This window comes from Kocuria sp. ChxB (assembly GCF_044359605.1).
Taxonomy (GTDB): domain Bacteria; phylum Actinomycetota; class Actinomycetes; order Actinomycetales; family Micrococcaceae; genus Kocuria; species Kocuria rhizophila.
On sequence record NZ_CP121123.1, the window covers coordinates 1 to 115343 of the forward strand.

General features: G+C 71.0%; 99 protein-coding genes, 3 tRNA genes, 1 other RNA gene and 1 pseudogene (1 of these 104 running past the window's edge). 75 read left to right on the forward strand and 29 right to left on the reverse strand.

Annotated elements, in window-relative coordinates; genetic code table 11:
- Nucleotides 1-282 precede the first annotated feature (282 nt).
- Nucleotides 283-654, reverse strand: a pseudogene (locus P8S73_RS00005) (response regulator); the annotation flags it as partial.
- Nucleotides 579-2369, reverse strand: a complete 1791-nt coding sequence (locus P8S73_RS00010) for an ATP-binding protein (RefSeq protein WP_396350417.1) — start codon at nucleotides 2367-2369, stop codon at nucleotides 579-581. The gene P8S73_RS00010 and the pseudogene P8S73_RS00005, both read right to left, overlap by 76 nt.
- Before the next feature lie 149 nt (nucleotides 2370-2518).
- Here P8S73_RS00010 and P8S73_RS00015 point away from each other — a divergent pair, with 149 nt between their 5' ends.
- From P8S73_RS00015 to P8S73_RS00065, 11 genes are all read left to right on the forward strand, one after another.
- Nucleotides 2519-4108, forward strand: coding sequence for a cation:dicarboxylate symporter family transporter (locus P8S73_RS00015; RefSeq protein ID WP_259921376.1), 1590 nt, complete (start codon nucleotides 2519-2521; stop codon nucleotides 4106-4108).
- Nucleotides 4105-5142: a glycosyltransferase gene (locus P8S73_RS00020; protein ID WP_019310963.1), complete on the forward strand. Its 1038-nt coding sequence runs from the start codon at nucleotides 4105-4107 to the stop codon at nucleotides 5140-5142. The genes P8S73_RS00015 and P8S73_RS00020 overlap by 4 nt, the downstream gene beginning before the upstream one ends.
- Nucleotides 5139-6545: a hypothetical protein gene (locus P8S73_RS00025; RefSeq protein ID WP_128973287.1), complete on the forward strand. Its 1407-nt coding sequence runs from the start codon at nucleotides 5139-5141 to the stop codon at nucleotides 6543-6545. Before P8S73_RS00020 ends, P8S73_RS00025 begins: the two co-directional genes overlap by 4 nt.
- Nucleotides 6542-7435, forward strand: coding sequence for a ParA family protein (locus P8S73_RS00030; RefSeq protein WP_059281121.1), 894 nt, complete (start codon nucleotides 6542-6544; stop codon nucleotides 7433-7435). Before P8S73_RS00025 ends, P8S73_RS00030 begins: the two co-directional genes overlap by 4 nt.
- A 28-nt stretch (nucleotides 7436-7463) precedes the next feature.
- Entirely contained in the window at nucleotides 7464-8348 is an 885-nt protein-coding gene (locus P8S73_RS00035; protein ID WP_019310966.1) for a ScpA family protein, read from the forward strand.
- 192 nt (nucleotides 8349-8540) lie between these two features.
- Nucleotides 8541-9218 carry an SMC-Scp complex subunit ScpB gene (locus tag P8S73_RS00040; RefSeq protein ID WP_100205765.1) on the forward strand — a complete coding sequence of 226 codons (678 nt, stop codon included), beginning with the start codon at nucleotides 8541-8543 and terminating at the stop codon, nucleotides 9216-9218.
- A gap of 7 nt (nucleotides 9219-9225) precedes the next feature.
- Nucleotides 9226-10332, forward strand: a complete 1107-nt coding sequence (locus P8S73_RS00045; RefSeq protein WP_019310968.1) for a pseudouridine synthase — start codon at nucleotides 9226-9228, stop codon at nucleotides 10330-10332.
- Nucleotides 10329-11447, forward strand: coding sequence for a prephenate dehydrogenase (locus P8S73_RS00050; RefSeq protein WP_019310969.1), 1119 nt, complete (start codon nucleotides 10329-10331; stop codon nucleotides 11445-11447). The genes P8S73_RS00045 and P8S73_RS00050 overlap by 4 nt, the downstream gene beginning before the upstream one ends.
- Nucleotides 11447-12199: a (d)CMP kinase gene (gene cmk / locus P8S73_RS00055; RefSeq protein WP_019310970.1), complete on the forward strand. Its 753-nt coding sequence runs from the start codon at nucleotides 11447-11449 to the stop codon at nucleotides 12197-12199. Before P8S73_RS00050 ends, cmk begins: the two co-directional genes overlap by 1 nt.
- On the forward strand, nucleotides 12196-13740 hold the full coding sequence (der, locus tag P8S73_RS00060; protein ID WP_019310971.1) for a ribosome biogenesis GTPase Der: 1545 nt from the start codon (nucleotides 12196-12198) through the stop codon (nucleotides 13738-13740). Before cmk ends, der begins: the two co-directional genes overlap by 4 nt.
- A 211-nt stretch (nucleotides 13741-13951) precedes the next feature.
- Nucleotides 13952-14028, forward strand: a tRNA-Pro gene (locus P8S73_RS00065).
- A 54-nt stretch (nucleotides 14029-14082) separates the two neighbouring features.
- Here the strand turns inward: P8S73_RS00065 and P8S73_RS00070 are convergent.
- Nucleotides 14083-14850: a hypothetical protein gene (locus tag P8S73_RS00070; RefSeq protein ID WP_121566547.1), complete on the reverse strand. Its 768-nt coding sequence runs from the start codon at nucleotides 14848-14850 to the stop codon at nucleotides 14083-14085.
- Between the two features lie 239 nt (nucleotides 14851-15089).
- Here P8S73_RS00070 and P8S73_RS00075 point away from each other — a divergent pair, with 239 nt between their 5' ends.
- The 3 genes from P8S73_RS00075 (at nucleotide 15090) to P8S73_RS00085 (ending at nucleotide 17878) form a co-directional block, all read left to right on the forward strand.
- On the forward strand, nucleotides 15090-15563 hold the full coding sequence (locus P8S73_RS00075; protein WP_102613899.1) for a hypothetical protein: 474 nt from the start codon (nucleotides 15090-15092) through the stop codon (nucleotides 15561-15563).
- Between the two features lie 32 nt (nucleotides 15564-15595).
- Nucleotides 15596-16744 carry a MalY/PatB family protein gene (locus P8S73_RS00080; protein WP_396350418.1) on the forward strand — a complete coding sequence of 383 codons (1149 nt, stop codon included), beginning with the start codon at nucleotides 15596-15598 and terminating at the stop codon, nucleotides 16742-16744.
- Nucleotides 16745-16879: 135 nt separating this feature from the next.
- Nucleotides 16880-17878: a CobW family GTP-binding protein gene (locus P8S73_RS00085; protein WP_396350419.1), complete on the forward strand. Its 999-nt coding sequence runs from the start codon at nucleotides 16880-16882 to the stop codon at nucleotides 17876-17878.
- 117 nt (nucleotides 17879-17995) lie between these two features.
- Here P8S73_RS00085 and P8S73_RS00090 read toward each other — a convergent pair whose 3' ends face one another.
- Nucleotides 17996-18685, reverse strand: a complete 690-nt coding sequence (locus P8S73_RS00090; RefSeq protein WP_019311007.1) for a TrkA family potassium uptake protein — start codon at nucleotides 18683-18685, stop codon at nucleotides 17996-17998.
- Between the two features lie 93 nt (nucleotides 18686-18778).
- Nucleotides 18779-20218, reverse strand: a complete 1440-nt coding sequence (locus P8S73_RS00095; protein ID WP_083310898.1) for a TrkH family potassium uptake protein — start codon at nucleotides 20216-20218, stop codon at nucleotides 18779-18781.
- 146 nt (nucleotides 20219-20364) lie between these two features.
- On the opposite strand from P8S73_RS00095, the gene gcvH reads away from it, so the two are divergent.
- From gcvH to P8S73_RS00120, 5 genes are all read left to right on the forward strand, one after another.
- A complete protein-coding gene (gene gcvH / locus P8S73_RS00100) occupies nucleotides 20365-20751 on the forward strand; it encodes a glycine cleavage system protein GcvH (RefSeq protein WP_019311009.1) in 387 nt (128 codons plus the stop codon).
- 32 nt (nucleotides 20752-20783) lie between these two features.
- Entirely contained in the window at nucleotides 20784-21227 is a 444-nt protein-coding gene (locus tag P8S73_RS00105; RefSeq protein WP_019311010.1) for an FHA domain-containing protein, read from the forward strand.
- A gap of 8 nt (nucleotides 21228-21235) precedes the next feature.
- Nucleotides 21236-21994: a MerR family transcriptional regulator gene (locus P8S73_RS00110; RefSeq protein WP_070636541.1), complete on the forward strand. Its 759-nt coding sequence runs from the start codon at nucleotides 21236-21238 to the stop codon at nucleotides 21992-21994.
- Nucleotides 21991-22503 carry a bifunctional nuclease family protein gene (locus tag P8S73_RS00115; RefSeq protein WP_124109848.1) on the forward strand — a complete coding sequence of 171 codons (513 nt, stop codon included), beginning with the start codon at nucleotides 21991-21993 and terminating at the stop codon, nucleotides 22501-22503. Before P8S73_RS00110 ends, P8S73_RS00115 begins: the two co-directional genes overlap by 4 nt.
- A gap of 216 nt (nucleotides 22504-22719) precedes the next feature.
- Nucleotides 22720-23265, forward strand: a complete 546-nt coding sequence (locus tag P8S73_RS00120; protein WP_223110124.1) for a MerR family transcriptional regulator — start codon at nucleotides 22720-22722, stop codon at nucleotides 23263-23265.
- Between the two features lie 16 nt (nucleotides 23266-23281).
- Here the strand turns inward: P8S73_RS00120 and P8S73_RS00125 are convergent, their stop codons facing one another.
- Nucleotides 23282-24118, reverse strand: a complete 837-nt coding sequence (locus P8S73_RS00125) for a ParA family protein (RefSeq protein ID WP_396350420.1) — start codon at nucleotides 24116-24118, stop codon at nucleotides 23282-23284.
- A gap of 202 nt (nucleotides 24119-24320) precedes the next feature.
- Here P8S73_RS00125 and P8S73_RS00130 point away from each other — a divergent pair, with 202 nt between their 5' ends.
- The 3 genes from P8S73_RS00130 (at nucleotide 24321) to P8S73_RS00140 (ending at nucleotide 30740) form a co-directional block, all read left to right on the forward strand.
- Nucleotides 24321-27770: a pyruvate carboxylase gene (locus tag P8S73_RS00130; RefSeq protein WP_396350421.1), complete on the forward strand. Its 3450-nt coding sequence runs from the start codon at nucleotides 24321-24323 to the stop codon at nucleotides 27768-27770.
- Between the two features lie 90 nt (nucleotides 27771-27860).
- Nucleotides 27861-29285, forward strand: a complete 1425-nt coding sequence (locus P8S73_RS00135; protein ID WP_200829437.1) for a mycothione reductase — start codon at nucleotides 27861-27863, stop codon at nucleotides 29283-29285.
- Nucleotides 29286-29702: 417 nt separating this feature from the next.
- Nucleotides 29703-30740, forward strand: a complete 1038-nt coding sequence (locus P8S73_RS00140; RefSeq protein ID WP_168165702.1) for an IS30 family transposase — start codon at nucleotides 29703-29705, stop codon at nucleotides 30738-30740.
- Nucleotides 30741-30810: 70 nt separating this feature from the next.
- Here the strand turns inward: P8S73_RS00140 and P8S73_RS00145 are convergent, their stop codons facing one another.
- From P8S73_RS00145 to P8S73_RS00155, 3 genes are all read right to left on the reverse strand, one after another.
- Nucleotides 30811-32619: an AMP-dependent synthetase/ligase gene (locus P8S73_RS00145; RefSeq protein WP_396350422.1), complete on the reverse strand. Its 1809-nt coding sequence runs from the start codon at nucleotides 32617-32619 to the stop codon at nucleotides 30811-30813.
- Nucleotides 32620-32747: 128 nt separating this feature from the next.
- Nucleotides 32748-33161, reverse strand: coding sequence for a hypothetical protein (locus P8S73_RS00150; protein ID WP_135010505.1), 414 nt, complete (start codon nucleotides 33159-33161; stop codon nucleotides 32748-32750).
- Nucleotides 33158-33946 carry an alpha/beta hydrolase gene (locus tag P8S73_RS00155; RefSeq protein WP_396350423.1) on the reverse strand — a complete coding sequence of 263 codons (789 nt, stop codon included), beginning with the start codon at nucleotides 33944-33946 and terminating at the stop codon, nucleotides 33158-33160. The genes P8S73_RS00150 and P8S73_RS00155 overlap by 4 nt, the downstream gene beginning before the upstream one ends.
- Nucleotides 33947-34078: 132 nt before the next feature.
- Here P8S73_RS00155 and P8S73_RS00160 point away from each other — a divergent pair, with 132 nt between their 5' ends.
- Together P8S73_RS00160 and P8S73_RS00165 are read left to right on the forward strand one after the other, a co-directional pair.
- A complete protein-coding gene (locus P8S73_RS00160) occupies nucleotides 34079-34945 on the forward strand; it encodes a 1-acyl-sn-glycerol-3-phosphate acyltransferase (protein WP_019310754.1) in 867 nt (288 codons plus the stop codon).
- A gap of 9 nt (nucleotides 34946-34954) precedes the next feature.
- Nucleotides 34955-36349, forward strand: a complete 1395-nt coding sequence (locus P8S73_RS00165; RefSeq protein WP_039100798.1) for a class II 3-deoxy-7-phosphoheptulonate synthase — start codon at nucleotides 34955-34957, stop codon at nucleotides 36347-36349.
- A gap of 88 nt (nucleotides 36350-36437) precedes the next feature.
- Here the strand turns inward: P8S73_RS00165 and P8S73_RS00170 are convergent, their stop codons facing one another.
- Together P8S73_RS00170 and P8S73_RS00175 are read right to left on the reverse strand one after the other, a co-directional pair.
- The gene (locus P8S73_RS00170) at nucleotides 36438-38384 is read right to left on the reverse strand and encodes a PASTA domain-containing protein (protein ID WP_396350424.1); all 1947 of its coding nucleotides are present in this window, start codon (nucleotides 38382-38384) and stop codon (nucleotides 36438-36440) included.
- 4 nt (nucleotides 38385-38388) lie between these two features.
- A complete protein-coding gene (locus P8S73_RS00175; RefSeq protein WP_396350425.1) occupies nucleotides 38389-39525 on the reverse strand; it encodes a LysM peptidoglycan-binding domain-containing protein in 1137 nt (378 codons plus the stop codon).
- Nucleotides 39526-39661: 136 nt separating this feature from the next.
- On the opposite strand from P8S73_RS00175, the gene P8S73_RS00180 reads away from it, so the two are divergent.
- A complete protein-coding gene (locus tag P8S73_RS00180; RefSeq protein WP_019310750.1) occupies nucleotides 39662-40054 on the forward strand; it encodes an Rv2175c family DNA-binding protein in 393 nt (130 codons plus the stop codon).
- A gap of 94 nt (nucleotides 40055-40148) precedes the next feature.
- Here P8S73_RS00180 and P8S73_RS00185 read toward each other — a convergent pair whose 3' ends face one another.
- The gene (locus P8S73_RS00185; RefSeq protein WP_396350426.1) at nucleotides 40149-41261 is read right to left on the reverse strand and encodes a polyprenyl synthetase family protein; all 1113 of its coding nucleotides are present in this window, start codon (nucleotides 41259-41261) and stop codon (nucleotides 40149-40151) included.
- Nucleotides 41262-41476: 215 nt separating this feature from the next.
- Between P8S73_RS00185 and dinB the strand changes: the two genes are divergently transcribed.
- The 26 genes from dinB (at nucleotide 41477) to P8S73_RS00315 (ending at nucleotide 72012) form a co-directional block, all read left to right on the forward strand.
- Complete coding sequence (gene dinB / locus P8S73_RS00190) at nucleotides 41477-42715, forward strand: DNA polymerase IV (RefSeq protein WP_396350427.1); 1239 nt, start codon at nucleotides 41477-41479, stop codon at nucleotides 42713-42715.
- 51 nt (nucleotides 42716-42766) lie between these two features.
- Nucleotides 42767-43159, forward strand: coding sequence for a DUF3040 domain-containing protein (locus tag P8S73_RS00195; RefSeq protein ID WP_102613888.1), 393 nt, complete (start codon nucleotides 42767-42769; stop codon nucleotides 43157-43159).
- Nucleotides 43160-43432: 273 nt separating this feature from the next.
- The gene (gene mraZ / locus P8S73_RS00200) at nucleotides 43433-43864 is read left to right on the forward strand and encodes a division/cell wall cluster transcriptional repressor MraZ (protein ID WP_019310746.1); all 432 of its coding nucleotides are present in this window, start codon (nucleotides 43433-43435) and stop codon (nucleotides 43862-43864) included.
- 378 nt (nucleotides 43865-44242) lie between these two features.
- Nucleotides 44243-45226, forward strand: a complete 984-nt coding sequence (gene rsmH, locus P8S73_RS00205; protein ID WP_019310745.1) for a 16S rRNA (cytosine(1402)-N(4))-methyltransferase RsmH — start codon at nucleotides 44243-44245, stop codon at nucleotides 45224-45226.
- Entirely contained in the window at nucleotides 45223-45834 is a 612-nt protein-coding gene (locus tag P8S73_RS00210) for a hypothetical protein (RefSeq protein ID WP_039100804.1), read from the forward strand. The genes rsmH and P8S73_RS00210 overlap by 4 nt, the downstream gene beginning before the upstream one ends.
- A gap of 83 nt (nucleotides 45835-45917) precedes the next feature.
- On the forward strand, nucleotides 45918-47771 hold the full coding sequence (locus P8S73_RS00215; protein WP_396350428.1) for a peptidoglycan D,D-transpeptidase FtsI family protein: 1854 nt from the start codon (nucleotides 45918-45920) through the stop codon (nucleotides 47769-47771).
- Between the two features lie 96 nt (nucleotides 47772-47867).
- Nucleotides 47868-49508 carry a UDP-N-acetylmuramoyl-L-alanyl-D-glutamate--2,6-diaminopimelate ligase gene (locus P8S73_RS00220; protein ID WP_396350429.1) on the forward strand — a complete coding sequence of 547 codons (1641 nt, stop codon included), beginning with the start codon at nucleotides 47868-47870 and terminating at the stop codon, nucleotides 49506-49508.
- On the forward strand, nucleotides 49505-50983 hold the full coding sequence (gene murF, locus P8S73_RS00225; protein WP_396350430.1) for a UDP-N-acetylmuramoyl-tripeptide--D-alanyl-D-alanine ligase: 1479 nt from the start codon (nucleotides 49505-49507) through the stop codon (nucleotides 50981-50983). The genes P8S73_RS00220 and murF overlap by 4 nt, the downstream gene beginning before the upstream one ends.
- 5 nt (nucleotides 50984-50988) lie before the next feature.
- Entirely contained in the window at nucleotides 50989-52122 is a 1134-nt protein-coding gene (gene mraY, locus P8S73_RS00230; protein ID WP_019310740.1) for a phospho-N-acetylmuramoyl-pentapeptide-transferase, read from the forward strand.
- Nucleotides 52123-52201: 79 nt separating this feature from the next.
- On the forward strand, nucleotides 52202-53773 hold the full coding sequence (gene murD / locus P8S73_RS00235; RefSeq protein WP_396350431.1) for a UDP-N-acetylmuramoyl-L-alanine--D-glutamate ligase: 1572 nt from the start codon (nucleotides 52202-52204) through the stop codon (nucleotides 53771-53773).
- Nucleotides 53773-55113: a putative lipid II flippase FtsW gene (gene ftsW, locus P8S73_RS00240; protein ID WP_039100807.1), complete on the forward strand. Its 1341-nt coding sequence runs from the start codon at nucleotides 53773-53775 to the stop codon at nucleotides 55111-55113. Before murD ends, ftsW begins: the two co-directional genes overlap by 1 nt.
- Nucleotides 55110-56243, forward strand: a complete 1134-nt coding sequence (gene murG / locus P8S73_RS00245) for an undecaprenyldiphospho-muramoylpentapeptide beta-N-acetylglucosaminyltransferase (protein WP_039100808.1) — start codon at nucleotides 55110-55112, stop codon at nucleotides 56241-56243. The genes ftsW and murG overlap by 4 nt, the downstream gene beginning before the upstream one ends.
- Before the next feature lie 35 nt (nucleotides 56244-56278).
- A complete protein-coding gene (murC, locus tag P8S73_RS00250) occupies nucleotides 56279-57688 on the forward strand; it encodes a UDP-N-acetylmuramate--L-alanine ligase (RefSeq protein WP_039100809.1) in 1410 nt (469 codons plus the stop codon).
- Nucleotides 57685-58830, forward strand: coding sequence for a cell division protein FtsQ/DivIB (locus P8S73_RS00255; RefSeq protein WP_039100810.1), 1146 nt, complete (start codon nucleotides 57685-57687; stop codon nucleotides 58828-58830). Before murC ends, P8S73_RS00255 begins: the two co-directional genes overlap by 4 nt.
- Before the next feature lie 243 nt (nucleotides 58831-59073).
- On the forward strand, nucleotides 59074-60318 hold the full coding sequence (gene ftsZ / locus P8S73_RS00260) for a cell division protein FtsZ (protein WP_039100811.1): 1245 nt from the start codon (nucleotides 59074-59076) through the stop codon (nucleotides 60316-60318).
- Between the two features lie 171 nt (nucleotides 60319-60489).
- Complete coding sequence (locus tag P8S73_RS00265; RefSeq protein WP_121240582.1) at nucleotides 60490-61224, forward strand: polyphenol oxidase family protein; 735 nt, start codon at nucleotides 60490-60492, stop codon at nucleotides 61222-61224.
- Nucleotides 61221-62075: a YggS family pyridoxal phosphate enzyme gene (locus P8S73_RS00270; protein ID WP_039100813.1), complete on the forward strand. Its 855-nt coding sequence runs from the start codon at nucleotides 61221-61223 to the stop codon at nucleotides 62073-62075. Before P8S73_RS00265 ends, P8S73_RS00270 begins: the two co-directional genes overlap by 4 nt.
- Before the next feature lie 65 nt (nucleotides 62076-62140).
- A complete protein-coding gene (locus P8S73_RS00275; protein ID WP_039100814.1) occupies nucleotides 62141-62662 on the forward strand; it encodes a cell division protein SepF in 522 nt (173 codons plus the stop codon).
- Between the two features lie 3 nt (nucleotides 62663-62665).
- Nucleotides 62666-62962: a YggT family protein gene (locus P8S73_RS00280; protein WP_019310730.1), complete on the forward strand. Its 297-nt coding sequence runs from the start codon at nucleotides 62666-62668 to the stop codon at nucleotides 62960-62962.
- Between the two features lie 115 nt (nucleotides 62963-63077).
- The gene (locus tag P8S73_RS00285) at nucleotides 63078-63836 is read left to right on the forward strand and encodes a DivIVA domain-containing protein (protein ID WP_039100815.1); all 759 of its coding nucleotides are present in this window, start codon (nucleotides 63078-63080) and stop codon (nucleotides 63834-63836) included.
- A gap of 18 nt (nucleotides 63837-63854) precedes the next feature.
- Nucleotides 63855-64376 (forward strand): signal peptidase II, encoded by a 522-nt coding sequence (gene lspA, locus P8S73_RS00290; protein ID WP_249493868.1) that lies wholly within the window; start codon nucleotides 63855-63857, stop codon nucleotides 64374-64376.
- Nucleotides 64366-65343 carry an RluA family pseudouridine synthase gene (locus tag P8S73_RS00295; RefSeq protein ID WP_019310727.1) on the forward strand — a complete coding sequence of 326 codons (978 nt, stop codon included), beginning with the start codon at nucleotides 64366-64368 and terminating at the stop codon, nucleotides 65341-65343. Before lspA ends, P8S73_RS00295 begins: the two co-directional genes overlap by 11 nt.
- A 116-nt stretch (nucleotides 65344-65459) precedes the next feature.
- A complete protein-coding gene (dnaE, locus tag P8S73_RS00300; protein WP_052239218.1) occupies nucleotides 65460-68954 on the forward strand; it encodes a DNA polymerase III subunit alpha in 3495 nt (1164 codons plus the stop codon).
- A gap of 110 nt (nucleotides 68955-69064) precedes the next feature.
- Entirely contained in the window at nucleotides 69065-70594 is a 1530-nt protein-coding gene (hisD, locus tag P8S73_RS00305; protein ID WP_039100819.1) for a histidinol dehydrogenase, read from the forward strand.
- A gap of 3 nt (nucleotides 70595-70597) precedes the next feature.
- Entirely contained in the window at nucleotides 70598-71263 is a 666-nt protein-coding gene (gene nrdR / locus P8S73_RS00310; RefSeq protein WP_019310724.1) for a transcriptional regulator NrdR, read from the forward strand.
- Between the two features lie 107 nt (nucleotides 71264-71370).
- Nucleotides 71371-72012, forward strand: a complete 642-nt coding sequence (locus P8S73_RS00315; protein ID WP_039100820.1) for an N-acetyltransferase — start codon at nucleotides 71371-71373, stop codon at nucleotides 72010-72012.
- 62 nt (nucleotides 72013-72074) lie between these two features.
- Here the strand turns inward: P8S73_RS00315 and P8S73_RS00320 are convergent, their stop codons facing one another.
- A complete protein-coding gene (locus P8S73_RS00320) occupies nucleotides 72075-72539 on the reverse strand; it encodes a hypothetical protein (RefSeq protein WP_039100821.1) in 465 nt (154 codons plus the stop codon).
- 424 nt (nucleotides 72540-72963) lie between these two features.
- Nucleotides 72964-73039: transfer RNA gene (locus P8S73_RS00325), tRNA-Val, on the reverse strand.
- Between the two features lie 381 nt (nucleotides 73040-73420).
- Between P8S73_RS00325 and gndA the strand changes: the two genes are divergently transcribed.
- On the forward strand, nucleotides 73421-74878 hold the full coding sequence (gene gndA / locus P8S73_RS00330; protein ID WP_124109605.1) for an NADP-dependent phosphogluconate dehydrogenase: 1458 nt from the start codon (nucleotides 73421-73423) through the stop codon (nucleotides 74876-74878).
- Nucleotides 74879-74987: 109 nt separating this feature from the next.
- On the opposite strand, the gene epsC is transcribed toward gndA, so the two are convergent.
- From epsC to msrA, 3 genes are all read right to left on the reverse strand, one after another.
- Entirely contained in the window at nucleotides 74988-75572 is a 585-nt protein-coding gene (gene epsC / locus P8S73_RS00335) for a serine O-acetyltransferase EpsC (RefSeq protein WP_047979416.1), read from the reverse strand.
- A 111-nt stretch (nucleotides 75573-75683) separates the two neighbouring features.
- Nucleotides 75684-76619 carry a cysteine synthase A gene (gene cysK / locus P8S73_RS00340; RefSeq protein WP_019310719.1) on the reverse strand — a complete coding sequence of 312 codons (936 nt, stop codon included), beginning with the start codon at nucleotides 76617-76619 and terminating at the stop codon, nucleotides 75684-75686.
- Between the two features lie 115 nt (nucleotides 76620-76734).
- Entirely contained in the window at nucleotides 76735-77274 is a 540-nt protein-coding gene (gene msrA, locus P8S73_RS00345; protein WP_035885325.1) for a peptide-methionine (S)-S-oxide reductase MsrA, read from the reverse strand.
- 71 nt (nucleotides 77275-77345) lie between these two features.
- On the opposite strand from msrA, the gene P8S73_RS00350 reads away from it, so the two are divergent.
- The 6 genes from P8S73_RS00350 (at nucleotide 77346) to P8S73_RS00375 (ending at nucleotide 81987) form a co-directional block, all read left to right on the forward strand.
- The gene (locus tag P8S73_RS00350) at nucleotides 77346-78230 is read left to right on the forward strand and encodes a Nif3-like dinuclear metal center hexameric protein (RefSeq protein WP_019310718.1); all 885 of its coding nucleotides are present in this window, start codon (nucleotides 77346-77348) and stop codon (nucleotides 78228-78230) included.
- 162 nt (nucleotides 78231-78392) lie between these two features.
- A complete protein-coding gene (locus tag P8S73_RS00355) occupies nucleotides 78393-79118 on the forward strand; it encodes a zinc ribbon domain-containing protein (RefSeq protein WP_124109606.1) in 726 nt (241 codons plus the stop codon).
- Nucleotides 79119-79236: 118 nt separating this feature from the next.
- Nucleotides 79237-79615: RNase P RNA component class A (gene rnpB, locus P8S73_RS00360), an RNA gene on the forward strand.
- A gap of 145 nt (nucleotides 79616-79760) precedes the next feature.
- The gene (locus P8S73_RS00365; RefSeq protein ID WP_124109607.1) at nucleotides 79761-80387 is read left to right on the forward strand and encodes a hypothetical protein; all 627 of its coding nucleotides are present in this window, start codon (nucleotides 79761-79763) and stop codon (nucleotides 80385-80387) included.
- Between the two features lie 444 nt (nucleotides 80388-80831).
- The gene (locus tag P8S73_RS00370) at nucleotides 80832-81155 is read left to right on the forward strand and encodes a hypothetical protein (protein ID WP_124109608.1); all 324 of its coding nucleotides are present in this window, start codon (nucleotides 80832-80834) and stop codon (nucleotides 81153-81155) included.
- 58 nt (nucleotides 81156-81213) lie between these two features.
- A complete protein-coding gene (locus P8S73_RS00375; RefSeq protein WP_124109609.1) occupies nucleotides 81214-81987 on the forward strand; it encodes a YaaA family protein in 774 nt (257 codons plus the stop codon).
- 54 nt (nucleotides 81988-82041) lie between these two features.
- Here the strand turns inward: P8S73_RS00375 and def are convergent, their stop codons facing one another.
- The gene (def, locus tag P8S73_RS00380; protein ID WP_019310715.1) at nucleotides 82042-82611 is read right to left on the reverse strand and encodes a peptide deformylase; all 570 of its coding nucleotides are present in this window, start codon (nucleotides 82609-82611) and stop codon (nucleotides 82042-82044) included.
- A gap of 264 nt (nucleotides 82612-82875) precedes the next feature.
- Here def and P8S73_RS00385 point away from each other — a divergent pair, with 264 nt between their 5' ends.
- From P8S73_RS00385 to P8S73_RS00420, 8 genes are all read left to right on the forward strand, one after another.
- Nucleotides 82876-83955, forward strand: a complete 1080-nt coding sequence (locus P8S73_RS00385) for a glycosyltransferase (RefSeq protein ID WP_124109610.1) — start codon at nucleotides 82876-82878, stop codon at nucleotides 83953-83955.
- On the forward strand, nucleotides 83952-85013 hold the full coding sequence (locus P8S73_RS00390) for a glycosyltransferase (RefSeq protein ID WP_039100827.1): 1062 nt from the start codon (nucleotides 83952-83954) through the stop codon (nucleotides 85011-85013). Before P8S73_RS00385 ends, P8S73_RS00390 begins: the two co-directional genes overlap by 4 nt.
- Entirely contained in the window at nucleotides 85010-86062 is a 1053-nt protein-coding gene (locus tag P8S73_RS00395) for a glycosyltransferase (RefSeq protein WP_039100828.1), read from the forward strand. Before P8S73_RS00390 ends, P8S73_RS00395 begins: the two co-directional genes overlap by 4 nt.
- On the forward strand, nucleotides 86059-86904 hold the full coding sequence (locus P8S73_RS00400) for a glycosyltransferase family 2 protein (RefSeq protein WP_039100829.1): 846 nt from the start codon (nucleotides 86059-86061) through the stop codon (nucleotides 86902-86904). Before P8S73_RS00395 ends, P8S73_RS00400 begins: the two co-directional genes overlap by 4 nt.
- Nucleotides 86905-86925: 21 nt before the next feature.
- A complete protein-coding gene (locus P8S73_RS00405; RefSeq protein WP_039100830.1) occupies nucleotides 86926-87579 on the forward strand; it encodes a response regulator transcription factor in 654 nt (217 codons plus the stop codon).
- 73 nt (nucleotides 87580-87652) lie between these two features.
- Nucleotides 87653-88561 (forward strand): SDR family oxidoreductase, encoded by a 909-nt coding sequence (locus P8S73_RS00410; RefSeq protein ID WP_144802861.1) that lies wholly within the window; start codon nucleotides 87653-87655, stop codon nucleotides 88559-88561.
- A 111-nt stretch (nucleotides 88562-88672) separates the two neighbouring features.
- On the forward strand, nucleotides 88673-89971 hold the full coding sequence (locus P8S73_RS00415; RefSeq protein WP_186319738.1) for an APC family permease: 1299 nt from the start codon (nucleotides 88673-88675) through the stop codon (nucleotides 89969-89971).
- 12 nt (nucleotides 89972-89983) lie between these two features.
- The gene (locus tag P8S73_RS00420) at nucleotides 89984-91168 is read left to right on the forward strand and encodes a zinc-dependent alcohol dehydrogenase (protein WP_144802864.1); all 1185 of its coding nucleotides are present in this window, start codon (nucleotides 89984-89986) and stop codon (nucleotides 91166-91168) included.
- Between the two features lie 245 nt (nucleotides 91169-91413).
- On the opposite strand, the gene P8S73_RS00425 is transcribed toward P8S73_RS00420, so the two are convergent.
- Both P8S73_RS00425 and orn read right to left on the reverse strand, forming a co-directional pair.
- A tRNA-His gene (locus P8S73_RS00425) sits at nucleotides 91414-91489 on the reverse strand.
- A gap of 106 nt (nucleotides 91490-91595) precedes the next feature.
- Nucleotides 91596-92219 carry an oligoribonuclease gene (gene orn / locus P8S73_RS00430; RefSeq protein WP_223246194.1) on the reverse strand — a complete coding sequence of 208 codons (624 nt, stop codon included), beginning with the start codon at nucleotides 92217-92219 and terminating at the stop codon, nucleotides 91596-91598.
- 248 nt (nucleotides 92220-92467) lie between these two features.
- On the opposite strand from orn, the gene mptB reads away from it, so the two are divergent.
- Nucleotides 92468-94036, forward strand: coding sequence for a polyprenol phosphomannose-dependent alpha 1,6 mannosyltransferase MptB (gene mptB / locus P8S73_RS00435; protein WP_039100833.1), 1569 nt, complete (start codon nucleotides 92468-92470; stop codon nucleotides 94034-94036).
- 111 nt (nucleotides 94037-94147) lie between these two features.
- On the opposite strand, the gene glnA is transcribed toward mptB, so the two are convergent.
- Nucleotides 94148-95572: a type I glutamate--ammonia ligase gene (glnA, locus tag P8S73_RS00440; RefSeq protein WP_039100834.1), complete on the reverse strand. Its 1425-nt coding sequence runs from the start codon at nucleotides 95570-95572 to the stop codon at nucleotides 94148-94150.
- Nucleotides 95573-95799: 227 nt separating this feature from the next.
- On the opposite strand from glnA, the gene P8S73_RS00445 reads away from it, so the two are divergent.
- Nucleotides 95800-96246, forward strand: a complete 447-nt coding sequence (locus tag P8S73_RS00445; RefSeq protein WP_144802870.1) for an RDD family protein — start codon at nucleotides 95800-95802, stop codon at nucleotides 96244-96246.
- A gap of 1 nt (nucleotide 96247) precedes the next feature.
- Here the strand turns inward: P8S73_RS00445 and P8S73_RS00450 are convergent, their stop codons facing one another.
- The 3 genes from P8S73_RS00450 to lipB form a co-directional block, all read right to left on the reverse strand.
- Nucleotides 96248-96997, reverse strand: a complete 750-nt coding sequence (locus P8S73_RS00450) for a DUF4191 domain-containing protein (RefSeq protein ID WP_039100836.1) — start codon at nucleotides 96995-96997, stop codon at nucleotides 96248-96250.
- Nucleotides 96998-97203: 206 nt separating this feature from the next.
- A complete protein-coding gene (gene lipA / locus P8S73_RS00455; RefSeq protein WP_019310701.1) occupies nucleotides 97204-98211 on the reverse strand; it encodes a lipoyl synthase in 1008 nt (335 codons plus the stop codon).
- A gap of 85 nt (nucleotides 98212-98296) precedes the next feature.
- Nucleotides 98297-99019: a lipoyl(octanoyl) transferase LipB gene (gene lipB / locus P8S73_RS00460; protein ID WP_039100837.1), complete on the reverse strand. Its 723-nt coding sequence runs from the start codon at nucleotides 99017-99019 to the stop codon at nucleotides 98297-98299.
- 75 nt (nucleotides 99020-99094) lie between these two features.
- Here lipB and P8S73_RS00465 point away from each other — a divergent pair, with 75 nt between their 5' ends.
- Nucleotides 99095-101425 (forward strand): protein kinase, encoded by a 2331-nt coding sequence (locus P8S73_RS00465; RefSeq protein WP_124109611.1) that lies wholly within the window; start codon nucleotides 99095-99097, stop codon nucleotides 101423-101425.
- An 83-nt stretch (nucleotides 101426-101508) separates the two neighbouring features.
- Here the strand turns inward: P8S73_RS00465 and P8S73_RS00470 are convergent, their stop codons facing one another.
- The 4 genes from P8S73_RS00470 to P8S73_RS00485 form a co-directional block, all read right to left on the reverse strand.
- Nucleotides 101509-101856: a hypothetical protein gene (locus P8S73_RS00470; RefSeq protein WP_019310698.1), complete on the reverse strand. Its 348-nt coding sequence runs from the start codon at nucleotides 101854-101856 to the stop codon at nucleotides 101509-101511.
- A gap of 168 nt (nucleotides 101857-102024) precedes the next feature.
- Entirely contained in the window at nucleotides 102025-104256 is a 2232-nt protein-coding gene (gene sucB, locus P8S73_RS00475; protein WP_124109612.1) for a 2-oxoglutarate dehydrogenase, E2 component, dihydrolipoamide succinyltransferase, read from the reverse strand.
- Nucleotides 104257-104374: 118 nt separating this feature from the next.
- The gene (gene lpdA, locus P8S73_RS00480; protein WP_124109613.1) at nucleotides 104375-105742 is read right to left on the reverse strand and encodes a dihydrolipoyl dehydrogenase; all 1368 of its coding nucleotides are present in this window, start codon (nucleotides 105740-105742) and stop codon (nucleotides 104375-104377) included.
- Between the two features lie 171 nt (nucleotides 105743-105913).
- Entirely contained in the window at nucleotides 105914-107440 is a 1527-nt protein-coding gene (locus P8S73_RS00485) for a leucyl aminopeptidase (protein ID WP_124109614.1), read from the reverse strand.
- Between the two features lie 216 nt (nucleotides 107441-107656).
- Here P8S73_RS00485 and P8S73_RS00490 point away from each other — a divergent pair, with 216 nt between their 5' ends.
- The 5 genes from P8S73_RS00490 (at nucleotide 107657) to P8S73_RS00510 (ending at nucleotide 114104) form a co-directional block, all read left to right on the forward strand.
- Nucleotides 107657-108589, forward strand: coding sequence for a proteasome assembly chaperone family protein (locus P8S73_RS00490; protein WP_121240615.1), 933 nt, complete (start codon nucleotides 107657-107659; stop codon nucleotides 108587-108589).
- Between the two features lie 57 nt (nucleotides 108590-108646).
- Entirely contained in the window at nucleotides 108647-109942 is a 1296-nt protein-coding gene (locus P8S73_RS00495) for a nitrate/nitrite transporter (protein WP_121240617.1), read from the forward strand.
- 168 nt (nucleotides 109943-110110) lie between these two features.
- A complete protein-coding gene (locus tag P8S73_RS00500) occupies nucleotides 110111-111406 on the forward strand; it encodes a hypothetical protein (RefSeq protein ID WP_124109615.1) in 1296 nt (431 codons plus the stop codon).
- Nucleotides 111407-111672: 266 nt separating this feature from the next.
- Nucleotides 111673-113376 carry an RNA polymerase sigma factor gene (locus tag P8S73_RS00505; protein ID WP_396350432.1) on the forward strand — a complete coding sequence of 568 codons (1704 nt, stop codon included), beginning with the start codon at nucleotides 111673-111675 and terminating at the stop codon, nucleotides 113374-113376.
- Nucleotides 113377-113408: 32 nt separating this feature from the next.
- On the forward strand, nucleotides 113409-114104 hold the full coding sequence (locus tag P8S73_RS00510; protein WP_059281053.1) for a ubiquinone/menaquinone biosynthesis methyltransferase: 696 nt from the start codon (nucleotides 113409-113411) through the stop codon (nucleotides 114102-114104).
- A gap of 114 nt (nucleotides 114105-114218) precedes the next feature.
- Here P8S73_RS00510 and P8S73_RS00515 read toward each other — a convergent pair whose 3' ends face one another.
- Nucleotides 114219-114419, reverse strand: a complete 201-nt coding sequence (locus P8S73_RS00515; RefSeq protein ID WP_047978633.1) for a hypothetical protein — start codon at nucleotides 114417-114419, stop codon at nucleotides 114219-114221.
- Between the two features lie 222 nt (nucleotides 114420-114641).
- Here P8S73_RS00515 and P8S73_RS00520 point away from each other — a divergent pair, with 222 nt between their 5' ends.
- On the forward strand, nucleotides 114642-115343 hold the beginning of the coding sequence (locus P8S73_RS00520) for a type IIA DNA topoisomerase subunit B (RefSeq protein WP_059281052.1). 1407 nt of this gene lie beyond the right edge of the window; 702 of the gene's 2109 nt are visible here — the first part of the coding sequence; its start codon is at nucleotides 114642-114644; its stop codon lies off the right edge, out of view.

Consider the following 115343-nt stretch of genomic DNA (forward strand, 5'->3'; position numbering starts at 1 on the left):
GAGCCCGAGGTCTCGGGCGATCTCTCCCGCGGAACGGAACTCGGGGGTCTGCCTCAGCGCCTCTGCCACTTTCTCCAGCGTGTCCGCGGCCAGCCCCTTGGGCGGTGAGGCGCGCCTGCCCGCGCTCAGGGTGGCGAACAGTCGGTCCAGCTGCGGCTGGTCCACCGTCGCGTCCTCGGGGCTCGTGCTGGCCAGTGCGCGGTGGTAGGCGGAATAGGCCTCCAGCCTGCTGCGCAGGTCCTGGAACGAGAACGGCTTGACCAGGAACCCCACGGCGCCCACCGAGGTGGCCTCACGCACCGTGGCGACGTCCCGGTGCGCGGTGACGACCAGCAGGTCCACACCGCACCGCTGCGCCCGCAGGGCCCGGGCGGCCTCCAGCCCGGACATGTCCGGGAGGTTCACGTCCAGCAGCACCAGGTCCACGGGCTCGCCCGACGCCGCCCGCTCCCGCACGGCGAGCACCGCGGCCCGGCCGGTGCGTGCGATCCCCACGACCTCGAAGCCGTCGCACCGTCCCACGTACTCGGCGTGGGCGGCGCCGGTGAGGGGCTCGTCCTCGACCACGAGCACCCGGATCACCGGGACACCTCCGCAGCGACCGCGGGGTGCAGGGCGGGGACGTCCACGGTGAAGACCGCCCCCGCATCGCACTCGACTCTGATGGACGTGCCCCAGGACGAGACGATTCCTCGCGCCACGTGCAGGCCCACGCCGTTGCTCACACCCGTCTCGTGCTTGCTGGTGACCCCGTGCTCGAAGATGCGCTCCCGTGCGTCCTGCGGCACTCCCGGGCCGTTGTCCGAGACCGTGACGTGCACGCAGCGCCCGTCACCCGATGTGGTGAGCTCGACCTCCACGGAGGGTGTTTCGCCGCCGGAGCCGTCCACGGCACCCGGATGGTGCACTCCCGCGGCCGCGTCCACCGCGTTGTCCACGAGGTTGCCGACCACGCTCACCAGGTCCGAGGGCTCGACGGCCAGCACCGGGATCTGCCCGTGGGTCAGCACCGCGAACTCCACCCCGCGCTCGCGGGCGGTGGCGGCCTTGCCCATGAGCAGGGCCGCCAGGAACGGGTCCCGGACGTGGCGGGTCACGGTGTCACCCACCCGGACGGACAGCTGGGCGGTGGCGGACGCGAACTCCAGGGCCTGGGGGTAGCGCTCGAGCTCCAGGAGCGACACCACGGTGTGCAGCCGGTTGGCGTGCTCGTGGGTCTGCGCTCGCAGCCCCGCGGCCATCGTGCGCACCAGGTCGAGCTCACCGGCCATCCGGCTCAGCTCCGTCTGGTCCTGGACCATGAGCACCCGCAGCGTCTCGTCCCCGGACGCTCGCGTGCACGTGGCCACCAGGGTGCGCCCGGCCACGGTGCAGCGACGGTCGGTGAACGTGGTCTCCTCCGCGAGCAGCCCCGCCACCGGACGGGGGACGGACACGGGGGAGCGGCGTCCCTCGCCACGGGTGGCACGCACCGGAACCCGGCGTCGCAGACGTGGGGAGCGGCGTCGTCGACCGCGCGGTTCCGGCGTGCCGGCGCCCCGGTCCACGCCGGCGGAACGGCTCGGCCCCGCCGCGGCGGAGTCCGTGTCGACGAATCCGGTCCGGTCCCCGGCTGCGGTCGTGCCGTGGTCCTCAGGGAGGTCAACTCCGAGGAGCTGGGCCGCGCGGGCGTTGGCCAGCACGGGGCGGTCGTCGCGGTCCAGCAGCACGAGGCCCTCGCGGGCCTCGGAGAGCACGGCGCGGTTGAGGGCGAGCTGGCGCACCAGGGACTCGGGGGAGCGCCCGCCCGTGACCCGGTGCAGGTAGCGGGCCATGAGGAGGCTGATCAGCGAGGACATGGCGAGCAACGACCCCGAGATGAGCAGCAGACCCGGGAGCTCACGGCGGTTCTCGGTCGCGATCCGGTCCAGCAGGACACCGGAGGACACCAGGCCGATCACCGTGCCGTCGGCGTCCCGCACCGGGGCGATCGTGCGCACGGAGGGCCCCAGCCGGCCCACCTCAGTGGCGGTGTACGTCTCGCCCGCGAGCGCGTGCGTGCGGTCCCCGAGGTACTGCTGGCCCACACGGCTCGGGTCGTAGTGGGTGATCCTCGTGCCCTCGGGAGTCATGACGGTCACGAAGTCCACGTCCGTGTCCCGCTCCACGGCCGACGCCACGGGCTGCAGCCGCGCGTGCGGGTCTGCGGAGAGCAGCGAGGAGCGCACGAACGGGTCGTCCGCGAGGGTGGTGGTGGCCACCCGGGTCACCGACTCCGCGCGGTCCGTGACCCGGGTGCGGGTCTGCCCGACCATCACGACCGCCACCACCAGGGTGATCACCACGACGAGGGCGAGCTGCAGGGCCAGGAAGCGTTGGGCCAGGGACATGGTGCGAACTCCGTGCTGGACGTGGACCGTGGACGAGCGGTGACCCCGGATGTGACGCCGGTCATGAACGATATGACCACAACGAGACACGGGGTCGGCTCCCGGGTGAGGGTGGTCACCATTCCACCACCGAACACCCAGGAGCCATCATGTCCCACCCACCCGCCGCGCGTGAGGCGAACCCGCCGGTCAAGAAGAAGCGCGACACCACCCACTACCTCTACATCGCCGTCATCGTGGCGGTCGTGCTCGGGGTGGTGGTCGGACTGCTGTTCCCGTCCGTGGGTGTGGCACTGAAGCCGCTCGGCACAGGATTCGTGGCGCTCATCAAGATGGTCATCCCGCCCGTGATCTTCTGCACCATCGTGCTGGGCGTGGGATCGGTGGCCAAGGCCGCCACGGTGGGCAAGGTGGGCGGTCTGGCCCTGCTGTACTTCATCGTGATGTCCACGTTCGCGCTCGCGATCGGCCTGGTGGTCGGCAACATCGTGCAGCCCGGCGCGGGCCTCGACCTGGCCAACGCACACTTCGACCAGTCCTCACTGGGCGGCGGCTCCCAGGAGTCCCACGGCGAGGGCACCACGGGGTTCATCCTGGGGATCATCCCCACCACCCTGTTCTCCTCCCTGACCTCCGGGCAGATCCTGCAGACGCTGCTCGTGGCGCTGCTCGTGGGCTTTGCCCTGCAGTCCATGGGCGCGGCCGGTCAGCCGGTGCTCAAGGCCGTGGGCTACCTGCAGGCGGTCGTGTTCAAGCTGCTCTCCATGATCATGTGGCTCGCGCCGATCGGCGCGTTCGGGGCCATCGCGGCGGTCGTGGGCGCCACCGGACTGCAGGCGGTGTTCTCCTTGCTCGGCCTCATGGTGGCCTTCTACATCACGTGCATCCTGTTCGTGGTGGTCGTTCTGGGGCTGCTGCTGAAGTTCGTATGCGGCGTGAACATCTTCAAGCTCATGAAGTACCTTGCCCGCGAGTACCTGCTGATCTTCTCCACGTCCTCGTCCGAGGCGGCCCTGCCGCGGCTGATCGCCAAGATGGAGCACCTGGGCGTGTCCCAGCCGGTCGTGGGGATCGTGGTGCCCACCGGCTACTCCTTCAACCTGGACGGCACCGCCATCTACCTGACCATGGCATCCCTGTTCGTGGCCGACGCCATGGGCACGCCCCTCGCGCTCGGTGAGCAGATCGGTCTGCTGGTGTTCATGATCATCGCCTCCAAGGGCGCGGCGGGCGTCACCGGTGCGGGCATCGCCACCCTCGCCGCCGGGCTGCAGTCCCACCGCCCGGACCTGCTGGACGGTGTGGACCTCATCGTGGGCATCGACCGCTTCATGTCCGAGGCCCGTGCTCTCACCAACTTCTCCGGCAACGCGGTGGCCACCATCGTGCTCGGTACCTGGGTCAAGGAGGTCGACGGTGCGCGGATGAAGCGCGTGCTGTCCGGAGCAGAGCCGTTCGACGAGGCCATGCTCGCGGTGGACCCCCACCTGGCCCCGACCCCGGCGGAGCAGGCCGCGGGGGCACCCGTGCCTCCCACGGTGCCCGATCGCCGCGAGCGGAAATGTCGCGAGAACGGCGCTCGGCGCTCGCCCGGCCCCCGCCTACTCCTGGCGGGGGGCCGCCGGCGGCGCCGGAAAAACGTCTTCCACACGCAGTGGCCCGGGGCGGGCGACGAACACCCTAGAATGACCTGCGGACCCGCTCCCCATTTCGTGAAAATGACAGGACATCCCCCTTGAGCCCCACCTCAGACCACTCCGTCGTCGCCATTGTGCCGTGCCACAACGAGGAGGCGGCCATCGGCAAGGTTGTCTCGGACTTGAAGCAGCACCTTCCCCGTGCGGAGGTGTACGTCTACGACAACTGCTCCACGGATCGCACCGCCCAGGTTGCGGCGGAGGCGGGGGCGCACGTCCGGATCGAACGGGAGAAAGGCAAAGGAAACGTGGTGCGCCGCGCCTTCGCCGATCTCGACGCAGATGTCTACCTCCTGATCGACGGAGACGACACCTACGACGTGGCACACGCCCCGAAGATGATCGCCACACTGCTCTCCGGACCGTACGACCACGTATTGGGAGTACGGCGTCAGGTGTCCACGACCGCGTACAGGGCGGGCCACGAGTCCGGGAACCGTGCTTTCAACTCCATCGTGAGTTTTGCATTCCGGCACCCGGTCACGGACATGCTCAGTGGCTACCGCGTCTTCTCACGTCGATTCGTGAAGTCGTTTCCCGCGCTGTCTCGAGAATTCGAGATTGAGACCGAGCTGACGATTCATGCGGTCAACGCCCGGGTGCCACAGGTCGAAGTGGAGGTCGGTTTCCGTGACCGCGCCGAAGGGACAGAGAGCAAACTGCGCACCTACCACGACGGTTTCAGAATCCTGCGGATCCTTTCCCAACTGCTGTTCCTGGAGCGCCCGTTCCTCGTGAATGGTGCGTTGGCACTCATCCTCGGCATTCTCGCTCTCTTTCTCGGCCTGCCAGTCGTCTGGACCTTCCTGGAGACCGGTCTTGTCCCTCGGCTCCCCACTGCGCTGCTCGCCTCTGCCCTCATGATCCTGGCGGGAGTGTTCCTGGTGCTGGGCGCCTTGCTTAACGGGGTGGTCATGACTCGGCGAGAAATGTCCCGGCTCTTCTACCTGCGCTGGGCAGCGCCCCCGTACGATCCGGATGGGCTGGCGGCCGTGGCAGACAGTCAGCGTGGCCCTGCCTCTGGTGAGGTGGCCGATGCACACTGTGACCGGGGAGAAGGGCGCGATCAGCTGTGACTTCCTATTCCATTCCCCGCAACTACGGACGGCACTCGTGGAAGGGCCGGGCGCTGCGCATCGCTGGTGCCATGGTGGCGCTTCAATTCGTTCTGTTCGGGCTTCTCGTGGTTGGTCAAGCGGTGCCTGACAAGCCCATTGTGGACAATCTCGTTTCCGCGATCAACGAGGGAATCTACGGGCCCAGTTCCATGCGTGATCGGATGGGGTCCACCTCGGACACTTTCACGGAGTGCGTCGTGGTCGGAACGGGACTCGGTGCTGATCCCGAAGAATCTGCCTTCAGCCGGGCGGTGCGCATGCCGCGGATCGGCAACTGTGATGACGGAGTGGAGGACATCAAGGCCGTTGCCGCCGGTGAAGTGTTCCACGAGGACTACTACAAGTACTGGGCCGGCTACACGGTGTTCACCCGGCCGGCCCTTGCTGTCGTGGGAATGGACGGGCTGCGCATCGTCTCGGGGACCATGATGCTTGTGGCCCTGTTCGCAGCGTTCGTGGCCACGCGGGCCCGCACCACCACGGTTGTGTCGCTGGCGCTCTTCCTTCCTTTCGTCATGGGCACGAACATGCTGTCCACACCCTCGACGTCCTTCAGCCAGTCGATCTCCATAGCCTTCATCTTCTTGAACGTCCTCCTCACGGCAGCTGGAGTGGGGCGCGGCCGGTACTGGGGTCTCCTCGGACTCTGCATCGGGGCGGGGCTCTTCTGCTACGTGGATCTGCTCACCACTCCCGCGATCCCGTGGGCCATGTCGACCTTCGTCCTGGCGGCCGCCACCTGGTTCCGGACCCGCGACCTGCGTCATGCCGCAGGCTGGGGAGTGCTCGGCGCGGTTGCGTGGGCGGCGGCTTTTGGATTCACCTGGGTTTCCCGGTGGGCTTTTGGCGCGGCTTTCCTGGGCCTGGAACGCACGATTGACATGGTCAAGCAGAATGTCGGATTCCGTACCTCCGGGTCGTCCGCGGGTGTCACAGACAGCTTCGGGGCCGGCATAGCGCGCAACGTGTCGTACTGGTGGGAACATGTGCCGACCGCCCACGTGGTTCTCATCAGCTGCATCGCGGCAGCTCTGATCGGGCTCGTGCTGGCCGTCCGTCGTGGGGGCGCCGAGCGCCTCGTTGTGGCTGCTGTCCTGACCATGCCGGCCGCCGTGGTGCCGTTCTGGTATCTCGCGGTGAGCAACCACTCGCAGATCCATGCCTTCTTCGTGAATCGGGGGGTGCCGACCGTGCTGGCGGTCGTCACTGCGGCGTGTCTGCTCGCAGCTGCGCTACCCGCCAGTCCTGGCTCTCGGCTGGGGCGACGACCCAGGTCTGTTCCGGCGGCCGCGGACACGGGCGGTAGGGTGGAGCGTCGAGACCCGTACTCCACGCCCAGGAAGGAAGGCCGTCGCCCGTGAGCAACGCCAGTGATGAGAGGCCCCAGCAGAGCCAGGCTGCGGCGTCGGACGCCGTAGGCCCCACCGGTCGGCCGCTGCGGACCTTCCCGGATCCGCCCGAGCTGTCCACGCACGGCCCCGCGCGCATCATCGCCATGGTGAACCAGAAGGGCGGGGTGGGCAAGACCACCTCCACCATCAACCTGGGCGCCGCGCTCGCGGAGCTGGGCCGCAAGGTCCTGCTGGTGGACTTCGACCCGCAGGGCGCGCTGTCCGCCGGTTTCGGCTCCAACCCCCACGAGCTGGACCTCACCGTCTACAACGTGATGATGGACCGCTCCGTGGACGTGTGGGACGTGGTGCAGCAGACCCACGTGGAGAACGTGGACCTGCTGCCCGCCAACATCGACCTCTCGGCGGCCGAGGTGCAGCTGGTCAACGAGGTGGCGCGTGAACAGGTGCTCGCCTCCGCGCTGCGCAAGGTCGAGGACCACTACGACGTGATCCTCATCGACTGCCAGCCCTCCCTGGGCCTGCTCACCGTCAACGCGCTCACCGCCTCGCACGGGGTGATCATCCCGCTGATCTGCGAGTTCTTCGCCCTGCGCGCGGTCGCCCTGCTGGTGGACTCCATCTCCAAGGTGCAGGACCGCATCAACCCCAAGCTGCAGATCGACGGCGTCCTGGCCACCATGTTCGACTCCCGCACCCTGCACTCCCGTGAGGTCATCGCCCGGATCGTGGACGCGTTCGGGGACAAGGTCTTCGACACCGTCATCAAGCGCACCGTGAAGTTCCCGGACGCCACCGTGGCCGCGGAACCCATCCTCGCCTTCGCCAGCAACCACCCCGGCGCGGAGTCCTACCGCCAGCTCGCCCGCGAGCTCATCTCGCGCGGCGGCGCGCCGTGAACCACGCACGACGACGCCGCCCCGGCGCGTGAGCGGCGTCGTCGCCGTCCCTGCCGAGGCGCCGGGGGAGTCCCACGGCGGCTTCACCGTGGCCCTGGAGAACTTCCAGGGCCCGTTCGACGTGCTGCTGTCGCTGATCGCGAAGCACGAGCTGGACATCACCCAGGTCTCCCTGTCGGTGGTCACGGACGAGTTCATCCAGTACGTGCGCGCCCTGCAGGAGGACGCCTCGCCCAAGGCCCTGGACGAGGCCAGCGAGTTCCTGGTGGTCGCGGCCACCCTGCTGGACCTGAAAGCCGCCCGGCTGCTGCCGCGCGGCGAGGTCGAGGACGAGTACGACGTGGAGCTGCTCGAGGCCCGGGACCTGCTGTTCGCCCGGCTGCTGCAGTACAAGGCGTTCAAGGAGGTGGCCGGGCGGCTCAACGTCCGTTTCGCCGCCGAGTCCGTGCGGATCGCCCGCCAGGTGGATCTGGACCCTGCCATCACCACGGCCCTGCCCCCGCTCACGTGGACGCTGACCCCCGAGCAGCTCGCGCACCTCGCGGTGACGGCGCTGGACCCGGAGCGCCACGTGCCCGAGGAGGTGGACGTGGCGCACCTGCACGGCGCGCAGGTGCGGGTGGCGGACGAGGCCGAGGTGCTCGCGGACATCCTGCGGGACGGGGAGGACCACACGTTCCACTCCCTGGTGGCGGACGCGGAGTCCACGCTGGTGGTGGTGGTCCGGTTCCTCGCGCTGCTGGAGATGTACCGGGACCGCGTGGTCCGGCTGCACCAGGAGGACGTCCTGGGAGCGCTGCTCGTGCGCTGGGACGGCCCGGAGCAGTGGTCCGCCGCATCGCTCAGCAGCGAGTACACGGGCGCCGAGCCGGAGACCGCCCCGAGCGCGGACGGCGAAAACCTGGGAGAATGAGTCCCGCACAGGATCGGTGTGAACCGTACCGAAGGAGAGGATGACCGCGTGGCGGAGCAGACACCCCCCACGGCCCCCGCGGCGGAGACGTACCGCGCCGGGCCACCCACCACCCCGGCGGCCCCGGAACGCGCCGACGCACGGTCGTCGGCCAATACGGTGTCCAGGATCGACGAGTCGCATCCCGACGGCATGACACGCGACCAGTTGCTCTCCGCGCTGGAGGCGGTGCTCATGGTCGCGGCGGCCCCGGTGAGCCTGACGGAGTTCTCCCGGGTCACGGGTGAGCCCGAGCACCGGGTGCGCAGCGCACTGGAGCACCTCAAGGCCGAGTACGACGGAGTGACCGGAAACACCTCCGCCTCCACCCAACAGGGTGCCATGGCCGGATATGATGAACGGTCGGCCTCCAGATCCTTGGACGGCGTGGGGCACCGCGACGGCGCTCCCTCACCGTCCAGCGCCACCGCGCCTCGCGTGCGCGGGTTCGAGCTGCGTGACGTGGCCGGGGGCTGGCGGATCTACGCACGCAGCGACCACGCTCAGCTTGTCACGGACTTCGTGGTGGAGGGCAGCAGCTCGCGGCTCTCCCAGGCGGCGCTGGAGACGCTGGCGGTGGTGGCCTACCTGCAGCCCGTGTCGCGATCGCGGGTCTCCGCGATCCGTGGCGTGAACGTGGACGGCGTGGTGCGCACCCTGGTGCAGCGCGGCCTGCTCTCGGCCCACGAGCGGGAGGAGTCGTCCGGCTCCGTCCTGTACACCACCACCCCCCTTTTCCTGGAGAAGCTCGGTCTCGGCTCGCTGGACGAGCTGCCGGACATCGCACCGTTGCTGCCCGGAACCGACCAACTCGACGAGATAGAGGACTGAACAACGCATGGCTTCATCACACGGCAACGCACCCCGCGGCGGAGGCGCCCGCGGTCCCCAGGGCCGCGGCAAGGGCTCCAAGGCCGGGCCCAAGGGCGGCTTCCGCTCCGGCCCCGGCAAGAAGGGCTCCGGCGACGCCGCCGGCGGCCGCGGCTACGCCAAGGGCCCCGGCGCCAAGGGTCCGGGCGCCGCGCGCGGCAAGGGCCCCGCGGGCAAGGGGCCGGGCAAGCCCAAGGCCGGTGCCGCCCAGAAGGGCCCGCAGAAGCCCCGCGCCTTCGCGGGCGTGGACAAGTACGAGCGCCGCGCCTCGGCGATCAAGGAGCACGGCCCGCACCGGCGGCGTCGTCCCAAGAACCCGCCCGTGGACCGGCTGGAGGTCCACGACGAGAACGGCGTGCGGCTGCAGAAACTCATGGCGCAGGCCGGCGTGGCGAGCCGCCGCGTGTGCGAGGAGATGATCCAGGACGGCCGCGTGAGCGTGGACGGGGAGATCGTCACGGAGCTCGGCGTGCGCGTGGACCCCGCGCTGCAGGCCGTGCACGTGGACGGCATGCGCATCCAGACGGACGAGAGGCTCGTGTACTACGCGTTCAACAAGCCCGCCGGCGTGGTCTCCACCATGGAGGACCCGGACGGGCGCCGCTGCGTGAGCGACTACCTGGACCCGCGCAAGCACCAGCGCGTGTTCCACGTGGGGCGCCTGGACGTGGAGACCGAGGGTCTGCTGCTGCTCACCAACGACGGCGAGCTGACCAACCGGCTCACCCACCCCTCCTACGAGGTGCCCAAGACCTACATGGTCCAGGTGCACGGCCCCGTGGAGAAGGGCATCGGCAACCAGATGAAGGAGGGCATCCGCCTGGAGGACGGCGTGGCCAAGGTGGACGACTTCCGCCTGGTGGACTCCACCCCGGGCCACGTGCTCATCGAGGTGGTGCTGCACTCCGGGCGCAACCGGATCGTGCGCCGCATGTTCGACGCCGTGGACCACCCCGTGGAGAAGCTCGCGCGCACCCACGTGGGCCCCATCGCGATCGGCGACCAGAAGCAGGGCACGGTGCGCAAGCTCTCGCACACCGAGGTGGGCAACCTCCTCGCGTCCGTGGGGATGTGAGCGTGGTTCCCACCGCACCCACGAGCACCGGCCCCGTGCTGGTGGTGGGCTCCGGTCTGCTCGGGGCGAGCATCGGGCTGGGGCTGCGCCACCTGGAGGTGGAGGTCCTGATCCGGGACGCCTCGCCCACCACGGAGGCCGTGGCCCAGGACATCGGCGCGGGCCGCTCCGTCCGCGCACTCCGCAGTGCGGGGGAGGAGCCCCCCGAGCCCGCGCTCGTGGTGGTCGCCGCACCGCCGGACGTGGTCGCCGAGCTGGTCGTCGAGGCGCTGGCCGAGCACCCGCACGCCGTGGTGCTGGACATCGCCTCCGTCAAGGCCCCCATTCTCGACGCCGTCGCGGCGGCGGGCGCGGACCTCACCCGGTACGTGGGCACCCATCCCATGGCCGGGCGCGAGAAGTCCGGGCCGGTGGCGGCGCGCGGTGAGCTGTTCACGTCCATGCCGTGGGTGGTCTGCCCCGGCCCCGCCACGGGAGCCGCCGCGGTGACCGCGGCCAAGAACCTCGCGGTGGACCTGGGGGCGACCCTGACCGTGATGGAGCCCGCGGAGCACGACGAGACCGTCGCGCTGATCTCCCACCTGCCGCAGGTGATGTCCTCGCTTCTGGCCTCGCGGCTGCAGGAGACCCCGCTGCACCAGCTGTCCCTGGCTGGGCAGGGGTTGCGGGACACCACGCGGATCGCGGGTTCCGACCCGGGGCTGTGGGTGCAGATCCTCTCTGCCAACGCGCAGCCCGTGGTGCGGTCCCTCCACCAGGTCCGGGAGGACGTGGAGCGGCTGATCGCCACACTGGAGGCGCCGGACGCGGACGGTGCACGCCTGGACATTGCCCGGCTGATGGCCGAGGGCAACGCCGGCCAGGCCCGGATCCCGGGCAAGCACGGCGGGGCACCCAAGGCCTTCGCCACGTTCACGGTGGCCGTGGACGACACGCCCGGTCAGATCGCCCGTCTCCTCACGGAGATCGGGGAGATCGGGGTCAACCTGGAGGACATGCGCCTGGAGCACTCGCCCGGGCAGCCCGTGGGTCTCGTGACCGTCTCGGTGGAGCCGAGCCGGCACGCGGACCTCGTGGAGGAGCTGCAGACACGCGGCTGGAAGGTGGTGCAGTGATGAACGCACGGGATGAGAGCGCACGGCTGGTCATCGCGGTCGACGGGCCCTCGGGGTCCGGGAAGTCCTCGGTGTCCAAGGAGGTGGCGCGGCGGTTCGGGCTCGCCTACCTGGACACCGGGGCGATGTACCGCGCGGTGACGTGGTGGTGCCTGGACTCGGGGGTGAGCTTCGACGACCACGAGGCCGTGGTGGCGGCCACCGAGACGGTGCCGCTGGAGATGGGCACGGACCCGGACGAGGAGCGCATCCTGGTCAACGGCGAGGACGTCCGCTCCGCGATCCGCGGGGACCTGGTCACGGACAACGTCTCCCGGGTCTCCACGATCGTCCCCGCCCGGGAGGTGCTGGTGCGCATGCAGCAGGACATCATCCGGGACAGCGGATTCCGGATCGTGGCCGAGGGTCGGGACATCACCACGGTGGTGGCCCCGGACGCGGACGTGCGGATCCTGCTCACCGCCTCGGAAGCGGCGCGGATGGCGCGGCGCGGCCGGCAGCTGGGCGCGGCGGCGTCGTCGAACCTGGAGGCGCAGGTGGTGGGCCGTGATGCGAAGGACGCCACCGTGGTGGACTTCATGAACGCGCAGGACGGCGTGCACCTGCTGGACTCCTCCGAACTGACCATGGAACAGACCGTGCAGGGCGTGATCGACCTGGTCATCCGCACCACGGACACGACACACGAGGGGGCCGCCACGGCCCCCGACGAGACGGGCGCTGACGCCCCCGAGGAAGCGAGGCAACCATGAGCGCACCCGACGAGCCCACGGTGGACTCCTACGAGCAGTCCGTGCTGGGCGGGGGCAACGAGGACATCTCGCAGCGCCTGGCCGCGATCGACGACACCGAGGCCGAGGCCCGTGCGCAGGCACTGCGCGAGGGACTGGCCGACTACGAGCTGGACGACGAGGACGCCGCGCTGCTCGCGGACTGGATCGACGGCGAGGAGGACCGGGACGCCCGCCGCCCCGATCCCGTGGTGGCCGTGGTGGGCCGCCCCAACGTGGGCAAGTCCACGCTGGTCAACCGCGTGATCGGTCGCCGCGAGGCCGTGGTGGAGGACACCCCGGGCGTGACCCGTGACCGTGTCTCCTACAAGGCGGAGTGGAACGGCAAGAACTTCACCCTGGTGGACACCGGCGGCTGGGAGCAGGACGCCAAGGGCATCAACAAGCGCGTGGCGGACCAGGCCGAGCTGGCCGTGGAGAACGCGGACGCCGTGCTGCTCGTGCTGGACGTGACCGTGGGCGTGACCGCGACCGACGAGGCCGTGGTGAGCATGCTGCGCCGCGTGAAGAAGCCCATCATCGTGGTGGCCAACAAGGCGGACTCCCCGCAGCTGGAGATCGAGGCCACCGCGCTGTGGTCCCTGGGCATGGGGGAGCCGTTCCCGGTGTCCGCGCTGCACGGCAAGGGCTCGGGCGACGCGCTGGACGCCCTGGTCAAGGCGCTGCCGGAGTTCTCCGAGGTGGCCGAGGCGGAGCTCGAGGGCGGGCCGCGGCGCGTGGCGCTGATCGGGCGCCCCAACGTGGGCAAGTCCTCCCTGCTCAACAAGCTGGCCGGCTCGGACCGTGTGGTCGTGGACCCGACCGCGGGCACCACGCGGGACCCGGTGGACGAGATCGTGATGCTCGGCGGGGAGCCGTGGCGCTTCATCGACACCGCGGGCATCCGCCGCCGCGTGCACCTGCAGCAGGGCGCGGACTTCTACGCGTCCCTGCGCACGCAGACCGCGCTGGAGCGCGCCGAGGTGGCGGTGGTGCTGCTCGCCGTGGACGAGGTGCTCTCCGAGCAGGACGTCCGCATCCTGCAGATGGCCGTGGACTCCGGGCGCGCCCTGGTGCTCGCGTTCAACAAGTGGGACACCCTGGACGAGGAGCGCCGCTTCTACCTGGAGCGCGAGATCGAGCGGGACCTGGCCCACGTGGCCTGGGCTCCGCGCGTGAACATGTCCGCCAAGACCGGGTGGCACAAGGACAAGCTGGTCCCCGCGCTGCACACGGCCCTGGACTCGTGGGACCGCCGCATCCCCACCGGGCGCCTCAACGCGTTCCTGGGGGAGATCGTGGCCGCCCACCCGCACCCCGTGCGCGGCGGCAAGCAGCCCCGCATCCTGTTCGGCACGCAGGTGGCCTCCCGGCCGCCCAAGTTCGTGCTGTTCACCACGGGCTTCCTGGACCCCGGCTACCGCCGGTTCATCCAGCGCCGCATCCGCGAGACGTTCGGGTTCGAGGGCACCCCGCTGGAGGTCACCATGCGCGTGCGGGAGAAGCGCCAGCGCAAGCGCTGAGTCCCCGCCGTTCCGCTGACGGGCCGTCCTCGGGTTTCTCCGGGGGCGGCCCGTTGCGCTGCCGGGCGGGAGCGGGGACGACGCCGCCCCGGCCCCGGGCAGGCAGGTCACCGCGCGGGGGGGGAGCGCGCGGTCGATGTGAAAATCGTGACCGGGTGGGGTAATGTATCCCAAGTGTTCGGCGCTGGTTCCCCAGGGCTGAGCACGGTCGCGGGATGTGGCGCAGCTTGGTAGCGCACTTGACTGGGGGTCAAGGGGTCGCAGGTTCAAATCCTGTCATCCCGACCAATCACCCCGGTAGGACGGTCGTCCTACCGGGGTTTTTCGTGCCTGCCAGGCCCCTCACGTGTTCTTCGTGAGCCGCACCCACCCGTCGGACAGTGCAGCGCGCAGCCCCGCCGTGCGCGACACCGGCGCCAGCGCGTGGGACAGGCACGCCACGGCGTCGTACCCCTCGTGGTCCACGCCCGGCAGCACGTGGAGGTGGGTGTCGAAACCCGCCGCACGGTACGCCGCCACGCCCTCCTCGGCGGCGCCCAGCGCGCTCCACTCGGGCGGGTTGGTGGCGCCGTCCACGTCCAGCTCACCCACCCACCAGTGCATGGCGGTGGAGCCGATGCAGGGGCGGGCCTTCTTCTTGCAGGCCACCGGCGCGTCGGCCCCGCCGCCCCCGATGATGACGGCCCCGCCGCGGGCCATGCCCTCGATGCCGCGGTCGAGCAGCTCGTAGGTGATGAACTCCGCGCCCCCGCTGTAGCCGATCAGCCAGATGGTCGAGGAGTCCACGTCCGGGTGCCGCGCCACGAGGTGCTCGTGCAGCGCACGGAAGAACTTGCCGTTGCCCTTGCAGTCCTCCCACCACGTGTACCCGTCCCCGCGGCCGTCCGTGTCCGGGGTGTTCACGGCCACGAGCATGAGGTTCCGGGCCTGCGCCGCCACGGCGAGCCGGGCGAGGTCCCCTTCCTCGGGCCAGTTGATCGAGGTGTCGTCCAGGTCCCAGTAGTCGCCGTCGAAGTAGTACAGGAACCCCGCGGTGCCCGTGCGCCACACGTGGTACCAGGACCGCATGCCGTTGGGCGCGGTGAAGTCGATGAAAGTCTCCGGTGTCATGATCCCCCCCAGATCGTGAAGCCTCGGTGCCGCGGCCACGTCCCCCGCGCGGCGTCGCCCCCAGTATGACGCAGCGCCCCGGTGACCACCTCCGGACGACGCGGCCGGACGACGCCGCGGGGGTGCCTCCCGCGGCGCCGTGACGCGCGGCGTCGTCCGACCGACCCGCACCCGCCCGGGGGTGGTGGGGTGGTGGGGTGGCGTGCTTGGCTGGAAGCACACAGAGGAAGGGAAGCACCATGAGCAGCGTCATCACCACCTACCTGCAGGACCACCACGCCGGATCGGCCGCGGGAGTGGACGCGTTCCGCCGCGTGGCCGAGTTCCACGGGGACGCCGAGGTGCGCGAGGCGGTGGGTCGCATGGCGGAGGACATCGCGCAGGACCAGGTCGCCCTGGAACAGGTCATGGCCTCGGTGGGGGTCCAGCCGGCGGGGCTCAAGGACCTTCCCGCGCGCGCGGCCGAGAGGCTCGCGCGGCTCAAGCCGAACGAACGGATCAGCAGGCGCTCGCCGCTGTCCGACATCGAGGAGCTGGAGGCTCTCGTGGCCGCCGTCCACGCGAAGCGGCTAGGGTGGCGAATGCTCCTGGAGGCTCCGGACGACAGGCTGGACCGTGATCTGCTGCGGCGGCTGTGCGAGCGCGCCGAGGAGCAGGAGAAGACGCTGGACCTGTTGCGGCTGGGGCAGGCCCACAAGCTCACCAGCTCGTGACGTCCCGGCCGCGCACCGTTCGAAGGGACCCCATGACCACCGCCGACCAGATGCCCTCCCTGCGCCGACGCACGAGCACCAAGTGGCGCAGCTACCCCGAGGACGTCCTGCCCATGTTCATCGCGGAGATGGACTTCCCCACGCCGCCCCCGGTCAAGGCCGCGCTGGAGGCCGCGATCGAGAACAACGACACGGGATACGCGGCCACGGCGGACCGCGGTGCGGCGCAGGCGTACGCGGACTTCGCGGCCGCACGCTGGGGCTGGCGGCCAGACCCCGAGCGCATCATGTACACCACGGACGTCACCGTGGTGATCGTCGAGGCGCTGCGCCGGCTCATCCGCCCAGGCGAGGGCGTGGTCCTCACCCCGCCGGTGTACGCACCGTTCTACCACCTGGTCGCGGAGGCGGGGGGCCGCCCGGTGGAGGTCCCGCTGCAGGACGACGGCGCCGCGTACCGTCTGGACCTGCCCGGCATCGACGCCGCGCTGGCCGCGGGCGCCCGCGCGGTGCTGCTGTGCAACCCCCACAACCCGCTGGGCCTGGTCCACGCCCGCGAGGAGCTGACGGAGCTCGCCGAGATCGTGGAGCGGCGCGGCGCCCACGTGGTGAGCGACGAGATCCACGCACCGCTCACGCACCGCGGCGCCACCTTCACCCCGTACCTGTCCGTGTCCGACGCCGCCCGTCGGCACGGTGTCGCGGCGGCCTCCGGGAGCAAGGCCTTCAACCTCGCGGGGCTCAAGGCCGCCATGTTCGTGGTGGACTCCGAGCCCATGGCCCAGTGGCTGGCCACGGTGCCCGACGCCGTGTCCTACCGGACGGGGATCATGGGCCTGCTGGCCACGCAGGAGGGCTTCCGGCACGCCACGGACTGGTTGGACGCGACCATCGAGGTGATCGAGAGCAACATCGCGCTGCTCGAGCGCCAGCTCGCGGACAAGCTGCCGCAGGTCCGGTTCCGCCGGGGCAGCGCCACGTACCTGGCCTGGCTCGACATGCGGGACCTGGACTGGGGGGATGACCCTGCCGAGCACGCGGCGGAGCACGCCAAGGTGGCGCTGTCATCAGGCCCCACGTTCGGCGCCGGGGGAGCGGGTTTCGCGCGCATGAACCTGGCGTGCTCCCCGGACACGATCGTGGAGGCGGTGGACCGGCTCAGCTCGGCCGCGCGCGGATGACGTCTTGCGTACTGCGGCTCGGCCGGGGCACACTGCTGGCCCCGTGAACAGAACACCGTCGGTCCGTGGTGGCGGTGGCCTGCGGTGCCCGCGGCGCAACGCCCCCACGTCATCGCACCGCGTGGAAGGAGCCCCGTGACCCGTACCGTCCCCGTGCTGATCCTCACCGGCTACCTGGGCGCCGGCAAGACCACCGTGCTCAACCACGTCCTGGCCACGGGCGGGGGCCGTGTGGGAGTGGTGATCAACGACTTCGGGGACGTGAACGTGGACGCCGGTCTCGTGGCGGGCCACGTGACGGAACCCCTGTCGATCGCGGGCGGCTGCCTGTGCTGCCTGCAGGACCCCGCGCAGCTGGACGACGCCCTGCGCACCCTGTCCCGCCCGGCACTGGACCTCGACGCCATCGTCATCGAGGGCTCGGGGATCGCGGAACCGCCCGCGCTGCTCCAGCTCGTGCTGGGCAGCACCGTGGACTCCGTCCGCTTCGGCGGTCTCGTGGAGGTCGTCGACGCCGCCCACGTGCCCCACGCCGAGCAGCGTGGCTGGGACCTCGCGCAGCACGTCAAGGCCGCGGCGCTCGTGCTGCTCACCAGGACGGACGTGGCGGAGCCCCACGAGTCCGCGCGCGTGCGCGAGCGGGTCGCGCAGGCCAATCCCCACGCCATGGTGCTCGACGCACCGTGGGGAGCCGTGGACCCGCGACTGTTCTTCGATGCCGCAGAGCGTGCCGTGCCCGAGGGCGGCCAGCTACCGCTGTGGGAGCTCGGCACCGCCGGTGGGCACGCGCACCACGTCCACCACCGCGCCGCGAGCCTGGACGTGCCCGCCACGGTGGACCCGGCGGCGCTCGCGGACCTGCTGGAGGATCCCCCGGACGAGGTCTACCGCGTCAAGGCCGTGGTGGACGTGGCCACGGTCCGCGGAGCCCGCCGCTACGTGGCGCACTCCGTGGCAGGGTTCGTCACGGTCGAGCGGGCACCGCGGCCGGCGGGCGCGGCGCCGCACTCGGTGGTCGTGGCCATCGGCCCGGAGAACGACGCCGCCGTGCCCGTGGATCTCACGGGTATCGTCAACCGGTCCCCAGCTCCGGCCGCCGCACGCGAGCTGCTCCGCCTCACCCGGTTCCTGTGAGACCCGCAGTCCTGCCGCGCACGGTCCTGGGAGACCTGCGGCGATGCCCGGGCCCGGTGCGGCAGGTTCATCGCCGCCTCAGGGGCGGACGGATCCGAACGTCGGGGGAGTGGCCGGTCAGGTGAGGTTGGAGAAGTGCTCCACCTTCCGGGTGGGCCCCGTCACCAGGATCTGGTCGTCGTCGTAGAGCATGGTCCCGGCCTCGATGGGCTCCCACTGCCCGCCCGGGCGGCACACGGCCACGACCGAGACCCCCAGCCGCTGCCTCACGTTCAGCAGGTCCATGGGGCGCTGCTGGATGGGTTCCGGCGGGGTGCAGCGGACCAGCGCGTGGCCGTCGTCGATCGGCACGAAGTCCAGGATCCGGTGCTGCACCAGGTGCGCTGCCCGGGTGCCCATGTCGCTCTCGGGGTTGACCACGTTCTGCACGCCCAGCTGCGTGAGGATCTCGGCGTGCGGCTCGGTGAGGGCCTTGGCCCAGATGCCGGGGCACCCGAACTTCACGAGCCGGGACGCGGTGAGGATGCTCGCCTCGATGTTGGAGCCGATGCCCACCACCACGCGCTCGAACTCGTCCACGGACAGCTCGCGCAGCACGTCCTCGTCCGTGGCGTCCGCGCGCACCACCGAGGTCAGCTTGCCGTTGAAGCGCTGCACGGTGGCCTGGTCGTGGTCGATGCCCAGCACGTCGGTCTCGTTGCGCATGAGCTCCAGGGCGAGGGCACCCCCGAACCGACCCAGCCCGATCACGGCCACGGCGTCGGACATGCCTCGACGGGAGATGTCGGAGAGTTGGGAACCGAACATGGGACTTCCTTCCGGGGTGGGGCGTCCTGCGGCGGCGGGATGCCGGGAAAGCGCTGCGCGGCGTCGTGCCGGATCAGCGCGGGAGCGTGTGGATCAGCCGATGAGCGGCCGTTCCTTGGGCAGGCCGAACGAGGGCGGACGTCGACCGTAGGCGATCGCGGCGGCCACGGTGACCGGACCCAGCCGGCCCATGACCATCAGGGCGATCAGCACGCACTGGGCAAAGGGCTCCAGTGCGGGCGTGATCCCGGTGCTCAGACCCACCGTGGAGAACGCGGAGACCACCTCGAACAGCACCCGGTCCAGTCCCAGGGACTGGTCCGTGAGCATGAGCAGCATGGACCCTCCGATGACGGCTCCGGCGGCCAGCACCACCACCGTGATCGCCTCGCGCTGCACGGAGCGGGAGAGCTGCTTGCCGAGCACCGGCACGGCGGCACCGCCCCGGATCTCCGTGAGCGCGATGAAGAACAGCACGCCGAACGTGGTGACCTTGAGCCCGCCGGCGGTGCCCGCAGGGCCACCGCCGATGAACATGAGGATGTCCATGCCGAGCCACGACACGGGGTGCATCTGGGAGATGTCGATGCTGTTGAACCCCGCCGTGCGGCAGATCGTGGACTGGAAGAACGCGTTGAGCACCTTGACGGCGGGGGACTGCGACCCGAGGGTGGCCGGGTTGCTCCACTCGAGCACCAGGATGAACACGGTGCCGCTGAGGAGCAGCAGCGGGGTGGCGAACAGCACCAGGCGGGTGTTCATGCTCCACCGGTGCGGAATCCTGATGTGCCGCCGCAGCTCGGCGAGGACCGGGAAACCCAGGCCGCCCAGGATCACGCACGAGGACAGGGTGAGCAGCACCACGGCGTCGCCCGAGAAGTCCATCACGTTGAGCGTGTAGAGCGCGAAACCGGCGTTGTTGAACGCTGACACCGCGTGGAAGACCCCGTGCCACAGTGCGGTGCCCACGGAGTAGTCGTAGTGCAGCAGGAACCGCAGGAACAGGATGGTGGCCGCGGTGCCCTCGATGACCAGGGTGGTCCCCACGATGCGTGCGACCACGAGGCGCGCTCCGCCACCGGACTTGGTCTCCGCGCTGGTCAGCAGCCGGGCGGAGAGACCGAGCCGACGGGACAGCAGGATTCCCAGCATGGTGGTGAACGTCATGACGCCGAGACCGCCCACCTGGATGAGACAAATGATCACCACCTGGCCGAACGGGGTCCAGTACGTGGCGGTGTCCACGGTGATCAGCCCCGTGACGCACAGCGCCGAGGTGGCGGTGAAGGCCGCCGTGATCACGTCCGTGCTGCCCGGGGCCACCGTGGCCAGCGGCAGCATGAGCAGACCCGTTCCCGTGAGCAGCGCCAGCAGGAACGCGGAGAGAATCAGACGCGCGGAACGCCCCGGGGTCAGCTCGTGGACGTGCAGGGGGTCCCGGCGGGACCTCATCGTGGGGACGGTCCGGCGGATCCGGGAGCCGTGGGTGTGGACGCGGATCGCCGCCTGGCGAAAAGCCTCGGTGATGGGCACCGGGCCAAAATACCCCGGTGGCGGCCCCCGGACACCCATTCGTGGCGCTGCGCACGGAGCGTGTTGGGCGAGGGCGACACGGTTGCACTGCACACGCACGCGTGTGATGTGCGCTACTGCCGCGTATGTGCCCTAAACTGACCGGCATGACCAACATTCCCGCGGAACTCGCGTACACGGCAGAGCACGAGTGGGTCCAGGACCTCAACGACGACAGCACCTTCAAGGTGGGCATCACCGACCACGCCCAGAGTGAGCTGGGTGAGGTCGTCTTCGTCCAGCTGCCGGAGGTCGGGGACTCCGTCACGGCGGGGGACGTGGTGGGGGAGATCGAGTCCACCAAGTCCGTGAGCGACCTCTTCGCTCCCGTCAGCGGTGAGATCGTCTCCGTCAACGACGAGCTCTCGGACACCCCGGGGCTGCTCAACGACGCACCCTACGAGGCCGGCTGGCTCTTCACGGTGCGGGTGGAGTCCCAGGACGCCACGGCCGACCTGCTGGACGCGCAGGCCTACCAGCAGCTGCTGGACTAGACTCGAACTTCCACGTGAGCTGAGGGGAACCCATGCCTAATCAAGAGAACTCGGGCGCGCAGTCGGGCCCGGAGACCACGTCCATCCAGATCGTCGCGGACGTGCTCTCCACCGCCGCGCACCACAAACTCACCGAGGGTGAGCAGAACGCCGTGGCCTCGCTTCCCCCGGGGTCTGCTCTGCTGCTCGAGACCAACGGTGGGCTGACGGGTGCGCGCTTCCTGCTGGACCGGGACGAGGTCGTGGCCGGACGCCACCCCGCGTGCTCCGTGTTCCTGGACGACGTCACCGTCTCCCGGCGGCACGCGGAGTTCATCCGCCGCAACAACACCTTCGAGATCGTGGACCAGGCCTCGCTCAACGGCACGTACGTCAACAGCGACCGCGTGAACACCAAGGTGCTCGAGAACGGTGACGAGGTGCAGATCGGCAAGTTCCGCTTCACGTTCTACCACTCCGTGCAGAACGGGTCCTGACACCCTCTATGCCTGAGACCGGACTCCCGCAGACCGCCCGTGTCGGCATCGGCGCACTGCTGCGTCAGCTGCAGCCGCGCTTCCCGGATCTGACCGCGTCGAAGGTGCGTTTCCTGGAGGACCAGGGTCTTGTGCACCCGCACCGCACCGCGTCCGGATACCGCAAGTACTCGGAGCAGGATGTGGAGCGTCTCACCACGGTGCTCAGTCTGCAGCAGGAGAGGTATCTTCCGCTGCGGGTCATCAGGGAACGCCTGGACCGCGGGGAGGACCCCGCCGCCGGCGCCGAACGGCAGCGTCCTCGGGTGCCGGTGGACGCCGCGGAGCCAGGGGCCGCCGACGCCGGAGACCCGCCTCGCCCGAGCTCGGCCCGGTACTCGTTGCGCGAGCTCGCCGCGAGATCCGGAACGGAGGTCCCGCTGCTGCGCGAGCTGCTGACCCACGGGCTGATCGTGGAGCGCTCCGGCGCCTACGACGAGCACGCCCTGGCCGTGGCGGTGGCCGCCGGGAAGCTCCGCGGCTACGGCATCGAGCCCCGGCACCTGCGCGTGCTGCGGGGTGCCTCCGAGCGCGTCGTGGCACTGGTGGACGGCAGCGTGGCGCCGCTGCGCACGCGACGCGATCCGGAGACCCGACGCAGGGCCGTGCTGCGCGCCCGTGAGATCGCGGCGTTGTGCCTCTCCGTGATGTCCGCGGTGGTCACCACCCAGGTGGACGACACGGTGCGTTCCTTCCACACCCCGGACTCCTCCGGGAGCGACACGTGAGCGCGGACGTCCACATGGAGATCGCGGGGGTGCGCATGGACGTCCCCACGGGCCAGCCCGTGGTGGTGCTGCGTGAACTGGACGGGCCCCGTCGTCTGCCCATCTGGCTGGGCACCAACGAGGCCACGTCGATCGTGTTCGCCCTGCAGGGGATCGAGCCCCCTCGCCCGCTGACCCACGACCTGCTGCTGGCGGTGGTGGGGGAGCTGGGCCGCAGCATCACCCGAGTGGTGGTGCACACCGTGGAGGACACGGTGTTTTACGCGGCCATCTCCTTCGACGACGCCACCGTGGTGGATGCCAGGGCCTCGGACGCGCTCGCCCTCGCGGCGCGCACCGGGTGCCCCATCCTGTGCTCCTCGGCCGTGCTGGACGAGGCGGGGCTGGTGCTCAGCCCGGACGGCGAGCTGCGGGAGCAGGCGGCGGAGTCGCCAGGGGGAGCGGAGGCCCAGGTGAGGGAGTTCCGCGACTTCCTGGACCATGTGGACCCGGACGACTTCCAGTCCTGACCGCCCCGGTGCACACGGGGTGCGCCTCCCACCCCGACACGACCTGAACCGCACCGGATGTCTTTGACCCGTTCCAGCCGGGGGTTTACCGTCGGGGGAGCATGGTGGGCCGTCTCCTGCCCGCCCCACGCACGAGGAGGACGCTTGAGCAATCCTGAGTTGCCGCTGGACGCGGCGCAGCTGCGCGCATCCTCCCTGGCCGGGGGAACGCAGGAGATGCTGTTCTCGGACGACCTCACCGCGCTCGACGAGACCGTGGGCTTCCGCGGACCCACCGCGTGCAAGGCCGCCGGCATCAGCTACCGGCAGCTCGACTACTGGGCGCGCACCAGCCTCGTGGAGCCCACGGTGCGCGGCGCCAAGGGATCCGGCTCGCAGCGTCTCTACAGCTTCCGGGACATCCTCGTCCTCAAGGTGGTCAAGCGGCTGCTCGACACCGGCGTCTCCCTGCAGCAGATCCGCTCCGCCGTGGGCGCCCTGCGTCTCAGGGGCATCGAGGACCTCACCCGGCTGACCCTGATGTCCGACGGCGCGAGTGTCTACGAGTGCACCTCCCCCCACGAGGTCATCGACCTCGTCCAGGGCGGGCAGGGTGTGTTCGGCATCGCCGTGGGCCGCGTGTGGCGCGAGGTGGAGGCCACCCTGGCCTCCATGCCCGCAGAGCATGCCTCCCTGGAGGGTGCCGCGGAGGCCGCGGGGCCGTTCCCCGAGGACGAGCTCTCCGCGCGTCGCGCACGGCGTCGCACGAAGAACGCCGGCTGACCGGGAGGGCATCGCCTCAGCGCGTGAGCCCCTCCAGCACGGCGGTGAAGCGTCCGGCGATCTCGGCCGCTTCCGCACCCGGCCAGCGGTGCACAGGCCACGCCGCCCCCTGTGCCTGCTGCACCACGGGGAGGTCCGGCAGCACGGGGTCCACCACGAGCGGCCCGAACAGGTCCCGGAGTTCCCGCAGCCGGTGCTGCTGCTCCTGGGACGCGCCGCGCACCCTGTTGATCACGACCCCTGCCTCGGGCACGGCCCAGATGCGGGAGGACTCGAACTGCGCCAGGGCGCTCATGGTGCGTTTCGTCCCGGCCACGGAGAACAGCGACGGCTCGGCCACCGAGAGGACCTTGTGGGAAGCTGCCCACGCCATGCGGGTGAGCGCGCTGAGGGTGGGCGGGCAGTCGACGAGCACGAGTTCGTAGCGGTCCAGCCCACGCAGAGCGGTCTCCAGCCGTTTCAGGTCCTTCGGCCGGTACGCCGCGTGGTCCAGGTGCGACGACGCCGCGGACCCCGGGGCGACGTCGAGCATGGGAACGCGCGTGGTGCGGGCGGCATCCGGCGCCCAGGCGCGGGGGCCGGCCGTGGAGGTGTCCGGGGTGATGGGGTGCGCGGTCCAGGGCGAGGCCTCGGCCACCGAGGCGAGAGCGCCCCTGCGGGGCCGGCGGAGCACGGTGCCCACCTCGTGGCCCGCGCGCGCGTGCACACCCAGTGCCGTGGAGGCGTCCCCGTGGGGGTCGAGGTCCACGACCAGCGTGGGGATCCTGGCGTCCAACGCGGCGGATGCCAGCCCCAGGACCACGGAGGACTTGCCCACGCCGCCCTTGAGGCTGCTGATGCTGACGATCTGCACGGATGACCCTTCTGTAACCCAAAGGGGGCTGTCCGCCGCCCCGTTACATGCTAATGGGTGCCCTTCGGGGGACAGGGCAGACGTGCCGTGACACGATCACCGGATCACGCTCCCGTGAGGTCTGGCTCACGTAAGCTGAGAGCCGGTATCAACTCCTCACCCAGTGCGCGCGCCCGTGCGGCCGTGCACGGAAACGGACGTCATGTTTTCCAAGATCTTGGTGGCCAACCGTGGCGAGATCGCCATCCGCGCCTTCCGCGCGGCGTACGAGCTCGGCGCAGGGACCGTGGCGGTGTTCCCCCACGAGGACCGCAACTCCATCCACCGCCAGAAGGCCGACGAGGCCTACAACATCGGTGAGGAGGGCCACCCGGTCCGGGCGTACCTGGACGTGGCGGAGATCGTGCGCGTGGCCAAGGAGTCCGGGGCGGATGCCATCTACCCGGGCTACGGGTTCCTGTCCGAGAACCCCGAGCTGGCCCGGGCCGCGGCGGCGGAGGGCATCACGTTCGTGGGTCCGCGCGCCGAGATCCTGGAGCTCGCCGGGAACAAGGTGGAGGCGCTGCGTGCCGCTCGGCGTGCCGGGATCCCCACCCTGGACTCCTCGGAGCCCTCATCGGACAAGGACGCGCTGATCGCGGCCGCCGAGAAGATCGGCTACCCCGTGTTCGTCAAGGCCGTGGCCGGCGGCGGCGGGCGCGGCATGCGCCGTGTGGAGAGCCCCGAGCAGCTGCCCGGCGCCCTGGACGCGGCGATGCGCGAGGCGGACACCGCCTTCGGTGATCCCACGGTGTTCATCGAGCAGGCCGTGCTGCGCCCCCGGCACATCGAGGTGCAGATCCTCGCGGACAACGAGGGCAACATCGTGCACCTGTTCGAGCGCGACTGCTCCCTGCAGCGGCGCCACCAGAAGGTCATCGAGATCGCCCCGGCCCCGCAGCTGGACCCCGAGATCCGGGACGCCCTGCACCGCGACGCCGTGAAGTTCGCCAAGGAGCTGGGCTACGTGAACGCCGGGACCGTCGAGTTCCTCGTGGACACCGCCGGTGAGCGCGCGGGCCAGCACGTGTTCATCGAGATGAACCCGCGCATCCAGGTGGAGCACACCGTGACCGAGGAGATCACGGACGTGGACCTCGTGCAGTCCCAGCTGCGGATCGCTGCGGGGGAGACTCTTGAGGACCTGGGCATCAGCCAGGACGGCCTGCGGGTGCGCGGCGCGGCGCTGCAGTGCCGCATCACCACCGAGGACCCCGCGAACGACTTCCGCCCGGACGTGGGCAAGGTCTCCGCCTACCGCTCCGCGGGCGGCGCCGGCGTGCGCCTGGACGGCGGCACGCTGTACGCGGGTGCCGAGATCTCTCCGCACTTCGACTCGATGCTGGTGAAGCTCACGTGCCGTGGCCGCGACTACGAGACCGCCGTGCTGCGCGCCCGGCGAGCGCTGGCGGAGTTCCGCATCCGCGGGATCGCCACGAACATCCAGTTCCTGCAGTCGGTGCTGCACAACCCGGACTTCCTGGCCGGCGACGTGGCCACGGACTTCATCGAGAACCACCCGGACCTGCTCAAGGGCAAGGGCTCGGCGGACCGTGGTACTCGCGCCCTGAACTACCTGGCCGAGATCACGGTGAACAAGCCCAACGGTGAGCGCGTGGACGGCATCGACCCGCGTGACAAGCTTCCGCACTACCCGGGTGACAAGAGGGACGAGCCCTACCGCAGCCCCTTCGACGGGCCCTCCCAGCACGAGGTGCCCTCGGGCTGGCGCCAGGTGCTGCAGGAGAAGGGCCCCGAGGGTTTCGCCCGCGCCCTGCGTGAGTACGAGCCGCTCGCGGTGACCTCCACGACCTTCCGCGACGCCCACCAGTCGCTGCTGGCCACGCGGGTGCGCACCCGCGACCTGCTCGCGGCGGCCCCGGCCTACGCCCACCTGCTGCCGGGTCTGCTGTCGGTCGAGGCCTGGGGCGGCGCCACGTACGACGTCGCGCTGCGCTTCCTGGGGGAGGACCCCTGGGAGCGGCTGCGGCTCCTGCGCGAGGCCATGCCCAACATCCCCATCCAGATGCTGCTGCGCGGGCGGAACACCGTGGGCTACACGCCGTACCCCGTGGAGGTGACCAACGCGTTCGTCGCGGAGGCCGCGGAGACTGGTGTGGACATCTTCCGCATCTTCGACGCGCTGAACGACGTGGAGCAGATGCGCCCGGCCATCGAGGCCGTGCGCGCCACCGGGACCGCGGTGGCCGAGGTGGCCCTGTGCTACACGGGCAACATGCTGGACCCGGACGAGACCGTCTACACGCTGGACTACTACCTGGATCTCGCGCAGCAGTGCGTGGACGCCGGGGCCCACGTGCTCGCGATCAAGGACATGGCGGGTCTGCTGCGCCCCGAGGCGGCACGCCGGCTCGTCACGGCGCTGCGCGAGCGCTTCGACCTCCCGCTGCACCTGCACACCCACGACACCGCGGGCGGTCAGCTGGCCACCCTGCTCGCCGCGTCCGAGGCGGGCGTGGACGCGGTCGACGCCGCGGCGGCGTCGATGGCGGGGACCACGTCCCAGGTCTCTGGCTCCGCGCTCGTGGCGGCGCTGGAGAACACCGAGCGCGACACCAACCTGGGCCTGGACATCGTGAGCGACATGGAGCCCTACTGGGAAGTCGTGCGCTCGATCTACAAGCCCTTCGAGTCCGGGCTCACGAGCCCCACGGGCCGCGTGTACCGCCACGAGATCCCGGGCGGACAGCTGTCCAACCTGCGGCAGCAGGCGATCGCACTGGGCCTGGGTGAGAAGTTCGAGGCCATCGAGGACATGTACTACGCCGCGGACAAGATGCTCGGGCACCTGGTCAAGGTCACGCCGTCCTCCAAGGTGGTGGGGGACCTCGCCCTGCAGCTCGTGGGCATGGACGTGGACCCCGCGGAGTTCGAGGCGGACCCCCGCAAGTTCGACATCCCGGCCTCGGTGATCAACTTCCTGGCCGGGGAGCTGGGGACCCCGCCCGCGGGCTGGCCCGAGCCGTTCCGCACCAAGGCCCTCGAGGGACGCACCGTGAACCTCGCGGACGAGGAGCTCTCGGCGGAGGACCGCGAGGCGCTCGAGCAGCCCGGTGCGGTGCGCCGTGCCACGCTCAACCGCCTGCTGTTCCCGGGGCCCACGAAGGACTTCGAGTCCTCCCGCACCAAGTACGGTGACGTCTCCGTGCTGCACACGCGCGACTTCCTCTACGGCCTGGACCAGGACCACGAGCACGTGATCTCGCTGGGCAAGGGTGTGCGCCTGCTGGTGACCCTGCAGGCCATCTCCGAGCCGGACGAGAAGGGCATGCGCACCGTCATGGTGACCCTCAACGGCCAGCTGCGCCTGCTGGAGATCCGCGACGAGTCCGTGAAGTCGCAGGCCGTGGAGACCGAGAAGGCGGACACGTCCCAGCCGGGCCACGTGGCGGCGCCGTTCGCCGGCGCGGTCACGGTCACCGTCTCGGAGGGCGACACCGTCTCCGCCGGGGACTCGGTGGCCACGATCGAGGCCATGAAGATGGAGGCCTCCATCACGGCTCCCGTGGGCGGAGCGGTCTCCCGCGTGGCGCTCGCCGACACCGCGCACGTGAGCGGCGGGGACCTGGTCCTGGTGATCGACCCCCAGTGATCCGCAGGGATTCCCACCGCGGCCACGCCGTGGGCTGAACGGACGCCACCCCGCACCCCGTGTGCGGGGTGGCGTCCTAGCATGGGGCCCATGCGATCTTTCGACCTGATCATCGTCGGCTCCGGCTCGGGCAACTCGCTGCTCACGGACGAGTACCGGGACCTGGACGTGGCCATCGTGGAACCCGGCCGCTTCGGGGGCACGTGTCTCAACGTGGGCTGCATCCCCACCAAGATGTACGTGTATCCCGCCACCGTGGCGGACCAGGCACGGGACGCCGGGCGGCTCGGGCTGGACGCCACGGTCGACGGCGTGGACTGGCCGGGGATGCGGGACCGGATCTTCGGACGGATCGACGCGATCTCCGAGGGCGGGCTCGACTACCGGCGCTCGCTGGAGAACGTCACGGTCATCCAGGAGTACGTGCACTTCGTGGAGCCCCGCGTGCTGGAGACGGACTCGGGGGAGCGGATCACCGCACCCCGGATCGTGCTGGCCAACGGCTCCCGCGTGCACGTCCCGGACGTGCCCGGCACGGATCTGCCGGGGGTGCACACGTCGGACACGGTGATGCGCATACCGGAGCTGCCGCGGGACGTGGTGGTGGTGGGCGGCGGCTACATCGCCGCCGAGTTCTGCCACGTGTTCCAGGGTCTCGGCGCGTCGGTCACGCAGCTCAACCGCTCGCAGCGCCTGCTGCGCGCCCACGACGACACGATCGCCGAGCGCTTCACCCGTGAGGCCGCCGCGCACTGGGACCTTCAGCTGGGGTGGAGCCTCACGGGCATCCTGACCTCCGAGGACGGCCGGCTCAAGGTCTCGGCGGACGCGAGCGACGGCTCCGGGAAGCAGTGGGAGCGCACCGCGGACGTGGTGCTGCTCGCCACCGGGCGCATCCCCAACGCGGACACCCTGAACCCCGGAGCGGCCCACCTTGACGTCACCGAGCGCGGGCTGCTCGCCGTGGACGAGCAGCAGCGGGTGCTCTCGGGCGGGCAGCCGGTCGAAGGCCTCTGGGCACTCGGCGACGTGTCTTCCCCGCACCAGCTCAAGCACGTGGCGAACGCCGAGGCCAGGGTGGTCTCCCACAACGTGGTCCACCCGGACGACCAGCGCAGCACCGACCACCGCTTCGTGCCCGCCGCGGTCTTCACGGAGCCGCAGATCGCGTCCGTGGGCATGACCGAGCGTGCCGCGCGGGCCTGGGCGGAGCGCACGGGCCACGAGATCACCGTCAAGGTGCAGGACTTCGGCGACGTGGCGTACGGGTGGGCCATGGAGGACCACGTGGGTCTCTGCAAGCTCATCGCGGACTCCGGCACCGGGGAGCTGCTCGGGGCGCACCTGATCGGCCGGGAGGCGTCCAACCTGATCCAGCCGCTCGTGCAGGGCATGGCCTTCGGGCTGCGCGTCCACGAGATGGCGCGCGGACAGTACTGGATCCACCCCGCCCTTGCCGAGGTCGTGGAGAACGCGCTGCTCGGGCTGGACGTCCCGGGCCAGCGCGCGGACTGAACGACGACGCCGCCCGCACCCCGGGGCGGTGGGTTCTAGCGATCCCCGCAACACCCTGAATTTCAGGGAGTTGCGGGGATCGTGTTGTCAGATGAGTTGAAGGTGGCGTTTTTCCAGGCGCTGGAACGTGGGGATGGCAGCATCACAGTGGCTGCTCGCGATGTTGGTGTGAACCGGAATACCGCATACGGCTGGGCACGTAAAGCAGGGATCCGTGGTCGCGGGATCCCCAGCACCGGGCCGCACCCGCGGAAGGACGAGTACTTTCAGCTCAGGGCCGGAGGCCTCTCGCGGCGTGAAGCGGTAGCCATCGTCGGAGTCCATGAGCGCACCGCGCAGGAATGGGACCGCGGCATCAAACACACGGGCCATGTCCGCATCTATCCAGATGGCCGCCGGGTGGACTACAACACCGGTATGACCACACTCCTCGCGGGTCCTGCGCTACCAGCTCTGGAAGCCCAACTAGATCCCCGCTTCCTCACGCTGAAGGACCGGGAAGTGATCGCTGACCTGCACCGTGCTGGCCACAGCTTGCGTGCGATCGGCCGAGCGTTGGGCAGGCCGGCCTCGACGATCAAACGCGAGCTCGATGCCCGTTCAGTGGACGGGGCGTACCAGCCGTATGCCGCTCAGCGTGGCTGGGCAGCATCTCGGCCCCGGCCGAAGAAACCCAAGCTCTGCCTGCCTTCCCGGCTGCGGGACTACGTCCAGGACAAGCTCATGCTGCGGTGGTCTCCGGAGCAGATCAGTCACACTCTGGTCAAAGAGTTCCACGACGATGAGAGCATGCGAGTGAGTCCCGAGACTATCTATCAGGCCCTCTACCTCCAGGCCCGTGGCGGTCTGAAACGGGAGGTCGCAGCCGCGCTGCGCACCGGCCGGACCCGCCGCAAGCCCCACAAACATCCTGATCAACGCACCTCGCGGTTCGTTGATCACATGGTGATGATCTCCGACCGCCCACCGCAGGTCGAGGACCGGGCCGTGCCCGGGCACTGGGAAGGCGATCTCATCGTGGGCCCCGGCAGCGCCTCGGCGATCCTCACCTTGGTCGAGCGTTCCACTCGCTACGTTCTGCTGGGGCACCTGCCCGGTGGCCACAGCGCCGAGGAAGTCCGAGATGTGCTCACAGCGCTGATCACCACGTTGCCCGCACACCTGCGGGGCTCACTGACCTGGGACCAGGGATGCGAGATGGCACGGCACAAACAATTCACGGTCGCGACAGGGGTGCCGGTGTACTTCTGCGACCCCCACTCACCATGGCAGCGCGGTAGCAACGAGAACACCAACGGCCTGTTGCGTCAGTACTTCCCCAAGAGCACCGACCTTCGGCCTTACAGCCCGCAGGACCTCGAGCACGTCTCACAGGAACTCAACGCACGCCCACGCAAAACGCTCAACTGGGATACCCCAGCCGAGCGTCTGCGTGATCTACTGACAACCACATAACCATCAGGTGTTGCGAGGACCCCTAGAAACCGCCGGCTCGTGGGTGCGGGCGGCGTCGTGGTCGCGGGGGCTACCTTGCGTAGATGTCGTCGATGACGTCCGCGAAGTCCTCGGCGACCACGGCCCGCTTGAGCTTGAGGGACGGCGTGAGGTAGCCGTCCTCCACGGTGAGGTCGCGGTCCAGGATCCGGAAGGCCTTGATGCCCTCAGCGCGCGAGACCTTGGTGTTCGCGTGGTCCACGATCCGCTGCACGTGCTCGATCACGGCTTTCTCCCGGGACGCCTCCGCGATGCTCAGGTCCGGGTCCAGCCCGAGGGTGGGCAGGACGTTGGCCAGGGTCTCGGGGTCGAGCGTGATCAGGGCGGCCACGAACGGGCGGTTCTCACCCACCACCATGATCTGCCCCACCGTGGCGGTCGCGCGGATGGGATCCTCCAGCATCGTGGGAATCACGTTCTTGCCGCTCGCCGTGACGATGATCTCCTTCTTGCGGCCGGTGACGGTCAGCAGGCCCTCGTCGTCCAGGTGCCCCAGGTCTCCGGTGGCGAACCAGCCGTCGTGGAAGGCCTCGGCGGTCTTCTCGGGCAGCCCGTTGTAGCGTTCGAAGACGTTCACGCCGCGCACCAGGATCTCGCCGTCCTCCGCGATGGCCACCTCGTTGCCGGGCATCGGGTGGCCCACGGTGCCCAGCCGGTTGATGCTCGGCACGTTCGCGGAGATGGGCGCCGTGGTCTCGGTGAGCCCGTAGCCCTCCACCACGTACACGCCGATGCCGTTGAAGAAGTGCGCGAGGTGCTCGCCCAGCGCCGCCCCGCCCGAGACCGCGTAGCGGACCTCCCCGCCCATGGCCTGGCGCAGGGTGGAGTAGACCAGCTTGTCGTAGAGGCGGTGGCGCGCCGCGAGCCACGGGGAGACGTGCCCCTGCTGGGAGGCCTTGGACCACGCGGCGGCCGTGGCCACCGCGCGCTCGAAGATCAGCTTCTTCACGGGTGAGCCCGCCTGGGCCTTGAAGCGGGCCCCCACCAGGATCTTCTCGAAGACCCGCGGCACCGCCAGGATGAAGGTCGGCTTGAACCGCGCGAGGTCGTCCATGAGCTGGGAGACGTCCGGGGTGTGTGCCAGAGCGATGCCGGCGTCCAGGGAGGTGACCTCCACGAACCGGGCGAACACGTGGGCCAGCGGCAGGAACAGCAGGGTGCGCGCTCCCTCGTGCATGAGCTCCCCGGCCACGGGGATCGTGTTCTGGGAGCACGCCACGAAGTTTCGGTGGGTCAGCTCGCAGCCCTTGGGCGGTCCGGTGGTCCCGGACGTGTAGATGAGCGTGGCGGCGTCGTCCAGGCTCACGCCGTCGTACGGGGTCTGCAGGTCCTCGCGCCCGGCGCCCGCCCGCACCACGGCGTCCAGGGAGATCTGCGCGTCGTCCGTGTCGAACACCCGGATGCGCTGCTCGGCCGGGAAGGGGGTGATGCGGTGGGCCTCCCGCACGCGCCCGGCGAGCTCGTCCGTCTCGACGAACACGGCCGTGGCGCGCGAGTCCGAGAGGATCCACGCGATCTGGTCCGGGGAGGAGGTGTCGTAGACCGGCACGGGGACGGCACCGAGCCACCACAGGGCGAAGTCCACGAGCGTCCACTCGTAGCGGGTGCGGCTCAGCAGACCCACACGGTCCCCGGGGCGGATGCCTTGGGCGGCCATCCCGTGGGCGAGGGCCACCACCTCGGCGCGGAACTCACGAGCGGTGACGTCCCGCTCCCGCCCCGGGGCGAGGATCGTGTAGAGCACCAGATCCGGCTGCGTGCGGGCACGCTCCTCGAGGATGTGGGCGATGCCGGGGTAGGGCAGGGGATCGACGATGGCCGGGGCACTGACGCGTCTCATGGGGGTACCTTCCTGGCGAGATTGAGTCTCAGTTTACGGTGTGTTCACCTTCACACCGCGGCGTTGGTGGACGTGTCCACACAAGCGGGGTCGAACCGTGTCGCCCTGCCCGCGGTGGGACACGGGTGTCACAGGACCGCACCGTCGTCGTCCTCGGGGGAGTCCTCCGGCAGGGCACCAAACACGAGGAACAGCCCGGCCACGGTCCCGGCGAGACCCGCGCCCCAGACCACGCCGGGCAGCGGACCGGGCAGCACGGCGAGCCCCAGCATGATCACGAGCACCGCGAGCAGCACGCTCAGCGCGCGCAGCATGGCGGGGGACACCCCGCCCGTCACCGGGCCGGGATCGGGATCGTAGACGGCGTCCTCATCGACCTCGTCCAGCTCTTCGGGGACGTCCTCCGGGGGCTGCTCCCGGGGAACCCACTCGAGGTCCTCCGCCCAGGGTTCCATGTCCTCGTCGTCCCCGGGGACGTCGTCCCACGTGTTGGACCGGATGATGCTCTCGAAGGGATCCTCCGATCCGTCCCGGGAGCTCACGCCGTCTCCGGCAGAAGCGGCAGACCGCGGCACACGCGCTGCACGGCGTCCCGCGAGGTCTGCTCCACCAGCGGCGCGTCGTGGTCCAGGGTTGCCACGTGGTAGCTGTCCGGCAGGGGAACCACCCGCACCGGACCGCGCGTGCGCTGCGCCACGAGGTCCGCGGAGGCACCCGAGACCACGTGGTCCACCTCGGAGCGGAACACGATCGCCGGGGCAGTGACCGCCGGCAGCATCTGCACCGTGCGGTGCATGAGCACGTTGAGCTGCGCCACCGCGGCCAGCGGCGTGCGGTCGTACGCGGACTCCAGGACGGACTCCTTGCGGATGTCGCTGCCGATCCCCGCGTAGGACGGCACGGCGGAGGCGAGCACCCGGCTGAACCGCGCCGCCCTGTTCACCAGGGACAGCGCGGGGTTCACGAGCAGCACGCCGGCGACCTCGCGGCGGGCCGCGGTGTGCAGGGCGAGGGCCCCGCCCATGGACAGCCCGCACACGACCACGTGCTCGTGCCGCTGCCGCAGCTGCCAGTAGTGCTCGTCCACGGCGTCGCGCCACGCCTGCCACGGCTGCGCCGCGAGGTCCTGCCAGTGGGTTCCGTGGCCCGGCAGCAGCGGCACACTGACCCCGGGAGCCGCGCCGGCGGCGTCGGTGGCCGTGTGGATCGCCCGGGCCCAGTCCGCCACGGAAGCGGTCGTGGAGCTGAAGCCGTGGAGCACCAGGACCCCCACGGAGGAAGTGCCGGGCAGGTGCAGGGAGTCGTGTCGTTGCAGATCCGATGACATGGCGCCATTGTGCCAGCCGCCGCCACCCCGCATGAGAGAATCGCCCGGGACCGACCGGGGCCACTGGACCGGGCGTCCCGCCGAACGGGCCGAACGGGCCCGCGACCCGCGCCGACGAAAGGGCACACGCTCATGGTGTACATGTTCCTCAGGAACTACGTGGTGGCACCCGTGGTCAACAGGGTCTGCCGACCCACCGTGATCGGTCTGGAGCACGTCCCGTCCCACGGCCCCGCGATCCTGGCGAGCAACCACCTCTCCGTGCCGGACACCATCTTCATGCCGGTGGCCGTGCCCCGACAGGTCTTCTTCCTGGCCAAGTCCGAGTACTTCAACACCCCCGGCCTCAAGGGGCGCCTCACGGCGGCGTTCTTCAAGGCGATCAACCAGATCCCCATGGACCGCCGCGGCGGTCAGGCCAGCGCCAAGTCCCTGAGCGCGGGGGGCCAAGCCCTGGCCGAGGGCAAGCTGCTGGGCATCTACCCCGAGGGCACCCGCTCCCCGGACGGGCGGCTCTACCGCGGCAAGGTGGGAGTGGCCCGCCTCGCCCTGGAGTCCGGAGCCCCCGTGATCCCCGTGGCCATGATCGGCACGGACAAGATGCAGCCGCTGGGATCCCGTTTCCCGGACCCCCGCCGCGCCCGGATCACCACGATCTTCGGTGAGCCCATGGACTTCTCCCACCTGAGGGGACAGCAGGGGGACCACGCCACGCTGCGGCGAGTGACGGACGAGATCATGGCCGCCATCCAGCGGCTGTCCGGCCAGGAGGTTGCGGACGTCTACGCCACCGAGCACAAGCGCCGGATGGCGGACGGGAAGACCTCCGCACTGCTGGCGCAGGCCAAGGAGGTGGCCCAGGCCACCAGGGACAAGGGCCGTTCCGTCACGGACGCGGTGTCCCAGCAGGCCGGTCACCTCAACGACACCCTGCACCGCCGTCCGCATGGCGGGACGGACTCCGGGGCGGATGACGGGACCCCTGGCCCCACGGCCTAGACTGGGGGAATGAGTTCCGAGACCCTGCCTGAACAGCTCCGATCCGTGATGACCCCCTCGCCGAGCGCGGCGGACTACCCCGGACTCGACGAGTGGCGGGGAAGGAGCATCGGGCAGCATCCCCAGTGGGCGGAGCACCCGGACTTCGCGGCCACCATCCAGGAGCTGGGCGCGGTCCCGCCCCTGGTCTTCGCCGGGGAGGTGGACACCCTCCGGGAACGTCTCGCCCAGGTGGCCAACGGGGAGGCCTTCTTCCTCCAGGGCGGCGACTGCGCGGAGACGTTCGCGGGAGCGACCGCGGACAAGATCTCCGGCCGCGTCCGCACGCTGCTGCAGATGGCGGTGGTGCTCACCTACGGTGCGTCCATGCCCGTGGTGAAGATGGGGCGGATGGCCGGGCAGTTCTCCAAGCCGCGCTCCTCCAACGAGGAGACCCGCGACGGCGTCACCCTGCCCTCGTTCCGCGGTGAGATGGTCAACGGCTTCGACTTCACCGAGGAGTCCCGCGTCCACGATCCCCGCCGGATGCTGCGCGGCTACCACACCTCGGCCTCCACCCTGAACCTGATCCGCGCCTTCACCCAGGGTGGTTTCGCGGACCTGCGGCGCGTGCACGCGTGGAACATGGGTTTCGCGGCGAACCCCGCCTACGCCCGGTACGAGTCGATGGCGCGCGAGATCGACCACGCCGTCAAGTTCATGGCCGCGTGCGGCTCCGACTTCGACGCCCTCAAGACCACCGAGTTCTTCGCGGGCCACGAGGCCCTCCTGCTGGACTACGAGCGGGCGCTCACGCGCATCGACTCCCGCACGCACCTGCCGTACGGCACGTCGGGTCACTTCCTGTGGATCGGCGAGCGCACGCGCGACCTCGACGGCGCCCACGTGGACCTGCTCTCGAGGCTGCGCAACCCGATCGGCGTCAAGCTCGGCCCCGGCACCTCCGGCGACGACGCTCTGCGCCTGATCGACGCGCTCGACCCCGACCGCGAGCCCGGCCGTCTCACGTTCATCACCCGCATGGGTGCGAAGAACATCCGGGAGAAGCTGCCCCCGGTCATCAAGGCGGTCGAGGACTCCGGGGCGAAGCCCGTGTGGGTCACCGATCCCATGCACGGCAACACCGTGTCCCTGGCGTCGGGGTACAAGACCCGCAACTTCGAGGACGTGGTGGACGAGGTGCGCGGCTTCTTCGAGGTGCACCGAGAGCTCGGAACGTTCCCCGGCGGCATCCACGTGGAGATGACCGGTGACGACGTTGCCGAGTGCCTCGGCGGCTCGGACCCCGTGGCCGAGTCCTCCTTCGCCGAGCGCTACGAGACGCTGTGCGATCCGCGGCTCAACCACAAGCAGTCGCTCGAGATCGCGTTCCTGGTGGCGGAGTACCTCTCCGCGCAGCACTGACGGTCGTGTCCCCGCGCCGGGCCCCGGCCGTCCGGCGCGGGCGCGTGGGCGTCCTGTGCCGGCGGCCGGTCGGGAGCCGCGCGGGGGCTCAGAGGACGGTGAGCACCACGGTGTCGCCGTCCTCGCGCTGGCGCACCACGCGGTTCAGGTGCGAGCCCACGGGGGAGTCGATCCGCACGGTGTACCCCTGCTCCTCCAGCGTGGCGCGCGCCGTCTCGGCGTCCTTGCCCACCACGTTCGGGACCGGTCCCTGCGGTGAGTCCGTGGCCACGGTGAGGGACACCTGCGTTCCCTCGTCCACCCGGCTGCCCGCCTCGGGGGACTGGGACAGCACGGTGCCCGCCGACTGCGTCGAGTACTCCCGGGTGACCTCGCCGAGACCGAGACCCGCGCCGCTCACGACCGCCCCGGCGTCGTCGGCCGACATCCCGGTCAGGGCCGGAACGTCCACCTGGGCGGGACCGGAGGAGACCAGGAGATTGACCTGCTCGATCCCCCGAACGGTGGCGGACGCGGCGGGATCGGTGGAGATCACCGTGCCCTCGGGCGCCTCGCGGCTCGGGGTGGTGCTCACGCCCACGTTGGAGATCCCCGCGGCGTTCAGCGTGCGCTCGGCTGCCGCGGTGTCCTGCCCCGCCACCGGGGGGACCGTGGCGGAGGCCGTCCCGGGGGCGGAGCCCAGCCACCAGCCCAGGAACGCCGCCACCGTGAGCAGCAGCGCGAACACCACGACCGCGAGCGCCACGTGCAGCGGCTGGGCCGGGGGATTCAGGCGCACACGCGGCTCGTGCGGCGCGCGGTGCGCCGTGGACCCCACCTGGGTGAGCGCCACCGTGCCCGTGGCGTCCTCCTCGTAGGCGGGCAGGATCGGGGTGCCGTGGCCTCGCGGGGGCACCCCGGCGTAAGCGCCCACGACCTCGGTGGGGGCCTCGTGCGGCCCCGTGCCGAGAGCCTCCGTGGGGGCCTCGTGCCACGGCGTCCCCAGGGCCTCCGTGAAAGCCTCCTGCGTGGGGGTGCCGATGGCCTCGGTGGGCAGGTCCTGCACCCCGTGGCCCATGGCCTCGGTGGCCTCCTCCCCGGAGCCGTCCGCGGTGCCGGCGCCGACGGCCTCGGTGGGTGCCTCCTCCGGATGGCCGGTGGGGGAGTGGGAGCTTCCGGCGAGGACCTCGGTGGCCGCCTCCCCCAGGGACAGCGGATCCACGGGAGCGGGGAGGGAGCGTCGGACGGCGAGGGCGAGGTCCAGCAGCTCGGCGGCGTCCGCGGGGCGCCGGGACGCGTCGCGGGAGGTGGCCCGCAGCACGAACTCGTCCAGGGCGGGGGGCACTCCCGCGGCGATCCCGCTCGGGGCGGGCACGTCCCGGCTCACGTGCGCGGTGGCGACCTGCAGGGCCGTGCCCGTGTAAGGGCGGGAGCCTGTGAGCATCTCGTAGGCCATGATGCCCACGGCGTACACGTCGCTGCGCTGGTCCACGGGGCCGTCGCCCACCAGCTCGGGCGCGGCGTAGCCCACGGTGCCCAGCACGGTGGTGCTGGTCGTGTGGTCGTCCACGGCGCGCGTGAGGCCGAAGTCCGCGACCTTCACCTGCCCGTCCGCGGTGAGCAGGACGTTCTCGGGCTTGACGTCGCGGTGCACCAGGCCGGTGCGGTGCGCCCTGGCGAGGCCCCGGAGCACCGGCACGAGCAGCTCGAGGGTGCGGTGCGGGTCCATCGGCGCCTCGCGTGCGACGACCTCGCGCAGGGTGGGTCCGTCCACGAACTCGAGCACCAGGTACAGCACGCCGTCGTCGGTGCGCCCCTGGTCCAGCACGGCCACCACGTGGGGGTCGTGGAGCCGGGCGGCGGCCTTCGCCTCGCGTTCGGCCCGGGTGACGAAGCGGGGGTCGTCCGCGCAGTGCGGGTGCATGATCTTCAGGGCCACGGGGCGGTCGAGGCGCTCGTCCAGGCCCTCGAAGACGGCCGCCGTTCCCCCGTGGGCGATCCGCCGGAGAACGCGGTAGCGGTTCTCGAGCAGGGCCCCCACACGGTGGTCGTTCATGCTGCTACTGGGCAAATTTCCGTTCCTGTGCGCTCACGGCCTTGACGTATGCCTTGGTGTCGGAATACATACCGTACGTGGTCACGCCGTGCAGTCCCTGGTAGTAGGCGCCGATCCCGGTGGCCTTGTCCGGGGCCCTGTCCTGCAGCGCCCGGATGATGGCCACGCCCGCGGTGATGTTGTCCTGCGGGTCCAGCAGGTCCAGGTCGCGGCCCACCATGGCGCAGGCCCAGTCGCCCGCGGCGGGCACCACCTGCATGGTGCCCACGGCGTCCGCCGGGGACACGACGTCGTGGCGGAACCCCGACTCCTGGGACGCGTGGGCCAGCGCGAGGGCCGGGTCCACGCCCATGTCGCGGGCGGTGGCCTCCACCATCTGCCGGATCTGCGCCGGCGGCGGCACGGCGCGCGAGCGCAGCTGCTCGTGGTGCGCGTTGGCCGAGTCCACCACCTCCCGGGGGTACTGGCGGCCCGCGAAGGAGTCTCCCACGGCGGGTTCCTCGTCCGGTGCCGTGGTCCCGGAGCGCTCGGGCGCGGGGGACGACGCCGCCGCGCCCGCCCTGTGCGCGGGCGCCGCATCGGGGGCGGCCCCGGGAATCACGAGGGTGCGTCCGGGGCGCAGCACCTCGCTCGGGGAGAGCGAGTTGGCCCGCATGAGGTCGCCCACGCTCACCTCGTAGCGCAGGGCGAGGTCCCACAGGGTGTCCCCGGCGGCCACGCTGTGGTGCGCCCGGGCGGGTGCGGGCGTGGAGCTGCCGCCCGCGGGGGACGGCTTCGGGGCGTTCTTCCCCCGGGCGGGGGCCGCCTCCCCGTCCGCGGGGTTCGAGGTCTCGGGGATGCGCAGCCGCTGGCCGGGGCGGATCATGCCGTGCGCCGGGATGTCGTTGGCGGCCATGAGCTCCGAGACGCTCACGCCGTGCCGGGTGGCCAGGGACCACACGGAGTCCCCGGGGGCGACGGTCACCTGTCCCGCGTGCTGCTGGGCCACCTGGACGGTCTGCGGGGTGGCGGGCGCGGCCTGGGCCGCCCCCATGGTTCCCAGCGCGGTGAGTGCCGTCAGGGCGGCCACGGACCCGTGAGCGGCGCGGCGGGACCACTGGCCGCGGGGGGTGTGGCGGTCGTGGGGCGGCTCAACCGGCATGTTCGCGATACCTGCCTCGGCATGGGGGAAAGGGGACGATCGGGGGCACCGGGGGCGCCGCACGCTGTGCTGCCAGATTACCCGACCCTGCGCCGCCCACCCGGGTTCTGCGAGCCTGCGGCGGCGTGGCAGAGTAGTGCGCGTGAACTACGCAACCGATCTCACGCCCCAGGAATTCGCCGAACTCGACGCCCTCGTGGGCGAGTGGACGCACCTGCCCGACATCGCCGAGGCCATGGACATCCAGATCACCAGGGTGCACCGTCTCATGGACGACGGCTCCCTGCTGGAGGTGCGCCGCCCCGAGGACCGCGTGCGCGTGGTGCCCGCGGCGTTCATGGACGGCTCGCACCCCGTGGACTCCCTCAAGGGCACGGTGGCGGTACTGCGTGACGCGGCCTACACGGATGCGCAGGCCATCCGCTGGCTGTTCACCGAGGACGAGTCCCTCCCCGGCCGCCCGATCGACGCGCTGCGCCGCGGTCAGAAGACCGAGGTGCGGCGCCGGGCACAGGCGCTCGGCTGGTGAACCGGGCCGACTGAGAACCACGGAGGGCGCCGGCCCGCGGCATGCCCGGACCCCGCCCGCGGCGCGGGGCTCGCGGCCCCTGCTCCGGGGTGACTCAGCGTGTGCGGCGCACCGCCGCGTCCGCCAGCGCCCGCAGTCCCGCGCGGGGCACCTCGCCGGTGGGCAGCACCGCCAACGCCTCGTCCGAGGACGCCACGAGGTCCGCGATGAGCTGCTCGGAGCGCTCGTGGGCGCCGCTGGAGCGCATGAGGTCACGCACCCGCGCCACGTCCTCCTCGGTGAGCCGTTCGCAGCCCAGCACCGATTCGAGCCACTGCCGCTGCGCGGGGGAGCACCCGGCGGAGCAGAGCGCGATCAGGGCGGTGCGCTTGCCCTCCCTGATGTCGTCCCCCGCGGGCTTGCCCGTGGTCTCCGGGTCGCCGAACACACCCAGGACGTCGTCGCGCAGCTGGAACGCCTCTCCCAGGGGAAGGGTGAACGCCGCGCACGCGGCCAGGAACTGCTGGTCCGCACCGGCCAGGGCGGCACCGATGGCCACGGGGTGCTCCACCGAGTACTTGGCGGACTTGTAGCGCAGCACCGTCATGGCGCGCTTGAGCTGCACCGCGGCGTCGTGCGACGGCGGGGCGACCTCCGCGTGGATGTCGAGGTACTGCCCGGCCATCACCTCGGTGCGCATGCTCGAGAAGATGTGCCGCGCCGTGGCGCCCGCCGCAGGGGCCACACCTGCGGCGGCCTCGGCGAAGAGCTGCTCCGCGAAGGACAGACTCATGTCCCCGGTGAGCACGGCGGCACCGACGCCGAAGTGCTCGGGATCCGCGGCCCAGCCGGCCCCGCGGTGGACGGCCTCGAAGACCCTGTGGACGCTTGGCCTGCCCCGGCGGGTGTCCGAGCGGTCCAGGACGTCGTCGTGGATCAGCGCCGCCGTCTGGAACAGTTCGAGTGATGCCGCCGCGGCCACCACGACGTCGCTGCCCGCCTCCCCGCCCGCGGCGCACCAGCCCCAGTGGCACAGTCGCGCGCGCAGCCGCTTGCCGCCGTCCGTGAGGTCGGCGATGGCCGCCACCAGGCGCGTGGCGTCGGGGGAGATGGCGGTGACCCGTTCCCGCTCGGCGGCGAAGAACTCGCGGATGGCGGTGTCGAGCCGGGCGGAGAACTGGGCGTCCTGCGCGGCGGCAGTGGCGGCGGGATCGTCCGTGGAGGTCATTCCGGGGCACCTTTGCTGGGAGGGGTGGCGTGTGCCGGGCCACGCGGGCCGGGCTCGCCCGCGGGGTCCGCGGACCGGCCCGCCCAGCCTAGCCGCACGTCACGGGCTCCGTTCAGCGTGTCGGAGCCGAACCCTAGGCTGGGCTCCGTCCCGGCCCCGACTCGGCGGGGATCTCCGGGTCCGTCCCGGAGGAGTGGAGACGGGAGGCGCACGCGATGGGCGGTCCGAGCCCGCAGCAGCTGGAGGAGTACCGGCGCTGCGCGATCCTCCACGTGGACATGGACATGTTCTACGTGGGGGTCGAGCTGCTCAGCGCACCGCAGCACCGCGGCCGCCCAGTGATCGTCGCGGGTTCCGGGCCGCGCTCCGTGGTGCTCTCGGCCTCCTACGAGGCCCGCGAGTACGGGGTGCACTCCGCCATGCCGGTCTCCCAGGCGCGGGCCAGGTGCCCCTCGGCAGTGCTGCTGGAACCCCACCGGGAGGCCTACGCCCACTACTCGGCGATCGTGATGGACATCTTCCGCTCCGTGACGGACCGGGTGGAGCAGCTGAGCGTGGACGAGGCGTTCGTGGACGTCTCGGGCGCCATCCGCCGCTGCGGGCCACCCGTGGAGATCGCCCGGCGGCTGCGGCGCACCATCCACGAGCGGACCGGGCTCACCGCGTCCGTGGGGATCGGAGAGAACAAGACGGTGGCCAAGATCGCCTCGGCGCACTGCAAGCCGGACGGGCTGCTCGTGGTGGCCCCGGAGCACACCCGGGCGTTCCTCGCCCACCTGCCGGTGGAGCGGCTGTGGGGCGTGGGCAGGCGCACGTCCGAGACCCTTCACGCGGCGGGACTCGCCACGGTGGGGGACATCGCGGACACCCCGCTGCCGCGGCTGCACGCCCTCGTGGGGGTGGCCGCGGGCTCACACCTGCAGCAGCTCGCCCTCGGCCACGACCCGCGCCCCGTGACACCCGCGCGGGAGGAGAAGAGCCTGGGTGCCGAACGCACGTTCCAGACGGACGTGGCGGACACCGCCCAGCTCAAGCGCGTCCTGCTCGGGCTGAGCCACGACACGGCGGCCCGGCTGAGACGCCACGGGCTGCTCACGGGACGGGTGGGGCTCAAGCTGCGGTACGCGGACTTCACCACGATCACCCGCTCGCGCACCCTGGGCCACCCCGTGGCCTCCGCCCACGACCTCTACACGGAGGCCGCCGGTCTGCTCGACGCACTGGGGCCGCGCCCGCAGGCGGTGCGGCTGATAGGTGTCAGGTCCGAGAAGCTCGTGGGATCCGGCCACGCCCTCCAGCTCAGCCTGGACGGCCGCGAGGGGGAGTGGGGAGCGGCAGAGGAGGCCATGGACCGGGTGCACCACAGGTTCGGGCCGGGGGTCGTGCGTCCAGCGAAACTGATGGATCCCACGGTGCCAAACGCCCCGCCACGGGATATTCTGGACGGTACGTGAGGGACGGTCCCACGGCCACCGCCTCACTCTCTCAACCCCACAGGAGGAATCGTGCCTCTCTCCGAGCACGAACAGCAGCTTCTCGCCCAGCTCGAGAAGCAGCTGCACGAAGACGACCCCCGCTTCGCATCCAGCATGCACACCGAGACGGTGCGGGGGCGGGGCTCCATGCGCAACGTCGTGCTGGGGGTCGTGCTCGCGGTGGTGGGACTCGGCGTCCTCCTCGCCGGGGTGTCCACGCAGCTGATCGTGGTGGGAGTGCTCGGCTTCGTGGTCATGGCCGGCGGCACGTACGTGGCCACCCTCCGCAGCAAGGCTCCCACGGGCGCGGCGTCGTCCACGGGCACCACCCCGGGGGGCTCCGGACCCGCCCCGAAGAAGTCCTCCACTTTCCTCCAGGGTCTTGAGGAGAAGTGGGACAGGCGCAACCAGGGCGGGCTCTGACCGGCCCGCCAGAGGCCCTCGCGGCTCCGATCTTCCTCGAACTCCCCGGCGTGTCGCCGGGGAGTTCTTCTGTCTCCGCTCCCGCGGCACCACCGCCCCCGCCCCAGGACAGGGCCCGGTTGCGCCTCCTCTCGAGGGGCCCGCAGACCCTGGATCGGGCTGCCCGGAGAGGCATTGTGGAGCGTTCTGCATTGACCGGGGAGTGGAGTGGAGTAAAGTGGAGGGCGGTAGAGAAGCGGGGGTCGGGCTGGCCCTGAGGCGGAGGCGGTGGCGATGTTTCTCGGAACATACGAACCGCGTCTCGACGACAAGGCACGGCTCATCCTCCCGGCCAAGTTCAGGGCTGAACTGGCGGACGGACTCGTGCTGACGCGCGGACAGGAGCGATGCCTGTACGTGTTCAGCGCGGAGGAGTTCGCCAGGGTCCACGAACAGATGCGGGCGGCGCCGCTGTCGTCCAAGCAGGCCAGGGACTACATCCGCGTTTTTCTCTCCGGAGCCTCGGACGAGGTTCCGGACAAGCAAGGTCGCATCACCATTCCCGCGTCCCTGCGCTCCTACGCGGGCCTGGACCGGGAACTGGCGGTGATCGGGGCGGGCAGCCGCGCCGAGATCTGGGATGCGGCCGCCTGGCAGCAGTACCTCTCGGAGAAGGAAGCGGCATTCTCCGAGACCGAGGACGAGGTCATCCCCGGACTCTTCTGAGGTCCCGGCCCGGTGCCTCGCCGGTGCGTTCCCGGTCATGAGATCTCCAGCCGCCCACGTCACCGTCCTGACTCGACTTCCCCCGAGCCAGGCCGGATTCGAGGGGCGAGCGGCGGATGGGGATCTGGTGACCGGGTGGCCGGCCCGCGGGGCCGCCGCGCCCGGAGACGAATCGGAGGGCCAGGATCGCCGGGTGCGCCGCCCGATCCGAGTCGCCACTGGGCGGTGCGATGTCACTGGGCTGTGATGTCACTGGGCGGTGCCACGTCACCGGCAGGTTCCTCGGCCGCGTCGGCGGGCGGTCACGGCCCGTACCATGGCACAGGGTCCTCGACCCACCCCCCCCCAGCACCACCAGCAACAGACCAGGAGCCCGGCATGGAAGAGGCGCCCGCCGAGCAGCGGCACGTTCCCGTGATGCTGCACCGCTGCCTCGACCTCCTCGCCCCGGCACTGGAGTCCCCGAGCCCTGTGGTCGTCGACGCGACCCTCGGGATGGGCGGGCACACCGAGGCGATCCTCGACCGTTTCCCGCGCGCCAGGGTGGTGGGCATCGACCGGGACCCGCAGGCGCTGCGGCTCGCCGGGCGGCGGCTCGAGCGGTTCGGGGACCGCTTCACGAGCATCCACACCACGTACGACCACATTGCCGACGCCGCCGCGCTGGCGGGCGTGGAGCGGGTGGACGGGATCCTCTTCGACCTGGGAGTCTCCTCCCTCCAGCTGGACGAGCGCGACCGCGGCTTCGCCTACTCCTTCGACGCGCCACTCGACATGCGCATGGACTCCCGGGCCGAGCTCACGGCCCGCACGGTGGTCAACGAGTACTCCGAGGACGAGCTGCGGGACATCATCTACCGGTGGGGTGAGGACCGCTTCGCGCCGCGGATCGCGCGCGCGATCGTGGCCGCCCGGACGCAGGCACCTCTGGACACCACCGCCCAGCTCGTAGAGGTGGTGCGCTCCGCCGTTCCCGCCGCCGCGCAGCACAAGAAGGGGCACCCCGCCAAGCAGACGTTCCAGGCGCTGCGCATCGAGGTCAACGAGGAGCTGGACGTCCTGGAGCGAGCGATCCCCGCGGCCGTGGAAACTGTCAGGGTGGGAGGGCGTGTCGTCGCCATGAGCTACCACTCCCTGGAGGACAGAATCGTCAAGCAGGAGTTCGCTCGCGGTGCGCGTTCCACGGCACCCCGGGGCTTCCCCGTGGAGCTGCCGGAGCACCAGCCGGTGCTGAAGGTCGTCACGCGCGGGGCCGAGCGGGCCCACGAGGACGAGACGGCGGGCAACCCGCGCGCCGCGTCCGCCCGGCTCCGGGCGGCGGAGCGCCTGCGGGAGACCATCACACCAGGGGGGACGCGATGAGCCGAGGACCGGACCGCGCGGCGTCGGCCCCGGAGTCCCCGGGTGACGCGCAGCGGCAGCCGCTGTCCGTGGTGCCACGGCGCGTGCCCCGCCGCAGCCGTGTGTCCACGGTGGTGATGTGCACGCTCGCACTGGCCGCAGCACTCGTGGGCATCCTGCTGCTGAACGTCCAGATCACGCAGGGGCAGTACCAGCTGACCGAGCTCACCGGTCAGGAGCGGGCGCTGTCGCAGGAGAACGAGGCGCTCACGCAGGACATCGAGGCCAACTCCGCGCCGCAGAACCTCGCCGCCCGCGCGAACGACCTCGGCATGGTGCCGGCCCAGGACGTGGGCAGCATCAACGTGGACACCGGTGACGTCACACCGCCGTCCGCACCGGCGGAGAAGAAGGACTCCCAGGACATCCTCGTCCCGCCCGCGGAGATGAAGGGCTCCGACGCCGCCGAGAAGAACCGCGCGGCCGCGGAGGAGCGTGCGGAGAAGCGCGCCAAGGAGGAGGCGGAGAAGAAGACCGCCCAGCGTGAGGCCGACCGCAAGGCCGAGGAGGCGCGGGACCTCAACGGCGGTTCCATCCCCGCGCCGTCGCAGCGCGCGCCCGGTCAATGATCCGTCGGTCCGCCCGGCGGACCGGAACCAGCACCCGTCGGAGGTAGCCGCACCACGCAGGCGTCCAGGAATCGAGGAAGACCGTGTCACCAGCACCCGCGCGCAGGAACCGCCTGCTCAGGCCCTACACGCCCACCCAGGTGGGGATTGCCCTCCTGCTGGCGCTGCTGCTGCTCGTGGCCGGTCGGCTCTTCTGGGTGCAGGGCCTGGACCCCACGGGCCGCGCCGAGACGGCCGCGCAGCAGCGCACCATGGTGGAGCCCGTTCCCGCGGTGCGGGGCGAGATCACGGACACGAGCGGCACCGTGCTGGCCCGCACGCTGCAGCGCTACGACATCACGGTGGACCAGACCGCGGTCACGGAGGTGGCGGTTCCGAACAAGGACGGCACCGTGGAGACGGTGGCGCCCACCCAGGCGGTCTACAAGATCGCCGACGCGCTGGGGATGAAGGACTCGGACGTCAAGAACGCCCTGGACGGCGACAAGACCTTCAACTACGTGGCGCGCGGGGTCACCCCCGAGCAGTACAACGCCCTGCGCGAGCTGAACCTGCCCTACATCTACGGCCAGCCCACCTTCCAGCGCAGCTACCCGAACGGTTCCCTGGGCGGGTCCGTGGTGGGCTTCCTGGGTAGTGAGGGACAGGCCCTCGGCGGCATCGAGCAGACCCAGGACGAGCTGCTGCGGGGCACGGACGGAGAACGCCAGTTCGAGATCTCCGGCGACGGGGTGCGCATCCCGGTGGCGCCGCAGGAGCAGAAGGCCGCGCAGGACGGTTCGGACGTCCAGCTGTCCCTGGACAGCGACGTCCAGTTCTTCGCGGAGCAGGCCGTGCGCGAACGCACCAAGGAGCTCAAGGCCGAGTGGGGCACGGCCGTGGTCATGGATGTGAAGACCGGCAAGGTGCTGGCGCTCGCGGACTCGTCCTCGGTGGACCCGAACGTGCCGGGCAAGGCGGACGCGGTGGACCTCTCCGCGCGCGCTGTGACCCAGGCCGTCGAGCCCGGGTCCACGGAGAAGATCGCCACGCTCGCGGGCGCCCTGGACCGGGGGATCGTGGCGCCGGAGACCGAGATCACCGTGCCGCCGTACCTGCAGATCGGCTCCGAGAAGATCACGGACGCGTTCGACCACGGCACGCAGAACCGCACCGCCGCGGGCATCATTGCGGACTCCATGAACACGGGAACCGTGATCATGGGCTCCAAGATGGGCAAGGAGACTCGCCACGACAACCTCGAGGAATTCGGGGTGGGCTCGGCCACCGGCATCGAGCTGCCCGGCGAGTCCACGGGCATCCTGACCCCGGCCGCACAGTGGGATGCCCGCCAGGAGTACACGGTGCTGTTCGGACAGGGGGTGTCCCAGACACCGCTGCGCACGGCGTCGATCTTCCAGGCGGTGGCCAACGGGGGGAAGCAGATCGAGCCGCGGATCGTGGAGTCCACCACGTCCCCGGACGGCACGGTCACCACGCCCGAGAGCCCCGCCCCGAAGCAGGTGATCTCGGAGACCGCGGCCCAGCAGACCCTGGACGTGATGGAGAACGTGGTCACCCAGGGCGGCGCCAAGGACGCCGCCGTTGCGGGCTACCGCGTGGGCGGCAAGACCGGCACCGCGGAAGCCCCCAGCGAGAAGGGCGGCTACGACGGCTTCACCACGTCCTTCGTGGGAGTGGCACCCATGGAGGACCCGCAGTACCTCGTGGGCGTCACCATGCAGCGGCCGCAGGGCGACGTCCACACCGTGGGCGTGACGTCCACGTTCTCCCAGATCATGTCCCAGGTGCTGCACCACTACAACGTGGCACCCTCCACCACCAAGGCGCCGGAGCTGGACATGCAGGTGCCGGAGAACATCAAGAAGGACGTGACACCCACCAACGCGCTCGAGCAGACCTGGCCTCAGCCGGGCAGGGACGAGTCCCAGGGATAAACTGCGGACTCAGAGCGACAACGCACGAGCAATCACCGGTGAGACACCGGCCCGGGTGGACGGGGCACGTCCGCAGACAGGTTCGAAGAGGTATTCATGGTGGCTTCTGCCCGCGAGGGATCGGATGCGCAGAGCGTGCGTCCGTCCCATCCCGTCCCGCACACGGTCGAGGACGTCGCCCGGCTCACGGGCGCCCGGCTGGTGCCGGTGGCCACGGGCCGTCCGGGCTCCGTCACGGGCGTGGTGCTGAACTCCCGGGAGGTGCAGCCCGGTGACCTCTACGCGGCTCTGCCCGGTGCCCGCGTCCACGGTGCCCGCTTCGCGTCCGACGCCGCCGCGGCCGGTGCGGTGGCCGTGCTCACGGATCCGGACGGAGCGGCGGAGCTCTCGCGGACCGGCGTGGAGCTGCCGGTGCTCGTGAGCCCCGAGCCCCGTCAGTGGGTCGGCTCCGTGGCCGCGGCCGTGTACGGCTCCCAGCCGGAGGACGGCGCGGCCCAGAAACTGTTCGCGGTGACCGGGACCAACGGCAAGACGACCACCACCTACTTCACCACCTCCGTCCTGCGCGCCCTGGGGCACACCACGGGGCTGATCGGGACCATCGAGATCCTCGCCGGAGACACCCCCATCCCGTCGCAGCTCACCACCCCGGAGGCCCCCCACGTCCACAGCCTGCTGGCGCTGATGCGGGAACGGGGTATCACGGCCACCGCCATGGAAGTCTCCTCGCACGCGCTCGAGTTCCACCGCGTGGACGGGGTGCGCTACGACGTCGCGGGGTTCACCAACCTCACCCAGGACCACCTGGACCTGCACGGCTCCATGGCGGAGTACTTCGAGGCCAAGGCCCAGCTGTTCACGGCGCGGCGGACCCGGCGCGCCGTCGTCGTGCTGTCCGAGGACGACCCGTGGGGCGCGGCCATGGCGCGGCGGGCGCGGGAGAACCTCGGGGCGCAGAACGTGAGCACCGTGGCCCTGCGGGGCAGCGACCACGCGGGCCCGGAGGCGGACGCGGCGGACTGGACCCTGAGCTCGCTGACCAGCCGGGGCATCGGCACGTCGTTCGTGCTGCGGCACCGGGACGGCCGTGAGCTGCGCGTGCACACCGGCCTGCCGGGTGACTTCAACGTGGCCAACGCGGCGCTCGCGGTGCTCATGGTGCTGGACTCCGGCGTGGCGCTCGATGCCCTGCAGCGCGCCCTGGACGAGCACGACCCGCTCACCGCGAGCGTGCCCGGTCGCATGGAGCTCGTGGGGACCCGGCCCACCTCCCTCGTGGACTTCGCCCACAACCCGGACGCCCTGGTGCGTGCGCTGCGCTCGGTGGACCCCGAGGACGGCCGCGTGATCGTCGTGTTCGGCGCCACGGGGGAGCGCGACACCACCAAGCGCCCCGTCATGGGCCGCGTGGCCGCCGAGGAGGCGGACGTGGTGATCGTCACGGACGACGACCCCCACGGGGAGGATCCCGGCCCGATCCGCGAGCAGGTGGCCGCGGGTGCCCGCGAGGCCGTGGCCGCGGGGGCCCGCGCCTCCGAGGTGCTGGTCATCGAACCGCGTGCCACCGCCATCCGCACCGCGGTGCGCATGGCCCGGCCCGAGGACGCGGTCATCGTGGCCGGCAGGGGCCACGAGACCGTGCAGGACGTCGACGGCGTGGACGTCCCCCTGGACGACCGCGTGGAGCTGCGGGAGGCGCTTGCCGCCCTGCAGACGCACTCAGAGGAGCAGAAATGATCGCCATCTCCGCCGCCCGGATCGCGGAGGCCGTGAACGGCCGGCTCGCCGGTGTCCCGGACCCCGACTCCGTGACCGTCACGTCCGTGACCACCGACTCGCGCGAGGTTGCACCCGGCACGCTGTTCGTCGCCAAGCCGGGGGAGACCACGGACGGTCACCGCTTCGTGCCGCAGGCCGCGGCGGCCGGAGCCGTGCTGCACCTCACCGAGCGCGAGGTCCTGGACGAGTCCGGCAGCCCGTACCCGTGCGTGGTGGTCGAGGACGTGGTCCTGGCCATGGGCGCGCTGGCGAGCCGCGTGGTGCAGCTGCTGCGGGCCGAGCACCCGGTCACGGTCGTGGCCGTCACGGGGTCGGTGGGCAAGACCACCACCAAGGACCTGCTGCACGGGATCTTCGGCGCGGAGGGCCCCACCGTGGCCCCGCGCAACTCCTACAACGGCGAGGTGGGTGTCCCCCTCACGGTGTTCACCGCCACGGAGGACACCGAGTACCTCGTGATCGAGATGGGCGCCACCCACATCGGCAACATCCGCTACCTGTGCGACATGGTGCGCCCGGACGTGGGCGCGGTGCTGTGCGTCGGCTCCGCGCACGCGGGGGAGTTCGGCGGAGTCGAGAACATCGCCCGCGCCAAGGGCGAGATGGTCGAGGCCCTCACGCCCGAGAGCACGGCCGTGCTCAACGACGACGACGCCCGCGTGCGGGCCATGCGCGAGCGCACCGCGGCGCACGTCCTGTCCTTCGGAGAGGGGCCGGAGCCGCGCGACCCCGCCCACCCGGACCCGCGCGTGTGGGCCGAGGACGTCACCACGGGCGCGGACGGCTGCTCGTCCTTCACGCTGCACTTCCCGGACGGCTCGGCCTTCCCAGTGCGCTCGCAGCTGATCGGGGTGCACCACGTGAGCAACCTGCTCGCGGCCGCCTCGGTGGCCTGCGCGGCCGGGGTGGAGCCCGCGCGCATCGCCGCCGGGCTGGAGGGCCGGGGGGCCCGTTCGCGGTGGCGCATGGAGCGCACCGAACGGCCGGACGGCGTGACCGTGGTCAACGACGCCTACAACGCCAACCCGCAGTCCATGAAGGCCGCGCTGCAGACCCTCGCCCAGCTGGGCCGGGGCGACGCCGAGCACCCACCGCGGCGCACGATCGCGGTCATCGGCGGGATGCACGAGCTCGGTGACGAGTCCATCGCCGCCCACGCGGACCTCGGGCAGCTGCTCGTGCGTCTCAACATCTCGCACGTGGTCGCGGTGGGAGACCTCGCCCGGCCCGTGTTCACCGCGGCAACGCTCGAGGGGTCCTGGGGCGAGGAGGCGGCGTGGGTCCCTGACGCCGAGGCCGCGCAGGAGCACCTCGAGGCCGTGCTGCGCCCCGGGGACATCGTGCTGCTGAAGTCCTCCAACGCCGCCGGTCTCCACCACCTGGGCGACCGCATCGCCCGGCGCGGCTCCGACTCGAACGACCAGGAGGGCTGAGCCCGATGATTCAACTGCTCATGGCCGCGGGACTCGGTCTCGTCTTCTCGATCTTCGGGACGCCCCTGCTCATCAAGGTCCTGGCACGGCACGGCTACGGCCAGTACATCCGCGACGACGGCCCCACCTCGCACCAGACCAAGCGCGGCACACCCACGATGGGCGGCGTGGCCATCCTGCTGTCGGTCGTGGCCGCGTACCTGGTGACCCACCTGATCAGCGTCATCCTCTGGCCCGCCAACGGTGGCATCACGCTCTCCGGCGTCCTCGCGCTCGCCCTCATGCTCGGCATGGGGCTCGTGGGGTTCCTGGACGACTACAAGAAGATCTCCCAGAAGCAGAACCTGGGGCTGACCCCTGCCGGGAAGATGGTGCTGCAGGGCGCGATCGGCAGCGCGTTCGCGGTGCTCGTGCTGTTCTTCCCGGACGAGGCGGGCAACACCCCGGCCTCCACGGCGATCTCCTGGACCCGTGACACCGGGATCGACCTCGCGTTCGCGGGGCCGGTCGTCGGTCTGCTGCTGTTCGTGGTCTGGGTGAACCTGATCGCCACCGGCACCACCAACGCGGTCAACCTCACGGACGGTCTGGACGGGCTCGCCACGGGGGCGTCCATCCTGGTGTTCAGCGGCTACATGCTGATCACGCTGTGGCAGGCGGGGCACCTGTGCGAGAACGTGGCACAGGCCGCGTGCTACGAGGTGCGGGACCCCATGGACCTCTCCCTCGTGGCGTCCGCGCTCGTGGGGTCGCTGATCGGCTTCCTGTGGTGGAACACCTCGCCCGCCAAGATCTTCATGGGGGACACCGGCTCCCTGGGCCTCGGCGGTGCGCTGGCCGCGTTCGCGGTGCTCTCCCGCACCGAGCTGCTGCTCGTGCTGATCGCGGGTCTGTTCGTGGTCATCACGATGTCCGTGATCCTCCAGGTGGGCTACTTCAAGCTCTCCCACGGCAAGCGGATCTTCAAGATGGCGCCGCTGCAGCACCACTTCGAGCTCAAGGGCTGGCAGGAGGTCACCATCGTGGTGCGCTTCTGGGTGATCGCCGGACTCTTCGTGGCGGCGGCCCTGGGCATGTTCTACGGTGACTGGCTGCTGTTCAACGGCGGTGCCTTCCCCGGCACCGAGGTCCTGCACTGACGACGCCGCCCGGCACCCGGGCGCCCCACGATCCACCGCCACCACACACGTTCCGCACGAGGATGAGGCAGACACGGTCATGATGCACGCGAGCAATGACAACCCGATCCTGGAAAACCCCCGACTCGCCGGGCTGACCAGCTGGGACGCCCCGTGGGCGGGGCTGCGCGTGGTGGTCGCCGGGATCGGCGTCTCGGGCTTCGCCGCCGCGGACACCCTGATCGAGCTGGGCGCGCTGGTCACCGTGGTGGACGCGGGGGACACCGAACGCAACCGGCAGAGCGCGGACACCCTGAGGATCGTGGGGGCGAGCGACGTCGTGCTGGGACCGGACGCCATGACCCGCGTGCCGGACGTGGCGGGGGAGCGCCCCGACCTCGTGGTCACGTCCCCGGGGATCCGGCCCACCAGCCCGCTGCTCACAGCGGCGCGCGAGGAGGGCATCCAGATCTGGGGGGACGTGGAGCTCGCGTGGCGCGTGAACCGCAGGCAGGGGCGCAAGACCCCGCAGTGGCTGTGCCTCACCGGGACCAACGGCAAGACCACCACGGTGGGGATGACGGCCTCGATCCTGCAGGCCGCCGGGCTCAAGGCGATCGCCGTGGGCAACGTGGGCACGCCCATCCTGGACGCGCTGCGCGATCCCGTGGAGTACGACGTCCTGGCCGTGGAGCTCTCGAGCTTCCAGCTGCACTGGATGCACTCGGTCTCCCCGCTGGCCTCGGCCGTGCTCAACGTGGCCGAGGACCACGTGGACTGGCACGGCAGCTTCGAGAACTACCGCGCGGACAAGTCCCGCGTGTACGAGAACACCCAGGTGGCCTGCGTGTACAACGCCGAGCAGCCCGGTGCGGAGGAACTCGTGGAGGCCGCGGACGTGGTGGAGGGCTGCCGCGCGGTGGGCTTCACCACGCAGCACCCCGGGCTGTCCATGGTGGGGGTCGTGGAGGACCTCCTGGTGGACCGGGCGTTCGTGGCCGACCGCGTGAAGACCGCCGCCGAGCTGGGATCGGTCTCCGACACCGGCCCCCTCCCCACGCGCCACGGCGTGGCCAACGCGCTGGCCGCGGCCGCGCTGGCCCGGGCCGCGGGGGTGGAGCCGGAGGCGGTGCGGGACGGTCTCCGGGCGCACCACCTCGGGGAGCACCGCATCCAGCTGGTGCTCGAGTCCGAGGGCGTGCGCTGGGTCAACGACTCCAAGGCCACCAACCCGCACGCCGCGCAGGCCTCCCTCTCCGCGTTCGACTCAGTGGTGTGGATCGCCGGGGGACTCTCCAAGGGCGTGACCTACGACGACCTCGTGGCGCGCAACGCCGGCCGCCTCAAGGCCGTGGTGGTCATCGGCACCGACCACGCCGGGCTGCTGGACTCGCTCGCACGGCTCGCGCCGGAGGTCCCCGTGCACCACGCCACCCCGGGCAGCCTCGGCGCGGCCGTCGCGGACGCACCCGCCGCCGCGGACCAGGCACCTCTCGACCCCGCGGACGGGCCTGCCGTGATGCGCCACGCCGTCCGGCTGGCCCACGGCATCGCCGCCCCCGGGGACACCGTGCTGATGGCACCCGCCGCGGCGTCCATGGACCAGTTCGCGGACTACGCGCAGCGCGGCCAGGCCTTCATCCGCGGCGTGCACGAGGAGCTGGGGCTGTGATGAGCGCACCGACCACCGAACGCCCGGCCCCCGCGGACGCCGCCGAGGGCGCGGCCCTGAGCACGAGGATGCGGCGGCTGTGGCACCAGTTCACGGACGGCCCGCTCTACCACTCCTACTACGCGCTGGCCGGCTGCGTGATCCTGCTGACCGGCATCGGCGTGATGATGGTGCTCTCGGCGTCCGCCGTGGAGTCCATCTCGGACTCCCGTTCCGCGTACTCCCTCTTCGCCAAGCAGGCGATGTTCGGGGTGCTGGGGCTGATCGTCATGTTCGGACTGTCCCTCGTGCCCACCCACGTGTACCGCAAGGCCGCATGGCCCGCATGGATCTTCAGCGTGCTGGTCTCCGCTCTTGTCTTCACACCCCTGGGGCGTGAGGTCAACGGCAACCGCAACTGGCTGGTTCTCGGCGGGCAGTCGATCCAGCCCTCCGAGGTCGCGAAGCTGGCCATGAGTCTCGCGCTCGCGGCGGTGCTCGCCGCCCAGGGCAGGGCGGTCGAGGGGGACTGGAGGAAGGCCATGTGGCCGTCCTTCCTGGCGTTCGCCGTCCCCACGGCCATGGTCCTGCTGGGCGGGGATGCCGGAACCGCCATCGTGTTCTGCCTCATCTACGCCGCCGCGCTGTGGTTCGCGGGGGCCCCGCTGAGGATCTTTGCCGCCGGCGGCGTTCTCGCGGCGGGTGCCGGACTGCTGCTGGTGATCGTCGCCCCGCACCGTCTGGACCGCATCACCGGGTGGCTCTTCGGGGACTGCGGGGCCACGGACGCGTGCTGGCAGGCCGAGCAGGGGCTCAACGCCCTGGCCACCGGCGGCTGGTGGGGAGTGGGTCTGGGCCAGTCCCGGTTGAAGTACAACTACGTGCCGGAGGCCCACAACGACTACATCTTCTCGATCATCGGCGAGGAGCTCGGGCTCGTGGGCACCATGATCATCCTGGTGCTGTTCGTCATCATGGTGGTGGCCATGGCCCGGATCCTGACCCGCACCCGCAGCACGTTCGTGCGCATCACCACCGCGTGCATCACCACGTGGATCGTGGGGCAGGCGTTCGTGAACATGGGCATGGTCACGGGACTGCTGCCGGTGATCGGGATCCCGCTGCCGTTCATCAGCTACGGTGGATCCGCGCTCCTCATGACCATGGCCGCCGTGGGAGTGGTCATGTCCTTCGCCAGGGTGCCGCGCACCGTGCGGGTGCGTTCTGCGGGCGGTTCCGCCGAGGCGCAGATCCTGGACGAGCAGGAGGCCCGTGAGCGCGGGCTCGATCCGGACGTCCGCGAGGGGCGGCCCATGTGGCGCGAGCGACTGACCAGCCGAGCAGGAAGGGGCCGAGCATGACCACGACACCAGGACCCGGCACGGAGGAGCAGCGCGCGGGCTCGGCCCGCGTGGTGCTGGCGGGCGGTGGCACCGCGGGCCACATCAGCCCGCTGCTGGCCATCGCACGGGCCATCCAGGAGGCCAGGGCGGACGCCACGGTGTGCGCCGTGGGCACGGCCGCGGGCATGGAGACCCGCCTGGTCCCGGAGGCGGGTGTGCAGCTGGAGCTCATCGAACGCGTTCCTCTGCCCCGCAGGCCCTCCGTGGATCTCGTGCGCCTTCCCCGGCGCATGGCCACCGCCGTGGCGCAGGCCGGTCGCATCCTCGACGCGCAGCAGGCCACCGTGGTCGTGGGAGTGGGCGGCTACGTCTGCACGCCCGTGTACCTCGCGGCCGCCCGCCGCAGGATCCCCGTGGTGATCCACGAGGCCAACGCCAAGCCCGGACTCGCCAACCGGGTGGGAGCCCGGTTTGCCTCCGTGGTGGCCACGGCCTTCCCGGACACGCCCCTGCGCGGAGCGCGCGTGGTGGGCATGCCCATGCGCGAGGAGATCGCCACCCTGGACCGGGCCGCCCAGAAGTCCCGGGCACGCGTGGCCCTCGGACTGCAGCCGGACCTGCCCACCGTGGTGGTCACGGGCGGCTCCTCCGGTGCCCAGTCCATGAACCGCACCGTGGCGGCCGTGGCACGCGAGGTCGGCGAGCACGGCTACCAGCTGCTGCACGTGACCGGGCGGACCAAGGAGGTCCGCACCCCGGACGGCGAGCTGCTGCGGGCCAGGAACTACGTGCAGACCGAGTTCGTGGACGGCATGGAGGCGGTGTACGCCGCCGCGGACCTGCTCGTGGCGCGCGCCGGCGCGGCCACCGTGTGCGAGGTCGCCGCCGTGGGACTGCCCGCCGTGTTCGTCCCCCTGCCCATCGGCAACGGCGAGCAGGAGCTCAACGCCCGTTCCCTCGTGGCAGCCGGCGGTGCGCAGATCGTGGCCGACGACCAGTTCACGCCGCAGTTCTACCGCGACACCGTGGCTCCGCTCGTGTCCGACGCCGCTCGGCTGGACCGCATGGCCCGCGCCTCCGCGGCCCACGGCGTGCGCGACGCCGCCCAGGTGATGGCCCGCCTGACCCTCGACAGCGCCCGGCGCTGACCCCCCCCGCTTCCCACCGCCCACAGGAGAACACCGTGAACAGCCAGCAACCGCTCGATCCCCGCGACCTGGGCCGCGTGCACTTCATCGGCATGGGCGGCGCGGGAATGTCCGCCGTGGCACGGCTGCTGCTGGCCCGGGACGTGGCCGTGAGCGGCTCCGACGCCAAGGACTCCCCGGGGCTGCGGGAGCTCGAGTCGCTCGGCGCACACGTGTTCGTGGGCCAGGACGCGCAGAACGTGGCGGCAGCGGACACGGTGGTGGTCTCCACCGCCATCAAGGACGAGAACCCCGAACTGGCCGCTGCCCGCGAGTCCGGCCTGCGGGTGCTGCACCGGTCCCAGGCGCTCGCGGCCGCCATGCACGGGCGCCACGTGATCGCCGTGGCGGGCACGCACGGCAAGACCACCACGAGCTCCATGACGGCGGTGGCCCTGCGCGCGGCGGGGCTCGACCCCTCGTGGGCCATCGGCGCCCACGTGGCCGATCTGGGGGCGAACGCCGGATTCGGCGCAGGGGAGTGGTTCGTCGCGGAGGCCGACGAGTCGGACGGCTCCTTCCTGGCCTACCACCCGCGGATCGCGGTGGTGACCAACGTGGAGGCGGACCACCTGGACCACTACGGCAGCCAGGAGGAATTCTTCCGCGCGTTCGACGACTTCTCGGCGACCATCCGCGACGGCGGCATCCTGGTGGCGTGCGCGGACGACCCCGGGGCCGCGAACCTCGCCGAGCGGCGTCGTGCGGCGGGGCACACCGTGGTGACGTACGGTGCGGCGGCCACGGCGGACGTCGTGTTCTCCGAGCCCGTCCCGCGCGGCACCGGCTCCACGTGCCAGCTCACGTTCACCGTGGCCGGTGAGCGCCGCAGCGAGGAGCTCATGCTCGCCGTGCCCGGCGCGCACAACGTGGCCGACGCCGCCGCAGCCTTCGCCGCGGGCCTCGCCGCGGGCGCGGACGCGGACCGGCTGCTCGCCGGGCTCGCGGACTTCCACGGCTCCGCCCGGCGCTTCGACCTGAAGGGAGAGGTGGGATCCGTGCGCGTGTTCGACGACTACGCCCACCACCCCACGGAAGTTCTCGCGGCCCTCGGTGCGGCTCGGGACGTGGCCCAGGACCACCGCGTGCTCGCGATCTTCCAGCCCCACCTGTACTCGAGGACCCGCGAGTTCGCCGAGCCGTTCTGCCGTGCCCTGGAACAGGCGGACCTCGCGTGCGTGACCGACGTGTTCGGTGCCCGCGAGCAGCCGGAGCCCGGGATCACGGGCGCCACGATCGTGGAGCACACGAGCACCGACCGGGTGGTCTCGACCCCGGGTGCCGACGAGGCGATCGCCGCGGTGGTGGCGAGCGCGCAACCCGGTGACGTGGTCATGACGATCGGCGCCGGGGACGTCACGGCTCTCGGTCCGCGGGTGCTCGAGGCCCTGGAACACCGCCGATGACGCGCTCCGTTCCGCCGCACCAGCCCTCCTTCGACGGCTGCGCCGGGGCATCCGGCGACGGGGACACGCCGGTTTCCCCGCGGGACGCCGTGCGCGCCCCGGGGACCGGTTCGACCGCGGTCGGCAGCCACCCGCGCCCCGCGTCCGCGGGACGCTCCGGGGACGGCACCGGCACTGCGGGGAGCGCCGGGCACGACGCCGCCCGCGGCACGTCCGCGGGTACCGGGACGAACGAGCAGGACGAGCTCCCCCTCGTCCGGGTCAACGACGAGTCCAAGGTGACCCGCGTGGACACCGGTCAGCTCGAGGCCGTGCCCGAGGCCGGCGGCCGCTTCTCCTCGTGGCGCGCCAGGCGTCGGGCGGCCCGGGAGGAGGGTGCCGGTCAGATCGGGGACGCCCCCGGAACTGAGGAGGACCCGGACGGCACCACGGTGGTCCGCCTGCCCCGCAGCGCGCACCAGCGGCGTCGGCGCCGACGACTGGTCACGCTGCTCGTCTCCCTGCTGGCGCTGATCGCGCTGGTTCTCGTGGTGTTCTTCTCGCCCCTCTTCGCCACCCGCACGATCGACGTGCAGGGCGCGACGCTCACCGATCCGCAGAAGGTCGAGGAGGCGCTGTCCGGGTTCCAGGGTGTCCCCATGACCCGGATCTCCAAGCAGGACGTCAAGGACTCCGTGGGCGACGTCCCCCAGGTCAAGTCCGTGGACGTGGCGTTCCAGCCCCCGCACACCATCTCCGTGCAGCTGCACGAGCGCGTGGGGGTTGCTGCGGTCGAAGACGGCTCCTCGGTGGTGCTCGTGGACTCCGAGGGCAAGCCGCTGAGCTCCGTCCCGGCCGAGCGCCGCCCCGACGTCCCCCTCGTGGCCGGGGGCACCAAGGTGCTGAGCACGCCGCAGTTCCAGGCGATCTCGGAGGTGCTGGCCACGCTCCCCGCGGACGTCCTCGCCCGTCTGGAGAGCGCCTCGGCCCCGTCCGGGTCCACGGTGGAACTGAGCATGAAGGACGGTCCCACGGTGGTGTGGGGGGATGCGCGCGACAGCGACGTGAAGGCCCAGGTGGTGGCCACCCTCATGAACTCCGAGGCGGCCTCGAGATCCGCCGTGGTGGACGTCTCCGCGCCGCTGCACCCCGTGGTGAAGTGAGTTTCGCCTGCAGTTTCTGGAGTTGGCAGTGAGACTTTAAACCTGAGGGTGACCAGGACAAATGTGGCGCATCCCCGTGACACGTGGGAGCATGATAGGGACAGAGCCTTCGGGGTTGTTATCCTGATCTGCAATGGAATGGCGTTCCCCCGGGAGCGGTCACTTCCCCAGAGTTTCACGTAAGTCTTGAGACTTTCCCCGTCAGCTCTCCCATCCCCGCAAGCCCACGCGAGTTAGGTGCACATGGACTCCTCAACCCCCCAGAACTACTTGGCTGTCATCAAGGTGGTCGGCATCGGCGGCGGCGGCGTGAACGCCGTCAACCGCATGATCGAGGAAGGTCTGCGCGGCGTCGAGTTCATTGCCATCAACACGGACGCCCAGGCCCTGCTGATGTCGGACGCGGACGTCAAGCTCGACGTCGGCCGCGAACTGACCCGCGGCCTCGGCGCCGGCGCCAACCCGGACGTGGGCCGCCAGGCCGCCGAGGACCACGAGGAGGAGATCCAGGAGGTGCTCAAGGGCGCCGACATGGTCTTCGTGACCGCGGGCGAGGGCGGCGGCACCGGCACCGGCGGAGCTCCTGTCGTGGCGCGCATCGCGCGCTCCCTGGGTGCCCTGACCATCGGCGTGGTCACCCGCCCGTTCACCTTCGAGGGTCGTCGCCGCTCCAACCAGGCGGAGAACGGCATCGAGACCCTGCGGGACGAGGTGGACACGCTCATCGTGATCCCCAACGACCGTCTGCTCTCCATCTCGGACCGCAACGTGTCCATGCTGGACGCCTTCAAGTCCGCGGACCAGGTGCTGCTGTCGGGTGTCTCGGGCATCACCGACCTGATCACCACCCCCGGCCTGATCAACCTGGACTTCGCGGACGTGAAGTCCGTGATGCAGGGCGCCGGTTCCGCGCTCATGGGCATCGGCTCCGCCCAGGGCGAGGACCGCGCCGTGAAGGCCGCCGAGCTGGCGATCGCGTCCCCGCTGCTCGAGGCCTCGATCGACGGCGCGCACGGTGTGCTGCTGTCCATCCAGGGTGGTTCGGACCTCGGCCTGTTCGAGATCAACGAGGCTGCCCGTCTGGTCCAGGAGGTCGCCCACCCCGAGGCGAACATCATCTTCGGCGCCGTGATCGACGACGCCCTGGGCGACCAGGCGCGCGTCACCGTGATCGCCGCCGGCTTCGACTCCGTCTCCCAGGAGACCAACGCCAACAACTCCTCGCCGGCCCAGCGCCAGGCGGAGAGCACCCGGGCCACCTTCGGCGGCGACGCCTCCCGGCCCTCCGGCCTGGGCCGTTCGCCCCAGCGCGGCGGTTCGTCCTACGGGGCACCGGCGGTCGGTCTGGGCTCGCGCCAGGGCCAGGACGACGACATCCCGGACGACGCCGGGTTCGACGTGGACCTGCCGGCGGAGTCCGACGCCCCCTCGTCCTCGAACTCCACGAGCCGCAAGGACTCCCTGGACTTCCCGGACTTCCTGAAGTGATGCCGCGGGTGCCAGGCACCCGCGGATGACCGGGGACCGGTCCGCGCGGCCGGCGGCTCGTGCCGCGGTGGGCAGGTCCGGACCGGTCCGGTGAACGGGGTGACCACCCACGGGTGGTCACCCCGTTCACGTTCCCGCACACCATCCCAGAGCGATTCCGAGGAGGACGCCGTGTGGTACCAGTCAGAGCAGCACGGGGTGGGCGTGGCCTTCACCGACGTGGTCGAGGGCAATCTCGCGGCCCACACGGGTGACGACGTCGCGCGGGTGGCCCAGCGGCGTCGTGCCCTGGAAACCGCGCTGGGGTGCGAGCCCGTGCGCTACGTGCGACAGGTGCACGGCACCGTGGTCGCGGACGTGACGGGCACTGCCGCCCCCGTCCGCGCCCCCGAGGCGGACGCGTCCGTGAGCGCGGACGGCACACCCCTGGGGATCCTCACCGCAGACTGCCTCCCGGTGGTCCTCGTGGGCACCCGCTTCCGCGCGGAGCCCGGCGACGTTCCCGTGCTCGCGGTGGCGCACGCGGGGCGGAAGGGACTGCTGGACGGTGTCCTGCAGGCCACGGTCGAGGCCGCGCGGGCGCACGGTGCCGAGCAGCTCACCGCGTGGATCGGTCCGGCCGTGTGCGGCCGCTGCTACGAGGTGCCGGGGGAGATGGCGCGCTCGGCCGAACGAATCCTGCCCGGCATCACCACGACCACCGTGCGGGGCACGCCCGGGCTCGACCTGCCCGGGGCGGCCCGGTCCCTGCTCGAGGCGCGCGGCGTCCGTGTGGATCCCGCGTGCGCGGACCGGCGGGCATGGTGCACCCTCGAGCACGACCAGCTGTACTCGTACCGCCGGGACGCGACTCCCGGACGCCTCGCCGGCCTCGTGTGGCCGCGCACCAGGAAGGAGCCCGCATGAGTCACGAACCCACGACCGGAGAGGCGGCGACTGCGTCGCCCGGCGTCACCGAGGGCGGTGACGCGCACCGCACCGCGGAGCTCGCCCAGCGTGTGGCGTCGGTGCGCCAGCGGATCCTGTCCGCCGCGCAGGATCGCGACGAGCAGCACGACCACGGTGGCGAGCTGCCGTCGCTCGTGGTGGTCACCAAGTTCTTCCCCGCCGAGGACGTCCTGAGGCTGCGCGAGCTGGGAGTTCGGGCGGTGGGGGAGAACAAGGACCAGGAGGCCGGGCCGAAGGCCGCCAGGGTGGCCGAGGTGCTGGGCCACCGCGAGCCGCCCGTGACGCCGCCGGTGTGGCACTTCGTGGGGCAGCTGCAGTCGAACAAGGCCAAGCGCGTGGTCCGCTACGCGTCCTGGGTCCACTCGGTGGACCGGCCGTCGCTGGTCACGGCCCTGGGCAAGGCGGTACGCCACCACAGGGAGGCCGTACTCGCGGAGGAGGTCACCCCGGGGCCGTGCGCGGAGCACGACCTCACGTGCCTGCTCCAGGTGGATCTTGATCCCGAGGTCTCCCGGGACGGCGCCCGCGGGGGAGCCCATCCGGATGCCCTGCCCGCGCTGGCCGATGCCGTGGCGGTGACGGAGGGGCTCGCGCTCGGCGGCGTGATGGCCGTGGCGCCCCGGGACGGGGATCCCTCAGAAGCCTTCGAGAGACTGTGGGAGATCTCCCAGCTGCTGCAGCGCGAGCACCCACAGGCCCGGGCCGTCTCCGCGGGCATGAGCGGGGACCTCGAGGCCGCGGTGCTCGCGGGGGCCACGCACGTGCGCATCGGATCGGATGTTCTCGGGCCCCGGCCCGCGGTGCGGTAGCGTTGTGACGGACGACCTGCGGGCCGATGCACGTCGCCCCCCGCCGAAGAATTCGAGGAGACAATATGGCCGGAGCGCTGCGTCGCACCATGGTGTATCTCGGGCTGGCCGAGACCGACGACGAGTACATCTCCGATGACACCCCCCGCCCCCGGGACACCCCCCAGAGCACCGGTGGCTCCACCCTGGCCGTGAGCGAGAACGGCAGCACCTCCGTGGCACGCCGTTCCCCCGAGTACAGGGCCCCGGTGACCCCCATCAAGCGGGCACCCAGTTCCCGAGAGGACGAGAACGAATTGCGCACCATCACCACCGTGCACCCCCGGTCCTACAACGACGCCAAGTCCATCGGGGAGGCGTTCCGGGACGGGACCCCCGTGATCATGAACGTCTCCGACATGGGCGAGGCCGAGGCCAAGCGCCTGGTGGACTTCGCCGCGGGGCTCGTCTTCGCTCTGCACGGCTCCATCGAGCGCGTCACCGCCAAGGTGTTCCTGCTGACCCCCTCCTTCGTGGAGGTCCGGGACCAGGGCCACAGCGACGACCTCGACGAGGAGCCCGCGTCCCTCGAACAGGTCGAGGGCTGATCCGTGCACCTCGCGCTGTCGATCATCTACCTGGTGGTCCACGTCCTGTACATCGCCCTGCTCGGGCGTCTCGTGCTGGACTGGGTCCAGATGTTCGCGCGCGGCTGGCGGCCCAAGGGCCTGGCGCTGGTGGCGGCATCCACGATCTACTCGCTCACCGACCCGCCCATGAACGCGCTGCGCAGGCTGGTCCCGCCCCTGCGGTTCGGCGGGGTGGCCCTGGATCTCGGGTTCCTGATCCTGGTCTTCGTGCTCAGCATCCTGCAGTCGATCGTGGCGGGACTGCTGCTGCGCGCGTGATAGTCGTCGGCCCCGGGTGCGCAGTTGTATCCTGGGCCGGAAATCCCTCCACCCCCGGAGCGCCGAGAAGCGCCCCGGCACGGGTGGTTCCAGTTCGAGACGAGGAGACAGACCCATGGCTCTGACAGCCGAAGACGTCATCAACAAGCGGTTCCAGCCCACCAAGTTCCGTGAGGGCTACGACCAGGACGAGGTGGACGACTTCCTCGACGAGGTCGTGGTGGAGCTGCGCCGCCTGCACCAGGAGAACGACACCCTGCGCAAGCAGGTGGAGACCCTCGGCGGCCGCCCCGAGGACGCGCCCGCCGAGACCCCCGTGTCCGAGCAGGGGACCGGCGCCGGCCAGGCCACCACGGTGGCCGCGGCCACGAGCCGTGACTCCCGCGAGGAGACCGTGTCCGAGCCCGTGGCAGCGGCTCCGGCCGAGACCACCACTCCCGCCGAGCCGAAGACCACCGGAACCGGCACGAGCGGCACCGACTCCGCGCCGTCGGCCACTGCGGCCCGCCCGGTGGCCGAGGGGACGGCCTCCACCGACTCCACGCAGTCCGCGGCCGCCGTGCTCGCCATGGCGCAGAAGCTGCACGACGACTACGTCTCCCAGGGCCAGTCCGAGCGTGAGCGCCTGATCACCGAGGGCCGCACCCAGGCGGACCACCTCGTGGCCGAGGGCAAGCGCACCAAGGAGGAGACCCTCTCCGCTCTCGAGGCCGAGAAGGTGGACCTGGAGGCGGCCGTGGCCGAGCTGCGCACCTTCGAGTCCGACTACCGCGGCAACCTCAAGAGCTTCCTGAACACTCAGCTGAAGGACCTCGACAACACCGGTTCGCTCGCGCCCTCGCAGGCGTCCGGCACCAAGCGCACCGCCAAGTAAGCGCCTGTGACGGATCACATGCCCGGTGCAGCGGCGGCCCAGGTTCCCCAGCGGACCGGCCGCCGCTGCGTCGTCGTGGCGCTGGCCGTGGCCGCCACGGTCTGGGCCGTGGACCAGCTGGTGAAGCTGTGGGTGGTCAGCAGCCTGGTGCCCGGGGTGGAGTATCCCGTGATCCCGGGGCTGCTGTGGTGGGAGCACATCCGCAACAGCGGAGGCGCCTTCTCCCTGGGCTCGGAGTTCACGTGGATCTTCACCGTGGTGATGGCCGTGGTGTCCGTGGGCATCCTCTGGGCCCTGCGCCGCGTGCGTGACCCGTGGTGGGCCGTGGGCCTGGGCCTCGTGCTCGGGGGCACCCTGGGCAACCTCACGGACCGGCTGTTCCGTGAGCCCGGTTTCGGCGTGGGCCACGTGGTGGACTTCATCGCCGTGCCGCACTTCGCGATCTTCAACATCGCGGACTGCGGCGTGACCGTGGGGATCGGCATCATCATGGTGCTGATCCTCAAGGACCGTGACATGGCGGCGCCCCGTGGTGGCTGAGCGCACGCGCCCCACGGGTTCGGAGCCCGAGTTCGACGACGCCCGGTTCACGGTCTCGCAGGAGCAGGACGGGCTGCGGCTCGACGCCGCCGTGGCCGCCTGGACGGGTCTGTCCCGTTCTGCAGCGGCCCAGCTGTGCGGCGAGGACCGGGTGGGGTTCCGGGGCAGACCGGTGGGCAAGTCGCACCGCGTGGCCTCGTCCGAGACGTACACGGTGCAGGTCCCGGTGCCCGAGGATCCCCACCGGATCGCCCCGCAGCACGTCCCGGACCTGCGCGTGGTGCACTCGGAGGCCTCGTACGTGGTGATCGACAAGCCCGCCGGTGTGGCGGCCCACCCGTCTCCCGGGTGGAAGGGACCCACGGTGGTCGGCGCCCTGGCCGGAGCGGGGATCTCCGTGGCCACCTCCGGCGCTCCCGAGCGCCAGGGAATCGTGCACCGGCTGGACGTGGGGACGTCCGGTCTCATGGTCGTGGCCCGTGACGAGAGCGCCTACTCCCAGCTCAAGCGGGCGTTCAAGGAGCGCACCGTGACCAAGGTGTACCACGCCGTGGTGCAGGGCATCCCGGACCCGCTGAAGGGCACCATCGACGCTCCCATCGGACGCCACCCCGGCCACGAGTGGCGCTTCGCCGTGCTGGAGGACGGGCGGAACTCGGTGACCCACTACGAGGTGCTCGAGGCGTTCGGGCGGGCGTCCCTCGTGGAGGTGCACCTGGAGACCGGGCGCACCCACCAGATCCGCGTGCACTTCAGCGCGCTGCAGCACCCGTGCTGCGGGGACCTCACCTACGGCGCGGACCCCGCTCTCTCCGCGGGTCTGGGCCTGACCCGGCAGTGGCTGCACGCCAAGCGCCTGGGTTTCACCAGCCCCGCCACCGGTCAGTACGTGGAGTACGAGAGCCCGTACCCCACGGACCTCGCCTACGCGGTGGAGACGCTGCGCGACGGCGGTCCGCAGCTGTGACGGATCTCCGCCACCGGGCGGGCGGGGACGTCCGGGCCGCGGCCTAGAATGGTCGGGTGACTTCGGCGACCGGCAAAAAAGGCTTCACCCATCTCCACGTGCACACCGAGTACTCCATGCTGGACGGTGCCGCGCGCCTGAACGACCTCTTCGAGGAGTGCCACCGGCTGGGCATGGACTCGCTGGCCACCACGGATCACGGGTTCGTGTTCGGAGCGTTCGACTTCTGGAACAAGGCGCGCGCGGCCGGCATCAAGCCGATCATCGGCGTGGAGGCCTACCTCACGCCGGGCACGGCCCGCCAGGACCGCACCCGCGTCAAGTTCGCGGACGGCGGGCGCGACGACGTCTCGGGCGCCGGCGCCTACACCCACATGACCCTGCTGGCGCAGTCCAGTGAGGGCATGCAGAACCTCTTCCGCGCATCCACCAAGGCGTCCCTGGAGGGCCAGCTGTACAAGCCCCGCATGGACCGGGAGCTGCTCAACCAGTACGGCAAGGGGCTCATCGCCACCACGGGCTGCCCGTCCGGCGAGGTGCAGACCAGGCTGCGGCTGGGCCAGTACGACGAGGCCGTGAAGGCCGCCGCAGAGTTCCGCGACATCTTCGGCGCAGAGAACTTCTACTGCGAACTGATGGACCACGGGCTGGGCATCGAGAAGCGCGTGACCCAGGACCTGCTGCGCCTGGCCAAGGACCTCAGCCTGCCGCTCGTGGCCACCAACGACCTGCACTACACGCACGCGGAGGACGCCAAGTCCCACGCGGCGCTGCTGTGCGTGCAGTCCGGCTCCACGCTGCAGGACCCCAAGCGCTTCAAGTTCGACGCGGACGAGTTCTACCTCAAGTCCCCCGAGCAGATGCGCGAGCTGTTCCGGGACTTCCCGGAGGCGTGCGACAACACCCTGGAGATCGCCGAGCGCTGCGAGGTGGAGTTCGACACCTCCGCCAACTACATGCCGCGCTTCCCCACGCCCGAGGGGGAGGACGAGACCTCGTGGTTCATCAAGGAGGTCGAGAAGGGGCTGCACTACCGCTTCCCGGGCGGGATCCCGGACGACGTCCGTGAGCAGGCCGAGTACGAGAAGAAGATCATCATCCAGATGGGCTTCCCCGGCTACTTCCTGGTGGTCGCGGACTTCATCAACTGGTCCAAGGACAACGGCATCCGCGTGGGTCCCGGCCGTGGTTCCGGTGCCGGTTCCATGGTGGCGTACGCCATGCGCATCACCGAGCTGAACCCGCTCGCGCACGGGCTGATCTTCGAGCGCTTCCTCAACCCGGACCGCGTGTCCATGCCCGACTTCGACGTGGACTTCGACGACCGCCGCCGCTCCGAGGTGATCCACTACGTCACGGAGAAGTACGGCGACGAGCGCGTGGCCATGATCGTCACGTACGGCACCATCAAGGCCAAGCAGGCGCTCAAGGACTCCTCGCGCGTGCTCGGCTACCCGTTCTCCATGGGGGAGCGGCTCACCAAGGCCATGCCGCCGGACGTCATGGGCAAGGGCATCTCCCTGCAGGACGTCTACGACAAGGACGCCAAGCGCTACGACGAGGCCGGTGAGCTGCGCGAGGTCCTCGAGGACGACCCCGAGTCCATGAAGGTCTTCGAGACCGCCCAGGGCTTGGAAGGGCTCAAGCGCCAGTGGGGTGTGCACGCCGCGGGCGTGATCATGTCCTCGGACCCGCTGATCGACATCATCCCGCTCATGCGCCGCGAGCAGGACGGGCAGGTGATCACCCAGTTCGACTACCCCACGTGCGAGGGCCTGGGGCTGATCAAGATGGACTTCCTGGGGCTGCGCAACCTCACGATCATCTCCGACGCGCTGGAGAACATCACGCTGAACCGGGACGGCTTCGTGCTGGACCTGGAGCACCTGCCCATCGACGACCCCGGCTCCTACGAGCTGCTGGCCCGCGGGGACACCCTGGGCGTGTTCCAGCTGGACGGCGGGCCCATGCGCCAGCTGCTCAAGCTCATGCGCCCCGACAACTTCGAGGACATCTCCGCGACCATCGCCCTCTACCGGCCGGGTCCCATGGGTGCGAACTCCCACACCAACTACGCGCTGCGCAAGAACGGCGCGCAGGAGATCACCCCGATCCACCCCGAGCTCGCGGAGCCGCTCGAGGAGATCCTGGGCACCACCTACGGCCTGATCGTGTACCAGGAGCAGGTGATGGCGATCGCCCAGAAGGTCGCGGGCTACTCGCTCGGCCAGGCGGACATCCTGCGCCGAGCCATGGGCAAGAAGAAGAAGGCGGAGCTGGACAAGCAGTACCAGGGCTTCCACCAGGGCATGGTGGACCGCGGCTACTCCGAGGCCGCGATCAAGGCGCTGTGGGACATCCTGCTGCCGTTCTCGGACTACGCGTTCAACAAGGCGCACTCCGCGGCCTACGGGCTGGTCTCGTACTGGACCGCGTACCTCAAGGCGCACTACCCGGCCGAGTACATGGCGGCTCTGCTCACCTCTGTGGGCGACGACAAGGACAAGCTGGCCATGTACCTCACCGAGTGCCGTCACATGGGCATCACGGTGCTGCCGCCGGACGTGAACGAGTCGGAGCTGAACTTCACCCCCGTGGGCACCGACATCCGCTTCGGCATGGGCGCGGTGCGCAACGTGGGCGCCAACGTGGTGCAGGCCATGGTGGACGCCCGCAACGAGCAGGGGAAGTTCACGTCCTTCAACGACTTCCTGGCAAAGGTCCCGGCGGTGGTGTGCAACAAGCGGACCATCGAGTCCATGGTCAAGGCCGGTGCGTTCGACCAGCTCGGGCACACGCGCCGCGGCCTGGTGATGTGCCACGAGCAGGCGGTCGAGGACGTGGTGGCGCAGAAGAAGAAGGAGGACAACGGCGAGTTCACGTTCGACATCTTCTCGATGGGCGGCTCCGAGGACGAGGACCAGGAGACGTTCTCCGTGGAGGTCCCGGACGTCCCCGAGTGGGAGCGCAAGGACCTGCTCGCCTTCGAGCGCGAGATGCTGGGCCTCTACGTCTCGGACCACCCGCTGCGCGGTCTCGACGACGCCCTGGGCCAGTACACGGACACGGCGATCGCCCCGCTGCTCACCGAGGAGAACACCCGACCCGACGGCGCCGTGGTCACCATCGGCGGCATGATCACCTCCCTGTCCCGCAGGATCGCTAAGTCCTCCGGCAACGCCTACGCCCGCGTGGAGCTCGAGGACCGCTCGGGCTCGATCGAGGTCATGTTCTTCGGCAAGGCGTACGCGCCGATCGCGGGCGTGCTCGCGGAGGACCTGATCTGCGTGATCAAGGGTCGGATGCAGCGCCGTGACGACGGCTCGATCACCATCTCCGCGCAGGAGCTCACGGTGCCCGAGCTGAGCGTGGACGGCTCCTCCGGGCCGGTGTGCGTGGCCCTTCCCGAGCACCGCGCCACGGAGGCCACGATCCGCCAGATCGGGGAAGTGCTGCGCAACCACAAGGGGGACTCCGAGGTGCGGATCCACCTGGGCACCCGGCGCAGCATCCAGGTGATGCGGCTGGGCCCGGAGTACCGGGTGAACCCGTCACCCGCCCTGTTCGGGGACCTCAAGGTGCTGCTCGGCCCCGCCTGCCTGGAGGCCTGAGCGCCCCGGCGTCCTCCGCGCTCGCGGTGGCGTCGCATCCGCGTCACCTCCATGGACAACCGTGCGCGGGCGTCCCGGGCGGCTTTGACGCGCGATTGTAGACTGGCACGGTGAACGCGCAACCCCACACCACCCCGTCCTCCGGCCCCGCTGGCACCCACCTGAGGGTCGTCGACCTGCGCGGAAGGCATCTGGGCTGGGACGAGCTGCGCCGGGTGGTGCCGCGCCAGGCGGCGTCGTCCGTCTCCGCGGCCGAGGACGCCGTCCGGGGGATCATCGAGGACGTCCGAACGCGCGGGGCGGACGCGCTGCGCGAGCTGGCCCACCGGTTCGACGGTGTGGAGCAGGATCGCATCCGCGTGGCCCCCGAGCAGATCGCGCGGGCCGTGGCGGAGCTGGACCCGGCTGTGCGACGTGCCCTGGAGACCGCCATCGCGCGGACCCGGGCGTTCGCCGAGGCGCAGCGGCCGCGGGACGTGGAGGTGGAGGTGGCGCCCGGGGCGGTGCTGCGCCACCGCTGGACCGCGGTGCGCCGCGCGGGCCTCTACATCCCCGGGGGACTGGCCGTGTACCCCTCTTCCGTGGTGATGAACGTGGTGCCGGCTCAGGCCGCGGGCGTGGAGTCCGTGGTGCTGTGCTCGCCACCGCAGAAGGAGTTCGGCGGGCTGCCGCACCCCGTGGTCCTGGGGGCGGCCGGGCTGCTCGGCGTGGACGAGGTGTGGGCCGTGGGCGGCGCGCAGTCCCTCGCGGCCATGGCACTGGGCGTCACGGACGGCCAGGACGTCCTGGAACCCGTGAACACCCTCACCGGCCCCGGCAACATCTTCGTGGCCACGGCCAAGCGCCAGCTGCGTTCTTTGGTGGGAGTGGATGCTGAGGCCGGCACCACCGAGATCGCCGTGCTCGCGGACGACTCCGCAGATCCCCGGTTCGTGGCCGCGGACCTGATCTCCCAGGCGGAGCACGATCCTGCGGCCGGGTCGGTGCTCATCACCGACTCCCCGGACCTGGCCCGGGCCGTGGAGCGGGAGCTGTCCGCGCAGGTGCCGGAGGCACGGCACTGCGAGCGGATCACCACGGCACTGGGTGGTCCGCAGTCCGGGGTGGTGCTCACGGACGGGCTCGAGCAGTCGATCGCCGTGGCGGACGCCTACGCCGCGGAGCACCTGGAGATCCACACCCGGGACGCCCGCGAGGTGGCCGCGCGGGTCCGCAACGCCGGGGCGATCTTCGTGGGCCCGTACAGTCCCGTGCCGCTGGGGGACTACGCCGCCGGCTCCAACCACGTGCTGCCCACGGGCGGCACCGCGGTGTTCGCGTCCGGGCTTCAGGCCGCCTCCTTCATGAAGGCCGTGCAGGTGGTCGAGTACACGCGTGAGGCGCTCGCCGAGCTGGAGGGGGACATCGTGGCCCTGTCCGGCAGTGAGGACCTGCCCGCGCACGGCCGCGCCGTGGCCCTCCGCTCGGAGGACCACGTCGCCGCGGGTGCCCACGGGGCAGACGGGTCCGCAGCCGCCACCAGCGCCACCCCGCGCCCCACCCCCGGGGCGGAGGACGACCCCGCGTCCCGTGCGGGCGACGCCGCCCGCGTCCCGGACGCGCCCGGCACCGGATCCCCCGACACCCACGGGAAAGGCTGAGCCGTGCATTGTCCGTTCTGCCGCCACAACGACTCCAAGGTCGTGGACTCCCGCACGTCGGACGACGGCACGTCCATCCGACGGCGCCGCCGCTGCACCGAGTGCGGCCGTCGCTTCTCCACGCTCGAGACCACGTCGATCTCCGTGATCAAGCGCTCCGGGGTCACCGAGCCGTTCGACCGGCAGAAGATCGTCAACGGCGTGCGCAAGGCGTGCCAGGGGCGGCCCGTGAGCGAGGACGACCTCGCGATGCTCGCGCAGGAGGTCGAGGAGTCCATCCGGGCGTCCGGCAGCGCGGAGGTGGAGGCGCACGACGTGGGCCTCGCGATCCTTCCGCCGCTGCGCCGCCTGGACGTGGTGGCCTACCTCCGGTTCGCCTCGGTGTACCAGGCGTTCGAGGACCTGGAGGACTTCGAGCGCGCGATCGACGTACTGCGGGACCAGCAGGCCGAGCTTGCGGGACAGCAGACGCTCGTCCCGCCGGCAGCGCGCTCCGCCGCGGCACCCGCCGCACGACGTCGCGCCGCGCGCCGCGACGCACCGGGCGCCGAGCCGGAGCCCGCGCAGAGCCCGGGGAGCACCGACGAGGACCACGAGGAGAAGCCGGCCCCGCGGCGTCGTCGGGCGAAGAAGTCCGCGGACACGGTCACCCAGCCGCGGCTGCTGTAGGCACGCCACCGGCCATGGTGGGCGCGCGCCGGTTCCGCCGCAGGTCAGACCGGGGACGCAGGCGCGGAGGGTGCTGTCCGTGATGCATCAACTGTTAGCCTGAACGTGTGACGCAGAACCACCATCGCTCCGTCCATCCCGCACCGCAGCTCGAGATCGTCCCCGCGTCCCGCGCGGACACCGAGCCGGTCGCTGCGGTGCTCGCCGAGGCGTTCGCCACCGATCCCCACGTGGTCGGACTGCTGCCCCACGGCGATGTGCTCGAGGCCCTCACCCTGCTGTGGCGACGCGTCGTGCGGGAGGCGTTCGCGGTGGGCGGTCACGTCTACCTGGCGGTGCCGCCGGGGGAGGACCAGCCGCTCGGTGCGGCGCTCTGGGCCGCCCCGGGCACTCAGGTCTCCTTGTACCGGATGCTCCCCGGTGTGGCGACCTACGCCCGGGTCTTCCGCACCCGTTTCCCGGACGCACTCGCGACCGAGTACCTCACGCAGCGCGCGCAGCCGACGTCCCCCCACTGGTACCTCAAGGCGCTGGCCACGGTGCCGCCCGCCCAGGGCACCGGGGTGGGATCCCGCCTGCTCGAGGACCGCCTCCTGGAGATCGACCGGCAGCACGCCGGAGCCTACCTGGAGGCTTCCACCACCGGCCTGGTTCCGTACTACGAACGATTCGGCTTCCGCTCGCGCGGTCCCATTGCCTGCCGCGGAACAGTGCCCGCCATCGGGATGTGGCGTCCACCCGCCGACTGACCCGGGGCGTCACCGGATCGACCGTGGCCCCGCACCGGTCGCGCGCGCCGGCACGGGCGGCGTCAGCCGGCAGGCGTGGCGGGTGGATGTTGTGGACGCCGCCGGGGGACCGTACCCAACTCGACCATCGCCGCGATCAGCGCGGCCAGTGCGCCGATCCAGGCACCGTGGAAGGTGACCAGGGAGACCTCGTCCGCCGTGCGCTGCGTGAGACCCCACCGTTCCAGGGGACTGGGAACCGTGGTTCCGCGGGGGTCTACAACATCCCCCAGTGCCAGTCCGAGGAGGATCTGCATCAGCCAGTGGAACAGCAGGAAGCCCGTGCTCCACGCCCCAGCGGCGTAGGGCATCACCAGGCAGGCGCGCGCCGTCACGAGAATGGCCAGCACCGCGCCCGCGATCCACGCGATGGGCAGGCCGACGACGAGGTGGATGACCGCGTGGAGTCCCTCGAGCCCGAAGCCCACCCGCAGGTTGAAGAGCAGTGGCGGGAGCCCCAGGACCACGGGCCACACGAGCCACGCCACGAGCCGCTCCAGTACGGACGCTGGGCTGGCACGCCTCCTCGAGGGGCGCCCCGGTCGGTAGGGGGCCACCCGGGCGCGCGACGGGCCGCTCACGAGACCGCTCCCGCACAGGGACGAGAGGCGACGCCGCACGGGCACCCGGCCGGTGGCACGGTCGCCCGGGGCGTGCTCGCGGCGGCCCTTCTTCCCCGCGCCGGCTCGCCGCTCCCGCCCGCGCAGCACCGTGTCCATCCCGGGCCGCTCTGCCCGCCCATGATCCCCGTGAGTGTGTTCACGCGCCCACGCTAGACACGCGGGGAAACCACCGAGAAGGGGTGCGGGCCCGTCTGTGGACAGAGCCACGGCTGCGGACTCCCGTGCACCACGGGTCGGGGACCCGGAGATGCGCACGCCCCGCCCGTGCGAGGACGGGCGGGGCGTGCGCTGGTGGGCCCTGCCGGGATCGAACCGACGACATCTACGGTGTAAACGTAGCGCTCTACCAGCTGAGCTAAAGGCCCGGGATCGGGTGGGCACGACTGGAGCAGCTGCCAGCACCCGATTGGGAGTCAGCCTACCGTTCGGTCGGGTCCCCGCCCAGGACGGGTGGGGTGAGCTTGCACACGTGCCGCTCATACGGAGCTATCCGGTTTGACACGAGCGCGTTACCTGGCGTTAAGATGATGGGGCAGTACGCGGGAGACCGCAGCTGTTCACCAGGGGACGCTGGTGCGCTTGATCGCCTTCGGGCGTGACAGATACGGCGGTTCGATTCCGTCGGTCTCCACCGCGAGGGGAACCCCGGAGCCACACGGCTCCGGGGTTTTTCGCATTGCGTGCCCACCCACCCGCGCCATGCACGGGTCTGCGCGCTGTCGGTCCGGGTGCGTAGGCTAGGAACCATGGCTGCAGAAAAGAAAGCTGATATCGGTGTCACCGGCCTTGCCGTGATGGGCGCCAACCTTGCCCGCAACTTCGCGCACCACGGCTACACCGTGGCGCTGCACAACCGCTCGTCCGCCAAGACGGATGCGCTGATCGAGGAGCACGGCTCCGAGGGCGACTTCATCCGCACGGAGACCATGCAGGAGCTCGTGGACTCCCTCGAGCGCCCGCGCCGCGTGCTGGTCATGGTCAAGGCGGGTGCGCCTGTGGACTCCGTGATCGAGCAGCTCACCCCGCTGCTGGACGAGGGCGACATCATCATCGACGGCGGCAACTCCTACTTCCAGGACACTCGCCGCCGTGAGCGCGAGTGCGCGCAGAACGGGCTGCACTTCGTGGGCGTCGGCGTCTCCGGTGGCGAGGAGGGCGCCCTCAACGGCCCCTCCATCATGCCGGGTGGCTCCGAGGAGTCGTACAGCACACTGGGGCCCATGCTCGAGGACATCTCCGCCAAGGCCGACGACGGTGCTCCCTGCTGCGCGTGGATCAGCACGGACGGCGCCGGGCACTTCGTCAAGATGGTGCACAACGGCATCGAGTACGCGGATATGCAGGTGATCGGCGAGGCCCACGAGCTGCTGCGCTCGGTGGCCGGGCTCGAGCCCGCCGAGCAGGCGGACGTGTTCGACGAGTGGAACACCACCGAACTGTCCTCCTACCTGATCGAGATCACGTCGCAGGTGCTGCGCCAGGTGGACCCGAAGACCGGCAAGCCGTTCATCGACATCGTCGCGGATGCCGCGGGCCAGAAGGGCACCGGGCGCTGGACCGTGCAGGAGGCCCTGGAGCTCGGCTCCCCGGTCACCGCGATCGCCGAGTCCGTGTTCGCCCGCGCGCTGTCCTCCTCCGAACCCGCCATGCGCAAGGAGGCCCAGGAGGTGCTGCCCGCGGGCATCGGTGACACCACCGAGGACGTGGTGAAGGACCCGGAGTTCGTGGACGACGTCCGCAAGGCGCTCTACGCGTCCAAGCTGGTTTCCTACGCCCAGGGCCTGGACATGCTCACCATGGCCGGACGCGAGTACGGCTGGAACCTGGACCTCGCCTCGATCGCGAGCCTGTGGCGCAACGGCTGCATCATCCGCGCCGAGCTGCTGAACGTGATCATGGCCGCCTACGAGGGGGACAAGGCCCCGCTGAACCTGCTGTTCGCGCCGGAGTTCGTGCAGTCCATCGAGGACGCCCTGCCGGCCTGGCGCCGCGTGGTGGCACGCGCCGTCGAGCGCGGCATTCCCGCGCCGGTGTTCTCGTCCGCGCTCGCGTACTACGACGCCCTGCGCCGCCCGCGCCTGAACGCGGCACTGACCCAGGGGCTGCGCGACTACTTCGGGGCGCACACGTACAAGCGCGTTGACGACCCGGACTCCAGCTTCCACGTGCTGTGGAGCGGGGACCGCTCCGAGGTCGTCTCCTGAGGCGGTCGCGCGGCGTCGTCGTGGGACGCAGCGCATGAGAACGGGCCGGGTTCCCCGCGGGGAACCCGGCCCGTTGCGCATTCCTGGAGCCAGGTGCAGTGCCGCCGCGTCAGATCCACATGGCGGGGTCCACGTACGCGGCGGGGTCCACGAGAGGGGCCTTCTTCTCGGGCGTGCGGGGGCGGACCTTGCCGGGGATGCCGGTGACGATCGAGTCCGCGGGGACGTCCTTGACCACCACGGCGTTGGCGCCCACGGCAGAGTCGCGCCCCACCGTGATGGGCCCCAGCACCTTGGCACCCGCACCGATGGTGACCCGGTCCTCCACCGTGGGGTGGCGTTTCACGGGCGCCAAGGACCGCCCGCCCAGGGTCACACCGTGGTAGAGCATCACGTCGTCACCGATCTCAGCGGTCTCGCCGATCACCACGCCCATGCCGTGGTCGATGAAGAAACGCCGACCGATCGTGGCGCCGGGGTGGATCTCCACGCCCGTGGCGAAGCGCGCCAGCTGGGACACGGTGCGCGCCAGCAGCCGACGGTCGGGGTTCTGCCACAGTCGGTGGGACAGCCGGTGCGCCCAGATGGCGTGGAGCCCCGAGTAGTTCAGGACGATCTCCACGCTGGAGCGGGCCGCCGGATCGTGCGTGCGGGCGGTCTCGAGATCCTCGTGCAGTCTGCGCCAGAAACCCACGCGTGCTACCCCCTGGTGTGGAACGGGGCGGGCACCGGTGAACCGGTGCCCGCCGATGTGCAACGGATGCTCGGGGCGGGTGTCCCGCGCCCCGGGCGGTCTGACCGGGGCTCAGCCCCGGATGTCCTCGTACAGGATGGTGGAGACGTAGCGCTCGCCGTAGTCGCACACCACGGCCACGATCAGCTTGTCCCGGTTCTCCTCCTTGGCGGCCTCCTGCAGCGCGGCCCAGATGATCGCGCCCGTGGAGATCCCGCCCAGGATGCCCTCCTTGCTGCCGAGCTCCCGGGCGTAATGGACCGAGTCCTCCACGGTGACGTCGTAGACGTCGTCGTAGATCTCGCGGTCCAGCACGTCCGGCACGAAGTTGGCGCCCAGCCCCTGGATCTTGTGGGGGCCGGCCTTGCCCTCGGTGAGCAGCGGGGAGTCGGAGGGCTCCACGGCGACGAGCCGGACCTCCGGCTTCTGCTCCTTGAGGTACTTGCCGGCACCGGAGATGGTGCCGCCCGTGCCGATGCCGGCGACGAAGACGTCCACGGCGCCGTCGGTGTCGTTCCAGATCTCGGGTCCGGTGGTCTCGTAGTGGATCTGCGGGTTGGCGGGATTCGCGAACTGGCTGGCCAGGACGGCGTTCTCGGTGGTGTCCACGATCTCCTGGGCCTTGTCCACGGCGCCGCGCATGCCGTCCGCGCCCGGGGTGAGCACGATCTCCGCGCCGTAGGCGCGCAGCATGACCCGACGCTCGGTGGACATGGTCTCGGGCATGGTGAGGATGACCTTGTAGCCGCGGGCGGCACCCACCATGGCCAGGGCGATGCCCGTGTTGCCGGAGGTGCCCTCCACGATGGTCCCGCCGGGCTTGAGCTGCCCGGACGCCTCGGCGGCGTCCACGATGGCCTTGCCGATCCGGTCCTTCACGGAGTTGGCGGGGTTGTAGAACTCGAGCTTGACCGCCACGTTGCCGGGGAGGTCCTTGTCCAGCTGGTTGAGGCGCACCAGGGGGGTGCCCCCCACGATCTCCGTGACGTCGTTGTAGATCTTGCCCATCACTTGTCTCCTTGTCCTGTGGTGTCGCAGTTCTGCGGTATCGCACTCGCGGCACGGCGGTGCCGGGCGAGTGCCCGGAATCCGTGTCAGCGTAGCCCCGGGTTCCAGCGGTCTCTCAGTCCGTGAGCCACGCGGCGTAATGTTGGCGAACCTTCGCGAGCTTGGGGTTGATGATCACCTGGCAGTAGCCGTTGAACGGCTGGTTGCCGTAGAAGTCCTGGTGGAAGTCCTCGGCCTCGTGCAGCGGGCCCAGTGGCTCCACCGTGGTGACCACGGGGTCGTCGAACAGCTCCTGGGCGCGCACGATGGCGGCCTCGAAGAGGCGGCGCTGCTCCTCGTCCGCCGGGAACACGGCTGAGCGGTACTGCGTGCCCACGTCGTAGCCCTGGCGGTTCAGGGTGGTGGGGTCGTGACCCGTGAAGAACAGGTCCAGGATCACGTCCGCGGGCACCACGTCCGGGTCGAACACGACCTCCACGGCCTCGGCGTGGCCGGTGGTTCCGGAGCACACCGATTCGTAGTCCGGGTGCGGGGTGTGCCCGCCCGTGTACACGCTGCGCACGCTCTGCACTCCGCGCACCCTGCGGTACACGGCGTCCAGGCACCAGAAGCAGCCACCGGCCAGCACGAACGTCTGCGGCGTCGATGAAGTCATGCCCAGTACAACGCGTGGCGCGCCAGAAGATTCCCCGCCCGTGGCGGAGGCCGCGCTCCTAGGATGGGGCCATGAGCACCGATCAGCCGTCATCCGATCCGCACCCCACGGTCCAGGACGTCGTCGCCGCGGCGGACGCACTGTGGCCCTTCCGGCTCCAGGAGGACTGGGACGCGTCCGGTCTGGTGCTCGGGCGCCCCGAGGCCCCGGTTCGGCGCATCCACCTGGCCGTCGATCCCGTGGCCGGCGTGGTCCGGGAGGCCGTGGATGCAGGAGCCGACCTGCTGCTCACCCACCACCCCCTGCTGCTGCGCGGCGTCACGTCCGTGGCCGCGGACGGCTTCAAGGGTCGCGTGGTCCACGACCTCGTGGAGAACCGCTGCGCCCTGCTGTGCTGCCACACCAGCGCGGACTCGGCCCGCCGCGGCGTCTCGGACGCCCTGATCGCGGCGTGCGGTGTCGGGCCCGACGACGCCGCTCCGCTCGTTCCGCACTTCTCCGACCCCCGCACGGGGCTGGGCCGTGTGGGAACCCTGGACGAGCCGGTGACCCTGCGGGAGCTCGCCGAACGGCTGGCGCGGCGCATCCCGCCCACGGTGCAGGGACTCCGGGTGGCGGGTGACCCGGACCGGCGCGTGAGCACGGTGGCGGTGTGCGGCGGCTCGGGGGACTCCCTCTTCGACGTCGTGCGCAGCCACGGCGCGGACGTCTACGTGACCGCGGACCTGCGCCACCACCCGGCGTCGGAGGCCAGGGAGCGCGCCCTCGGGCCGGGGGAGCACGGCACCCCCGCGCTGGTGGACGCCGCGCACTCCGCGAGCGAGGCCCTGTGGCTCCCGTGGGCCGCCGAGGACCTGCAGCGCGCGCTGACTGCCCGCGGCTTCGCGGTGGAGATCCACGTGAGCACGCTGCGCACCGACCCGTGGGATCTCACGGTGGCCACCCCGCCGCAGTGAGACGCCACGGGCGGGGTGGCCCACCGGAGGCATCCGGGCTCCCGCCGCGCACCAGCCACCCGTGAACCGCGCGGTGGCACCGCCCGGAGCCCCCGCCCCGCCCACCACCCGCCCCGCGGCACGACCGTCCCGGCAGCCGCACCCGGACCCCAGGAGAAGCTCATGACCTCGTCCCGCTCCGCACTGCCCGCTCTGCTCGACCTCCAGTCGGTGGACTCCCAGATCCTGACCACGCTGAACCGGGCCAAGGCCCTGCAGAGCTCGGAGACCGTGGCCGGGCTCATGCGGCGCCGGTCGCAGGCCATCGCGGCGGCCCAGGAGCTGGACGCCACCCAGCGCCGGGCCCAGGACGCGGTGGAGAGCGCCGAGGCCGCGGTGTCCGCGATCCAGGCCAAGATCGACCGGGACACGCAGCGCCTCAACGCGGGAGGCACCTCCAAGGACCTCATGGGCATCCAGCACCAGATCGACACGCTCACGGCCCAGCGCGCAGCCGCGGAGGAGGCGCAGCTCGCCGCGATGGACCACGCGGAGGAGGTCGCGGCGGACCGCGAGCGCAAGCTGCCCCTGCTGCGCGCGGCGGATTCCGAGGCCCGCGCGGCGGTGGCGGAGCGGGACGCGGAGCTCGCCGCCCTGAAGGAGCAGCACGCCGCGCTGGGGGAGCAGCGTTCCCGGCTGGCCGCGGCCACGGACGCGGGCCTGCTCGCCCGTTACGACGCGCTGCGGACCGCGCGCGGGGGCGGCCGGATCGCCGTCGCCCGCTGGGAGCACGGGACGTGCGGTGCATGCGGCACCCGCTTGAGCCCCGCGGACGCCGCCGCGCTGGAGGCCACGCCGGAGTCCATGATTCCGCAGTGCCCCGAGTGCTCGGCCATGCTCGTGCTCTGACGCGTGGGTCGGCCCACGCCCGGGCCCCGGGGCGGCGTGAGCGGATCGCATGCTCCGGCCGCGTCCGCCGGTCGGGGAACGGCGGGGCGGCCTTCTCGCGCGGTAGGATCGGGGCGGACAGGTGGGCCGGGCGACCGCGCGGCGTCGTCGTTCGCGACGGCGTCTCGAGGAAAGTCCGGGCTCCGCAGAGCAGGACGGTGGGTAACACCCACTCGGGGAAACCCGCAGGACAGTGCCACAGAAAACAGACCGCCCGCCACGTGCGGGTCAGGGTGAAAAGGTGGTGTAAGAGACCACCAGCGCGCCGGGTGACCGGTGCGGCTCGGTAAACCCCGTCCGGAGCAAGGCCATGCAGGGCGCGTTCGAGGGCTGCTCGCCCGAGCGTCCGGGTAGGCTGCTTGAGCCGTGCGGCAACGCACGGCCTAGATGGATGGTCGTCACCGCGGTGCGGGCAACCGGCCGCGGCACAGAACCCGGCTCACAGGCCCACCTGTCCACCTACACCCCCGAAAGATTGCTCTGACTAGGGGTGATGATGTTTTTCGGGTGAACGCATCCAGGGTCGTTGTCCCTGAACTGGACTCGCGAAAGGCCCGCCCCACCACTCTCACCCCCCCCTACGCACCCCCAGGAGAACCCTCGATGGCACGTCGCGTGACCACGCTCGTCCTGCCCGTGGCTCTTGTCGCACTCGCCCTGGCCGGGTGCGGGAGCGAGAAGCCGTCCAACGATGTCACCAGCCCGTCCCCGAGCAGCACCAGTGCGACGCCGACCCCGTCCGTGTCGCGCACTGCGACACCCTCCGCGGCAGCGGCAGCGGCGCCCGAGGAGACAGAGGAACCTGTCACCGAGGACACCGCGCCGGCTCAGGCCAACGCTGCCGCGGGCGACGGCGAAGTGCAGCAGTTCTTCCAGACCGGCGGGCAGTGCATCTCGGACGTGTGGAGCTCCTCCATGCCGCACACGGATGCTCTGCAGCAGAAAGTCATCGACTACTGCGCGGCCAACCAGCTGGGTGACTGGGCCCACGGAGTGGATCCGATGGATCCGAAGAACTACGGCGGCGGCAACGGGGAGTCGAATGCCCCCACATATGAGAAGCCGGACGCGGATGCGAACGGATACGTCGGACCATCCGACGAGTACTACGACTACGACGGATATGTGGCGCCAGGGTTCGAGTACCAGGTGGGGTCAGAGTGCTTCGACCCGGGCCTGGGCAGGTGCAAGACGAGCGGCGAGATCCAGTCCGAAAACTTGGAGCAGTAGGGCACTCTCCGCTCGAGCCACGTTCTTGATCATTAGGGATGCTCCGCCCCGGGCCAGGGTGCGGGTCGTGCGACCGTCTCGAGCCCGACATGCTGGCGCGCCACTGAGATATTTTCTGTGACATGAGTCACGATGGTGTCATCGGATCCCCCAATTCTCCGAGGCACCCCCATAATCGTCAGCCCCGTCACCGGCGGCATGCACTGCTACACCTGGATGCACACCAGCACACCCCACCCCGTAGTGCTCATCATGTCACCGGGTCACGTGCGGTCGCCGCGGAGAACGAGATCTTATACGACGGCCCGGCGGATCAGCTCGATGCCAAGTACAAAACCCTCAAGGCCTCCATCGAGGTGCGCCCGGCCGGTGGCAAGCCGCTGTACACCGCCGCCCTGGGCGCCGCGTCCTCCGGGGAGCACACCCCCGCAGGTTGAGGAGATCGTGCGCAACCAGGAGCATCCAGCCCAGGATCCGCAGGCCTCCCAGCTGGAAGCGGGGCGGGCCCTGTGGCTCGGCGGCCGGAACCTTGCGGACGGCACCTACGGCGGTGGACTGCCGATCCTGACGGGCGGCGAACTGGGAACCCTCACGAAGGTCGGTGCAATCGTCACCGAGGCCCTCCACGCGGTGAGCGTGCGTCCGCTCTGGAGGGCCCTGAGGTGGTCGCACGGACCGCTGCGGCGACACCCGTCCCTCGTCTCCCGGGGCGCGCGGGTGACCTGTCACGGGCCCGGGCCGCGCACCGTCGTTGTCGCGTCGCCGTGACGCCCTGCCCGGTCTCCGGCGGCACCAGCGGCCCGAACCTGCCGCCTACACTCGTGGGGTGCTGATTTTGCTGCCGCCCTCCGAGTCCAAGACCGCCCCCGCGAGCGGCGATCCGCTGAACCTCGCGTCCCTCGACCTGCCCGCACTCACCGGGGCGCGGTCCGAGCTTGCGGACGCGCTCGCCGAGGTGAGCGGGCGAGAGGACGCGCTGCAGGTGCTGGGCGTCGGTCCGTCGCTGGCCGCCGACGTCGCCCGCAACCGGCACCTGCGCACCGCACCCGCCGCGCCGGCCCTGGAGGTCTACACCGGGGTGCTCTACGACGCACTGGACGCCGCGAGCCTCTCGCCCGGGGCCCGCGAGGTGGCGGACTCCTCACTGCTGGTGATCTCCGCGCTGTGGGGTGCGGTGCGCCCCACGGACCGGATTCCGGCCTACCGGCTGTCCATGGGAACCGCGCTGCCGGGCACGGGAAAACTCAGCAGCTGGTGGAAACCGCGCCTCGCACCGGTGCTGGACGAGCTCGCCTCGGACCAGGTAGTTGTGGACTGCCGCTCTGCCGCCTACGCCGCGGCATGGAAGGCACCCGCGCCCCGCACCGTCACGGTGCGCGTGGAGCAGGAGAAGGCGGACGGCACCCGCTCGGTCGTCTCGCACCAGGCCAAGCACACGCGGGGGCTCGTGGCGCGGGCCCTGTGCGAGGTTCGCCGCGCCGGGGGTGCGCTGGACACGGTGCACGAGGTCCGTGACGCGCTGGCCGAGCGCTGGCACGTGGAGCTGAAGGATCCGACGAGTCGCTCGGCGGGGGTGCTGACGGTGGTGCTGGCACCCTGACCGCCCGTGCCGTGCCGGTGCGGGACGGTCGGCGGGGCGGCGGTGCGCGCGGCGTCAGTGGCCGAAGGGATCCTCGTCCACGCCGGGCAGCCACGTGGAGTCCGAGCCCCACTTCTCACGGGCCACGGCCTTGCGGGCCCTGCGCGACCACTTGGGGTTGAGCCGGTCCACATACAGCTTGCCGTCCAGGTGGTCGTACTCGTGCTGCATCACCCGGGCGAACCAGCCGTTGGCCTCGAACGCCACGGGATCCCCGTTCTCGTCCTGGCCCGCGATGCGCACCCACTCCGCGCGCTTGAGCGGCCACGCCTGGCCGGGCACCGACAGGCAGCCCTCGGCCTCCTCGTCCGGGTCCGGGGCCACCTCGGAGATCTTCCCCGTGGTGAGCACCGGGTTGACCAGGGTCCCGCGCGGGGCCACCCCGTCCTCGTTCTCGAAGAGGTAGGTGAAGATCCGCAGCCCCACCCCGATCTGCGGGGCGGCAAGACCCACGCCGTGGGACGCGTCCATCGTCTCGTGCATGTCCGCGACCAGGGTGCGCAGGGCGTCGTCGAACTCCGTGACCCGGGCGGCGGGCCGGTGCAGCACGGGGTTGCCGGAGATCACAATCGGACGGATGCTCATGCGGGGGTACCTCGGGATTCACGGGTCTACGGTGCGGCGCCCGGGCCGGGGCCCGGTGCTCGGCGGAGCCGCATGCGGCGGCGCCCAGCCGAAGCACAATATATCGTGTCGGAACCGTCAGTAAGATGTGTATCCTCGCCGGAGTGCAGCACGGGAACCTGCACCGGGCGTTCTGCCCGTTCCGGTCCCGTCCGCTCCCGACCCGGCGTCCCGCCGGTGCCCATCCGTGGGCCCGGGCCCATGAACCGCAGGAGGTGCCACCGAGTGAGGGTCGCGTCACTACCCCACGGCCACGCGTACGTGCAGCACCTCAGCGATCCCGCCGGGGACCACGGTGTCACCCGCCTGCCGGATCCCGCTCCCGCACGAGCCGTGCCGGGAGCCGCGTGGTGGCCGCTGGTCATGCTCGACGAGTCCTGGATCCGTGCCCACTGCGAGGACTTCGACCTCTACCACCTGCACTTCGGCTTCGACCAGACCCCGCCCGGGACTCTGCAACGCATCGTTGACACCCTCCACGGGCTCGGCAAGCCGTTCGTCTACACGGTCCACGACCTCCGCAACCCGCACCAGGTGGATCCCGCCGCCCAGGACGCCGCCCTGGACGTCCTGGTCCCCGCCGCGGACGGTCTGATCACGCTGACCCCCGGCGCCGCACGGACCGTCGAGCAGCGTTGGGGGCGTGAGGCCACGGTCATCCCGCACCCGCACGTCCTGCCGCTGGACCGGTGGCAGCCCCGTGGGCCCGTGGGACCGGCCCCCACCGTGGGGCTGAGCTTCAAGAGCATGCGCGCGAACATGAACCCTCTTCCTGTGGCCCGGCTGCTGCTGGAGCGCGCGGCCCGGGGTCAGATCCGGCTGGTGCTCGACGCGCACACGGACGTGGTCACACCCGGTGAGCGCCACCACGACCCCCGGGTGGCGCAGCTGCTGGACACGGCCCGCTCCACCCCGCACACCCGGGTGGACGTCCACGGGGTCTACACGGACGAGCAGCTGTGGGAGCACCTTCGTGGTCTGGACCTCTCGGTCCTCGCCTACCGCTTCGGCTCCCACTCCGGATGGCTGGAGCTGTGCCACGACCTCGGCACCAGGGTGCTCGCGCCGCACACGGGTTTCTACCACGAGCAGCACCCCGGGGTGCTCGGCTTCGACTGGGACCACAGCGGTCGACCGGACGAGGGTCAGATCGACGCCGCCCTCGCCTCCCTTCCCGGCAGCCCGCCGTGGCAGGCGTCCGCCGAGGAGCGCGCGGAGCAACGACGCCGGATTGCCGCCTCCCACACGGAGGTCTACCGGCGCGCGTCGGCCGCGCTCGGCCGGACGGGAGGGGATCCCGCATGAAGGTCGCCCTCCTGGCGCACGACCGCTTCCCCATCATCCCGCCGTTCTCCGGCGGTCTGGAGTCCTTCACGTGGCACCTGGCCCGCGGGCTGCGCGCGAGGGGCATCGACGTGGTGGTCTTCGCCGCACCCGGTTCCGACCCCCAGCTGGGCATCGAGGAGCTGGACGTGGAACCGCTCGTGCTCAGTGACGAGGCCCGCAACGACGTCTCCATGCCCCCGGAGGCCCAGGTGCGGGAGACGTTCTCCTACCTGCAGGTCATGCGGGCGTTCGCGTCCCGGCCGGACATCGACGTGGTGCACAACAACTCCCTGCACTTCCTGCCCATCGTGATGTCCGCAGCCATCCCGCAGCCCTTGCTGACCACGCTCCACACCCCCGCCACGCCGTGGCTCGAACCCGCGCTGCGCCTCACACCGGCCGCCCACACGGTGGCCGTCAGCGATTCCGTGGCGCAGCTGTGGAGCACGGTCACGCCCGCGCGCGTGATCCGCAACGGCGTGGACCCTCACGAGTGGCGCCCGGGTCCGGGCGGGGACGCGCTCGTGTGGTCCGGACGGATCGTGCCCGAGAAGGCCCCCCACGTGGCCGCCCTGATCGCGATCAAGGCGGGGTGGCGGCTGCGCATCGCGGGGCCCGTGGCGGACCGGCAGTACTTCGAGACGCGGTTGAAGCCCCTACTGGACGAGAACGTGACCTACGTCGGTCACCTGGACACGGACCAGCTCCGCGAGCTCGCGGGCCGCAGTGCGGCGAGCCTCGTGACCCCGGCGTGGGAGGAGCCCTACGGGCTGGTGGCCGCCGAGGCCATGGCCTGCGGCACCCCCGTCCTCGCCGTGGCCCGCGGTGGTCTCAGCGAGATCGTGCGTTTCCCCGGCGGTCTCACGTCCCAGCCCGGTGCGAGCGAGGCGGAGACGGTGGCCGCAGCGGCCGCGATGCTGCCGCTCGTGGTGGGCATGGACCGGGCGCGCGTGCGGCGCTACGCGCTCGAGAACTGTTCCCTGGACGCCACGGTGGACGCCTATGCGGAGCTCTACCGGGAGCTGGTGCGCGCGTGATCGGCTACTACGTGCACCACCACGGCCTGGGGCACCGCAACCGGGCCACCCAGATCGCGCGTGAGCTGAGCGTTCCCGTGCTGGGCTTCAGCACGCTCGAGTGCCCGCCGGACTGGCCGGGGGAGTGGGTCCAGCTGCCGCCGGACACCACCGACCAGCCGGAGGACCCCACGGCCAACGGGGTGCTGCACTGGGCGCCCCTGGGCCACCCCGGCCACCGCGAGCGGATGGGGCTGCTGGCCGATCGTCTCCGCGCCGACGTGGACCTCATGGTCACGGACACCTCCGCCGAGGTCACCCTGCTGGCCCGGCTCATGGGCGTTCCCACGGTCGTCATGGCCATGCGCGGCGACCGCACCGACCGCACGCACCGTGCGGCCTACGACGCCGCCACGGCCCTCGTCGCGCCGTGGTCCGCCGAGACCGCCGAGCCGTACTGGCCCGAGGAGTGGAACCGCAAGACCACGTTCACCGGAGCCATCTCCCGCTTCGACGCTCCCGTGCGGGATGCCGCCGGGGTGGGGAGGCACCCGCTGCAACCCGCCACGCCCGCCTCCGGAACCGACGCCACCGAGCCGCCGAGCGGCGTCGTGCACCGTGGGAGCGTGCTGGTTGTGTGGGGCCGTGGCGGGACCGTGGTGGGGGACGCGGAGATCGCCGCGGCCCGGGCCGCGACGCCCGGCTGGCGCTGGACCGTCCGCACCCCGGACGCGCCCTCCCCTGACCTGTGGCGTGAGCTCCACGAGGCCGCCGTGGTGGTGACGCACGGTGGCAACAATGCCGTGGCCGAGCTCTCCGCCGCGCGTGTCCCCGCCGTGGTGGTGGCCCAGCCGAGACCGCACGACGAGCAGCTGGCCACAGCCGCAGCCCTGGAGCGCGCCGGGATCTGCGTGGGCCTCGAACATTGGCCGTCACCCGCCGACTGGCCCGTGCTCCTGGAACGCGCCCTCACCCTGGGTGGGCAGCGGTGGGACGTGTGGCGCCACGGCGACGGCGCCCACCGGGCCGCGGCGGCCCTGGAGGCCCTGCTGCGAGGGGAGAGGCCATGAGCACGGCCGTGGTGACGATCGCCAGTGGGCGGCACACCCACCTGCGGCGGCAGAGGGAGTGGCTCGCGGTGCAGAGCGAGGCCCCGCTGGTGCACGTGGTGGTGAGCATGGGGGACCCGCAGATCGGCGGGGTGGTGCGGCTGCGCGCGGACCTTCCGAGCGACGTCGTGGAGCTGGAGCCGCGCGACGAGCTGCCCCTGGCCGCGGCCCGCAACGCCGGTGTGCAGCGGGCCGCGCAGCTCGGCGCGGACTCCGTGGTGCTGCTGGACGTGGACTGTCTGCCGCACCGGGACCTCGTGCGCGACTACTCGCGCGCGCTGCGCGAGCTGCGCGGGAAGCACGCGGTGGTGAGCGGGCGGGTGCAGTACCTGCCGGAGGGGATGACCGACGCGGAGCACACGCCCGAGGTCGCGGCCCGGCTCGGGCGCGACCACGCCGCACGCGTGCTGCCCCGGCCCGGAGAGCTCGAGGCCGCCGACCCCCGTATGCTGTGGTCGCTGTCCATGGCCTGCACCGTGGCCACGTGGAACGCCGCCGGGGGATTCGACGAGCGCTACGTGGGCTACGGCGGCGAGGACACGGACTTCGGCCAGCGGATCGCCGCGGTCGGCGGAGGACTGTGGTGGCTGGGTGGCGCGGCGGCCTACCACCAGCACCACCCATCGCAGTCGCCTCCGGTGCAGCACGCGCGGGCGATCGCGCGCAACGCGAACATCTTCCGCGGGACGTGGGGCTTCGACCCCATGGAAGGGTGGCTGCACGAGCTGGAGCGGCTGGGGCACCTGCGCCGTGAGGGGAATGAATGGTCTGCGGTCGAACATTGTTCGACCGATGATGCGTGAGCTTACTATTATGCTCGTCGGGTGACAGACGCACGCTCGGAGATCTCGCTCGCCCTCATCAACGACTACCCCGTGATCGTCGAAGGACTCGGGCGCATGCTGCAGGACCACCCCCGCCTGAGGGTCGTGGAACGCAATTCGGAGGGAGTGCCCGACGGCGGTGCGGACCTCGTGCTCTACGACGCGTTCGCCGCCACGGAACGCGGCGCCGCAGAGGTGCCCCGTTTGATCGCGGAACCGCGCTTCCGCAAGGTGGTCATGTACACGTGGAACGTGAGTGCCGACCGGGTGTCCGAGGCCATGGACATGGGTATCGACGGATTCCTCTCCAAGGAGCTCAGCGCCGCGGACCTGGCCGAGGCCCTGGTGCGGGTGCACGAGGGTCAGCGCGTGGTGTCCCCGGAACCCGTTCGGGAGGACATCGCCCTGCCGGACTGGCCGGGCCGCCCCGAGGGTCTCTCCGCGCGGGAGGCGGAGGTGGTGGGGCTCATCACCCAGGGGTTCACCAACGACCAGATTGCGCGCAGCTGCTTCCTGAGCATCAACTCCGTGAAGTCCTACATCCGTTCCGCGTACCGCAAGATGGGCGTGGAACGCCGCAGCCAGGCCGTGCTCTGGGGTGTGCAGCACGGGATGGACCCCAGCGACCAGCCGGGGCCCACTCCCGGCTCGTGAGCATTCCCGCCCCGGTGACGGCCACCCCGTCAGGTGGGTGACGGCCCCGCAGTCCGCGGGGCACAATGGGATCATGACGGAAGACAAGTTCGCAGCAGACAAGAACGCACAGCAGCTCGCCGGCGAGGACGGCGGCTTCCCCGAGCAGGAGCAGACCCCTCCCGGGCTGTCCACGGACATGACGCCGTTCCCGGACCACGGCGAGCAGAACTGGGTGGGCCGCGGTCGGCTCGAGGGCCTCAAGGCCCTCGTCACGGGCGGCGACTCCGGGATCGGCCGTGCGGTGGCCATCGCCTTCGCCCGTGAGGGTGCGGACGTGGCCATCAACTACCTGCCCGAGGAGCAGTCCGATGCCGAGGACACCCGGCAGTGGATCGAGAAGGCCGGCCGAAAGGCGGTCCTGCTCCCCGCGGACCTGCGCGAGGAGTCCCAGGCGCGCGGCGTCGTGGACCAGGCCGCCGAGCAGCTCGGCGGACTGGACATCCTGGTCAACAACGCGGGCTTCCAGTGGGCGCGCCGGGACGGCGGCCTGCAGGGACTGAAGACCGAGGAGATGGACCGGGTCTTCAAGACCAACCTGTACGCCCTGTTCTGGGTGTCCCAGCAGGCGCTGTCGTACCTCACGGAGGGCTCGTCCATCATCAACGTGAGCTCCATCCAGGCCTACGACCCCTCCGAGAACCTGATCGACTACGCCTCCACCAAGGCCGCGATCAACAACTTCACGGTCAACCTGGCCAGTGAGCTGGGGGAGAAGGGCATCCGCGTCAATGCCGTGGCCCCCGGGCCCATCTGGACGCCGCTGCAACCCGCCACCAAGGCGGGTGAGGCCATGCCGGCCTTCGGCGGCGACACCCCGCTGGGCCGGGCCGGCCAGCCGTCGGAGATGGCCGGTGCTTTTGTGTTCCTGGCGAGCCCCTCGGAGGCGTCCTACGTCTCCGGCACGGTGATCGGCGTGACCGGCGGCAAGCCGGTCTTCTGATCCTCCGCGGAGGGCAGTGGCACAGTGGGTGCAGCGGCGTGGTCGCTGCACCCACTGCCGTGTCCGGACCCCGTTGACCCAGAGACAAAGCCCGATGCGCAGGGAGACTCCGTGACCACTCAGCCCACCATGCAGCGCCGCCTGGGACTCGGCGACGCCGTGGCCATCGGCCTCGGGTCGATGATCGGCGCGGGCATCTTCGCCGTGTTCGCGCCCGCGGCCCGGACGGCCGGCACCTGGTTGCCGCTCGCCCTGCTGCTCGCGGGGCTCGTGGCGCTGTGCAACGCGCTGTCCTCCGCCCAGCTGGCCGCGCAGTACCCCGTGGCGGGCGGGAGCTACGTCTACGGCCGGGAGCGCCTGGGGCCCTGGCCGGGATTCTTCGCGGGGTGGTGCTTCATCACCGGCAAGACCGCCAGCTGCGCGGCCATGGCCATGACGTTCGCGGCCTACGCCGTCCCCGGTCCGTGGGAGCGGCTCGTCGCCGCGGCGGCCGTGGTCGCCCTCGTGACCGTCAACTGCCTGGGGGTCAGCCGCACCGCACGCGCCACCAAGATCCTGGTGGCTCTGGTTCTCGCCGTCCTGGCGCTCGTGGCGCTGGCCGGAGTGCAGTCCGGAGTCTCCGCAGGAGTCGCACCCTTTTCCTCGGCCCCGCCCGCGGGTGCCTACGGGGTGCTGCAGGCCGCGGGGCTGCTGTTCTTCGCGTTCGCCGGGTACGCGCGGATCGCCACCATGGGCGAGGAGGTCCGCGATCCCGCCCGCACGATCCCCCGCGCCATCGTCATCGCCCTGAGCGGCGCTCTCGTGGTCTACGGCGTCCTCGCCATGCTGTCGCTCGCGGTCCTCGGCCCCGCCGCGCTCGCCGCCTCCACGACGCCGCTCGCGGACCTCGCCGCGGTCGGCGGCTGGGACTGGACGGCCCCGGTGGTGCGCCTGGGCGCAGCCGCCGCGACCCTGGGTGCCCTGCTGGCGGGGATCACGGGCATTGCCCGCACGTCCCTGGCAATGGCGCGCACGGGGGACCTGCCCCGGCCCCTCGCCGTGCTGGACGTGCACCACGGGGTGCCGCGCCGGGCGGAAATCGCCCTCGGCGCGGTGGTGGTGCTGCTGGTCCTCACGGGGGACGTCCGCCAGGTCATCGGCTTCTCGTCCTTCGGTGTGCTGCTGTACTACCTCGTGGCGAACCTCAGCGCGTTCACCCAGACCGGTGAGCACCGCCGGTATCCGCGGGCCGTGTCCGTGCTGGGGGCTTCCCTGTGCGTACTGCTGGTGGCCACCCTGCCGTTGACCTCCGTGCTCGCGGGCGTGCTGGTGCTGTGTGCGGGAGTGCTGTGGCGGGTGCTGCGGCTGCACCGCACGGCTCCCCGGTCAACGGGCCCCCGCAGGGGTGGTGACGGGAAGCCTCGTCGGTGATTGACTGGGGGCATGCGTGCACTGACATGGCAAGGACTCGGCGACGTCCGGGTTGAAAACGTTCCCGATCCCGTGCTGCAGGACCCCACGGACGCGATCGTCCGGGTGACCTCCACGGCCATCTGCGGCTCGGACCTGCACCTCTACGGGGTGCTGGGCCCGTACATGCACAAGAACGACGTGCTGGGCCACGAGTTCATGGGCATCGTGGAGGAAGTGGGCTCCGAGGTCTCCTCCCTGAAACCGGGAGACCGGGTGGTCGTCCCCTTCGTGATCGCGTGCGGGCACTGCTGGATGTGCGACCGCGGCCTCTTCGCGGCGTGCGAGACCACGCAGATGCGTGAGATGGGCACAGGGGCGGCCCTGTTCGGGTTCTCGTCACTCTATGGCGCCGTGCCCGGTGGCCAGGCCGAGATGGTCCGGGTGCCCCACGCGGACTTCGGCCCGGTGAAGCTCCCCCAGGACTTCGACGACGAGCGCTTCCTCTACCTCAGCGACATCCTGCCCACCGCGTGGCAGGGCGTGAAGTACGCGAACGTGGGGGAGCAGGACACCCTGGCGGTGCTGGGCCTCGGCCCCGTGGGCCAGCTGGCGGTGCGCTCCGCCAAGCTGCAGGGCGTGCAGCGCGTCATCGCAGTGGACCTCGTGGACGAGCGCCTGGCCACGGCCAAGAGCTGGGGCGTGGAGACGGTGGACCTGCGCGAGGTGGACGACGTCTCCGAGACGCTGCGCGAGATGACCGACGGGCGCGGTCCGGACGGCGTCCTGGACGCGGTAGGCATGGAGGCCCACGGCAACCCGGTGGCGGAGAAGATCGTCGCGGGTGCGGCCCGGTTGCCCAAGGCCCTGGGTCGAAAGACCATCGAGACGGTGGGGATCGACCGCCTGGACGCCCTGCACAGCGCGATCCACAGCGTGCGCCGCGCGGGCACGGTGTCCCTCTCCGGTGTCTACGGTGGGATGGCCGACCCCATGCCCATGATGGAGATGTTCGACAAGGGCATCACCATGCGCATGGGCCAGTGCCACGTCCGTCACTGGACGGACGAGCTGCTGGAGATCGCCAGCCGCCCGGAGGACGTCCTGGGGCTGGAGTCCCTGGCGACCCACCACGTGTCCCTGGACGACGCCCCTGAGGCGTACAAGATGTTCCAGGAGAAGAAGGACGGCTGTCTCAAGGTGGTCCTCAAGCCGTAGGGCCTGGTTTGAACGGCGGCCGGTCGCTTCCCCCGCGGGGCGGCCGGCCGCCGTCGTGCTGTCCTGAGGCGGGTCGCACGGGGCTGCACCGGGATGCGGGGGTGCCGAACGCCGGGCCCCGCGCACCGGGCCGGTGGTTCGTGGCGGCACGCGAGTCCGGTCTCGGGGGAGGGCTGGTCCCGAGGGGCACCGACCCGGACACGAAGAACGCGGCATCCGCACCGGATGCCGCGTTCTTCGGGTGATGGGGTGAGCGACGGGGGTTGAACCCGCGACCTCCTGGACCACAACCAGGCGCTCTGCCGACTGAGCTACGCCCACCATGAAACCCGTTGCGGAACGCTGTGCGTCCCTCCGGGCAACGACGACCACTATAGCGCACGTTCGGCCGCATTCCCGCATCGGGGCGCCGGCCGCGCGGGCGGGGTCAGTGGCCCGAACGGGTGGGGGAGGCCTGGATCAGCGCAGCGACCCTGCGGGCGTCGTCGGACGTGGGCCCCGGGTCCCCGGGGAACAGGATGTGGCGGTAGTAGCGCAGCTCGTCGATCGAGTCCTCGATGTCTCCCAGCGCGCGGTGGTTGCCGGTCTTCTCCGGTGCCTGGAAGTAGGCCCGCGGGTACCAGCGGCGGGCAAGCTCCTTGATCGTGGAGACGTCGATGATCCGGTAGTGCAGGTGGTCCACGAGCTCCGGCATGTCCCGGCTCAGGAACGTCTTGTCGGTGCCCACGGAGTTGCCGCCCAGGGGGGCCTTGCCCGCCTCGGGAACCCACTCGCGGATGTAGTCCAGCACCATGGCCTGGGCCTGGGCCATGTCCGTGCCCTTCTCCAGCTCGGGGAGCAGCCCGGACTTCTCGTGCATGGTGCGCACGAAGTCGTTCATCTGCTCCAGCGCCTGCTGCGGCGGCTTGATCACCACGTCCACGCCGCTGCCGAGCACGTTCAGCTCGTCGTCGGTCACGAGCGCTGCCACTTCGATCAACGCGTCATCGGACAGGGACAACCCCGTCATCTCGCAGTCGATCCACACGATTCTCCGGTTTCCAGTCGTCACGCCGTCCAATCTATCGCGCCGCGGGCCCCCTCCCGCGCCCGCGGCCGGATGCCGCCCCGGGTCCCGGCGCGAGGCCGCCCCGGGGTTCCGCCACGACGGCGCCCACCGGTCAAGCACGACGCCGCCCGGGCCCGGTGCCGACGCCGCGCGGTAGGATCGGCCCCGACGTCTCCACCGGGCACCCGCACAGGAGACACCCGCCGGAGCATTCGTCCACGCCCGGCACGCACTCGACCGGGAGGAGCGCCGTGCGCCCCACGTCCACGACGGACCGCCACGCCACGAGGCCCCCGGGAACGGGTGCGCCGCGAGCGGAACGGGACGCGGCGACGTCGTCCTCCCTGCGCCGGACGGTGCTCATGGGCACGCTGGGCTCGGTGATGCTGTTCCTCGGCTCCCTGGGCGTCGGGTGGCTGGCCAGTGTGTCCGGGCTCCGGCGCAATCCCCTGGTCATGTGGATGCGGTTCGAGACCCTGGGTGTCGTCGTGTCCGTGGTGCTGCTGGCCCTGGGGGCCATGCTCCTGGTGCGGCAGTGGCTGCGGCTGGGGCAGAAGCTGCACCCGTGGGGGCCGCAGAGCGCACGGTGGGTGCTGATCGCGATCGCCGCGTGGGCGGGGCCCATGCTCGTGAGCATCCCGCTGTTCAGCCGGGACGTGTACTCGTACATCGGGCAGGGGCGGGTCATGGCCAACGGGCTGAACCCGTACGAGTCCGGGGTCTCGTCCATCGACAACTTCTTCCAGCTCGGCGCGGACCAGCTGTGGGCCGAGTCCCCGCCGCCCTACGGGCCCGTCTTCCTGTGGATCGAGCAGCTGGTGGTCACGATCTCGGGGGGCAACCCCGATGTCGCGGTGCTGCTGTTCCGAGCCCTGTGCGTGGTCTCCGTGATCGCGTGCATGTGGGTGATCCCGCGCCTGGCGCGGCTGCACGGGGTCAACCCCCGACGCGCGCTGTGGCTCTCGGTGGCCAATCCGCTGTTCCTCACCAACTTCGTGATCGCCGCGCACAACGACGCCATCATGCTCGCGCTCGCCCTGCTGGGCACGTACGCGGCCGCCGTGCAGCGCAACTGGAAGGGCGGGCTGATCGGCACCACCCTCGTGACCCTCTCGGTGGCCATCAAACCCATCACCCTGGTGTTCCTGCCCTTCGTGGGCCTGCTGTGGGCGGGCAAGAACGCCGGCTGGACCCGCAAGTTCGTGGTGTGGGCGCTCACGCTGGCCTACTCCGTGGCGCTGCTGGCCGTCATGGGGCTCATCAGCGGCTTCGGCTTCGGGTGGGTCTCCGCGGTGTCCACCCCGGGAACGGTGTACATCTGGTACGCGCCCTTCGGGCTGCTGGGGCTCTTCGCGCAGCTCGTGGGGGACTCGTGGGGCCTCGACGGCTCCGCGTGGATGGGGGCCGTGCACACCCTGGGCACGGTGATCGCCGCGGGCGTGGCGATCGTGCTGATGTTCGTGGGGCGCGATGCCACCATCATGCGCCGGCTCGCGTGGTCCATGGCGGGCTTCGTGCTGCTCGCCCCGATCATCCAGGCCTGGTACGTGGTGTGGCTGATCCCCCTGTTCGCCATCACCGGGATCCGCCCCGACTGGCAGACGGACGTGCTGTTCTTCGTCACGGGGTTCTTCTCGGTCTACGCAGTGGCGGACCAGCTGGACATCTTCCCCTACCTGGACCTCAGCCTCATCGCGGCCCGCGTGATCGCCGCGCTGCTCGCGCTGACGTACGGGATCTACCTCTGGGCCCTGGACCCGGCCACGCGCCGCATCCGCCGCCACGGGCCGGCACCGGGGCAGCGGCCCGTGGTGCTCTAGACCCGGGTGCGCTAGACCCGGGTGCTCCAGACCCGGTGCCGCGAACCCGTGCATGGACCGGCGGCCCCGTTCCACAGGGAACGGGGCCGCCGGTCTGTCAGTGGGCGCAGCTCACACGCCGTAGTAGAGCTGGAACTCCAGGGGGTGGGGGACCAGCGAGAGCGGCTTGAGCTCGAACTCGCGCTTGTACTCGATCCAGGACTCGATCAGGTCCTCGGTGAACACGTCACCGGCGAGCAGGAACTCGTGGTCCTCCTCCAGGGCCTTCAGCGCCTCCTCGAGTGAGGTGGGGGCCTTCTTGATGTCCTTGGCCTCCTCCGGGGGCAGCTCGTAGAGGTCCTTGTCCACCGGGTCCGCGGGCTCGATCCGGTTGCGGATGCCGTCCAGGCCCGCCATCAGCTGGGCGGCGAACGCGAGGTACGGGTTGCAGGAGGGGTCCGGGGCGCGGAACTCTAGGCGCTTGGCCTTGGGGTTGGTGCCCGTGATGGGGATGCGGATGCCCGCGGAGCGGTTGCCCTGCGAGTAGACCATGTTCACGGGGGCCTCGTAGCCCTTCACCAGACGGCGGTAGGAGTTCACCGTGGGGTTGGTGAACGCCAGCACGGCGGAGGAGTGCTCCAGCAGACCGCCGATGTACCAGCGGGCCACGTCCGAGAGACCGGCATAGCCCTTCTCGTCGTAGAACAGCGGCTCGCCGCCCTTCCACAGGGACTGGTGGCAGTGCATTCCGGAGCCGTTGTCGTCGTACACGGGCTTGGGCATGAAGGTGACCGTCTTGCCGTAGGCGTCCGCGGTGTTCTTGATGACGTACTTGAACTTCAGCAGGTCGTCGGCCGCGGCCGTCAGGGTGGAGAATGTGTAGTTGATCTCCGCCTGGCCGGAGGCGCCCACCTCGTGGTGGGAGCGCTCGACCTCGAGACCCACCTCGTCCAGGGCCACGCACATGGCGTCACGCAGGTCCGCCTGCTTGTCCACGGGGGAGACGGGGAAGTAGCCACCCTTGAGCGGGGTCTTGTTGGCCAGGTTGCCGCCCTCCTCCTTCCGGCCGCTGTTCCACGGGGCCTCCTCGGAGTCCAGCTTGTAGAACGTGGACTCCGGGCGGACCTGGAAGCGGGCGTCGTCGAACACGAAGAACTCGGCCTCGGACGCGAAGTTGGCGGTGTCCGCGATGCCCGTGGAGGCCAGGTAGGCCTCGGCACGCTCGGCCACCCCGCGGGGGTCGCGGTGGTAGGGCTCACCGGTGCGGGGGTTCACGATCGAGCACGTGACCACCAGGGTCTTCTCCACGCGGAAGGGATCCACGAAGGCCGACTGGGGGTCGGGGATCAGCTGCATGTCGGACTCGGCGATGCCCTGGAAGCCGCGGATCGAGGACCCGTCGAAGAGCTGGCCGTCCGTGAAGAAATCCTCGTCCACCGCCTTGGCCGGCAGGTTGAAGTGCTGCTGCACCCCGGGCATGTCCGTGAAGCGGAGGTCGACGAACACGACCTCCTCGTCCTTGAGGAATGCCAGAACTTCTTCGGCTGATTGGAACATGGACCTGTTCTCCTTGTCTGTGGGCGTCCGATCGACGCCGCGGCGGACCCTGTCGGGGACCGCGGCCGTTCGGTTCTGGTGTCCAGCGTAGGAACCTGGCGTTGCCCACCCGTGACGCGCGTGTTTCGCGCGTGTAACAGCCCCGGGAGGGCGGCCGACCGGTCAGTACGGGTCCCAGTCTAGCGAGGCTGCACGGGGTCACCGGGCACGGCGGATAGGCTGGAACCATGATTTCTCGCCAGGACATGGGCTCGTGGCTCGACGGCGCCCCGGGCTCGGGCAGCCCCTATCCGGGCCGTCGGCTCGGTCGCCCTCCGGAGGGCCCGGCCTCGGTCGCACGCTTTGCGCCCCGGGCGGTGGCGCTCGTGCTGGACTGGCTCATCTCGCTGGCCATCGCGGGTCTGTTCCTCGCGCAGTGGAACGGTGCCGGGCTCATGAACCTGCTGGTGTTCTTCGTGCTGAGCGCGCTGATGGTCGGGTTCTTCGGGCGTTCCCCGGGCCACTGGATCATGGGTCTGCAGGTGCAGACGATGAACGGCCGCCCCGCCGGTTTCGGCAGAGCGGCCGTTCGGTCGCTGCTGATCTGTCTGGTGGTCCCGCCGCTCGTGGTGGACGAGGACCACCGCGGGCTGCACGACCGCGCCGTGGGCACCGTGCTGGTGCGCGTGCGCTGACTCAGCGGCCGCGCATGGACTTCCGGTCCGGGCGGGCGCGGGTGGGGTCCACGCCCTTGGGGATGGGCAGCTTGTTCTGCAGGGTGTTCATCCGGCGGTAGACCACCTGGACCTCCTGCTTGGTGAGCTTGTTGTCCAGTCCGCGCAGCTGCTTGGTGAGCTTGTTCAGGGGCACCTGGCCCTCGCCGTTGCCGGACTTGATCACGTGGATCGGCACATTGGTGATGACCGGGCCGATGCGCCGGCGCTCCTTCTTGACGAGCTTGTCCACGCGGTTCACGGGGCCCTCGGTGATGAAGACCACGCCGGGGCGGCCCACGGCGCGGAACAGCAGGTCCTTGGACTTGGGGTCCATGGCGGCGGGCTCCTCCTCCACGATCCAGCCGCGCTTGAGCGTGGACAGCGCGGCACCGGCGGCACCGGGCTGACCCTCGATCCGGGTGAACGCGGCGCGTTCGGCGCGGCGCGACAGCAGAATCACGGCGGCGAGCACGGCGAAGGGGATGCCGATCAGGAACCACGTGATCCAGTTGCCCAGGGCCACGCCGATGAGCAGGAACACCAGGAGCACCGCGAGGCCGAGCAGGATCATCCACCACAGGATGTTGGGCTCGTTCTCGCGGGTCATCTGGAAGACCTGCTTCATCTGCGCGAAGACGCCGGGGCCCTTGGCGGCCTTGCGCTGCCGCTTCTCCTCGCGCTTGCGGTCGCGCTCGGCGGCCTTGGCCTTGGTGGACGTGGCTGGTGACACGGTGCTTCCTCGCAGTTGGTGGTAGGGGATCGGGGCCATTCTATCCGCTGACCGGGCGGGTCCGGCCCGGGACGCAGCGGCCGTGGCCCGGCGCGGGGGCCGGCCGCACGGGGGACGACGACGCCGCCCGGGCGGGGGCGGCGTCGTCGTCGGTCCGTGGGTGGGCGGGGCCTCGGCCCGTGAGCGGGATCCGTCCGCCCGCGGGCTCAGCTCAGGCGGGCCAGCAGAGAGGAGGCCTCCTGGGCGGCGGAACCGGAGTCGTCGATGTGCGAGAGGTGCTCCGGGATCTCGCGCCCCATCTTCTTCATGGCCCGTGCCCACAGCTTGCCGGCGCGGTAGCTGGAACGGACCATGGGTCCGGCCATGACCCCCAGGAAACCGATCTCCTCGGCGGCCTTGGAGAGCTCCACGAACGTCTCGGGCTTCACCCAGCGGTCGATGGGGTGGAACGTGGGGCCGGGGCGCAGGTACTGCGTGAGCGTGATGATGTCGCAGCCGGCGTCGTGGAGGTCGCACAGGGCCTCGTAGGCCTCGTCGTCCGTCTCGCCCATGCCCAGGATCAGGTTGGACTTCACGATCATGCCGTGCTCCTTGCCCTGCGTGAGCACGTCCAGGGAGCGCTCGTACGCGAAGGCGGGGCGGATCTGCTTGAAGATCCGGGGCACTGTCTCCAGGTTGTGGGCGAAGACCTCGGGCTGGGCGTCGATGACCTGCTGGACGGCGTCCGGCTGGCCCTTGAAGTCCGGGATGAGGATCTCCACGCCCGTGCTGGGGTTCATGGTGTGGATGGCGCGGATGGTCTCCGCGTTGAGCCAGGCGCCGCCGTCCGCGAGGTCGTCGCGGGCCACGGAGGTCACCGTGGCGTACCGCAGACCGAGGTCCCGGACGGACTCCGCCACCTTGCGGGGCTCGGCCACGTCCACCATGCCGGGCTTGCCCGTGGCGATGTCGCAGAAGTCGCAGCGGCGCGTGCACGTGTCACCACCGATGAGGAAGGTGGCCTCGCGGTCCTCCCAGCACTCGTAGATGTTGGGACAGCCGGCCTCCTCGCACACCGTGTGCAGGCCGCGGCCGCGGGCCATGGACTTCAGCTCGGTGAACTGGGGGCCCATCTTGGCCGTGTTCTTCATCCACGACGGCTTCTTCTCGATGGGCACCTCGGCGTTGCGTGCCTCGACGCGCAGCAGCTTGCGGCCTTCGGGTGCGATCGTCATGCGTACTCCTCGCTGGTGGCGATGGGTGCTCCGTACCGCGCGGTGTCGGCGGGGGAGCGCTTCGACAGGTGTGGGCCGGGTCCCCTCAGGACACGGTGCTCGACGCCGCGCCGGGCGCGGGTGCCAGTCGCAGCGGCGGGGCCGGGGAATCGGGTTCGAACGGGACGCACAGATCGGACTCCCGTGCGGTGAGCTCCTGCTCCATACGTGCCACAACGTCCATCGGGTCGATGCGATTCCCGGTCTCCTCGCTCAGGGACGTGACGCCGGCGTCCGTGATGCCGCACGGGATGATCTTGCCGAACGGGCGCAGGTCGTTGGAGCAGTTCAGGGCGAAGCCGTGCAGCGTGGCGCGTTTGGACACCTGCACGCCGATGGCCGAGATCTTCCGGTCCGGACCGCGCTCGTCCGCGAGCACCCAGGCACCCGAGCGGCCCTCCACGGTGGTGGCAGGAACACCGAAGTCCCGCACCACGGCGATGATGACCTCCTCCAGCACGCGCACGAAGCGCACGACGTCCAGGGGGATGGGAAGACGCACGATGGGGTACCCCACCAGCATGCCCGGGCCGTGGTAGGTGAGCTTGCCTCCGCGGCCGATCGGCACCACCTCGGTGCCGTCCCACGGGTACTCGTGCTTCTCGGTCCGGCGCCCGGCGGTGTACACGGGATCGTGCTCCACCATGAGCACGGTGTTGCCGCGGGTGCCCGCCACGACCTCCTGGTGGACCTGCCGCTGGAGGTCCAGGCACTCGCGGTAGTTCACCAGCTCCGGGGCGAATCCGATGCGTTCGAAGTGCAGAGCCATTCGACCAGCTTATCCCTTCCCCCCACCCTGTGGATAACGTGAGCGGGCGCACAGCCCGCGCGGCACAGTGGTGGCATGCACACACACCGATCACGTCACGGGCACGGTTTCCCGCCGTCCGAGCCGCCGTCCGAGCCGCGGTCCCCGCAGACCGCCGAGGACCGCCCTGCCGCGTCCCGGCCCTCGGCCATGGACCGGGTCCGCGCGGCACGTTCCGTTTCCTCGCGGACACAGGACACGGGCGCCGCCCCGGCACCCGGGGGCCTCGACGCCGCCCCGGTGCCTCGGGAGCGCGACGACTCCGCTCGGCCAGCACCGGAGACGCCCTCGGAGGGGGACCCCGGCGGCGGTCCGGACGGACAGGTGCGTGGGCGCGCGGATGGAGACCCGGGTGGGCTCGCGCGAGCCGGGTCCAGCGGCGTCGTACCGGGCAATGACGGCCCGGGGCCCGACGCGGGCAACGGCGAGGTGGCCGGTGCCGCCCTGCTCGGGGGACTGGAACTTGCGGGCGTGCTGAGCGAGGGCGCGGGAACGCGCACCTGGCGGGCGCGCGAGTCCACCACCCGGGAGGAGTTCACGGTGACCTTCGCGGTCGCGGAGGAGCCGACCGTGCGCCGCGCTCTGGAGGCGCACTTCGCGGAGCTCGTGGCGGCGTGGTCCGAGAACCCGCACCCTCACCTCGTGTCCGTGCGGGCCACCCTGGAGCAGGACGGCCGGGTCGCGGGGCTCGTCACGGACCACGTCAGGGGCACGACTCTTGCGCAGCGCGCCCGCGAGGCGGGGCGGATCACACCGGAGGAGATCGCACCCGTGCTCGCGGCCGCGGCCCGGGGGCTCGGCCACCTCCACGAGCACGGCTGGGTGCACGGGGGTCTCAGCGCGGAGCACGTGATCGTCACCGCGGAGGGGCAGGTGCTGCTGGACGGCTACGGCGTGCGCCCGGGGCGCAGTGGCTTCCCTGCAGCGTGGGGCCACGGGGACCGCTCGACGGCGCCGGGGCTGCTGGACGGAGACCCGGAGGGCGCCCCCGACCGCACTGGGGGGACCGCGGCCGGCCCGGCATCCGGGGCCCAGGACGTGTACGCGCTCGGTGTCCTGGGGTGGCGGGCGCTCACCGGGCGCATGCCTGGGCCGGATTCGCACCGGGTTCCGCTCACCCTCATGGTGCCCTCCGCACCGCGGCACCTCGTGCTCATGCTGGAGGCCGCCCTCGCCGACGACCCGTCCGTCCGCCCCACTGCCGGGGAGCTCGCGGCCGGGTTCGCCGCTCCCGCGCCCAGGTCCGCGCCCGCGCGGCGGCCGCAGGAGCGTATGACCCCGGAAGTCATCCGTGCGGACGGCACCGTGGTGCGGTCCCGCCGGAGGTTCTCAGCCCGCGCCTCTGGCTCAGAGGGAGGTGACGTCCACCGCAGACGGGGATCGGGTGCGGCACGTGACCGCCGCAGGAGCACCACCCGCACGGGCACGATCCGCTCCGGTCGTTCGGCGAGGGGCCCCGAACGTCGTGCGAACACCGCGGGCGGGGCAGCCTCGGCCCTCGGGCACGGGGATGCCCGCGTCGGGTGGATGGGACGAGCAGGAAACCACCCGAGAGTGCTTGCCATGGTGGCGGCCGCGAGTCTCGCCACCCTGCTGGCCTGCGGCTACGCCGCGTGGACCGGATCAGACGGCGCGGGTGTGCACCCGGAGGCCGCGGCGTCGTCTGCGGCGGTTCCTGGCCCGGTGACTGCGGCGGACCCGGGAAGGGCGGCCGGCGCGGCCGGGGCAGTTCCGGGGACGGCAGCTGGCCCGGACGCGCCACCGACGTCCTCGGCGTCAGCCGGGCCCGAGCCGGCGGAGGGACGAACCGGGCGAACCTCGGGAGAGAGCGCCGATGGAGACGGTGCCGATGGAAGCCCGGCGGAACGCACGGGTCGGGAGGGCGGCACGCCGCACTCGGAGGCACCCGGTGCGAGGGCCCAGGACAAGGAGCGAGAAGCACGGGAGGCCGTCACGCAGCTCGTCTCCGCCCGGGCGGCGGCACTGGCGGCCGGTGACGAAGCCGCGGTCTCGGCGGTGTACGTCCCGGATTCGGCGCTCGCGGCCAAGGACCGTGACCTGATCCGTCGCGCCGCCGCGCAGCCTGCTCCGGGGACCGGTGAGACCGCCCTCTCCGGTCTCAGCATGGAGGTGGAGTCCCTGGAGGAGGAGGAACGGGTGCCGGGAGGGCGCCTCACCCCGGCGGAGGAGGCGCGCACGCGCACCTACCGCGCCGAGATCGTGACCCGCGGCTGGGACGGCGCAGTCCCCACGCAGGCCCACGTCCGACGTGACGGGGCGCGGGCGCGACAGGCAGTGCGCGTGACCGTGGTGTGGACGCCGGAGGGATGGCGTCTCGCGGACGTGGCCCCGCTGCCGTCACGGTGACCCCGACATGGAGGAACCCCGGCTCCCGCGGTCCAGAGGACTGCGGGCGCCGGGGTTCCGGAGGTCGAACCAGGCGGTTCAGATCACCAGAACACGGCCACGGCGGCGTTGATGAGCGCCATGCCGCCCACCGCGTGCGCGAGGCCCGTGGACACCGGCTCGTTGCGCTGGGTCTTGCGCATGCCGATGAAGGCGGCCACGAGCACCACCAGCAGGATCACGATCTTGACGGTGATCTTGGCGTAGTTGATGGAGCCGCCGCCCATCTCGTGGATGCCCACCAGGCCCAGACCGGTGATGAGCATGAGCACGGCGGCCCAGAACTGGCCGGCGGTCACGGTGGGGCGCTTCATGGTGTAGATCCACGTGCCAACGATCACAGCGACGCCCACGATATGGAGGAAGAGGAGGAGGTTCAGCAGGAATGTCATGGATCGAGACTAACCGAGACAGCGGCCCTCGGAAGCGACCACGGGCCCGGGACGCGGCGTGCGTGAGGCACTCCACATCCCGGGCCCGTGGGGCGGGTCACCGGACGGTGGCGTGCAGACGGTTCACGGGCCGCAGCCCCCCACCATCCGCACACGTCGAACCGTCGCTCAGAGACCGACCTCCGACTCGAACTGCCCGGCCTCCAGGCGCTTCTTGAGGGTGCTCAGGAAGCGACCGGCGTCCGCGCCGTCCACCAGACGGTGGTCGTAGGTCAGCGACAGGTAGCACATGTGGCGGATGGCGATCGTGTCGTTGCCCTCCGTGTCCGTGACCACCATGGGCCGCTTCACGATCGAACCTGTCCCCAGGATGCCCACCTGCGGCTGGTTGATGATCGGGGTGTCGAACAGTGCACCGAACGAGCCGATGTTCGTGATGGTGAACGTGCCCCCGGTCAGCGCATCCGGGGAGATGCTGCCGTCCTTGGCGGAGGCGCCCAGCTCGGCGATCTGCTTGGCCAGACCACCCAGGTTGAGGTCACCGGCGTTCTTCACGACCGGCACCAGCAGCCCGCGGGGGGTGTCCACCGCGATCGCGATGTCCTCGGAGCCGTTGTAGACGATCTCCTTGGAGTCTTCCTTGAACGTGGCGTTGAGCACCGGGTGAGCCTGCAGGGCCTCGGCCACAGCCTTGGCGAAGAAGGGCATGAACGTGAGCTTGGCGCCCTCGCGCTTCTGGAACTGGTCCTTGGCCTGCTGACGCAGCTTGGCCACACGGGTCATGTCCACCTCGGTCACCTGCGTGAGCTGGGCGGAGACGTCCAGGGACTCGCGCATGCGCTTGGCGATGGTCATGCGGATCCGGGGAGCCTTCTCCGTGGTTCCACGCTTGGCATCCGCAGCCGGGGCGGCGGCGAACTCGGTGCTCTGGCGGGACACGGCGGGGGAGAGGTCCGCGCCGGTGTCCTGGACGGCGGGAGTCGACGACTTCTCGGCCTTCTCCGCCGCAGCGAGCACGTCCTGCTTGCGGATGCGTCCGCCCACACCGGTACCGGTCAGCGAGCCGAGATCCACGTTCTTCTCGCGGGCGAGCTTGCGCACCAGCGGCGTCACGTAGCCGGGGACGTCCTTGGAAGGAGATCCCGCAGACGAGGAGTCCCCACCAGACTGCGGCGAGGCCTGCTTGGTGTCGGCCTTCGGGGCCTGTTCGGTCTTGGCCTCGGCGGCCTGCTCGGTGTCCTCGCCGGAGTCGGCGGTGGTGGCGGCGTCCTCGACCTTCTCGGCCTTGGTCTCACCGGACTTCTCGGAGGAGCCGTTGTCGGAGCCGGAACCGTTGTCGGAACCGGCCGCGGACTCGTCGCCCACGATGGCCAGGACCTGGCCGACCTCGGCGTCCTCGTCCTCCTGGACCTTGATCTCCAGGATGGTGCCGGCCACGGGGGAGGGGACCTCGGTGTCGACCTTGTCGGTGGAGACCTCCAGCAGGGGCTCGTCCACCTCGATGCTCTCGCCGACCTGCTTGAGCCAGCGGGTCACGGTGCCCTCGGTCACGGACTCGCCCAGCGCGGGGAGGGTGACCTCCACGGAGTTGCCCGACGCCTGCTTGGTGTCCGCCTTCGGGGCCTGTTCGGTCTTGGCCTCGGCGGCCTGCTCGGTGTCCTCGCCGGAGTCGGCGGTGGTGGCGGCGTCCTCGACCTGCTCTGCCTTGGTCTCACCGGACTTCTCGGAGGAGCCGTTGTCTGAGCCGGAACCGTTGTCGGAACCGGCCGCGGACTCGTCGCCCACGATGGCCAGGACCTGGCCGACCTCGGCGTCCTCGTCCTCCTGGACCTTGATCTCCAGGATGGTGCCGGCCACGGGGGAGGGGACCTCGGTGTCGACCTTGTCGGTGGAGACCTCCAGCAGGGGCTCGTCCACCTCGATGCTCTCGCCGACCTGCTTGAGCCAGCGGGTCACGGTGCCCTCGGTCACGGACTCGCCCAGCGCGGGGAGGGTGACCTCCACGGAGTTGCCCGACGCCTGCTTGGTGTCCGCCTTCGGGGCCTCCTGTGCCTCCTCGGAGGAATCGCCGGAATCATCGGAGGAGTTCTGGGCGGAGTCCTGCGAGGCGGACTCTTCGGCGGTGTCCGCACCGGAGTCGGATTCCTGGTCGGAGCCGCCGGAGCCGTCGCCGATCACCACGAGAGGGGCGCCGACCTCGACGTCCTCGTCCTCGTCCACGAGGATCTTCTCGACCACACCGGCCACGGGGGACGGAACCTCGGTGTCCACCTTGTCCGTGGAGACCTCCACCAGGGCCTCGTCCACCGCGACCTCGTCCCCGACCTGCTTCAGCCAGCGGGTGACGGTTCCTTCGGTGACAGACTCACCCAGTGCGGGCAGATTAACGGTTTCAGACATTGTCGCGTCCGTCCCTCTCTACAGAATTTCTCGAAAAATGTTCTACGTGTCCGGGCCCGGGCGGTACCGGGAGGAGAAAGCGGGTGCGCGTCCCCGGGGATGCGCACCCGCTCGTGGCTCAGCCGTGCAGGGGAGAGCCTGCCAGTGCCATGGCGGCCTCTCCGATGGCCTCGTTCTGCGTGGGGTGCGCGTGGACGAACGCCGCGACGTCCTCCGGGTAGGCCTCCCAGTTGACCATGAGCTGGCCCTCGCCGATCTGCTCGCTGATGCGGGTGCCGATCGCGTGGAAGCCCACGATGGGGCCGTCCTTCTCGCGCACGAGCTTGACGAGGCCGCCGGTGCCGAGGATCGAGCTCTTGCCGTTGCCGGCCAGGTTGTACTCGAAGGTCTCCACGTTCTCCTTGCCGAACTTCTCCTCGGCCTTGGGCTGCGAGTAGCCCACGGAGGCGATCTCCGGCTCGGTGAAGGTGACCTTGGGAACGTTGATGTCCGGGACCACCACGGGGTTCAGCCCGGCGATCTCCTCGGCCACGAAGCGGCCCTGCTGGTATCCGCGGTGCGCCAGCTGCACGCCGGGAACGATGTCGCCGATCGCGTAGATGTTGCCCACGCCCGTGTGCAGCCGCTCGTTCGGGGTCACGAACCCGCGGTCCATGGGGATGCCCTGGTCCTCGAAGCCCATGTCCGCGGTGTTGGGACCGCGGCCCACGGCCACGAGCACGATCTCCGCCTCGAACTCCTTGCCGTCCGCGAGGGTCACCTTGGCGCCGTTGTCGTTCTGCTCGACCTTCTCGAAGAAGGTGCCCAGGTTGGACTTGATGCCGCGCTTCTTGAACTCGCGCTCGAGCGTCTTGATGATCGCGGGATCCTCGTTGGCCACGAGGTGGGGCAGACCCTCGATCACGGTGACGTCCACACCGAACGAGCGCCACATGGAGGCGAACTCGCAGCCGATGACGCCGCCGCCGAGGACGATCGCGGACTTGGGCACGAAGTCGATCTCGAGCGCCTCGGTGGAGGTCATCACGCGGCCGCCGATCTCCAGACCCATGGTCTTGGAGACGGATCCGGTGGCCAGGATGATGTGCTCACCCGTGTACGTGGTGCCGTCCACGTCGATGGTGTTCTTGCCCGTGAGCTTGCCGTTGCCCTGGATGACATCGACCTTGCGCATCTTCATCAGCCCGGTGAGGCCCTTGTACTTGCCCTGCACGATCTTGTTCTTGTAGTCGCGCACGGCACCCATGTCGATGGACTCCAGGGTGGCCTTGATGCCGTACTTCTCCGACTCCCGGGCGCCCTCTGCGAGCTCGGCGGAGTGCAGGTACGCCTTGGTGGGGATGCAGCCCCAGTGCAGGCACGTGCCGCCGAGCTTCTCCTTCTCGATCAACGCCACGGAGTAGCCCAGCTGCACCGCGCGCAGAGCGGCGGAGTACCCGGCAGATCCTCCGCCCAGGACCAGGATGTCGTATTGGTTGTCGGCCACGTTGGCTCCCTCGGGGTTCGAGTTCTTGGATTCGGATGTCCGCCCGAGGCCCGATCCAGGGTCTGAGGAGGACGGTCACGGTTGGGGTCAAGCCTAACGCCACCCACGGGGCCCCACCAGGTATTGCTGCCCGGTGGGCCCCGCGACGTGGCGCACTTCACGCGGCGCTGCTCACTCGGCGTGGGCGGCCGCAATCTCGAGCATGGTCCGCACGCCGAAGCCCGTGCCCTCCCTGGGGGTGTAGCCCCACGGCTGGGCCTCGTTGAAGGACGGTCCGGCGATGTCGATGTGGGCCCAGGGGAGCCTGCGTCCACCCTGCTCCGGCACGAACTCGCGCAGGAACAGGCCGGCCACGAGCATTCCGCCGTGCTTGTCGCCCATGTTCTTCAGGTCCGCCACGAAGGAGTCCAGCGAGGGGCGCAGGTGCTCGGGCAGGGGCATGGGCCACGCGGGCTCGCCCGCGCGACCGGCGGCGTCGACCACGAGGGAGCGGGCGGCGTCGTCGCCCATGACACCGGCGGTGCGGACGCCGAGCGCGGCCATCTGCGCGCCGGTGAGGGTGGCGATGTCGACGAGCAGGTCGGGGTTCTCCTGGCCGGCGGCCCACAGGCCGTCGGCGAGCACCAGGCGACCCTCGGCGTCCGTGTTGAGCACCTCGACGGTGTGGCCGCTGTGCATGTGCAGGACGTCGCCGGGACGGGTGGCCGAGCCCGAGGGCAGGTTCTCCGCGAGGCACAGCCAGCCGGTCACGGCCACGGGCAGCTCGAGGGCCGCCGCGGCGAGGACCGTGCTCAGTACGGCCGCGGCACCCGCCATGTCCGACTTCATGGTCATCATCGAGGCCGGCGGCTTCAGGGAGAGCCCGCCCGAGTCGAACGTGATCCCCTTGCCCACCAGGGAGACGTGCTTCTTGGCGCGCGCCGGGGACCAGCGCAGCTTCACGAGCCGGGAACCGTTGACGGAGCCCTGACCCACGCCGAGCAGACCACCGAAGCCGCCGCGGGTCAGCTCCTTCTCCGCGAGCACCTCGACCTTGACCTTGGTGCCCTTGGCGGCGGTGGTGGCCACGTCCGCCACGAACTCCGGGGTGGCGGTGTCCGGGGAGAGGTCCACGAGCGTGCGGGTCAGACGCACCGCGCGGGCCACGTGGCGGGCACGCTCGACGGCGGGCTTCGCGGCCTTGGCGAGGTTCTTGGGCACGCTCACCACGGCGGATTCCAGGGGCCGGTCCTTGTCCTCGACGGTGCGGGTCTTCTGAGCGGTGTACACGAACGCTGCGAGGCCCACGCCCTCGGCCACGGCCTGGACCTGCTCGGCGGTGTCCACGGGCAGGGAGACCACGGCGGACGAGGCCCGGCCCTGCAGCGCACGCACAGCAGAGCCCGCGGCGAGGCGCAGGTTCTCGAGCTGCGCCCGGCCCTGGCCCTCACCGAGGCCCGTGAAGACCACGAGACCAGCGCGGACGTCGTCCGGCGCGGGGACCACGACGACCTTCTCCAGGCGGCCCGACGCCTGCGCCCGCTCGGCGAGCTGCGCCAGACGACGCCGGACTCCCGCCTTCACGTCGCTCGGCACTGAGACGGTGCCGTCCTGGAGGACGCCCAGCACGAGTGCGTCCGTGGCGGAGTCGCCCAGGGGCTTGGTGGCGGCGGTGAGGCTCACCTCATGGGTCGTGAGGATCTCTTGCGCTGTGGTCACTGTGATGTCCTTCCACGCCTGGCTGAGAACGGTCGGAGCCGCGGTGCAGGTGGCCGCGGGCCCGGGCGCAGTGCGCCGATGTGACACCGATCCTAGTCATCCGGCTGCGGTCTGCGGGGCGGGAATACCCTGTGACCCCGGGGGCGTTCCCTGTCCATCGAGGGCGCGCGCCGTGGTCTGCGGGTGCGCCGCGGCCTGTGTCCACTAGGAGGAGAAGTGATGGATCCCACGGCCCTGTACCTGGGCAACCCCGCTCTGCTGGGTGATGACCGGCTGCGTGGTCTGCCGATGATCGTGGCCCTCTCCGGGTACGTGGAGGCCGGGCACCTCGCGGGTCAGATCGAGGCAGTGGTCCTGGACTCCATGCCGAGCGAGACGGTGGCACGCTTCGACCTCGACCAGCTCTACGACTACCGTTCGCGGCGCCCCCGGGTGACCTTCGCGGAGGACCACTTCGAGGACTGGGAGGCTCCCGAGCTGAACCTGCACCTCGTCACCGACGGTCTGGACCGGCACTTCCTGCTGCTCACCGGTCCGGAACCGGACACCCAGTGGGAACGGTTCGCCGCGGCCGTGGTGGGGCTTGCCCAGCGGTTGCGGGTCTCCCTGGTGGCGATCGTGAACGGCATCCCGATGCCCGTGCCCCACACCCGTCCCGTCCTCGTGACGGCCCACGGTCCGCGCGCGGACCTGCTGCCCCGCATGGGCGGGAGCCGGCCGAGCTTCGAGGTGAGCGCCTCGGCCTCCCATCTGCTGGAGCTGCGCTTGCAGGAGCACGGGATCGACCACGTGGGTCTGTCCGTTCACGTCCCTCAGTACCTCGCGGAGTCCTACCTCCCGCAGGCTGCGGTGGCGGCTCTTGAGCACCTCAGTGCGGTCACGGGCCGCACGCTGCCCACCGACGAGCTGCGGGAGGCCTCCCGGGACGTGATCCGCCAGATCGACGAGCAGGCGAACTCGTCCCCCGAGGTGCAGGCCGTCATCGAGAGCATGGAACGGCGCTACGATGACGTGGTGGACGCGTCCGCCCGCCGGTCCATCCTCGCCGGGCCCGACGACTCCGATCTTCCTGACGCCGACGACCTCGGCGCCGCGGCCGAGGCGTTCCTGGCCGCTCGCAACGACTCGGACGGCCACCAGGACCAGTAGCCCACGGGCCGCGCGCGCGGGGGCAGAGCAACGACTGCCCCCGGAAGGCCCTCCAGCATGCCCCGCATCCCCTCGCCCAGCGCGCCCCGGTCCAGGGACTCTCTCACCGCGTGGCTGATCCTGGCGGTGGGGATGTTCGCCTATTTCTCCGCCGTGGCCCAGCGCACGAGCTTCGGGGTGGCGTCCGTGGAGGCCGCCGAGCGCTTCCAGACCGCGGCCTCCGGTCTCTCCCTGTTCTCCATGATGCAGGTGCTGGTCTACGCGGCGCTGCAGGTTCCCGTGGGGGTCCTGGTCGACCGCTTCGGCCCGCGCATCCTGATCACGGTGGGCGGGGTGGCCATGGCGGCAGGGCAGCTGCAGCTGGCCTCGGCGCAGTCGGTGGCCGAGGGTGTGGTGGGACGCGTCCTGGTGGGCGCCGGGGACGCGGCCACGTTCGTGTGCGTCATGCGCCTGCTGCCCGTGTGGTTCTCGCCGTTGCGCGTCCCGATGCTCTCCCAGGTGGTGGGCATGACGGGCAACCTGGGGCAGCTGTTCTCCGTGCTGCCCTTCGCCGTGCTGCTGCACGCCGCCGGGTGGGTGCCCTCGTTCGTGGTGATGGCGGGAATCGCCATGCTCGCCGCGGTCCTGTCCGGACTGCTGCTGCGCAACCACCCGCCCGGTGCGCGGGAGCTCAGCGACAGCATCTCTTTCTCCGCGGTGCGCGCGTCCATGGGCCTGGCGCTGCATGAACCGGGGACGCGCCTGGGCTTCTGGGTGCACTTCACGGTCCAGTTCGCGGGCAACACGTTTGCGCTGATGTGGGCCTACCCGTACCTGCAGAACGCCCAGGGGCTGGACCCGGGGCAGGCCTCTGCCGTGATGACGGTGTACGTGGTCTTCAACGTGGTGGTGGCGCCCGTGATCGGCAGGCTGAGCGCGCGCTTCGCCCACCACCGCTCCAGGCTGGTGCTGGCCTGCTGCGCGGTCAGCTGGTCCGGCTGGGCGGTCCTGCTGCTGTGGCCGGGCAGGGCTCCGCTGGCCGTGGTCTACGGGGGTGTGTGCCTGATAGCCCTCTCCCTTCCCGCCTCCATGATCGCGTTCGACATCGTGCGCTCGTTCAGCCCGCCCCGGGTCAGCGGCACGGCCACGGGACTCGCCAACGTGGGGGGCTTCGCGGCGTCCCTGCTCGCCATCTGGGTCACCGGGCTGGTGCTGGACCTGCTCTACGGAGCCGGGATCTCGTCCACCCTGTACGACGGCGAGGCGTTCCGTCCCGCGATCGCCGCCCAGGGACTCGTGGCGCTCGTGGGCACGCTGGCCATCCTGCGGTGCAGCCGCCAGGTCCGTCGCGTCCACGGACCCGATGCGGTCTGACGCGGTCTGACGCCCTTCGCGGAGGGCGCGCCCGCGGCGGGCGGTGCCGGGTGCGTGCCGCGGTGAGCGCACTGCACCACGGTGGTCCCGGTGCGCCTGCGGCCCCCGGCCCTCCACGTACGACGCCGCGGCCACGCGGACGTTCGTACCCCGGGGCACCGTGGGGGCATGACCGTGGCTCCTGAATCCACCCCGACCGTGACCGTCCGCCGCTGCGAGGACCTGCTCGCACTGATTCCCCACCAGCTGGGGCACAGCCCCTGCGACGGCACCGTGCTGTTCCTTCCCGTGAGGGATGGGCACGCCCTGTGCCTCAGCCTCGACACCCCGGATTCCCGAGCGGACCTGCCTGCGGTGGCCGAGGACCTGGCGGAACTCCTCGCGGGCACGCCGCACTGCGGTGAGCTGGTGGTGGTGGTCTACTGCGCCACGGAGACAGGGGACGCGGTGACCGAGGCCTCCGGGGCCCTCGCACGGTGGCGGAGAATCGTGGACCTCACGGGATTCGAGCTGCTGCGGCAGCTCGTGGTGGGGCCCACCCACTGGTGGGACGCCGACGAGCCGGAGCGGGCACTGCCGGCCCGGCTGATCCGGGACAGCCCCGTGAACGCCCAGCTCGTGGCCGAGGGCAGTGGAGCGGAACCACCGCTCCTGCGCGACGACCCCGTGTGGCGGTCCCGCGTGCAGGAGAGAGGAGCGCACCTGCGCGACGCGCTCCAGCGCTCCGCGGACCGCAGCCCCCGGGAGACGGCGGACCGGCACGCCGCCGCGCGGCCCCCACGGTCCACCTCGTCCCACGACCTCACGGTGGGCCAGGCCAGGGCACGGCTCGCAGCCTGGTCGGCCGCCGGGCACAGTGTGGGCCGGAACCGGAACCGCTGGGTGGCGGAAGTTCTCGCGTGGCCCGACCGCATACTCCTCCGGCTGCTGGACGACCTGGGAGACGATCTCAGCCGGGACGCCCTCCTCTACATGTGGCTCACCGGCAGCCCAGAGCGCGCGGCGGCCGCGCTGGTGGGGCTGCATGCGGCGTCGCGGCGCCTGGAGGGAGGCGCCCCGGGGCGGCTGGATCCCGACGCGGAGACCATTGACGAGGCACTGCGGTGCGTCGCCGCGGTGTCCGGGGAGTGGGACGGACCACCGCACTGGGACTCCGTGGACAGCGCCCACAGGGTGCTCCAGGTGCTCGACGCGGTGATGGCGGCCAACACCGGGGATGAGGACCGTGGGCGGGAGGCACGCACCACGGTGGTCGCCGTTCTGGCTCAGCTGGAGCACTACCGTGGGCGGTCCCTCACGGCCGCTCGCCTGCTGGGGGGACACTGCCACGAGGGCAGTGCTCCGGGGGCTGGGCGCCACGCCGTGAGCGACGTCCGGCGCCGCCTGAGCACGCTTCCCACACCGTGGTGGTGCTCGAGCCGGGCCACGGCGTGGCCGGGACGCCACCACTGGAGCCGTGGCTGACGGCACGGACCCGCGGGAGGGGCATGGGGTCGTCGTGCGTGGCCGGCGGGGGACCGCGGTGGTGCGGTGCGCGGGACGGAGCCGTGGCACGAAAAACTTTCTCCCCGGGGGTGGGAACAATCTGCGGGGGTGTGGCGTTGCCGGGAGTAGGACCCTCAGAGTCCCGGCCGGACAGCCCTGTCCCCGCGCCGGACTTGACAGGGTCATAGGCGTGTTGGCCACCCGCGTGGTACGCGTCCGAAGATCTGTCCAACGAAAGGTTTTCCGTGTCACCAGCTGCCAGCAAGACCGCGTCCGCCTGGCAGGCCCCCGCGGCGGAGACCGCCTCGGCGGCGTCGGCCTCCCAGAGCGGCGCGAGCACGAGCGGCGCCGCGAAGAAGGCCCCCGCCAAGAAGACCACGGCGGCCAAGAAGACGACCGCGGCCAAGACCACGGCCGCGAAGAAGACCGTGGCCCGCAAGAGCACCGCCGCCAAGAAGACCACGGCGGCCTCGTCGCGCACGGCGAGCTCCACCGCGCCTGCGGCGTCGGACGCTGCAGAACAGACGGCGGCCACCGCGGAGGCCTCGACCACGACGGCTTCCACCGCGAAGACTGCGGGGACCAGGACGGCAGCCCGCAAGACGGCTGCACCCAAGAAGACCGCGGCCAAGAAGACGGCCGCCACCAAGAGCACCGGCACGCGGACAACGGGCACCACCAAGACCGCGGGCACCACCAAGGCTGCGGGAGCCGCGGCCAAGGCCTCCACGGAGGAGAAGCCCGGCACCACGGAGACACCCCGCAAGAGTGCGGCCAAGGCCGCACCCAAGAGCACCGGCACCGGGCGCGGTCGCAAGAAGGCCGACCCCGTGGACGAGGCGCTCGCCGAGGACGAGATCGTGACGGAGGATCTCCAGGACGACGCCGAGGACGACGACGCCCAGGAGTCCCAGCAGGCGTCGGTGGAGGAGTCCGCGCAGCTCATGAAGGGGCGCCAGGACCGCAGCGCCCGCGGCTTCGTGCTGACCAGCAACGACGACGACGACGCCCCGGCGCAGCAGGTGGTCGTCGCCGGAGCCACCGCGGACCCCGTCAAGGACTACCTCAAGCAGATCGGCAAGGTCGCGCTGCTGAACGCGGAGCAGGAGGTGGACCTCGCGCTGCGGATCGAGGCCGGGCTCTACGCCGAGCACAAGTTCGCGGACGAGGCCGACTCCATGGATGCCGACACCCGCCGCGCCTACCGCTGGGTGATCCACGACGGCCGCCGCGCCAAGAACCACCTGCTGGAGGCCAACCTGCGGCTCGTGGTGTCCCTGGCCAAGCGCTACACCGGCCGCGGCATGCTGTTCCTGGACCTCATCCAGGAGGGCAACCTTGGCCTCATCCGCGCGGTTGAGAAGTTCGACTACACCAAGGGCTTCAAGTTCTCCACGTACGCCACGTGGTGGATCCGCCAGGCCATCACCCGCGCCATGGCGGACCAGGCCCGCACCATCCGCATTCCCGTGCACATGGTGGAGGTCATCAACAAGCTGGCCCGCGTGCAGCGCCAGATGCTGCAGGACCTGGGCCGCGAGCCCACCCCGGAGGAGCTCGCCAACGAGCTGGACATGACCCCCGAGAAGGTCGTGGAGGTGCAGAAGTACGGCCGTGAGCCCATCTCCCTGCACACCCCCCTGGGCGAGGACGGCGACTCCGAGTTTGGTGACCTCATCGAGGACTCCGAGGCCGTGGTCCCCGCGGACGCCGTGTCCTTCACCCTGCTGCAGGAGCAGCTGCACTCCGTGCTGGACACCCTGTCCGAGCGGGAGGCCGGCGTGGTGGCCATGCGCTTCGGTCTCACCGACGGTCAGCCCAAGACCCTGGACGAGATCGGCAAGGTCTACGGCGTCACTCGTGAGCGGATCCGCCAGATAGAGTCCAAGACCATGTCCAAGCTGCGCCACCCGTCCCGCTCGCAGGTGCTGCGGGACTACCTGGACTGATGCCGGCGCACGGCCCGGCAGAAGGGCACGAGATGACCGCGCGCGACGCGCAGGTGCAGGGCATCTTCAACCGCATCAATGTGGAGTACGACCGCATCAACGCGCTCATGACCCTGGGCGGCCACGCCCGCTGGTGCCGCGAGGTGGCCCGGCGGGCACAGGTGCCGCCGCGCGGGAGACTGCTGGACATCGCCACGGGCACCGGTGAGATCGCCCTGGCCGTGCGGCGTCGTGAACCGCGAGCGGAGGTGGTGGGGGTGGACTTCTCCGAGAACATGCTGGCCGAGGCCCGCACCAAGCCGGGCGCGGACTCGGTCACCTGGGAGTTCGCGGACGCCCACGAGCTGCGGTACGAGGACGCGTCCTTCGACGCCGTGACGCACGGGTACCTGCTGCGCAACGTCAGTGACGTCCCCAGGGTGCTGCGCGAGCAGTTCCGTGTGCTCAGGCCCGGTGGCCGGGTGGTGGTGCTGGAGACGGCCCCGCCGCGCGGGCTGCTCAAGCTCGCGGTCTCCGTGGGCATGAGTGTGGTGCTTCCGCTGCTGGGTCAGATCGTGGCCCGGGACCGCAGCGCGTACAGCTACCTCAAGTCCTCCACGCTGGGGTTCGTCCCGCCCGCCGAGGTGGAACGACAGCTGCGGGAGGCAGGGTTCCAGGACGTGGGCTCCGAGAGCCGGTACCTGGGGACCAACGTGATCTTCTGGGGCCGCAAGCCCACGGCCATCTGATCCTCACGGGACCGTGGTACGAGACGAGGCGCGCACCGCACGGTGCGCGCCTCGTCTCATAGCATCTCCTGCGCAGCCCCGGTCAGTCTCTGCCGCCGTGGCGCGGTGGAGGACTCAGGCCCCGATGTGCTCGGTCTCGTCCTGCCACGTGGCGGCCAGGGGACGCAGCTTGTCCTCGTTGACCCGGGCGTGGTGGGCGCAGAACAGCAGCTCGCCGCCGGTGGATTCGAGGACCACGCGGACGTAGGCCTGCGCGCCGCAGGCATCGCAGCGGTGGGTCGCATTCAGTTCACGCGCTTCGAGTGTCGCGTTCATGGGATCCTCCTCACAGGTGTGGAATGCGGCGGGCACGCGTGTGCGCACCGCAGCGCGATGTCGGCTCGATCAGCTGGATCGCACGTCCCAGTACAACCCACGCGCGCGGCCATTGCTTCCCGCGTGGCCGGTGTTTCGCCCACCGCGCACAAAACCGGGGCGCCGTCTAGAGTGATGAGGTCCCCAACGCCCTCGCGGCCCCCCCGACCCCGGAAGAAGCCCGTGACACCGTCTCGATCCGAATACAACGCCCGCCACCTCTCCGTGCTGGAGGGACTGGAAGCGGTGCGCAAGCGCCCGGGCATGTACATCGGCTCCACGGACTCCCGCGGACTGATGCACTGCCTGTGGGAGATCATCGACAACTCGGTGGACGAGGCACTGGCGGGCTATGGGCAGGACATCGCGCTGTTCCTGCACAAGGACGGCTCCGTGGAGGTCCACGACGACGGCCGCGGCATCCCCATCGACATCGAGCCCCGCACCGGACTGACCGGGGTGGAGGTGGTGTTCACCAAGCTGCACGCGGGCGGCAAGTTCGGCGGGGGCTCGTACTCCGCCTCCGGCGGTCTGCACGGCGTGGGTGCCTCGGTGGTCAACGCCCTGTCCGCGCGCCTGGACGTGCAGGTGGACCGCGGCGGCAAGACGTACCAGATGTCCTTCAAGCGCGGTGAGCCCGGAACGTTCACGGACAAGGGTGCGCCCTCCCCGAACGCGCCGTTCGAGCCGTTCACCACGGACTCGCACCTGCAGGTGGTGGGCAAGGCCAAACGGGGTGTCACGGGCACCCGGATCCGCTACTGGGCGGACGACCAGATCTTCACACCGGACGCGAAGTTCTCCACGGAGGAGCTCGTGCGCCGTGCCCGCCAGACGGCGTTCCTGATCCCCGGCCTGCGCATCACCGTCACCGACGAGCGCCGC

Bases quoted from the DNA above. Each gene is read 5' to 3' on its own strand.
- P8S73_RS00515 (WP_047978633.1), bottom strand. From the start codon at position 114,419: ATGAACGCGACACTCGAAGCGCGTGAACTGAATGCGACCCACCGCTGC.
- murF (WP_396350430.1), top strand. From the start codon at position 49,505: ATGATCGCCATCTCCGCCGCCCGGATCGCGGAGGCCGTGAACGGCCGG.
- P8S73_RS00070 (WP_121566547.1), bottom strand. From the start codon at position 14,850: ATGACACCGGAGACTTTCATCGACTTCACCGCGCCCAACGGCATGCGG.
- P8S73_RS00465 (WP_124109611.1), top strand. From the start codon at position 99,095: ATGCACACACACCGATCACGTCACGGGCACGGTTTCCCGCCGTCCGAG.
- P8S73_RS00175 (WP_396350425.1), bottom strand. From the start codon at position 39,525: ATGCCGGTTGAGCCGCCCCACGACCGCCACACCCCCCGCGGCCAGTGG.
- P8S73_RS00355 (WP_124109606.1), top strand. From the start codon at position 78,393: ATGACCTCGTCCCGCTCCGCACTGCCCGCTCTGCTCGACCTCCAGTCG.
- P8S73_RS00090 (WP_019311007.1), bottom strand. From the start codon at position 18,685: ATGTTCGGTTCCCAACTCTCCGACATCTCCCGTCGAGGCATGTCCGAC.
- P8S73_RS00120 (WP_223110124.1), top strand. From the start codon at position 22,720: ATGCTGTTCTCGGACGACCTCACCGCGCTCGACGAGACCGTGGGCTTC.
- P8S73_RS00270 (WP_039100813.1), top strand. From the start codon at position 61,221: ATGAGTCACGAACCCACGACCGGAGAGGCGGCGACTGCGTCGCCCGGC.
- P8S73_RS00105 (WP_019311010.1), top strand. From the start codon at position 20,784: ATGCCTAATCAAGAGAACTCGGGCGCGCAGTCGGGCCCGGAGACCACG.
- P8S73_RS00285 (WP_039100815.1), top strand. From the start codon at position 63,078: ATGGCTCTGACAGCCGAAGACGTCATCAACAAGCGGTTCCAGCCCACC.
- P8S73_RS00410 (WP_144802861.1), top strand. From the start codon at position 87,653: ATGACGGAAGACAAGTTCGCAGCAGACAAGAACGCACAGCAGCTCGCC.
- P8S73_RS00275 (WP_039100814.1), top strand. From the start codon at position 62,141: ATGGCCGGAGCGCTGCGTCGCACCATGGTGTATCTCGGGCTGGCCGAG.
- P8S73_RS00220 (WP_396350429.1), top strand. From the start codon at position 47,868: ATGGTGGCTTCTGCCCGCGAGGGATCGGATGCGCAGAGCGTGCGTCCG.
- P8S73_RS00210 (WP_039100804.1), top strand. From the start codon at position 45,223: ATGAGCCGAGGACCGGACCGCGCGGCGTCGGCCCCGGAGTCCCCGGGT.
- gndA (WP_124109605.1), top strand. From the start codon at position 73,421: ATGGCTGCAGAAAAGAAAGCTGATATCGGTGTCACCGGCCTTGCCGTG.
- murG (WP_039100808.1), top strand. From the start codon at position 55,110: ATGACCACGACACCAGGACCCGGCACGGAGGAGCAGCGCGCGGGCTCG.
- P8S73_RS00170 (WP_396350424.1), bottom strand. From the start codon at position 38,384: ATGAACGACCACCGTGTGGGGGCCCTGCTCGAGAACCGCTACCGCGTT.
- P8S73_RS00075 (WP_102613899.1), top strand. From the start codon at position 15,090: ATGAGCAGCGTCATCACCACCTACCTGCAGGACCACCACGCCGGATCG.
- P8S73_RS00495 (WP_121240617.1), top strand. From the start codon at position 108,647: ATGCCCCGCATCCCCTCGCCCAGCGCGCCCCGGTCCAGGGACTCTCTC.
- cysK (WP_019310719.1), bottom strand. From the start codon at position 76,619: ATGGGCAAGATCTACAACGACGTCACGGAGATCGTGGGGGGCACCCCC.
- P8S73_RS00040 (WP_100205765.1), top strand. From the start codon at position 8,541: ATGACACGCGACCAGTTGCTCTCCGCGCTGGAGGCGGTGCTCATGGTC.
- lspA (WP_249493868.1), top strand. From the start codon at position 63,855: ATGCCCGGTGCAGCGGCGGCCCAGGTTCCCCAGCGGACCGGCCGCCGC.
- P8S73_RS00165 (WP_039100798.1), top strand. From the start codon at position 34,955: ATGAGTTCCGAGACCCTGCCTGAACAGCTCCGATCCGTGATGACCCCC.
- ftsW (WP_039100807.1), top strand. From the start codon at position 53,773: ATGAGCGCACCGACCACCGAACGCCCGGCCCCCGCGGACGCCGCCGAG.
- glnA (WP_039100834.1), bottom strand. From the start codon at position 95,572: ATGTTCCAATCAGCCGAAGAAGTTCTGGCATTCCTCAAGGACGAGGAG.
- lipA (WP_019310701.1), bottom strand. From the start codon at position 98,211: ATGACGATCGCACCCGAAGGCCGCAAGCTGCTGCGCGTCGAGGCACGC.
- cmk (WP_019310970.1), top strand. From the start codon at position 11,447: ATGAACGCACGGGATGAGAGCGCACGGCTGGTCATCGCGGTCGACGGG.
- P8S73_RS00135 (WP_200829437.1), top strand. From the start codon at position 27,861: ATGCGATCTTTCGACCTGATCATCGTCGGCTCCGGCTCGGGCAACTCG.
- der (WP_019310971.1), top strand. From the start codon at position 12,196: ATGAGCGCACCCGACGAGCCCACGGTGGACTCCTACGAGCAGTCCGTG.
- P8S73_RS00365 (WP_124109607.1), top strand. From the start codon at position 79,761: ATGGCACGTCGCGTGACCACGCTCGTCCTGCCCGTGGCTCTTGTCGCA.
- mraY (WP_019310740.1), top strand. From the start codon at position 50,989: ATGATTCAACTGCTCATGGCCGCGGGACTCGGTCTCGTCTTCTCGATC.
- P8S73_RS00420 (WP_144802864.1), top strand. From the start codon at position 89,984: ATGCGTGCACTGACATGGCAAGGACTCGGCGACGTCCGGGTTGAAAAC.
- P8S73_RS00010 (WP_396350417.1), bottom strand. From the start codon at position 2,369: ATGTCCCTGGCCCAACGCTTCCTGGCCCTGCAGCTCGCCCTCGTCGTG.
- dinB (WP_396350427.1), top strand. From the start codon at position 41,477: ATGGGCGGTCCGAGCCCGCAGCAGCTGGAGGAGTACCGGCGCTGCGCG.
- P8S73_RS00185 (WP_396350426.1), bottom strand. From the start codon at position 41,261: ATGACCTCCACGGACGATCCCGCCGCCACTGCCGCCGCGCAGGACGCC.
- P8S73_RS00500 (WP_124109615.1), top strand. From the start codon at position 110,111: ATGACCGTGGCTCCTGAATCCACCCCGACCGTGACCGTCCGCCGCTGC.
- P8S73_RS00145 (WP_396350422.1), bottom strand. From the start codon at position 32,619: ATGAGACGCGTCAGTGCCCCGGCCATCGTCGATCCCCTGCCCTACCCC.
- P8S73_RS00445 (WP_144802870.1), top strand. From the start codon at position 95,800: ATGATTTCTCGCCAGGACATGGGCTCGTGGCTCGACGGCGCCCCGGGC.
- P8S73_RS00140 (WP_168165702.1), top strand. From the start codon at position 29,703: ATGACCACACTCCTCGCGGGTCCTGCGCTACCAGCTCTGGAAGCCCAA.
- P8S73_RS00015 (WP_259921376.1), top strand. From the start codon at position 2,519: ATGTCCCACCCACCCGCCGCGCGTGAGGCGAACCCGCCGGTCAAGAAG.
- P8S73_RS00080 (WP_396350418.1), top strand. From the start codon at position 15,596: ATGACCACCGCCGACCAGATGCCCTCCCTGCGCCGACGCACGAGCACC.
- P8S73_RS00350 (WP_019310718.1), top strand. From the start codon at position 77,346: ATGAGCACCGATCAGCCGTCATCCGATCCGCACCCCACGGTCCAGGAC.
- murD (WP_396350431.1), top strand. From the start codon at position 52,202: ATGATGCACGCGAGCAATGACAACCCGATCCTGGAAAACCCCCGACTC.
- P8S73_RS00400 (WP_039100829.1), top strand. From the start codon at position 86,059: ATGAGCACGGCCGTGGTGACGATCGCCAGTGGGCGGCACACCCACCTG.
- P8S73_RS00510 (WP_059281053.1), top strand. From the start codon at position 113,409: ATGACCGCGCGCGACGCGCAGGTGCAGGGCATCTTCAACCGCATCAAT.
- mraZ (WP_019310746.1), top strand. From the start codon at position 43,433: ATGTTTCTCGGAACATACGAACCGCGTCTCGACGACAAGGCACGGCTC.
- P8S73_RS00130 (WP_396350421.1), top strand. From the start codon at position 24,321: ATGTTTTCCAAGATCTTGGTGGCCAACCGTGGCGAGATCGCCATCCGC.
- gcvH (WP_019311009.1), top strand. From the start codon at position 20,365: ATGACCAACATTCCCGCGGAACTCGCGTACACGGCAGAGCACGAGTGG.
- def (WP_019310715.1), bottom strand. From the start codon at position 82,611: ATGAGCATCCGTCCGATTGTGATCTCCGGCAACCCCGTGCTGCACCGG.
- P8S73_RS00110 (WP_070636541.1), top strand. From the start codon at position 21,236: ATGCCTGAGACCGGACTCCCGCAGACCGCCCGTGTCGGCATCGGCGCA.
- P8S73_RS00470 (WP_019310698.1), bottom strand. From the start codon at position 101,856: ATGACATTCCTGCTGAACCTCCTCCTCTTCCTCCATATCGTGGGCGTC.
- P8S73_RS00155 (WP_396350423.1), bottom strand. From the start codon at position 33,946: ATGTCATCGGATCTGCAACGACACGACTCCCTGCACCTGCCCGGCACT.
- dnaE (WP_052239218.1), top strand. From the start codon at position 65,460: ATGCTGGACGGTGCCGCGCGCCTGAACGACCTCTTCGAGGAGTGCCAC.
- sucB (WP_124109612.1), bottom strand. From the start codon at position 104,256: ATGTCTGAAACCGTTAATCTGCCCGCACTGGGTGAGTCTGTCACCGAA.
- ftsZ (WP_039100811.1), top strand. From the start codon at position 59,074: ATGGACTCCTCAACCCCCCAGAACTACTTGGCTGTCATCAAGGTGGTC.
- lipB (WP_039100837.1), bottom strand. From the start codon at position 99,019: ATGGCTCTGCACTTCGAACGCATCGGATTCGCCCCGGAGCTGGTGAAC.
- P8S73_RS00045 (WP_019310968.1), top strand. From the start codon at position 9,226: ATGGCTTCATCACACGGCAACGCACCCCGCGGCGGAGGCGCCCGCGGT.
- msrA (WP_035885325.1), bottom strand. From the start codon at position 77,274: ATGACTTCATCGACGCCGCAGACGTTCGTGCTGGCCGGTGGCTGCTTC.
- P8S73_RS00390 (WP_039100827.1), top strand. From the start codon at position 83,952: ATGAAGGTCGCCCTCCTGGCGCACGACCGCTTCCCCATCATCCCGCCG.
- P8S73_RS00160 (WP_019310754.1), top strand. From the start codon at position 34,079: ATGGTGTACATGTTCCTCAGGAACTACGTGGTGGCACCCGTGGTCAAC.
- P8S73_RS00255 (WP_039100810.1), top strand. From the start codon at position 57,685: ATGACGCGCTCCGTTCCGCCGCACCAGCCCTCCTTCGACGGCTGCGCC.
- rsmH (WP_019310745.1), top strand. From the start codon at position 44,243: ATGGAAGAGGCGCCCGCCGAGCAGCGGCACGTTCCCGTGATGCTGCAC.